Raw genomic sequence first — 110,532 nt, forward strand, 5'->3', positions numbered from 1 at the left:
TGAACCTGCTGCCGCAGGGCGTGGCGGGAGAGTTGTATGTGGCGGGCGAGGGCTTGGCACGCGGCTATCTCAACAGGCAAGGGCTGACGGCAGAGCGCTTCATCGCCAACCCCTTCGCGGAGTCCGGCGAGCGCCTGTACCGCACGGGCGATCTGGTGCGCTGGAGCGCCCAGGGCGAACTTGAATACCTGGGCCGTGCCGACCAGCAGGTCAAGATCCGGGGCTTCCGCATCGAGCTGGGCGAGGTGCAGTCGCAGCTGCTGGCCCAGCTCGAGGTGCGCGAGGCCGTGGTACTGGCCAAGGAGGGTGCAAGGCTGATCGCCTATGTCTCCCTGCGTGACGCGATGGAGGAAAGCCAGCTCAAGCAGCGCCTGTGCCATGCGCTGCCCGACTACATGGTGCCTTCGGCCATCGTCGTGCTCGAAGCCCTGCCTTTGACGGCCAACGGCAAGGTGGACCGCAAGGCGCTGCCCGAGCCGGAGATGGTCAGCGCCCAGCAATACGAGGCACCGCAGGGCGAGTTGGAGGAAACGCTGGCGCAGATCTGGGCCGAGGTGCTGGGCGTGGAGCGCGTGGGTCGGCAGGACGGCTTCTTCGAGCTGGGCGGACATTCGCTGCTCGCCCTGGGCCTGCTGGAGCGCGTGCGCGCCCAGGGCCTGCGCGTGCAGGTGCGCACGCTGTTCCAGCACCCGAGGCTGGCGGAGTTTGCGCAGGCGGTACTGGAGGAACAGCAGGAGCAGCAGGGTGAGCAAGGGGAGGAGGTGGCCGGCGAGATCGACGTGCCACCCAACGGCATCCCCGAAGGCTGCACGGCGATCACGCCGGACATGCTGACCCTGGTGGCGCTGGATGAAGATGAGATTGCTCGCATTGCCGCGGCGGTGCCGGGAGGCGCGGCCAACATCCAGGACATCTACCCGCTGGCGCCGCTGCAGGAGGGAATTCTGTTCCACCACCTGCTGCAGTCCGAGGGCGATGCCTATGTCACCTCGCACACGCTGAGCTTCGACTCGCGCGAGCGGCTGCAGCGGTTTGCCGAGAGCTTTGACCAGGTGGTCGCGCGGCATGACATCCTGCGCACGGCCGTGTTCTGGGAAGGCCTGGCGACGCCCGTGCAGGTCGTCTGCCGGCAGGCCCGCCTGCCGCTGTCCTGGCTGGAGGAGGGCGGCGCGGCGGCATCATCGCAGGACGCGCTGGCCCGGCTGGCCGCCTGCGCCCAGGGCTACCGCATCGACCTGCGCAAGGCGCCGCTGATCCACCTGGTGGCCGCGCACGACGCGCCGGGCCAGCGCTGGCTGCTGCAGATCCTGGCCCATCACATGGTGGACGACAACACCACGCTCAAGCAGGTGATCGGTGAGATCGCGCTGATCCAGCAGGGCCGCTCCAGCGCGCTGCCCCGGCCGCTGCCGTTCCGCCAGTTCGTGGCCCATGCGCGCTCGGGCGAGGGCACGGCCGGGCATGAGGCGTTTTTCCGCACCATGCTGGGCGATGTGCAGGAGCCCACGGCGCCCTTCGGGCTGCTGGATGTCCAGGGCGACGGAGCGCGCACGAACGAGGTGCGGCAGGTGCTTGACGGCGGCCTTGCCGCCCGGTTGCGGCAGCAGTCCCGGCGCCACGGCGTCAGCGCCGCCGCGCTGTTCCACCTGGCCTGGGCCCTGGTGCTGGCCAGGACCAGCGGCAGGGACGACGTGGTGTTCGGCACCGTGCTGTTTGGCCGCATGCAGGCGCAGCAGGGCGCGGCCCGCGCGCTGGGCATGTTCATCAATACGCTGCCGCTGCGCGTTCGCCTGGCCGGTCGTGGCGTGGCCCAGGCCCTGCGCCAGACCCAGTCCGCGCTGACGGACCTGCTGCACCACGAGCATGCCAGCCTGTCGATGGCCCAGTCCTGCAGCGGCCTGGCCGGCGGGGCGCCGCTGTTCACGGCCCTGCTCAACTACCGGCACACGGCGCTGCAGGACGCGGACGCTGGCGATGCCTGGAGCGGCGTGCAGATACTGCAAAGCCACGAGCGCACCAACTTCCCGTTCGGCCTGTCGGTCAACGACACGGGCGAGGGCTTCACGCTGATCGCGCATGTGATCGATGCGGTGAATGCCCACAGCATGTGCGGCTACATGCACGAGGCGCTGGACGGCCTGGCCGATGCCCTGGCGCGCGACCCCGGCCAGCCCGTGACCGCGATTGCGGTGCTGCCCGCGCATGAACGGGACAGGCTGCTGCAGTGGAGCCTCAATGGAAAGGCCCATCCCGAGGCCCTGCCCGTGCACCGGGAATTCGAGGCCCGCGTGCGGGAGCAGCCCGATGCCGTCTGCCTGGTCCATGGCGACGAGGCGCTGACCTCGGCCCGGCTCAACGCCCGTGCCAACCGGCTGGCCCACCGGCTGATGGCCCTGGGCGTGGGGCCGGACGTGCGCGTGGGCGTTGCGCTGGAGCGCTCGGTGGACATGGTGGCGGGACTGCTGGCGGTGCTCAAGGCCGGCGGCGCCTACGTGCCGCTGGACATGGAGTACCCGGTGGACCGCCTGGCCTACATTGCCCAGGACAGCGGCATCGCCCTGCTGCTGACCGAGCGCAAGGCACGCGAGCGCCTGCCGTTCGCGCAGGCGCTGAACGTGGTCGAGCTCGACGGCCTGGACCTGGACGCAGGGCCTGACCACAATCCCGGCGTGGCGGTCCATGGCGACCATCTGGCCTATGTGATCTACACCTCGGGCTCCACCGGCCGGCCCAAGGGGGCGGCCAACCGGCATGCCGCGCTGTCCAATTGCATGGCCTGGATGCAGGACCACTACCGGCTCACGCGGGCCGACGCGGTGCTGCACAAGGCGGCCTTCGGCTTCGATGTCTCGGCCTGGGAAATCTTCTGGCCGCTGACGGCGGGCGTGCGCCTGGTGGTGGCCCGGCCCGGCGACCACCGCGATCCCGAGCGCATCGTCGCGCTGATCCGCCGCCACCAGATCACCACGCTGAACTTCGTGCCGGCCATGCTGCAGGCGTTTCTGGCCCATGAAGGCATCGAGGAGGAGACCCGCCTGCGCTATGTGATCTGCGGCGGCGAGGCCATGCCGGCCGAGACACAGCGCGAGGCCCTGCGCCGCCTGCACGGCGTCAGCCTGCAAAACCTCTATGGCCCGACCGAGGCCGCCATCCACGTGACGCACTGGACCTGCCGCGACGATGGCCGCAGCCCGGTCCCCATCGGCCGCCCCGTCAGCGCGACCAAGGCCCTGGTGCTGGGCCAGGATCTGGGACTGGTTCCCGCAGGCGTGGCCGGCGAACTCTATCTGGGCGGGCAGGCGCTGGCGCAGGGCTACCTGGGCCGGCCCGGCCTGAGCGCCGAGCGCTTCGTCGCCGACCCGTTCGACCAGGGCGGCGGCCGCCTGTACCGCACGGGCGACCTGGTGCGCTGGAACGACGAAGGCCAACTGGAGTACCTGGGGCGCCTGGACCACCAGGTGAAGATCCGGGGCTTTCGCATCGAGCTGGGCGAGATCGAGGCCCGGCTGCTGGCCCAGCCCCAGGTGCGGGAGTCCGTGGTTGTGGCCCGCAAGGGTCCGGCGGGCATGCACCTGGCGGCCTATGTCTCGGCGCATGAAGGGCAGCAGGTCACGGCGACCGAACTGCGCGAGCGCCTGGCCCTTGAACTGCCGGACTACATGGTGCCGGCCGCCATCATGGTGCTGGACCGCCTTCCCCTGAATGCCAACGGCAAGGTGGACAGGGCCGCCTTGCCCGAGCCAGAACTGCTGGCCAGCCTGCACTACGAGGCGCCCGTGGGCGACGGCGAGCAGCGGCTGGCCGCACTCTGGAGCGAGGTGCTGGGCGTGGAGCGCGTGGGGCGCCACGACCATTTCTTTGAGCTGGGCGGGCACTCGCTGCTGGCCCTGAAGCTGCTGGAGCGCATGCGCGCCCAGGGCTGGGTGACGCAGGTGCGCACGCTGTTCCAGCACCCCCGGCTGGCGGATCTGGCGCTGGCGCTGCGCCGCGAACAGGGCCTGCCCCGGCATGAGGTGCAGGTGCCGCCCAACGGCATTCCCGAAGGCTGCACGGCCATCACGCCCGACATGCTGACGCTGGTGGCACTGGACGCGCAGCAGATCGCGCGGGTGCAGGCCGCCGTGCCCGGTGGCGCGGCCAACATCCAGGACATCTATCCGCTGGCGCCGCTGCAGGAAGGCATTCTGTTCCACCACACGCTGCACCCGCAGGGCGACGCCTATGCCACGCCCACGCTGCTGGGCTTTGACACGCAGGAGCGTTTGCTGGGCTTTGTGCAACGGCTCAACCAGGTCATCGCACGCCACGACATCCTGCGCACGGCCGTGCTGTGGGAAGGGCTGGCCGAGCCCGTGCAGGTAGTCTGGCGGCAGGCACAGGTGCTGCTCGACTGGCTGGAGGAGAGCGAAGGGGAAGGAACGGATGTGGCCAGCCGGCTGCAGGCCGTGCTGGACCCGCGCGTGCAGCGCATCGATGTGCGCCGTGCGCCCATGATCCGCGCCGTGGCGGCGCAGGATGCGCCCAACGGGCGCTGGCTGCTGCAGCTGCTGACGCATCACCTGGTGCTGGACCACACGACGCTGGAGCGCATCGTCGAGGAGATTGCGCTGATGGCCCAGGGCCGCGAGGCGGAGTTGCCCAGGCCCCTGCCGTTCAGGCGCTTCGTGGCCCAGGCCCGGCTGGGCGTGAGCACCAGTGAGCATGAGGACTTCTTCCGCGCCATGCTCGGCGATGTGGATGAGCCCACGGCGCCGTTTGGCCTGCTGGATGTGCAGGGCGACGGCAGCGCGGTGGAGGAGGCAAGGATGGCCTTGGACGAGCCCCTGGCGCGCAGCGTGCGCCGGCAGGCGCAGCGCCATGGGGTGAGTGCGGCCAGCCTGTTCCACCTGGCCTGGGCGCTGGTGCTGGGCAGGACCACGGGCAAGGATGACGTGGTGTTCGGCACCGTGCTCTTTGGCCGCATGCAGGGCGGGGAGGGCGCGCACAGTGCGCTGGGCATGTTCATCAACACGCTGCCGCTGCGCATACGGCTGGGCGGTCGGCTGGGCGGGCGCAGCGTGCAGGACTGCCTGCATGAGACGCATGCGGGGCTGACGGGGCTGATGCACCACGAGCACGCCACGCTGTCGCTGGCGCAGCGCTGCAGCGCTCTGGCGGGGGGGACGCCGCTGTTCTCGGCCCTGCTCAACTACCGCTACAGCGTGGCCCCGCAGGAGGGGGGCGCAGCGGGCGGAGCCTCGGGCGCATGGGAAGGCATGACGGCGCTGGGCGGGCAGGAGCGCACCAACTACCCCGTGACCGTGTCCATCGACGACCTGGGCGAAGGCTTTGGCATCGTGGCCCAGGCCGATGCTGCTCTGGGGGCTGAACGGCTGTGTGGATACATGGCGTCGGCCGTGGCCTCCCTGGTCCACGCGCTGGAAAGCGAGCCCGGCCTGGAGGCTGCGGCGCTGGACATGCTGGACGGCAAGGAATGGGCGCAGCTGCAGGCCTGGAGCCTGGGCGCCCGAACCGAACCCGGAATGCAGCCTGTGCACCGGTTGATCGAGCGCCAGGCCCAGGCACGGCCGGACGCCGTGGCGCTGGTCTTTGGCGATCAGGTGCTGAGCTACCACCAGCTCAACCGCCGCGCCAACCAGCTGGCACACCGGCTGATGGCCCTGGGCGTGAGGCCGGAGACCCGGGTGGGCATCGCCATGGAGCGGTCCATCGAGATGGTGGTGGGCCTGCTGGCCATCATGAAGGCCGGTGGCGCCTATGTGCCCCTGGACCCCGATCACCCGCCCGAACGGCTGGCGCAGATGATCGAAGACGGCGCCGTGCGGCGCCTGCTCACCCACAGCGCGCTGCGCGAGCGCCTGCCCGCAGGCGAGGATCTGCAGTGGCTGGACATCGACCGCATCGATGTGGCCGGTGAATCGCAGCGCAACCCGGTGGTTGCCGTGCATGGGGAGCATCTGGCCTATGTGATCTTCACCTCGGGCTCCACGGGCCGTCCCAAGGGCGCGGCCAACCGGCATGCGGCCCTGCACAACCGGCTGGCCTGGATGCAGCAGGCCCATGCGCTCGATGCCTCGGACGCCGTGCTGCAAAAGACACCGTTCAGCTTCGATGTGTCGGTCTGGGAGTTCTTCTGGCCCCTGATGGCCGGCGCCCGGCTGGTGATGGCCGCGCCTGGCGATCACCGTGACCCCGCAAGGCTGGTGGCGCTGATCACGGGCCATGGCGTCACCACCGTGCACTTCGTGCCTTCCATGCTGCAGGCCTTTGTGGCCCATGCGGGCGTTGCGGCATGCACGGGCCTCAGGCGCATCCTGTGCAGCGGCGAGGCCCTGCCGGCCGAGGCGCAGAACGCCGTCTTCAGGCTCCTGCCCGGAGCCGGTCTCTACAACCTCTATGGCCCGACCGAGGCGGCCATCGACGTCACCCACTGGCGCTGCCGCGACGACGGGCGGCGCCAGGTTCCCATCGGCCAGCCCATCAGCGGCATCCGCACCTATGTGCTGGACTGCGCCATGCGGCCGGCGCCACAGGGCGTGGCCGGCGAGCTGTACCTGGGCGGCACGGGCCTGGCGCGCGGCTATCTGAACCGCCCCGCACTGACGGCCGAGCGCTTTGTGGCCGACCCGCTGGACACGCAGGGCGGCCTGCTGTACCGCACGGGCGACCTGGTGCGCTGGAACGGCGAGGGCCAGATCGAGTACCTGGGGCGCCTGGACCACCAGGTGAAGATCCGCGGCCTGCGCATCGAGCTGGGCGAGATCGAGGCCCATCTGCTGGCTCAGCCCGGCGTGCGCGAGGCCGTGGTGGTCGCGGCACAAGCCACGTCGGGCGCGGCGGGCGCACGCCTTGTCGCCTATGTGGCCGGCCCGGACGCCGATGCGGGGCTGGCCGAAACCTTGCGCCAGGCGCTGGCCCGGCGGCTGCCGGACTACATGCAGCCTTCGGCCATCGTCGTGCTGCCTGCGCTTGCGCTCAATGCCAACGGCAAGGTGGACCGCAAGGCCCTGCCGCAGCCCGAATGGGCGCAGCGTGGATACGAACCGCCGCACAACGGGGTGGAGCAGCAGCTGTCGGCGATATGGGCCGAGCTTCTGGGGCAGGACCGCGTGGGGCGGCGCGACAACTTCTTCGAGCTGGGCGGACACTCGCTGCTGGCCATGGGCATGCTGGAACGCATGCGTGCGCATGGCCTGTCGGCCTCGGTGCGCAGCCTGTTCCAGCATCCGCAGCTGGCGGATTTTGCGGCGCAGCTGATGCAGGCGGACGACGCTGCCCAGGTGCAGGTGCCGCCCAATGGCATTCCCGAAGGCTGCACGGCCATCACGCCCGCCATGCTGGCGCTGGTGGCGCTGGACGTGCAGGAGATCGCACGGGTCGAGGCCGCCGTGCCCGGTGGCGCGGCCAACATCCAGGACATCTATCCGCTGGCGCCATTGCAGGAAGGCATTCTGTTCCACCACACGCTGCACCAGCAGGGCGACGCCTATGCCACGCCCACGCTGCTGGGCTTCGACACGCGCGAGCGGCTGCTGGGCTTTGTGCAACGGCTCAACCGGGTCATCGCACGCCACGACATCCTGCGCACGGCCGTGCTGTGGGAGGGGTTGGCCGAGCCCGTGCAGGTGGTCTGCCGGCAGGCGCAGGTGCTGCTCGACTGGCTGGAGCCTGGTGAAAGCGAGGGCGAAGGCGATGTGGCCGCCGTGCTGCAGAAGCGCCTGGACCCGCGCGTGCAGCGCATCGATGTGCGCCGCGCGCCCATGATCCGCGCCGTGGCGGCGCAGGATGCGCCCCACGGGCGCTGGCTGCTGCAGCTGCTGACCCACCACCTGGTGCTGGACCACACGACGCTGGAGCGCATCGTCGAGGAGATCGCGCTGATGGCCCAGGGCCGCGAGGCGGAGTTGCCCAGGCCCCTGCCGTTCAGGCGCTTCGTGGCCCAGGCCCGCCTGGGCGTGAGCACCAGCGAGCATGAGGACTTCTTCCGCGCCATGCTCGGCGATGTGGATGAGCCCACGGCGCCGTTTGGCCTGCTGGATGTGCAGGGCGACGGCAGCGCGGTGGAGGAGGCCAGGCTTGCGCTGGATGCACAACTGTCGCGCGAGCTGCGCCGGCAGGCGCAGCGCCATGGGGTCAGTGCGGCCAGCCTGTTCCACTTGGCCTGGGCGCTGGTGCTGGGCAGGACCACGGGCAAGGACGACGTGGTGTTCGGCACCGTGCTCTTTGGCCGCATGCAGGGCGGGGAGGGCGCGCACAGCGCGCTGGGCATGTTCATCAACACGCTGCCGCTGCGCATACAGCTGGGCGGCCGCAGCGTGCAGGAATGCCTGCGCCAGACGCATGAACTGCTGACGGGGCTGATGCACCACGAGCACGCCACGCTGTCGCTGGCGCAGCGCTGCAGCGCTCTGGCGGGGGGAACGCCGCTGTTCTCGGCCCTGCTCAACTACCGCTACACCGCAGCGCCGCAGGAGACGGAGGCAGCGGGCGCAGCCTCGGGCGCGTGGGAGGGCATGACGGCCCTGGGCGGACAGGAGCGCACCAACTACCCGGTGGACATGTCCATCGATGACCTGGGCCAGGGCTTTCGCCTGGTCGGGCAGGCCAGCAAGACCGTGGGCGCGCAGCGCCTGTGCGCCTACATGCTGGCCGCAGTGGAAGGCATTGTTGCGGCCCTGGCCGAAACGCCTGCGCTGCCGGCCTGCGATATCGAGCTGCTGGACCGGGACGAATGGGCGCTGCTGACGCAATGGGCGCAATCGGTGCAGTCTGGATGCAACCCGCCGCGCCGCGACGCCCAGCCCCTGGTGCACAGGCTGTTCGAGCAGCAGGTGGACGAGCGGCCCCAGGCCACGGCCCTGGTCTTTGGCGACGAATGCATCAGCTATGCGCAGCTCAACCGGCGTGCCAACCGCCTTGCGCACCGCCTGATCGCCGAGGGAGTGGGCGCGGAGGTGCGCGTGGGCATTGCGGTGGAACGCTCGGTGGAAATGGTGGTGGCCGTGCTGGCCGTGCTCAAGTCGGGCGCGGCCTATGTGCCCCTGGACCCCGGCTATCCGGCCGAGCGCCTGGCCCACATGGTCGAGGACAGCGGCATGGCCTGCCTGCTCACGCAGTCCCGCCTGGGGCTGGAGGTGGCCGGTCGCGTGAAGGCGCTGGACCTGGATGCCATCGGCGCGATGCCGGGGCCCGACCACAACCCCGGCGCCGCCGTGCATGGCGAATGCCTGGCCTATGTGATCTACACCTCGGGCTCCACCGGCCGCCCCAAGGGCGTTGGCATCTCCCACCGCTGCCTGGCCGAACAGGCGCAGCTGGCCGTCGGCTTTGCCGCGCTGTCGCCGCAGGACCGGGTGCTGCAGTTCGCCACGCTGAATTTCGATGGCTGCATCGAGCAGCTGTTCGCGCCGCTGGTGGCCGGCGCGGCCATGGTGCTGCGCGGGCCCGAACTCTGGGACAGCGCCACCTTCCACAGGGAACTCATGGCCAGGCAGATCAGCGTGGCCGATCTGACCACCGCCTACTGGCTGCTGCTGGTCCAGGATTTCGCGCGCCAGGGCCTGCGCGGGTACGGGCGGCTCAGGCAGGTGCATGTGGGCGGCGAGGCCATGCCGGGCGCCGGCCTGCAGGCCTGGCGCGATGCTGGGCTGGGCCATGTGAGGCTGCTCAATGCCTATGGCCCGACCGAGGCCACCGTCACGGCCTCCCTCTTCGACTGCACGGGCCTGGTGGAAGGCGCCGGCGCGGCGCCGCAGGTGCTGCCGCCACAGGACCTTCCCATAGGCCGGCCTCTGGCGGGCCGGCACATGTGGGTGGTGGACGACCGGATGCGCCCCGTGCCCCTGGGCGTGGCCGGCGAGCTGTGCATAGGCGGGCCCCTGCTGTCGCGCGGCTACCTGAACCGGGCAGGGCTCAGCGCGGAGCGCTTTGTCGCCGACCCCTTCGGCCGCGATGGCGCAAGACTCTATCGCACGGGCGACCTGGTGCGCTGGAATGCGCAGGGCCAGCTGGAGTACCTGGGGCGGGTGGACCACCAGGTCAAGATCCGCGGTCTGCGCATCGAGCTGGGCGAGGTGCAGGCGCAACTGCTGGCGCTGGACGATGTGCGCGAGGCCGTGGTCGTGGCCGGCGAGGGACCGGCGGGCACGCGGCTGCTGGCCTATGTGTCTGCCCGCAGCGGGCGGACCCTGGACGGGCAGGAGATGCGCGAGCGCCTGGCCACGGTACTGCCCGACTACATGGTGCCGGGCGCCATCATGGTGCTGGACCAGTTGCCGCAGAACGCCAACGGCAAGCTGGACCGGCAGGCCCTGCCCGCGTTCGGCATGCCAGCCGCCAGCCAGGCGCCAGAGGGCGAACTGGAGGCGCTGCTGGCCCGTATCTGGGCCGAGGTGCTGGGCCTGGAGCGGGTGGGGCGCAGCGACAACTTCTTCGCGCTGGGGGGTGATTCCATCCTGAGCCTGCAGATCGTCTCGCGCCTGCGCCGCTTCGGCTGGAAGCTGTCGCCACGGCAGCTGTTCGAGCGGCAAAGCATTGCCGAGCTGGCGCGTGTGGCCGAGCCCGTGCAGGACGAGGCCGTGGAGCAGGAGACCCCGGTCCAGGGGAGCGTTCCCCTGCTGCCCATTCAGGCGGAGTTCTTCGAAACGGACGTGCCGCAGCGATCCCACTGGAACCAGGCCCTGCTGCTGCGCAGCACGCAGCCGCTGCAGCCTGCGCCGCTGCGCCAGGCCCTGGCCGACCTGCTGGCCCGGCACGACAGCCTGCGCCTGCGCTTTCGCCCCACGGCGCAGGGCGCCTGGGAGCAGGCCTACGCAAGCCCGTCCGAGGCCGACCTGCAGGAACTGCTGTGGGTGCGCCAGGCACGGGATGCCGGCGCGATCGAGGCCTTGTGCGAACAGGCGCAGCGCAGCCTGGACATCGTCCACGGGCCGCTGCTGCGCGGGCTGTGCATCGAGGTGGGCGACGGCAGCTGGCGCCTGCTGCTGGTGGCCCACCATCTGGTCGTCGATGGGGTCTCCTGGCGCATCCTGCTCGAAGACCTGCGTTCGGCCTATGCCAGCCGGCTGCAGGGCCTGGAGCCCGCCAGGGTCCACAAGACCGCCAGCTACCAGCGCTGGTCGCAGGCGCTGCAGGCCCATGCCGCGCAATGCGGCGGCGAGCTGGCCTTCTGGCAGGCGCTGGCCCAGGTGCCTGCCGTCCTTCCCTGTGCCCGCCCCGGGGGGGCCAACACCCTGGCATGGCAGTCCAGCGTCGAGCTGCGGCTGGACCGCGAGCGCACCGAGGCCCTGATCAGCCGCGTGCCGGCGGCCTACAGGACGCAGATCAACGACATCCTGCTGGCCGCCCTGGGGCGCGCCCTGTGCGCGTGGAGCGGGCAGCAGCGCATCCTCGTGGACCTGGAGGGCCATGGCCGCGAGGAGCTGTCGGCCGGCGTGGACGTCTCGCGCACCGTGGGCTGGTTCACCAGCGTCTTCCCGGTGGCGCTCGATGCAGGCACAGGCCCGGGCGACGCGATCAAGCGCGTCAAGCAAAGCCTGCGCGAAGTGCCGCTGCACGGCCTGGGCCATGGCGTGCTCAAGTACCTGGGCACGGCGCAGCAAAGGCAGGCCATGCAGGCCTTGCCCCAGGCCAGCCTGGTCTTCAACTACCTGGGGCAGTTCGATGCAAGCTTTGACAGCGCGGCCCAATGGCTGCCGGCTGCCGAGGGCAGCGGCATGCCGGCCGACGCCTCGGCGCCGCTGTCGCACGAGTTCACCATCAATGGCCGCGTCTACGACGGCGAGCTGGTGATGACGGCCGCCTTCAGCACGGCCCGCCACGACACCGCCGATGTGCAGGCCTGGATGGGGCGCTACCGGCAGGAGCTGGAAGGGCTGATCGACCACTGCCTGAGCGGCGCGCAGGGGGTGACGCCCTCGGACTTCCCGCTGGCCCGGGTCACGCAGGCGCAGCTGGACGGCCTGGACCTGCCTGCTGGCAATCTGGCGGACCTCTATCCGCTGTCTCCCATGCAGTCGGGCATGCTGTTCCACAGCCTGTCCGATCCCTCGGGGCTGTCCTATGTCACCCAGCTGCGCATCGACGCGCATGGCCTGGATGCCGCGCGCTTCCGAAAGGCCTGGCAGGCGGTGCTGGACCGCCATGCCGTGCTGCGCAGCGGCTTCCTGGCCGATGCGTCCCTGCCGCTGCAATGGGTGGCCAGGCAGGTCCTGCTGGACATCACCGAGCATGACTGCCGGCACAGCGAGGATGTGGCGGGGGCCCTGGATGCCCTGGCCGCCGGGCAGTTCGCGGCCTTCGACCTCAGCAAGCCGCCGCTGATGCGGCTGGCCCTGGTCCGCGTGTCCGATGGCAGCCACCACTGCATCTGGACCGCCCACCACCTGCTCACGGACGGATGGAGTTCATCGAGCCTGCTGGGCGAGGTGCTGCGCGACTACAAGGGCATTGCCGTGGAGCCCGTGGACACCAGCTACCGCGACTACATCGCATGGCTGCAAGGCCTGGACCACGGGGCCAGCGAGGCCTACTGGAGGCGCCTGGTGCAGCCGCTGCACGAGCCCACCTTGCTGGTGGATGCGCTTGCCCGGCCTGCTGTCCGGCCTGGTGCCTTGCCTGCAGCCCGTCAGGGGCACCACGAGGCCGGCGCCGCGCTGGATGCCGGTGCCACGCAGCAGCTGGTGGAGTTTGCCCAGCGCGAGCGCGTGACGGCCAACACCCTGGTGCAGGCCGCATGGTCGCTGGTGCTGGCGCGGTACACGGGCCAGGCCACGGTGGCCTTCGGGGCCACGGTGGCAGGCCGCCCGCCCGAGCTGGCAGGTGTGGAAAGAATGCAGGGGCTGTTCATCAACACCTTGCCGGTGGTCGTGGCCTGCGACGGCGCGCTGGAGCTGGGCCCCTGGCTGCGCACGCTGCAGGCTCAGAACCTGGCCTCGCGCGAGCATGAGCAGACGTCGCTTTCGGACATCCAGCGCTGGGCGGGCAAGGGCCAGCGCGGCCTGTTCGACAGCATCCTGGTGTTCGAGAACTACCCCATGGATGCGGTGCTGTCCGCGCACGACGACCCGCATCTGCGGTTTGCGGTGACGCATGCCATCGACGTGACCTCCTATCCCATGGACCTGGAGGTGCGGCTGGGCGATGTGCTGTCGCTCAAGATGATCTACCAGCGGAGCAGCTTCGGCGATGACGCCGTGCAGGCCCTGCTGCGGCAACTGGTGCAGGTGCTGGCGTCCATGGCGGGCGAGGGCATGCACTGCCTGCGGGACATCGCCTTGCTGCCCGAGCCCGGCCGCGATGGGCCGGCGGGCACGGACACAGGCACGGGCACGGGCATGGGCACGGATGCCTGCCGCCCGCCGTTCCTGCCCGTGCATGCCTGCATGGCGCTGCAGGCGCGCCGGGACCCGGGCGCGGTGGCGCTGGTCATGGGCGAGCAAACCATCAGCCATGGCGAGCTGCAGGCGCGCAGCAACCATTTCGCCAGCCGCCTGGTGCAGGCCGGCGTGGGGCGCGGTGCCATCGTCGGCATCGCCATGGAGCGTTCACTGGAGATGGTGATCTGCCTGCTGTCCGTGCTCAAGGCGGGCGCGGCCTACCTGCCTCTGGATCCGGCGTCGCCCGCCGAACGCCAGAGGTTCATGCTGGCAGACAGCGGTGCCTCCCACCTGATCGCCCACAGGGCGGCGCTGCACAAGCTGGGCACGCCGGCCGTGGCCCATCTGGTGGTGGCCGAGGAGGTGGACTTCACCCAGGCCTGCAATGCGGCGCCGGCCCATGCCGTGCATGAGCGCGACCTGGCCTATGTGATCTACACCTCGGGCTCGACCGGGCAGCCCAAGGGCGTGGTGGTCGAGCACGGGCCGCTGGCCATGCACTGCGCGGCCACGGCCGGGATCTACGGCATGCGGGCGAACTCGCGCGAGCTGCATTTCATGTCCTTCTCCTTCGACGGCGCGCACGAGCGTTGGCTGACGGCCCTGAGCATCGGCGCCGGCCTGGTGCTGCGCGAGCCGCAGATGTGGACGGCGGAGCAGGCCTGCGAGGCCCTGCGCCACCACGGCATCTCCAATGCCGCGTTCCCGCCTGCCTATCTGGCGCAGATCGCGGACTGGGCCGCAGAACAGTCGCAGGAGCCGCCGCCGGTGGAGCTGTACGTCTTCGGTGGCGAGGCCATGCCCAAGGCCGCCTACGACAAGGTGCGCCAGAGCCTGCGCCCGCGCCTGCTCATCAACGGCTACGGCCCCACCGAGACGGTGGTGACGCCGCTGATCTGGAAGGCCGAGGCCAGCGAGACCTTCGACTGCGCCTACGCCCCCATCGGCCGGCCCGTGGGCGAGCGCACGGTGCACATCCTGGATGCCGACCTGCACCGGGTGCCGCACGGCGTCGTGGGCGAGCTGTACATCGGCGGCTACGGCCTGGCGCGCGGCTATCTGTCACGCCACGGCCTGACGGCCGAGCGCTTCGTCGCCGACCCCTTCGACGGCGGTGGCGGCCGCCTGTACCGCACGGGGGACCTGGTGCGCGAGATGCCGGACGGCAACATCGAGTACATCGGCCGGGCCGACCACCAGGTCAAGATCCGGGGTTTCCGCATCGAGTTGGGCGAGGTCGAGAAGGCCGTCCGGGCCGTGCCCGGCGTGGTCGATGCCGCCGTGCTGGTCCAGGATGCCGGTACAGGCAAGCAACTGGTGGCCTATGTGGTGGGGGAGGAGGGCACCGCCGCGCAGACCCTGGTCCAGCGCATCCGCCAGCAGACAGGCGAGCACCTGCCCGACTACATGCTGCCGGCCCATACGCTGGTCCTGCCCGCCTTGCCAAGACTGGTCAGCGGCAAGCTGGACCGTGGTGCGCTGCCGCTGCCGCAGGCAGATGCCGGGCGGGTTCACGTGCCACCGTCCACAGCGGCGGCCATGGCGCTGGCCCGCATCTGGCAGGAGGTGCTTGGCGTGGAACGCGTGGGCGAGACCGACAACTTCTTCGAGCTGGGCGGGGACTCCCTGCTCAGTCTCAGGATGCACGCCAAGGTGCGCAAGCTGGGCGATCCGCAGCTGGACTTCAAGCTGCGCGACCTGCTGCAGCGGCCCACCATTGCCGGCCTGCTGGAGCTTCGCTCAGCCGGCGCCGGTGGAGCTGGGGGCGTCGTGGCGCTCAACGCCGTGTGCGAGGCTGCGCCACCGCTGTTTTGCGTGCATGCCGGGTTCGGCACGGTATTTGACTACCAGCCGCTGGCGCGGGCATTGCAGGACCGGCGCACCGTCCACGCCATACCCTGCCGCAGCCTGGGCGATCCCGGCTACCGCGACCGCTCGCTGGAGCAGATGGCCGACGACTACTGCGCGATGGTGAGGCAGGTACAGCCCGCCGGTCCCTACCACCTGCTCGGTTGGTCCCTGGGCGGCAGCCTGGCGGCCCTGATCGCCGCCAGACTCGAAGGCCAAGGGCAGACGGTGGGTTTCCTGGGACTGGTGGACCCGTTCGTGCCTGCTGGCGATGCGGCCGGGTCCCCGTCGTGGTGGGATGACTTCCGGCTCTTCGTCTCGCAGATGCTGCCCTTGGCACGCATCGAGGACCTTGCGGACATCGATGCATCGGTGCCGCCCCGCGCCGATCTGCTGGCTGCCGCGCTGGGCCGCGAAGCTGCAAGGCAGGGACCGGGGGGGCCCAGCGGCCATGCCTGCATGGACGGCGCCGACCTGGCCCAGGCCTTTCTGACCACCCTGCACCTGAAGCACCTGGCGCTGCAGGCGCAGGCCCTGGCGCCCGTGCAAGCGGCGGCAAGCCTTTGGTGGAGCGATGAAACCGCGGCCGGGCACCGGCTGCGGCTCGCGCAGCAGCTGCGCCAGGAGGGGGCCGAGGGGGTCGAAAGGGCCGAAAGGGCAGAGGGCGCGGTGATCCGCGCCGACCACTACGCCATCATGAGGAACGAGGGGCTGACGGCCGAAATCCTCGACGCCTTGGCGCTGGAGTACGCGCTGGACTGAGGGGCAACGGCGGCCGGGGTGCCCCTGGCCCGCCCCGTCCCGGGTCTTTTTCGTGAAAACCGGGTTACACCTTGTCTCCATTTTTGCGCGCAGAACGTCTTTGGAATGCACAACAACCCGGGCGGAGGTCCGTGCCCGGTTGGTAACCAGTCTCATTCAATGCCTTTGGAAATTCTTCGACCATGCCTTCCTTGCCCCGTCAACATCTGCTGAGCCTGGCCCTTGCCACGGCCTTTGGTTCCGTCTCGTTCTGGAGCACCGAGGCGGTGGCCCAGGCCACAGGGCAGGAGGCTGCCCAAGTGTTCGATATCCATGTGCCGGCCCAGGCCTTGGCTTCGGCCATCAACGAGCTGTCCCGCCAGACGGGAACCCAGATGTTTGCCGCAGGCGACCTGGTTGCCGGGCTCAGTTCCCGCGCCGTCAACGGCCGCCTGACATCGGAGCAGGCCTTGCGGGAGCTGCTGGCCGGCACGTCCCTGGAAGCCATCAGGATGAACAACGGAGGCTTCGCCATCCGCCGTCCCGCGGTCTCCGGCGCGACCTTGCCGACCATCAACGTCACGGACAGCGAAACCGCAGCCGGCCCCGTGCAGGGCTATGTCGCCCGGCGCAGTTCAACGGGTACCAAGACCGATACGCCCATCCTGGAGACACCGCAGTCCATCACGGTCATTGGCGCCCAGGAGATCGAGACGCTGAAGTCGCAAAGCCTGCAGGATGCGCTGGGCTACGCGGCCGGCGTCACCCGCGCCGAGGGCCTGGACCGGACCTCGGACAGCCTGTACCTGCGCGGATTCCGCACCACGGGCATGTACCGGGACGGCAGCCTGTTCACGGCCAACATCTACGACGGACGGCAGGAGCCCTACGGCCTGGAGCGCATCGAGCTGCTCAAGGGTGCCTCTTCGGTGATCTTTGGCTCGGTCTCCCCGGGCGGCGTGGTCAACACCGTGAGCAAGCGGCCCACCGCGGAAAAAATCCGGGAATTGAACATCGATGCCGGAAGCTTCGGGCGCAAGCAGGTCTCGGGTGATTTTGCGGGTGCCCTGGACGACGAGGGCAAATGGTCCTACCGGCTGGTGGCGCTCAAGCGCGACAGCGACAGCTTCATCGACCGAGTCCCCGATGACAGAACCTATATCGCCCCATCGCTCAAGTGGCAGCCCGATGCGAACACCTCGCTGACACTGTTGGCCGAGGTCCAGAAGGACCGCACCACCTACGTCTACGGGCTGCCCGCCTACGGCACCCTGCTGCCCAACATCAATGGACAGATTCCCCGCAACCGCTTCATCGGAGAGGCGGGACGGGACAAATTCGATCTGGACCGCTACTCCATCGGCTATCTCTTCGAACATGCCTTTTCCGAGAAGCTCAAGCTCAGGAACAGCATGCGCTACTACAACGCAAAGAGCAGCTACTTCAGCACGGACGGCTGGGGCCTGTCCGCCGACCAGCGCTCGGTGGTGGAGCGCTACTACCAGCCGCGCTGGGACCGCTCGTCGGCCTTCGTGACCGATACCTCGCTGCAGTACCAGCTGGACCAGGGCCGCGTCAAGCACACCATGCTGGTGGGCTTCGACTACGCCCTGCCTAAGCACGAGACCGAGCGCTATGAACAGCAGGCCGCCGACCTCGATGTCTTCAACCCGGTCTACGGCAAGCCGGTGGGCCCTGTCTCCCCCTACTACCGCTCGTCCTGGAAGAACGACTACAAGCGCCTCGGCATCTATGCGCAGGACCAGATCAAGATCGATGACAAGTGGGTGGTTCTGCTGGGCGGCCGCTATGACAAGGTCCGCTTCAACGAGACGAACTTCTTCACCGGGGACGTGAGCGCGGCCAATGAGAAAAGCTCGGCCTTCACGGGCCGGCTGGGCGTGGTCTATCTCGCCGCCAATGGCCTTGCCCCCTTCTTCAGCTACAGCGAGTCCTTCGAGCCCACCCAGGGCCAGGACCGCCTTGGATCGCGGTTCAAGCCCACGACGGGGCAGCAGTACGAGGCCGGTGTCCGCTACCAGCCCAGCGGCTCCAGGGCCATGGTTTCGGCAGCGGTCTTCCAGCTCACCCGCCAGAACCTGCTCGTGCCCGATCCCCAGGACGCCAGCAGGGCGTTCAACATCCAGGCCGGTGAAGTCCGCTCCCGCGGCTTCGAGCTGGAGGCACGAAGCTCCATCGGCCGCAATGTGAACATCATTGCCGCCTATGCCTACACGGATGCGCGCACCACGCAGGCAAGCCCCCTGCAGCCGGACGAGCTGGGCAAGCGCTCCATCGGCGTGCCCTACAACCAGATATCGCTGTGGGGCGACTACAGCTTTGGCGACTTCGGGCTCGCCGGCCTCAAGGTGGGCCTGGGCGCCAGGTACCTGGGCCAGACACGCGGCCTGGCCTATGGCGTTCCCGTCTCGCTGCCGGCGTTCACCCTGGTGGATGCCATGGTCAGCTACACCACCGGACCCTGGCGCTTCGCCCTGAACCTCACCAACCTGACCGACAAGACCTATATCGCCAGCTGCTCCTACGGCTGCTTCTACGGCGAGCCCCGCAAGGTGATCGGCACGGCCACCTATCGCTGGTAGGCGGGCATGGGCCATGGGCCACGGCTGGAGCGATCCGGCCGTGGCCTTTTCTTTGTCGGGGAACCGAAGGCGCCGTTCAGAGCGCCTGCAGCTGCACGCTGCCATCGGCCTGCGCGCGCACCCTCAGCGGCAGGATGGAGGGCAGCACGGCCAGCAGGCCGGCCGAGTCATTGGCGCGAAAGCGCCCCGTCAGGCGCAGCGCGGCCACGCGCGCATCGGCGGCTTCGATGGGCTGGGTGCGGTAGGCGTTGACGGTGGCCAGGGCCTCGGCCAGCGGGGTGTTCTCGAAGACCAGCCAGCCTTCGCGCCAGGCGGACAGCGTGGCGGCATCTGCCTGGCGCACGGCCTCGGGCTGGCCATTGCGGATGTCCACCACCTGGCCTGGCAGCAGGTCCAGCGTGGCCGCCGCCTCGGTCGTCGGATCCTGCGCATCCCTGCCCAGCACGCGGACCCTGACATGGCCATGCTCCACGCCCACCGTGACCGTGCCGCCACGGTCGCGCACGGTGAACACCGTACCCACGACCTCGATGCGCGCCTCGCGCGTGATGACCTCGAAGGGGCGGTCGGGGTCCGATGCCACTTCGAATCGCGCTTCCCCGCGCGACATGGATACGCTGCGGCGCTGGCGGTAGAGCGTCACGGCAATGGCGCTCTGGGGCGCCAGCTCGATGCGGCTGGCCTGCAGCGGCGCCTTGCCGTCGGCCAGCGTGACCTTGAGCATCTGCGAGTTGCGCGTGGCATAGGCCGAGGTGTGCAAGGGCTGCTGCCAGTACCAGTAGGCGCCCCGGCCCGCCAGCGCGCCGGTGCCCACTAGCCCTGCAAACGACAGCAGCAGCTTGCGGCGCTGGACGCTCCTGGTGGAGCGCGAGGCGCTGTCCGCCAGCAGGTCGGTTTCCTGGAACTGCTCGCGCAGTCCGCCGGACAGGCCGCCGAGCATGTTCCAGCGCAGGTGCGCCTCGCGTGCGGCGGCATCGTGCCGGGCTGATTTCTCGCGCCATTCGCCCAGGGTCAGGCGTGCCTGGTGGGCCACCGGGTCGGGAGCGATTTCGCTTTGAACGATCAGCGTCAGCGCATGCTCGACCATGCGCTCGCTAGGTGCACTTGCCATGGAAAGGGGGGGTCAGGATGCGTCGTCGGTCAGTGTACTGTTGTCGAAATCCATGGCGCTGCCCAGCGCATGGTCCTCGATCAGCTCGGAGCGCAGCTGGGCCAGCACGCGCGAGCAGTCCAGCGTGGCGCGCACCATGTGCTTGGCGACGGCCATTTCGGTGATGTTGAGCTGATCGGCGATTTCCGCGCGCGTGTAGCCATGGGCGCGAAAGAGGATGAAGACTTCGCGCCGGCGCGGCGGCAGGCCTTCCAGCGCCTGGACGACGCGGTCCAGGATCTGGCGCTGGGCGGCCAGGGTTTCGCTGGAGGGCGCACTGTGCTGCACCGCCATTTGCTGGCGCGTCCAGTCCTGGGAGGTCTTGCGCTTGCGCGCATCGTCTATGCACAGGTTGCGTGCCACGCGAAACAGCAGGGCGCGCGGGGATTCGATGTCGGCATCGGGCAGCGCCTCGGCCTTCTTGCCGCTGCGCAGGCCCAGGGCGTGCACATAGACCCGCTCGAAGCTCGATTGCGCGATGTCGGCCGCATAGTGCGGATCCCGGAGATCGCGCGTGAGCTGGCGGCGCAGATCGCCATAGTGAGCCACGAGTTCCTGGATCAGGTCACGCATCCGGATACCTGCCTTTCCGCAAGGGCGATGGGTTGGAACCCCTGGGTCCGTACAGAGATGGGCCTACCGGATGCCGCAACCCCGGCCAGGGCCGGGGCGGTGCAGCAGCGGGTATGGGATTCAGCGGCGCAGGTGATTCGAATTCAAATGCAAATGGTTTGCATTCAAATTATGGCATGGGAGATTCGTGCGCCATCATGCCCGGTGCGATCTTTCAGTCCTGCAGCGCCAGCTGTTCTGTGCGCGCAACATCGGGTTTTTGGGCTTGCGCTGCCAGCAGGGCGTCGCCGATTTCGCCGGTGCGTACCGAGGTGACGGACAGCAGGGTATCGCTGAGGCCGTGGGAGCCCTCGCAGGCGCCCTGCAGGAAGATGGCGGGGCGAAAGTCCGGCGTGGTGTGCACCTGGTAGTCGCGGCTCACGGAGAAGTCACCCAGGTAGGGGGCCAGCGGGTCCAGCAGGGTCTTGTGGTGCTCGCGCGCATAGCCGGTGGCCAGCACCACCACGTCGTAGCGCGATGCATGGTCGATGCCGCTGTTGAGATCGCGCAGGCCCAGGTGGATGCCGTCGCTGGCGGCGCGCACGTCCTGCACCTCGTGGCGGCGCAGGAAGCGGTGGCGCGTGTCGCCGACGACCTTCTGTTCATAGAACACCTTGAAGATGCTCTCGATCAGCTCCAGGTCGGGACAGGCGTAGTTGGTGTGCCAGAACTCGCGCAGCAGAGCGCCGCGCTCGTCGTGCGGGCGGCTGTAGACATGGTCCACGAAGTCGGCGTTGAAGATTTCGTTGACGAAGGGGCTGTCGTCCGAGGGGCGGATGGAGCGGGCGCGCATGACCAGGTCGATCTCGGCCGTGGCGTAGCGGCCGTGCAGGTCCATGAAGATTTCCGCGGCGCTCTGGCCCGCACCGACCACGGCGATGCGCAGCGGCCTGGCATGCTCGGCAATGCTGCGCAGGTAGGCGCTGGAGTGGAAGACGCGGGCATCGCCGCGCAGGGGCTTGAACTGCTCGGGAATGCTGGGCGTGCCGCCGATGCTCATGACCAGGTTCTGGCCCAGGCGCTCATGCACGTTGCCGGCCGCATCGCGCGAGCGCACGCGCAGCAGCTCCACCTTGCCGTCGCGTTTTTCAGGCAGCACCTCGATGACTTCCTGGCCGTAGACGCAGCGGTCCTCGAACTTGGAGGCGGCCCAGGCCAGGTAGTCGTTGAATTCGTGGCGGCTGGGAAAGAAGGTCTTGAGGTTGATGAAGTCCTGCAGCCGGCCCTTCTCGTGCAGGTAGTTGATGAAGGTGAAGCGGCTGGTGGGGTTGCGCAGCGTGGCCAGGTCCTTGAGGAAGGACACCTGCATGTGGGCCTGCTCCAGCAGCATGTCCCGGTGCCAGGCGAAGCGCGGCTGCTTTTCGATGAAGACGGGGTGCATGGCCCGCGCGGTGGTTTCGCGCTCCTTGAGGGCGATGGCCAGGGCAATGTTGGAGGGGCCGAAGCCGATGCCGATCAGCGGGTGGGTTTGCATGGAAGGTCCTTTCATTGGGTCGATGCGTCCAGTGCGTCCGGCGCGGCTGCGTCGGTCTGCGGTATCCACAAGGCGTCTGCGAAAAAGCGTTCCCTGAGCAGCACTCCCAGCACGGCGCGCTTGTGCGGGAAGTCGAATTCCTTGACCAGCGCATAGCCGCAGCGCGGCAGGCTTTTGCGCATCTTGCGGTTGTCGGCGCGCGGCTCCACGACGATGCGCTGCGTGCGGCAGTCGTCCAGAAAGAGGTAGTGCGACAGCGAGGGCAGCCAGGCCGTCAGGTAGGGCTGGCCGCGGAACCGCGCCTCCCCCACCAGCGCATGCCAGCCCCGGTCATGGTCGCCCGCGTCATAGAAGGGGGCGATGCGGTCTTCCTTGGCCCAGTAGGCCTCGAAGTAGCCGAAGGGCTCGCCGTCGAAGCAGCCGATGAGGCCGAGCGCATGCGGGTCGCCGGCCATGCGCTGCAGATAGGCGCGGTGGTGGGCAAGGTCGCCGCTTTCCTCCCAGAAATGCGCGACGACCGGGTCGTTCATCCAGCGGTGGATGAGGGGCAGGTCGGCCTCGGGCTCCACGGTGCGAAAGCTCAGCGTGCGGCCCAGCCAGGGGATGAAGCGGCGGTAGACCTCGCCGCGCGGCTTGTGCAGGCGCACGGGGTGGCGCCGGCCTTCGCTGATCGTGTAGTGCAGCGCATAGGGTGGGCGCGGGCGGGGCAGCCACAGGGGCTGCTGCCAGAGCACGTCTCTTGCCACGCGCGCAGCCTGGCCCGGCTGCACCGTGGCGATGCTGTCGCGCAGGCCCGGTGGCAGGCGGGGCAGGGACAGCTCGATTTCCCGGGCATCCGGGCGCAGGCCGAAACCGGCCTGCAGCGCGGCCAGCAGTTCATCGGCTTCGGGCATGCCCGAGCAGGGCCCCATCCATTGCAGCCGCAGCAGGCCTGGCGCGGCCGCGGGTGACAGGTTCCAGAGACTGTGCTTGCCGGGCCTGCCGGCATCCACGGACCCCGAACGCTCCAGGCGCAGCCGCTGTCCATCGCCGAAGACGCTGATCGTCTCGGCGCCTGCATGGGCAAGGTAGCTGGCGCCGGAGGCGTCCGGTGACGGTGTAGCGGTGGCTTCGGCTGGACGCACGTGGACTCTTTCAGATGGAGTGCCCCGCGTGCGGGACACGGATGGGGGCAAGGGCACAAGGGACGCAGGGGACGCAGGGGACGCAGGGGACGCAAGGCAGCCTCATGACCGGGATGACGTGCAGGCGCGGCAAATGTTCATGCCAGGGCCGTTCATGCCAGGGCCGGGATCCGGGTCGCCTGGAAGGCATGGGCCAGTGCCTTGCAGAGCCGGTCGCGCAGCACCTCGGTCTCTTCGGTGAGGGCGCCCAGCCGCGCAAAGTCATGGACCATGCCGGCGTAGATCTGCAGGTCCACGACCACGCCGGCGGCCTGCAGCCGCTCGGCATAGCGCTTTCCTTCGTCGATCAGCGGGTCGTACTCGGCCAGCACCATCAGCGTGGGGGCCAGCCGGCCCAGGTCGGATGCCTGCAGCGGGGCAAAGCGCCAGTCCTGCCGGTCCGCATCGCTGCGCAGGTATTGGCCGAACATCCAGGCCAGGGTGTCACCTTCCAGCAGATGGCCGGTGGCCAGTCGCGCATGCGAGTCACTGTCCTGCTGCGCTGCCGTGCAGGGGTAGAGCAGCAACTGCAGCAAGGGCTGGGGCATGCCCGCGTCGCGTGCGGCGATGCACAGGGCCGTGGCCAGCGTGCCCCCGACGCTGTCGCCGCCAATGGCCAGGCGCTGCGCGTCCAGGCCATGGCGGCCGCCGTGCTCCAGCAGCCAGGCCAGGGCGTCCTGTGCGTCGAGGAAGGCGGTGGGAAAGCGGTGCTCTGGCGCCAGCCGGTAGTCGATGGCCAGCACATTGCAGGGCGTGCCCAGCGCCAGGCTGCGGCACAGGCTGTCATGCGATTCGAGCCCGCCCAGCACATAGCCGCCGCCGTGAAGGAACAGCAGGCAGGGCGCGGCTGTGTGTCCAGGGGCTGCGCGGTAGAGCCGGGCACGGATACGCGCGCCGTCGCGCGTGGGCAGCTCCAGGTCCTCGGTGGGCAGATCGTCGCCCGGCAGGTCCAGCGCCAGCGTGGCGTTGTCGTAGGCGGCGCGCGCCTGCGCTGCCGTCATCTGGCTCATGCGCGGGCGGCTGGATGCCTGGGCGTTGGCGAGTTCAAGAAATGCTTGCAGGTCGGGGTGGAGAGCCATGGCGTCCTTCGGGTGTGCGGCAGACAAGGCAGGGCGGGCCGATGCAGGGCATGGCGCCCGCGCTGCCCCTTCCCCGTGATGACGCTGGGCGGCGGAATTTGTTCATCGCCTGGGCGGTGAACATTTTTGGCGCACGCACGTCTTGCAGGGAGTAGGGAGCGCTCGCCGTGCGCCGCGCTCCAGGAAACGCCGGGCCGCGCCGGCATTGCAAGGCCATGCGCCCACGGGCGCCAGAGGAATCCCTTATGGAAAACGCCAGCCGACCGCCCTCCGAGGTACTGCGCCTGCTCAGGCCCTTCCTGCCGTGGATGGCGCTGTCCGTGGTCACGGGCATTTGCGCGGGTGGGGCCACGGTGGCGCTGCTGGCGACCATCAACCAGGTGCTCAACCGCCCAGGCGGATTGGCCGGCGGGCTGCTGCTGACCTTCATCGCCCTGTGCGCCACCGTGCTGGTGTGCCGGGCCGCGTCCGACATGTCGGGCAATTTCGTGGGGCAGCGCCTGGTGGCCCGGCTGCGCAAGGAGCTGGCCAGCAAGATCCTGGCCGCGCCCATCGACGCGCTGGAGCGCTACCGCACGCACCGCCTCATGCCCGTGCTCACGCAGGACGTGGACATGATCAGCGACGTGGCCTTCGTGCTGGCCTCCAACGTGATCGCCCTGGCCATTGCGCTGGGCTGCCTGGCCTATCTGGCCCTGCTGTCGCCGCCGCTGTTTGCCATGCTGGTGGTGGCGCTGGTGCTGGGCGTGAGCCTGCAGGCGCTGGCCCAGTCGCGCGGCGTGGCGGGGTTCTGGAAGGCGCGCGATCACGAGGAAGTGCTGCACAAGGCCTACCGCGCCATCAGCGAAGGCGCCAAGGAGTTGCGCATGCACCGCGCGCGCCGGGGCCGCATCTTCGACGGGCAGATCGGCTCCACCGTGGATGCCATCCGCCGCATCAACAGCCGCGCCATCAACACCTATGTATTGGCCACGGCCTTCGGTTCGGCGCTGTTCTTTCTGTTGATCGCCCTCATCCTGGGCTGGGCCGCGCTGCGCACCACCGAGCCCGTGGTGCTCAGCGGCTTCGTGCTGGTGCTGCTGTTCCTCAAGGGCCCCATGGACCAGATCGCGGGCGCGCTGCCCAACCTGGGCCGCGCCAAGGTGGCGCTGCAGCGCATTGCCGACCTGTCGGCGCGCTTTGCCAGCCCCGAGCCGCACCTGCACCTGGGCAGCCCGCCCGGCGAGGTCCGCCTGGACCACGGCCTGGAGCTGCGGGGCGTGCGCTATGCCTTCGATGCGCCCGAAGGCGGCAAGGCCTTCGAGATGGGCCCCATCGACCTGAAGCTGGGCAAGGGCGAACTGGTCTTTGTGGTGGGCGACAACGGCTCGGGCAAGACCACGCTGATCAAGCTGCTGCTGGGCCTGTATGCGCCCCAGCAGGGCGAGATCCTGCACGACGGCCAGCCCGTCACGGCGCAGACGCGCGACGACTACCGCCAGCTGTTCACCACGGTGTTCTCGGACTTCTACCTGTTCGAGGACCTGGTGGCCGGTGGCGAGGAAGGCCAGGCCGCCGCGCTGCCCGAGGCCGCGCTGCCCTACCTGCAGCGGCTGGAGATCGCCCACAAGGTCAGCGTGCGCAACGGCAGCTTCAGCACCATCGACCTGTCCACCGGCCAGCGCAAGCGCCTGGCCCTGGTCCACGCCTATCTGGAGGGCCGGCCCGTGCTGGTCTTCGACGAATGGGCGGCCGACCAGGACCCGAGCTTCCGCCACCTGTTCTACACCGAGCTGCTGCCCGAGCTGCGCGCCAGGGGCCACCTGCTGGTGGTCATCTCCCATGACGATCGCTACTTCCACCTGGCCGACCGCATCGTACGCATGGAGGCCGGCCGCATGGTCCTGCCGCAAGACGGGGCGCAGCCGGTGGCGGCCAGCCCGGCCGGACTGGCCAGTCAAGGCGTGCTGGCCGACATCTGAATTCCTGCTGAATCCACGAACATGGCAAAGACAAAACTCGTCTACATCTGGTCCCTGAGAAACGCCGCCGCCGACCAGGCCGGCCAGCACATCGCCTACAAGGGCGCAACGCGCTACATGAAGTCGCCGCTCGAATACCTGGGCGAGCTGCTGGACACCAGCCCGCTGGGCGATATCTACAGCCTGGAGGCCGTGATCCATGACGACGACGAGGCCTCGCCGCGCGACCGCGAAAAAATCGGCGACTACGGCTTCAGCTACCAGCCTGGCGGCCGCTGGTTCTATCCGCCGGATCTGCGCATCCAGGGGCGCAGGGTCAATGACCTGCTCATGGCCGTGCCGTCTTCCTACCGGCGCCTGCCGCTGAACGATCCGCAGCGCGCCGCGGGCAAGCAGATGTTCGAGGCGCAGTTGCAGGACAGGCTGGTGCAGCTGGGTGCCGAGCGGGTGGTGCTGGATGGCCTGCTCGTCATCCTGGACCGGCTCGTGCGGCCCGGGGCCCTGTTCCACCGCAGGATCGCCAACATCCACCCCGGCATCACGCGCCTGGAGTCGCCCTATGAACGCCGGGGCGCCTGCGCCACGCTGGACGCGCTGCATGGCGCACAAGGCTACAAGATCGTGGACTGGAAGACCATGGAACAGCGCCCGGTCCCGCCCCTGTTCAAGACCGGCGCATCCTTTCACTACGTGGACAACGGCATCGACTCCGGCGAAGTCATCGTCGACGTGCTGGGCACCGACATCGATCCCCAAGACACGATTCTTGAGCTGCGCTGGAACAACTTCCAGCACAGCCTGTTCCCTGCATTGCGCAAGGGGCTGGAGATGATGGCCAGAGCGCCTGCAGACACGCCTGCAGACACCACGGTGTGACAACGCGCATATCTCAAAAACCGGCACGGCCCAAAGCGAGGGACACCGAGCAAGGGCCTATGCCGGCCGCGCCGCCCCGCCGCGAGGGTGTCGTCCCCCTCCCGCGCGAAGCGAGAAAGAGAGGGGGAAGCGGCGCAGCCGCTCAGGGGGTGCTTCACCTCGGCGCCAGACGAATGGCCCCGTCCAGCCGGATCACCTCGCCATTGAGCATGTCGTTGTCCAGGATGTGGCGCACCAGCTTGGCATAGTCCTGGGGCGTGCCCAGGCGGCTGGGGAAGGGCACGCCGGCGGCCAGCGCATCCTGCACTTCCTGCGGCATGCCGAACAGCATGGGCGTGCCGAAGATGCCGGGGGCAATCGTCATGTTGCGGATGCCGTTGCGCGCCAGGTCGCGCGCAATGGGCAGCGTCATGCCGACCACGCCGCCCTTGGACGCCGCATAGGCCGCCTGGCCGATCTGGCCGTCGTAGGCGGCCACGCTGGCCGTGGAGATCAGCACGCCGCGCTCGCCCGTGCTCTCGGGCTCGTTGGCCGACATGGCGGCGGCGGCCAGGCGGATCATGTTGAAGCTGCCGATCAGGTTGACCGTGATGGTCTTGGAAAACAGCGCCAGGTTGTGCGCGCCGTTCTTGCCCACGGTCTTCTCGGCGGGCGCAATGCCTGCGCAGTTGACCAGGCCTGCCAGCTTGCCCAGGCTCACGGCCTTGTCCACCACAGCCTGGCCATCGGCCTCCTGGCTCACGTCACATTTGACGAAGACGCCGCCGATCTCGCGCGCCACGGCCTCGCCCTTGTCCGCCTGCATGTCGGCGATCACCACCTTGCCGCCCTCGGCCGCCAGCATGCGCGCCGTGCCTTCGCCCAGCCCGGAGGCGCCGCCCGTGACGATGAATACCCGGTCCTTGATCTGCATGGAATGTCTCCTTGGTTATCTGACGTTGACGTAAACGTAACTCTCAAATTATGCATGCAGCCCCGGCCGCAGCCATGTCGCGCCCAAGAAAAAGCCCGGCAGTGCCGGGCTGGTGATGGGCGCGATGGGGATTACTGGAACCCGGCACGGTCCAGCATTTGCTGGACCTTGGTCATGTTCTTGCCCACGGCCGTGATCGGGATGGTCTCGCTCTTGAAGGGCTTGCCGCCGGTCATTTCCTTGAGGGCAGGGTTGTCCAGTTCCACGCCCTTGGCTGCTGGCCACTCGTTGTTGCCGTTGGCAAAGTAGTTCTGGGCGGCGGGGCTGGCCAGGTACTCCAGGAACTTGACGGCGTTGTCCTTGTTCTTGGCATGGCGTGCCACGGCGCCGCCCGCGATGTTCAGGTGCGTGCCCCAGCTGGACTGGTTGGGGAAGACCACGCCGATCTTGCCGACCACGGCCTGGTCCTCGGGCTTGCCCGAACGCATCATGCGCGCCAGGTAGTAGCTGTTGGTCACGCCGATGGTGCATTCGCCCGAGGCCACGGCCTTGATCTGGTCGGTGTCGCCACCCTTGGGCGGGCGGGCCAGGTTGGCCTTCATGCCCTGGATCCAGCCCTCTGCCTTTTGCTCGCCCATGTGTTCGACCACGGTGCCGAACAGGCTCAGGTTGTAGGGATGCGAGCCCGAGCGGATGCACAGCTGGCCCTTGAACTTGGGGTCGGCCAGCGATTCGTAGTTCTGCACGTCGGCAGGCTGGACCTTGGCCTTGTTGTAGACGATGACGCGGGCACGTGTGGACAGGCCGAACCAGCTGATGCCATCGGCCGTGGGCTGGGCGCGCAGGTTGGAGGGAATGGCGTCTTCCAGCAGCTTGGAGTGGATGGGCTGGAACAGGCCATCCACCTCGCCGCGGTACAGGCGCGCGGCATCGACCAGCAGGATCACGTCGGCCGGCGAGGCCTGGCCCTCGGCCTTCAGACGCGCAATGATGCCGGCGTCGTCGCCGTCCACGCGGTTGATCTTGATGCCGGTGGCCTTGGTGAAGCCGTTGTACAGCTCCTCGTCCGTGGAGTAGTGGCGCGCGGAGTAGAGGTTGACGACCTGGGAGTCGGCAATGGCTGTGCCGGCAGCCACCAGGGCGCAAGCGGCAAACAGGGCTTTCAGGGATTTCGACATGAAGACAGGCCTCTCTTTGTTGGCAAAGCGCGATGATAGGTCAAACGCGAATTGTTCTTAATAAAGGGAAGAGGCTTCCAAAGGTTTTCTCGCCCCAGGGCCTTTGTGCGTTGCAGGGTGCAGTGCTCAGTGCGGCGAGGATGCCGGACGCATCAGCGCAATGATGTCGCGCAGGTCCGTCTGGTCCTGCAACTGGCGCAGCGCCTGCCGCAGTTTCTCGGCCCGTGCACTCGGTACCGGCGGCAGTGCATGCGCGCAGCAGGCGTGGAATTTCGCATCCTGCTCGGCTTCGTTGAGCGGCAATGCGGGGCTGCCAGGAAGATCGGGCATGTCCAGTGACAGCACGCGCCCATTGCAAAGCCGCAACTCCACGCGCTGGGGTGTCATTGCATTGGGGTCGGGGTTGCCGTCGTCGAGCACCTGCACGCGTGAGGCCAGCTCCAGCCTGCGCGGGTCGGACAGCATGGCGGCGTCGAAGTCGTCCAGGCCTACGTGGCCTTGCAGCGCGGCCGTGGCCACCGCGTAGCCCATGCACAGTCTTGCGCTGGCCGAGTCCATGCCGGCGTGCGCCGGCCGGCCTACCAGGCGCACGATGAGTGCAGAGGCATGTACGCATACGCTTGCGATGTCCTGCGCATGCAATCCGTGCTCGCGCATCAATTGCAGTACGGCGCCTATGCCGCTGTGCGTGGCGCGGCCTGTGGGGTAGGGCTTGTGGCTCATGCGCTCGATCTGGAACACATGACCCACGTCGGCAGCCACTTCGTGCCAGCGGGCCTGGCCGGCGTCGAACAGCGCGAAATAGCCAAACGGCCCTTCGAGAATGTCACGCGGCCCAGGAAAACCCGCTTGTGCGAGTTCGAAGGCTGTGATTGCGGAACGCGCGTTCAGTCCTACCTGCAGTCCTACGGCCGGCGATCCCTCGGCATGCGCCTGCATGGTGCCCGACAGATGGCTGTAGGCCAGGCCCAGCGCATCACGCGTGGTGGTCTCGTCCAGACTCGCCAGCTTGCACAGTGCGGCCGTGGCGCCCAGCCCGCCGCACATGGCGGGCCGGAAAAAGCGCATGGGCGCGCGCTGCGCCAGCGCCACATGGATGGCGAAGTCCAGGCCAGCGGCCACCGCCTCTATGAGTTGGCGGCCGTCGATTGCGCCCTCGCGCTCGGCGTAGCCCAGCGTCGCAGGCGCGATGCAGGCGAATGCATGGACCACGGCGCGGTCATGGATGGCATCGAATTCCTGATTGAAGACCTGGTAGGCGTTGAGCATCACCGCACTGGCCAGCGGCAGTCGCTCGCCGCTGGCCCACACCGTGGCCTCTTGTCCCTGGCCCAGGGCCGCTGCCGCCCGGTGCAGCGCGGCCATGCGCGGATGGCGTGAGCCTGACAGCCCCACGCCGACGGCATCGAGCAAAAATGCCTTGGCGGCGTTCACGGCAGGCGCGGGCAGGTCCTCATAGCGCAGGTGCTGTACGTGCGCGACCAGTGTGTCGATTGCATTCATGCAGCACCTCGGTCATGCGTGCAGGTGGGTGGCGGGCACTGCTGCGCATACCAGGCATGCAGGGTGGTGCCTGTCACGAAGCGGGTCATCGGATGCTGCTGTAGCCGATCCAGCATGGACTCGAAATCGGGCAAGCGATGGGGGACTCCCATCAGATGAGGGTGCAGGCCCAGCGTCAGCACGCGCGGTGAGCCATGCTCGCGCACCTCGTTCTCGAAAACCTGCAGCGTGCTTTCCAGGCGGCGCCCGAACTCGCCCGTGGCGTGCTTTTCCACGGCGTGAATGACCGAATCGTTGAGTTCCAGCGCGTATGGAAGCGCCAGCAACTGACCGCTGGAGGTCTGCATCCAGTTGGGCAGATCGTCCAGGCACCAGTCGAATACATGGTCTATGCCGGCCTGGGCCAGCAGGTCGGGCGTTTGCAGCGTTTCTCGCAGGCCCGGCGACAGCCATCCGCGGGGCCGGATTCCGCAAAAGCGTTCTATGCGGTCCAGTGCGCTGGAAATGGCCCCGGCTTGGTCTGAACCACCATCGTGCGACAGCGCGCGCTGGTGCATGCCATGTCCGATGATTTCCCAGCCTGCGTCCAGCAATGCCTGAGCGGCCTGGGGATAGGCGTCGATGACGGTGGCGTTGAGGCTGGCCGAGGCAACAAGGCCGCGGCTGCGAATGGCCGCCATCATGCGAGGCAGGCCGCAGCGCAGACCGTATTCGGCCCAACTGAAGTTGGGAACGTCGGGCAGATTCTCTCGGCCGTGGGGCGGCGTGAGTATGGTGCGCGGCATGGGCTGGTCAAAGGGCCAGTGCTCCACATTGATGATCAGGTGGACCAGGATATGTCGGCCGTCCAATCCGCGCAGCGCTGGCCTGCGGCTGGATAGCTGAAACGGGATGCGGGGATTGTTCATCATGGGTGCGGTCATCGGCCTGTGAATGAAGGGGCGCGCTTTTCCGCAAAGGCGCGGCGGCCTTCTGCATAGTCCGCGCTGTCGAAGCATTGGCGTATCAGTGCCTCTGTGGCCACGGCCTGTGCACTGCTGCCTGGCTGGCGCGAGGCCAGTATGGCTGCTTTCGCGGCGCGCAACGTCAGCGGCGCGTTTGCTGCGATGGTCTCGAGGCGCGCGCGTGACATGGCTGCAAAGTCTTCCAAAGCAAAGCACTCCTGCACCAGTCCCCTGGCCAGGGCCTGGAATGCGTCCAGCGTGCGTGCCGTGTAGAACAGTTCGAAGGCTGATGCCATGCCTGTCACCTCGACGAGACGGCGCATGTCGGCGAAGCCGTAACCCAGGCCGAGCCGTGCGGCCGGCATGCGCAAGCGCGCGCTTGCGCTGGCATAGCGCAGGTCGCAAGCCAGTGCCAGGCCAATACCCCCGCCCATGCAGGCGCCCTGGATCAGCGCCACGGTCGGGGCGGGAAACCCTGCCAGCGCCTGCTGTGCCTCAGAGACTGCCTGGTTGTAGCGCAGCACAGCCTCGGCGCCATCGCGAACCTGATCGAACTCTGCGATATCAGCGCCCGAGACAAAGGCCTGGCTGCCTGTGCCCTGCAGTGCCAGCACACGAAGGCCATCGGCCTCGCGCAATTGGTACAGCGCCTGCGCCAGCTGCTGCCACATGGCCAGCGTCATTGCATTGCGCCGTTCGGGGTGGCAGATCGTCAAGGTGGCGATGCCGTCGGTCAACGCCTGCTGGATATGGCCGCCGCTCATACCACCCCCTCGCTGCGCATGCGCTGCACATCGGCGGTGCCATAGCCGATCTCGGCCAGCACTTCCTGTGTGTGCTCGCCCCAGCCAGGCGCGGGACGCGCAATGCCGGCAGGCGTGCGCTCCAGGGTGACGGGCTGGGAGATGAGCCGGTAGCTGCTGCCATCGTCGCCGGGGACGGCCTGCGCCACACCCAGATGTCGCACCTGGGGGTCGTCGAACACCTCAGGCATGGAATAGACCGGACCTGCGGGAACACCTGCGTCATTGAGCAGCTTCACCCAGTGGGCTACGTCGCGTTCCCGAAAGCGCCTGGCCAGGGCCTCGTTCAGCGCAGTGCGGTGGCGCACGCGCAGTTTTTCCGACGCGTAGCGCGGGTCCTGCAGCCACGCGGCCTCGCCCAGACAGTCACACAGACGCTTCCAATTGCCCTCTCCCGAGGCTCCCAGGTTGAAGGCGCCATCGCGCGCATTGAACAGGCCCATGGGGCTGCTTGTGGGATGGTCATTGCCCACTTGCACCGGCAGGTCGCCTTCGTTGAGGTAGCGCGCGGCCTGGAAGTCCATCAGCGCTATCTGCGTGTGCAGCAGCGAGCTGTGAATCCACTGACCCAGGCCCGAATGCTCGCGCTCCAGCAAAGCCAGCAGGATACCGACGGCGGCATAGATTCCGGTGCCGCAATCGGCCACGGCCAGACCTGCACGCAGCGGTCCGCCACCAGAAAAGCCGGTGACCGACATGAGCCCACCCATGCCCTGAATGATCTGGTCGAAGCCGGGCCTGCCTGCATAGGGACCGTTCTGGCCGAAGCCCGAAATGCTGGCCAGGATGACGCGGGGGTTGATGGCGCTCAGCTTTTCGTAGGACAGACCCAGCCTGTCCTTGACATCGGGCCGCCAGTTCTCGACCACCACGTCGGCGTCGACCACGAGCTTGCGAAATACCTCCAAGCCCTCGGGCGTCTTGAGATTGAGTGTCAGCGACCGCTTGTTGCGGTTCAGGTTCTGGAAGTCTCCCCCCTGGCGGTCGGCGGCAAACATGGCCTCATTGGGATCGATGCCTGCCGGTGGCTCGATCCGTATCACATCGGCGCCGAAGTCGGCAAGGATGCGCACGCAGGTCGGGCCGGCCCGCACGCGTGACAGGTCAAGCACTCGCAGATGCGCAAGGGCGGGGGATGCGTTGATTTGAGGCATGTTGTCTCCCGGTATCAAGGGTGCACAAAGTGATGGAAGGGCAAGGCAAACTCGTGGGCAAAGGCCAGCAGCAGGCTTTCGCTGCCGGGTGCTCCCACGATCTGGACACTGACCGGACGGCCCCGGCCGTCCTTGCCCACGGGCATGACCAGCGCTGGCAGCCCCAGGTAGTTGATATAGGCGTGGTGGCGGTGCATTGCCGCCAGCGCGCGAGGGTCGAAGCCGGGGCAGGAGGTTGTGACGGTCTCGCGGTCGGGCACGCCTTTTGGCAGGCAGGGCGTCAGCAAAAGGTCGATGCCGTCCAGGCAGGTGGTCATGAAGGCATGGCTCTGTGCCGGTATCTGATGCAAGGCATGGCGATACCAGCCATTTGGCATGGCCCAGCCCGGCAGGGCGATGGCCCTTGTGGCCGGAGCCAGGGTGTCAAGCTCTGTGCGCACAGCGGCCTCCAGTGAAATGGCTGCCTCGGCATGCAGGACGATCTGGGCCAGCCGGTTCAGCCGGCCCAGGTCAGGCGCCGGGCGGTTTTGGATCTGCACGCTGGCGTGCAGGCTCTTTTCGAAGAGGGTCAGCGCAGCCGCCACGCCGGCATCCTCGTGGGTTGTGCGCATTGCGTTGCCGATGCGCCAGCGCGGTGGGGGCTCCGGCGTGTCAGGCCGCGTCGGCAGCATGGCTGTGAAGATGCGGGCCGCATCGGCTGCGCTGCGCGCGATCACCCCGACGGTATCCAGAGTGGGAGCCAATGGCGCCACGCCATCGGAGGGCAGCAGGCCGCGCGTAGGCTTCAGGCCGATCAGGGCGCAGGTTGCCGCCGGCATGCGCACTGAGCCCGCCGTGTCGGTGCCCAGCGAAGCCGCGCAAAGACCCGCAGCCACGGCCACGGCCGATCCGCTGGACGAGCCGCCGACGGCAGCCTGGGCGTCAAGAGGGTTGAGCAGCCGTGGTGAATGGAGGCTCTCTGCCGTGGCGCCGCATGCAAATTCCGCCATGGTGAGCGCGCCCAGGTGCAGTGCGCCCTGCGCCTTCAGCCGTTGCAAGACGGTGGCGGCCGGCCGGATCTGCCCCGTTGTGCGAGGCCGGCCCAGACCTGGCACGTGCAGGCCCGTGTCGAAGACGTCCTTGTGTGCCAGTGGCACGCCGGAGAGCAGGCCGCCGGGTTGGGGCGACGGTGCGGCAAAGATGTGCTCCGCGCAGTGCCACTGCGCGTTGCGGCGCCTGAATTCGGTGGCCAGTGCTGCCGCATGACTGTCATGTGCCGAGGGAGGCAGCAGGGCGAAGCGCCGGAGCATTTCGTCCACTGAAGGAAGCGTCTCGAACTCAGCCATGGCCGGGCTCCGTGCACTCCAGTTCGTTCGCCACGGCGCTCAATCGGGCCAGTGTTTGGGCAATGGCCTGAAGGTCCTGCGGTGGCAAAGCCAGGCCCCGCAGCCGGCAGGCCAGTGCAGCCCAGGCCAGCCAATCATGTGAGCAGTCTTCGTGCATGGTGCTTGTCTCCTGCTACGCTTGTGCATTGATCTAATTTTGAGTGTCATAAATATATTTATGAAAGTCAAGGAAATAAAATCAGGCGGCGATCCGTTCTGTTTTTGCGAAGGGGAGGCTTGCCATGAAGGCTGCTGAGCGCATCCGCCTTTCCATTGAGGAATCCATACGCGACGGCAGCCTGCTGCCCGGGGATGCGGTGGATGAACAGGCGCTGATGCAGACCTATGACGTGTCACGCACACCCGTACGCGAGGCTCTGCTGCAGTTGCAGGCCCAGGGCCTGGTGGTCAATCTGCCGCGCGCCGGCATGGTGGTGGCCAAGATGGATGTGGGCCAACTGCTGGCCATGTGGGAGTTGCTGGCGGAGCTGGAGGGCATAGGCGCAAGGCTGGCCTGCGAGCGCATGACACCAGCAGAGCGCGAGGAGCTGGCCGCCATCCATGAACGCGCGTCAGCCGTGGCGCGTCGAGAGGACGCACAAGCCTGGCAGGAGCACAACCGGCGCTTCCACGAGGCGCTGTACCAGGGGGCGCGCAATCCCTATCTTCGGCAGGAGATCCTGCGTATGCGTTCACGCACCGGTGCCTACAGACGCCATGCATTTTCGGCCTTTGGCCAGACGGCCCTGTCCTGGGCTCAGCATGGAGAAATGGTCGAAGCAGTCCAGGCGCAGGATGCTTCGCGGGCGGCCTCCCTGATGACCCGGCACATGAGTCCTGGCCAGGGCTCGGCCAGTTTCGCGTCGTTCATCGCGGCCCTGCCCAAGCACCTGCTGGCTTGAGCGCACGAGGGCGCAGGCAGGACATCTGCGGGAAGTCCCGGGGTATATAAGTTATTTGCGCGATCAAAAATATATTTATAGAAATCAAAAAAATTTGATCGTGCATCCTGACCTCGCTGTTTCGAGGGGGATGTCTTGTGCAGGCATACCTACCAAGGAACCACCCATCATGGACGCTCTTTCTCCGCAGTTGCCTTTGCCCCAGGCGCTGGTCCAAGCGCCGGCTTTCGATTCGGACGCCGTGCATCGCAAGGTTGCATGGCGGCTGATCCCCTTTCTTGTCTTCCTGTTTCTGTTGGCCTGGATAGACCGTGTCAATGTCGGCTTTGCCAAGCTGCAGATGCTGCAGGACCTGCGATTCAGTGAGGCTGTCTACGGACTGGGCGCAGGCATCTTCTTCATCGGCTACTTTCTCTTCGAGGTCCCCAGCAATCTGTTGCTGCAGCGCATAGGTGCGCGCAAGACGCTGGCGCGCATCACCATCCTGTGGGGGCTGGCGTCCATGGGCATGGCTTTTGTGACCACGCCCGAGGCCTTTTATGCGCTGCGCTTCCTGCTCGGTGTGTTCGAGGCGGGGTTTTTCCCGGGCGTCATGCTTTACCTGACCTACTGGATTCCGGCTGCCAGGCGAGGCCGCATCAACGGATGGTTCATGACTTCCTTCGGCATCGCGGGCGTGGTGGGCGGGCCCATCGCTGGGCTCATCATGAGTGGAATGGAGGCAGTGGCCCCTCTGCGAAACTGGCAGTGGCTGTTCGTCCTGGAAGGCATTCCCTCGGTGATCGCTGGCTTGGTGGTCCTGGCATGGCTGCCCGACAGGCCCTGCCAGGCTCACTGGCTGTCCGAGGCAGAGAAAAGCGCGTTGGAAATGCAACTCGACGCCGAGCGGCAGGGTGCGGGCAAGCATGCAAGCTTCATGCAGGCACTGCGTCTGCCCGCGCTGTGGCTGTGCACGGCGGCGTACTTCTGCATCGTGGGCGGCAATGCCACGCTGGCCTTCTGGATGCCTTCGCTGGTGCGTGAGCTGGGTGTGCACAGTGCGTTGCACATCGGCCTGCTGTCGGCGATTCCGTTCATGCTTGGCACGGTGGCCATGGTGATCAACGGGGCACATTCCGACGCCACCCGCGAGCGCCGTCTGCATTGTGCGGGTGCCACCTTGGTCGGTGCTGTCGGGCTTGCGCTGACTGGCGCCACCATGGGCAACCCGGTGCTGGCCATGGTGGCCTTGAGCATTGCTGCCATTGGTGTTCTGGGCGCCTTCCCGGTGTTCTGGGCCATGCCAGCTTCGTTTCTGACCGGCACAGCGGCTGCTGCGGGCATTGCCTTCATCAATTCGGTAGGCAATCTCGCAGGCTTTGCCACGCCGTTCATGATGGGCTGGGCCAAGCAGTGGACCGGTGGTGTCGGCGCGGGCCTTTATGGAGTGGCCGCAATGCAGCTGGCCGCATCGGCCATTGTGGCTTTGGCCATGCGCAGGCTCAAACCATGAACAGGCCATGGCAGGCGAAAAAAAACCCAGTCCAAGGACTGGGTTTTGAAAGGATCCAGAAACGGGGGTTTCGAGAGGATCCAAGGAGACAACTGGTCAGGTCTTGCGACCCGGGATGCATGCAATTATGAGGGTAATCACTAATTCTTGCACGCAGTCCTGTTGTAAGACGGCGTGATCAACGCTTGCGGGTCTGGGCCGACTGGACGGCTTCGCTGGCGGTGTTGGTCACGGCCGTGAAGTTGGCTTCCGCCAGGTCCGAAGCCTGCTTGACGGCCTTTTGCACCGACTCGAAGGCATTGTTGGCAGCCGACACGGCGCTCTTCATCACGGCCACGGCGGTTTCGGAACCTGCGGGTGCGTTCTTGGCGGTGGTGTCCACCAGGGCGCTGAAGTTCTTCTGCAGATCGGACGCCTGGCTTTCGAAGGCCTTGGCCAGCTCGGCACCGGTGCCGCTGGCGATGTCGTACAGGTGGCGGCTGTAGGCAGCGGTCTTTTCAGCCAGGGGCTGGAACAGGTTGGCTTGCAGCGACAGCAGTTCCTGCGCATCCTTCACGCTCAGGACGGCCTGGGTGTGCTGGGCGGCTTCGTTCAGTGCGGCGCGCGAGGCGGTCACATTCAGTTCCACCAGCTTTTCAACGCCTTCGAAGGCCTTGCTCGTCAGGCCGAACAGGGTTTCCAGGTTGGCCTTTTGTGCGCTCAGGATTTGGTCAGGGGTCAAGCTCATGTCAGTCTCCAGAAAAACGGACCACAGGGGTCTCGGGTTACGGGGAATTGCCTGCGCTGACCTGACTGAGTGTCATGTTGCAGTGCAGCATGGGTCTTATTGTAGGGATTGCAAAAAAGGAATCAAGTACCTGATGCTGCGGTGCAGCAAAAAAATCGGCAAAGCTGTGGGTTTTTTGTAAGTCTTTGATTTTGAATTGGTTTTATGTCGGTTTGACGACATTTTTCGGTTTGCATGCTTACTCGCTTGGCGAGTGATTGGCAGCAGTGCGCGTCGTGATGGCGACAGTGGCTGGGGACAGGGCGCATTCGGCCGGCGGCACAATGGCCGCCATGAATGAATCGCCCCCGAGCCGCCCCGCGCCGCAGCCCCGTTCGGCCTATGCGGCATTCCGACGCATCAGCACGCGCTGGTCGGACAACGATGTCTACGGGCACGTCAACAACGTCGTCTATTACAGCTGGTTCGATACGGCGGTGAATGCCCATCTGATCGAGCAGGGCGCGCTGGATATCCACGCGGGCGAGACGATAGGCCTGGTCATAGAGACGCAATGCAATTACTTTGCGCCGCTGGCCTTCCCGCAGGAGGTGGAGGCCGGTATCCGGGTGGCCCGCATCGGTGGCTCCAGCGTGCGCTACGAGGTGGGGCTGTTCGCGCAGGGCGAGCCATTGACGGCGGCGGCCGGGCATTTCGTGCATGTCTATGTGGACCGGCATACGCGCCGGCCTGCCCAGATTCCGCAGGCGCTGCGACAGGTGCTGGAGCCGCTGCTGCGCGGCTGATGGCGTCCGGGGCGCATGCAAGGCGTGCGCTCGCAGCGCGGCAGCGTGTGTATGGCCTACACTCGAAAGCTGTCTGCCATCTGACCGCTGGGGCGCTTACCGCCCGGCTCTGTCCATGATCATCACCAGCCTGCTCGATACCGACCTGTACAAATTCACGATGATGCAGGTGGTGCTGCACCAGTTTCCCGGAGCACAGGTCGAGTACCGCTTCAAGTGCCGCAACCCCGGCGTGCAGCTCGCACCCTATGTGAACGAGATCCGCTCCGAGATCCGCTCGCTGTGCAGTCTGCGTTTCCAGGACGCGGAGCTGGCCTATCTGAGCTCGCTGCGCTTCATCAAGAGCGACTTCGTCGATTTCCTGGGCCTGTTCCACCTCAACGAGAAATGCATCACGGTGCAGGCGCTGCCCAATGGCGAGATCGACATCACCATCCGCGGGCCCTGGCTGCACACCATCCTGTTCGAGATTCCCGTGCTGGCCATCGTCAATGAGGTGTACTTCCGCAACACCCAGCCGGTGCCCGATTTTCCGGAAGGCCGGCGCCGTCTCGATGCCAAGATTGCGCTGCTGCAGCAGCCCGGCCTGGAGCAGCTCAAGATTGCCGACTACGGCACGCGCCGCCGCTTTTCGCGGGCCTGGCATGAAGAGGTGCTGCGCGTGCTGTGCGCACGCCTGGGCCGGCCCGGCGCATCCGCGGAGACCGAAGGCCAGTTCGCCGGCACCAGCAATGTGCTGTACGCCATGAAGCTGGGCGTGCGGCCCCTGGGCACGCTGGCGCATGAATACCTGCAGGCCTGCCAGTCCCTGGGCCCGCGCCTGCGCGACAGCCAGATCTTCGGCTTCGAATCCTGGGCGCGCGAATACCGGGGCGACCTGGGCATTGCGCTGTCGGACGTCTACGGCATGTCGGCCTTCCTGCGCGATTTCGACCTGTACTTCTGCAAGCTCTTCGACGGTGCGCGCCACGACAGCGGTGACCCGTTCGAATGGGGCGAGCGGCTGCTGGCCCACTACCGTGCCAACCGCATCGATCCGCTGACCAAGACGCTGATCTTCAGCGACGGCCTGACGGTGCCGCGCACCATCGAGCTGTTCCAGCGCTTCCATGGCCGCTGCCAGCTGGCCTTCGGCATAGGCACCAACCTGACCAACGACCTGGGCGACGCGCCCGACCATGTGCCGCTGCAGATCGTCATCAAGATGACCCGCTGCAACGGCCAGCCCGTGGCCAAGCTCTCGGACACGCCGGGCAAAAGCATGTGCGATGACGAGAAGTACCTGGCCTACCTGCGCCAGGTGTTCGAGATTGCGCCGCCTGCGGCGCAGGCTTGATTGCGGCACCACCTGCCGCCAGGAGGGGACAGTGAATAGAGAACAAAGAGGAGACGGGACCATGAAGGCATTGCGCGGATTGCTGGCGCTGCTGGCCACCTGCGCGCCATCCTGGGCCCTGGCCGCCGATATCGATGGCGGCCAGCTTTCGGTACTTTGGGGCGTGCCGTTTGCGGGCATGCTGTTGTCCATCGCCCTGGTGCCGCTGGCGGCGCCCCATTTCTGGCACCGGCATTTCGGCAAGGTGACGGCCGCCTGGGCGCTGGTCTTTCTGCTGCCCTTCGCGGCGGTGTTCGGCGTGGGCGCGGCCATGGCCAACCTGGTGCATGCCCTGCTGGCCGAATACCTGCCGTTCGTGATCCTGCTGACGGCGCTGTACACGGTGTCGGGCGGCATCTATGTGCGCGGCAATCTCAAGGGATCGCCGGGGCTGAACACGGCCATTCTGGCGATCGGCGCCGTGCTGGCCAGCTTCATGGGGACCACGGGCGCCTCGATGCTGCTGATCCGGCCGCTGCTGCGCGCCAACGACAACCGCAGGCACCAGGTGCATGTGGTGGTGTTCTTCATCTTCATCGTCTCCAATGCCGGCGGCTCGCTGACGCCACTGGGCGATCCACCGCTGTTCCTGGGCTTTCTCAAGGGGGTGGATTTCTTCTGGACGGTACGCCACATCTTCACCGAGACGCTGTTCCTGGTGGGCGCGCTGCTGGCGCTGTTCTACGCGATCGATGCCTGGCTGCTGCGCAAGGCCGGCGAAGCGGATCTGCCCGATCCCACGCCCAGCGTCGATGCCTTGGGCCGCGCCAGCCGCCTGGGTTTTGATGGCGGCGTGAACTTCGTGCTGCTGCTGGCCGTGGTGGCACTGGTGCTGATGAGCGGCCTGTGGCGTACCGATGCCGGCCTGGTGCTGGCCGGCACGCATGTGGGCCTGCCGGGTCTGGTGCGCGATGCGGGCCTCGTCGCCGTGACTGTGCTGTCCCTCAGGCTCACGCCGCGCAGCGTGCACCAGGCCAATGAATTCGGCTGGGGGCCGATGCAGGAAGTGGCCAAGCTGTTCGCGGGCATCTTCCTGACCATCATTCCAGTGATCGCCATGCTCAAGGCGGGAACGGCCGGACCCTTCGGCGCCATCGTGGGGGCCGTGACGCGCGCCGACGGCACGCCCGATCCGCTGATGTATTTCTGGGCCACGGGCCTGCTGTCCTCGTTCCTGGACAACGCGCCGACCTACCTGGTGTTCTTCAATACGGCGGGCGGAGACGCCGCTCAGATGATGACGGCCATGGCCTCGACGCTGGCCGCCATCTCGGCGGGCGCGGTGTTCATGGGCGCCAACACCTATATCGGCAATGCGCCCAACCTGATGGTCAAGGCCATTGCCGAGGAGCGCGGCGTGAAGATGCCCAGCTTCTTCGGCTACATGGCCTGGTCGCTGTGCATTCTGGTGCCGCTGTTCGTATTGATGAGCTTCATCTGGTTCCGCTGAAGAACCGCCTAACGCCAAGACAAGGAAAGAGACAGACATGGCAAGCAAACCCCGCATCCTGATCGCCCGTGCCATCCCGCCCGAAGTGGTGCGCAAGCTGGAGCAGCACTTCGAGGTCGAGTCCAACCAGGATGACGTGGTCTGGAGCCCGCAGGAACTGGCCCGGCATCTGCAGGACAAGGATGGCGTGCTGACCACGGGCTCGCAGACCATCGATGTGGCGCTGCTGGCCGCCTGCCCGCGCCTGAAGGTGGTGGCCAACATGGCCGTGGGCTACAACAACTTCGACGTGCCTGCGATGACGGCTGCAGGTGTGCAGGGCACGAATGCCCCCGACGTGCTGACCGAGACCACGGCCGATTTCGGCTTTGCCCTGCTGATGGCCACGGCCCGCCGCGTGACCGAAAGCGAGCACTACCTGCGCGCAGGAAAGTGGAACTCCTGGCGCTACGACCTGTTTGCCGGCTCGGAAGTGCACGGCAGCACGCTGGGCATCATCGGCATGGGCCGCATCGGCCAGGGCATCGCCAAACGCGGGGCGCATGGCTTCGGCATGAAGGTGGTCTATCACAACCGCTCGCGCCTGTCGCCCGAGCTGGAAGCCGAATGCAAGGCCGGCTACGTGGGCAAGGATGAACTGCTGGCCATGGCCGACCATGTGGTGCTGGTGCTGCCCTACACCAAGGAAAACCACCACACCATAGGCGCGGCCGAGATCGCCCGGATGAAGCCCACGGCCACGCTGATCAACATCGCGCGCGGCGGCATCGTCGATGACGCGGCGCTGGCCAGGGCACTGCGCGACAGGACCATTGCTGCAGCAGGCCTGGACGTGTTCGAGGGCGAGCCCTCGGTCCATCCCGACCTGCTGACCGTGCCCAACGTGGTGCTGACCCCGCACATCGCCAGCGCCACCATGGGCACGCGCAGCGCCATGGCCGAGCTGGCGGCCGACAACCTGATCGACTTCCTGTCCGGCAAGGGCCCGCGCACGCCCGTGAACCAGCCCGAAGCGGCGGCCGCCGGCGCGCGCGCCAAGGCCTGAACACCGTGTTGTGACAATCGCGGGAAGGCTGGCCCTGGCCGCTTCCCGCTGCATGGAGCGCAAGCAAAATCTTGACCCAGATATCCGGAGTGTGGTGGGCGGCCTGGGCCGTGCTGCTGTTGGGGCAGGCGGCCGTGATGTGGCTGCTGTGGAGGCGCTCGGCGCAGCGCGAGGACGGGGTGGCACCCCAGCAGGTGCTGCAGGCGCTGCAGATGCTGGACGTGCGGCTGCAGCAGCTCGAGCGCGGTGCCCAGGCTACGCAGATGGCCGTGGCCAAGAGCGATGGCGGGCTGGACCGCGTCTCGCAGCAACTGCAGGCCCATCTGGCCCAGGCCCAGCTCGATGCCCAGGCGGCGCGGCGCGAGCAGGGCGAGGCGCTGGCAGCCTTTCGCATGGAACTGGGCCGGCTCACCGTGCGGCTGGCCGCCGACAGCGCCCAGGCCCGCGAGGCCCAGGGCGAAAGCACGCAGCGCTTCAACGCCCATGTGCAGGAGCGCTTCGAGGCGCTGGCGCAGACCACGCGCAGCACGCTGGACTCCCTCAAGAACGACATCCAGCAGCAGCTGGGCGGGCTGGCGCAATCCAGCCAGGTCCATGCCGAGCAGCTGCGCGGCACGCTCAACGAGCGGCTGGCCACCATCCAGTCGGACAACGCGGCGCGCCTGGAAGAGATGCGGCGCACGGTGGACGAGAAGCTGCATGCCACGCTGGAGCAGCGCCTGGGCGAATCGTTCAAGCTGGTCAGCGACCGGCTGGAGCAGGTGCACAAGGGCCTGGGCGAGATGCAGACGCTGGCCGGCAGCGTGGGCGATCTCAAGCGCGTGATGACCAATGTGAAGACGCGCGGCACCTGGGGCGAACTGCAGCTGGGCGCCATCATCGAGAACGTGCTCACGCCCGAGCAGTACGCGCGCAACGTCAAGACCGTGCCCGGCAGCGACGACATGGTGGAGTTCGCCATCCGCCTGCCCGGACGCAGCGACGAGACGCCGGTCTGGCTGCCCATCGATGCCAAGTACCCGGTGGAGCAGTACCAGCGCCTGCTCGACGCCCAGGATGCGGCGGACAAGGCGGCCATTGCCGCGGCAGGCAATGCCTTCGAGGCATCGATCAAGTTCGAGGCGCGCAAGATCCACGGCAAGTACGTGAGCCCGCCGCACACCACGGACTTTGCCGTGCTCTACCTGCCCACCGAAGGCCTGTTTGCCGAGGTCATGCGCCGCCCCGGCCTGGTCGAGGCCGTGCAGAACGGCTGCCGCGTGATGGTCACCGGCCCGGCCAACCTGGCCGCCATGCTCAGCAGCCTGCAGATGGGCTTCAAGACGCTGGCCATCGAAAAGCGCTCGTCCGAGGTCTGGGCGGTGCTCGGCCAGGTCAAGACCGAGTTCGCCAAGTTCGGCGAAGTGGTGGATGCCACGCGCAAGTCCATAGACGCGGCGGCCAAGCGCTTCGAGCAGGTGGGCGTGCGCACGCGCGCCATCCAGCGCCAGCTGCGCGACGTGCAGGAGCTGCCCGCGCCGACCTCTAGTGCAGCGCGGCCCGGCCTGCCGGATGACAAGGATGCTGCGGCCGGAATGGAGCCGGGATCGGAGCAGGATTGAGATGAACCTGGCCCTGTTCAAGGTCATCATGGCGCAGGTCAGCGTGCATGCCACCATGGCCGGCATGCGGCTGGCAGCGCCCTTGCTGGCGCTGCAGCAGGGCTATAGCGCGGCGGCCGTGGGCATCTTGCTGGCGCTGTTCGCGCTGACCCAGGTGTTCCTGGCGCTGCCGGCCGGGCGCTTCGCTGACAAGCATGGTTTTCGCAAGCCGTTTTTCCTGTCCATGCTGGCGGCCAGCGGGGGCTGCGCGCTGGCGCTGGCATTGCCGCTGTATCCGGTGCTATGCCTTGCGGCGTTGTTGACGGGCGGAGCCAGCGGCGCCGTGGTGATTGCCGTGCAGCGCCATGCGGGCCGTGTCACCCACGATGCGGTGGCGCTCAAGAAGGTGTTCAGCTGGTTGGCCATAGGCCCGGCCATCTCCAACTTCATCGGGCCCTTCAGCACCGGGCTGCTGATCGATCACGCGAATTTTGGCGGCGAGGGCAGCACCATGGGCTACCGCGTCGCCTTCGGCCTGCTGGCCCTGGTGCCCGTGCTGGCCTGGAGCTGGGTGCGCCACACGCAGGAGCTGCCGCCCGTGCGTGCGCCCATAGGCGGTCCGAAGCAGCATGCCTGGGACTTGCTGCGCGACCGCAATTTCCGCAACCTGCTGCTGGTCAACTGGCTGCAGTCCGCATGCTGGGACGTGCACACCTTCGTGCTGCCGCTGCTGGGCCATGAGAAGGGCCTGAGCGCCTCGGTCATCGGCACGCTGCTGGGCATTTTTGCCGTGGCGGCCGCCGCCATCCGCCTGGCCATGCCGCTGGTGGCCGAGCGCTTGCGCGAAGGCGCCGTGATCTCCGGTGCCATGGCCATCACCGCCTTCGTCTTTGCGCTGTACCCCTTCATGGACTCGGCGCTGACCATGGGCATGTGTTCGGTGATGCTGGGTTTTTCACTGGGATCTGTGCAGCCCATGGTCATGAGCATGCTGCACCAGATCACGCCCGAGCACCGCCATGGCGAGGCACTGGGCCTGCGGCTCATGGCCATCAATGCCTCCAGCGTGGCCATGCCCGTGCTGTTCGGCTCGGCGGGGGCATTGATCGGCGTCTCAGCCCTGTTCTGGGTGGTGGGCGCGGCCGTGGCCTCGGGCATCCGCACGGCCTGGTTCATGGGGCTGACGCCGCGCAAGCCGGAATGAAAAAAAGCGACCTGCGCCTTGGTGCGCAGATCGCCTTGCGATGCGGTGGCTGCCTGCCGGCCGCTGCGGCTTACCAGCCGCCAGCGTGGAACTGCTTGATCAGCGCCCAGGCCTCGACCGGATCATCGGTATAGCGGAACAGCTGCAGGTCCTTGGGCGAGATCGTGCCTTCCTCGATCATCAGGTCGATGTTGAGCAGCCGCTTCCAGAACTCGGTGCCGAACAGGATCACGGGCACGGAATGCGTCTTGCCGGTCTGCATCAGGGTCAGCACCTCGAACAGCTCGTCCAGCGTGCCGAAGCCGCCGGGGAAGGCCACCAGGGCCTTGGCGCGCATCATGAAATGCATCTTGCGCAGGGCGAAGTAGTGGAACTTGAAGCTCAGGTCCGGCGAGATGAAGCGGTTGCCGTTTTGCTCGTGCGGCAGCTCGATGTTCAGGCCGATGCTGGGCGCGCCCACGTCATGGGCGCCTCGGTTGGCCGCCTCCATGATGCCGGGGCCGCCGCCGGTGCAGATGTAGAGGCGCTCCTCGGGCGGCTGGTTCAGGCTGTCGGCGGCCACGATGCGCGTGAAGGCGCGGGCCTGTTCATAGCGGTGCGCATTGCGCACGGCGCGCTCGGCCAAGGCAACGCGCTGGGGATCGCCGCTGGCCTGTGCGTCGGCCAATTGCTGCTCGGCCTGCTCCAGGTCCACGAAGCGGGCGCTGCCATAGACCACGACGGTGTGCTCGATGCCGCGCTCGATCTGGGCCAGGTCCGGCTTGAGCAGCTCCAGCTGCATGCGGATGCCGCGGGTTTCGCGGCGGAACATGAATTCCGGGTCCGCGAAGGCGAGGCGATTGGAGTTCTGCTGCAATGCCATGCCGTTGTGTGCCTGGTTGTGAAGGGCCGACCAGCCGTTGGCGAGGTCGGTATCGGTCAGGGGGGAAGAGATTTGCATGAACCCTCGTACACAGGAAAAACCAGGGCGGCCACGCCTGTGGCCGTTCCATCAAATACGTTGCCGGCGCAGATGATGACTGCACTATACGCTCACAAACTCATAGCCGCGGGGCTCGCGCACCGGGTGCTTTGGCGCATTGACGCAGCCGTGGGCGAATTCGTATGCTGGACAGCTGGCAGTAGGGCTTTTGCCTGCCGCTGCCTGCCGCATCGGCGGGTATTTTCAGGCCCGATTGCGCTTCAGACGTCCGGGTGTTCGGCCGGCTCGTTGCGCACGACGCTGCTCAGCGGCGGCGGCACGTCCTGGCCCGCACGGCGTGCGCGGAACAGGGCTGCACGCATCAGGAAGATGGTCGTGATGGGAACGGTCACCGAGATGAACACCGCAATCAGCAGCGCATGCACGGCCAGGCTCTGTCCGCTGACGGAAAAGTAGATCCAGGTGGCATGCATGATCAGCCAGCAGCCCATGGTGGCGATGATGGAAGGCGCATGCACGCGCTCGAAATAGCTGTCCAGGCGCCACAGGCCCATGGAGCCCAGAAAGGCGATGATGGCGCCGCCCAACGCCAGCACAGCCACCAGGATCTGGCACCACAGCGGCAGCGTGGTGGTTTCCGGCATCATTCGATCACCTCGCCGCGCAGCAGGAACTTGGCCATGGCCGTGGAGCCCACGCAGCCGAACAGCGCAACCAGCAGGGCGGCCTCGAAATAGCTGGTGCTGTCATAGATGATGCCCATCAGCAGCATGGCCAGCATGCCGTTGAGGTACATGCAGTCCAGCGCCAGCACGCGATCCTGGGCGTGCGGGCCCTTGAGCAGGCGCAGCACGGCGCAGCCCATGGCGGCGACCAGCAGGCCCAGCGCGAACATCAAAGTCCAGTGGAACCAGGGCATTATTCGAAAATCTCCATCAGGGGGCGCTCGTAGGAGCGCTTGACGTGTTGGACGATCTCTTCGGGATCATCGACCTCCAGCACATGCAGCATGAGCTGGGAGCGGTCGCGCGAGATCTCGGCCCAGGCCGTGCCGGGCGTGATGCACACGATCATGGCGAGCACGGCCAGGCCGTTGGGGTCGCGCAGTTCCAGCGGGATGCGCACGAAGTTGGCCGGGTGCTTGCGCATGCCCGGAAACAGCATGAACCGCACGACGTTGAAGTTGGACACCGAGGTGTCCCAGACCACGCGCAGCCCCAGGCGCACGATGGTCAGCGGATGGCGCACGCGCACGGGCAAGGGGCGCAGGCCGCGCAGCAGCAGCGGCAGCAACAGGCCCAGCAAGGCGCCCAGCAGGATCTGGCCGCTGCTGAACGAGCGGTTGAGCAGCAGCCACAGCAGGAACAGCGCCACCGACAGCAGCGGCGCGGGCAGCAGGGTTTTCATCATCGGGAATCCTCCTTGCCGGCCGTTGGGCCTGCATCGCCTATGCCTGCGGGCATGGGGGCGCCGCTGGCCTGGGCAGCGGCGCGCGCGGCGCCTTCGGGGCCGGCTTCCAGCCGCGCCTTCTTTTCTGCCGGGCTCGGCTCCGGCTGCGTGCCCATGACGGAGCGCACATAGACATCGGGCGCCAGCAGCGCATCGGCCGCACGCTGCGTGTAGCCCATCAGCTGGCCACCCTGCACGGTGAGCGCCACGCAGCAGGCCAGCAGCACGGCGATGGGCAGGCCTTCGGCCACACGCAACGAGGGCGAGTTCTGCTCCTCGGTCGCCCAGAAATGGCGTATGCCGGCGCGCACCAGCGACAGCAGGGCGAGCAGTCCCGTGGCGATCATCAGCGCCACCAGCACCCAGCCGGCCCAGCCGGCCTGGAAGCCGCTGGAGTTGCCCAGGCCCAGCGGGTTGAGCAGGGCTGACAGCATGGCGAACTTGCCTACAAAGCCCGAAAGCGGGGGCAGGCCGGTGACCACCAGGGTGGCCAGCATGAAGCTCAGGCCGATGAAGGCGGCCGCTGCGGGAATGGCGCGGCCGATCAGCACCTCTTCGGATTCGTCGAGGTTGAAGCCCTCCGTGGGCAGCAGTTCGGCGTTGAGGAAGGGAGCCTCGTCATCCTCATAGGGCTCGCCCGCATCGTCATCCACGCGCCAGCGGTCCACCACGTCGGCGATCAGAAACAGGGCGCTCACGGCCAGGGTGGAGCTGGGCAGGTAGTACAGCAGCCCCGCCGTCAAGGCGTTCTGGCCAAAGCCCGTGGCGGCCAGCAAGGTGCCCGAAGAGAGAACGGCCGCAAAGCCCGCGATATGCGTCAGGCGCTGCGAGCCCAGCATGCCCAGGCCGCCGAAGGCCATGGTCAGCATGCCGCCGACGATCAGCCAGGTGCTGCCGAACAGGGCGGAGGCGCCGGCCTCGGAGCTGAACAGCAGCGTCCACAGCCGCAGCACCACGTAGACGCCCACCTTGGTCATGAGCGCGAACACGGCGCCCACGGGAGCGGTGGCTGCGCTGTAGGCCGGCACCAGCCAGAAGTTCAGCGGCCACATGGCTGCCTTGGTCAGGAAGGCAATGCCCAGGATGGCAGCGGCCGAATGCAGCAGCCCGCGGTCGTCGCTGCTGACCTGGGGGATGGCACGTGCCAGGTCGGCCATGTTCAGCGTGCCGGTCAGGCCGTAGAGCATGGACACGCCGATCAGGAACAGCGACGAGGCTGCAAGATTGATGGCGATGTAGTGCAGGCCCGCCTGGATGCGCGTCCGCCCGGAACCATGCAGGACCAGTCCATAGGAGGCCGCGAGCATGATCTCGAAGAACACGAACAGGTTGAACAGGTCCGCCGTGAGGAAGGCGCCGCTCAGGCCCATCAGCTGAAACTGGAACAGCGAGTGAAAGTGCATCCCCGCGCGGTGCCAGCGGGCGCTGGAGAAGACCAGCGAGGCCAGGGCCACCGTATAGGTCAGCACCAGCATCATGCCGGTCAGGCGGTCCAGTGCCAGCGAGATGCCGAAGGGCATGGGCCAGTTGCCCGGCATGTAGACGCCCAGGTTGACCGGCGCGCCGGCCTGGTCGGTCCACAGCATCAGCATCACGGCCACGCCCAGCCCCATCAGGGTGGATACCAGTCCAAGAGCGAATTTGAGGCGCTGGCGCTCTTCGCGCAGCAACAGCATCAGCGCTGCCGAAAGCATGGGCAGCACGATGGGCGCCAGCATCAGGTGCGGCATGAGACGGGCGGTCAGCTCGTTCATGGCATCTCCTGCTCGGTGCGGGAATGGGCTCCGTCCACATGGTCGGTGCCCGTGGTGCCGCGCGAGGCCAGCAGCACCACCAGGAACAGTGCCGTCATGGCAAAGCCGATCACGATGGCCGTGAGCACCAGCGCCTGCGGCATGGGATCCGCATAGTGCGCAAGATCCTGCGGCACGCCGGCGCGCAGCACGGGCTCCTTGTCGATGGCCAGGCCCTGGCGGCCCATGCTGAAGATGAACAGGTTGACTGCGTAAGACAGCAGGGCCAGGCCCATGATGACCTGGTAGGTGCGTGGGCGCAGCAGCAGCCACACGCCCGAGCCCGTCAGTACGCCGATGGCAATGGCAAGCACGACTTCCATCAGAAACCTCCTCGTGCAAGCGCTGCAGCGGTGGCCTGCTGCACGGCGGCTTCGGCCTCTTCGGCCTGTTGCTGCTGCTCCTCCAGCAGACGGGCGTGGTAGCGGTGGCTGCGCACCGATTGGTGGGCGATGGCCGTCAGAATGAGCATGGTCGCGCCGACCACCAGCGAGAACACACCGATGTCGAAGAACAGGGCGCTGGCGAGATGCACGTCGCCGACGACTGGCAGGGTCATATGGAAGGTGTGGCTGGTGAGAAAGGGATAGCCGGCCACGATGGAGCCCATGCCGGTACCCAGTGCGAACAGCAGGCCGACACCGATCCATCGGCGCGGGAAGATCGGCAGGTGGGCCTCGACCCACTGCGTGCCGGAGATGATGTACTGCATCAGCAAGGCGACCGAGAACACCAGGCCGGCCACGAAGCCGCCGCCGGGCTCGTTGTGGCCGCGCATGAAGATGTAGACGGAAACCAGGGCGGCAAACGGCAGCAGCAGCCGTACCAGCACGGCGGGCACCATCAGGTAGCCCACGGCCGTATCGCCTGCGTTGCGCGGATTGAACAGATCGGTCTGCAGGTCGCCAGGCATGTAGCGCTGCTGCTCGGGCAGGTCCAGCGTCTCGCGGGCCGGGCGAAAGCGCCTGAGCAGCGCATAGACGACCAGGGCCACGATGCCCAGCACCACGATCTCGCCGAAGGTGTCGAAGCCCCGGAAGTCCACCAGCATGACGTTGACCACATTGGTGCCGCCGCCATCGCTGAGCGCATGTTCCAGGAAGAAGGTGGAGGCCCCGTCATAGAAGGGGCGGCTCATCATGGCGAAGGCCAGCCAGGCCATGCCGCCACCTGCAACCAGCGACAGCAGCAGGTCACGCATGCGGCGCGAGCGGGCGCGCAGCTCGGCGGACAGCACGGGAATGTGCAGGCTTTTGTCGCGCTTGGGCATCCAGCGCAGGCCCAGCAGCATCAGCACCGTGGTGGCGACCTCGACGACCAGCTGCGTCAGCGCCAGGTCAGGCGCCGAGAACCACAGGAAGGTCAGGCAGGTGCACAGGCCGGCGCCGCCCAGCATGATCAGCGCCGTCAGCCGGTGGTACTTGGCCTTCCAGGCCGTACCCAGGGCGCAGAGAATGCCCACGGCCCACAGCATCACGAAGGCGGGCGACAGCGGCAGCATGCTCCGGTCGCCCAGCTTGATGCCTTGCAGCCACAGGGGCAGAACGCCAGCCAGCACGGCGGTGCAGACCAGCCACAGCATCTGCCACTGCAGGCGCATGGTGGACAGGCGCCGGCGCGACCAGCGGCCCAGCAGGGACAGGCGGGCCAGCAGATTCTCGAAAACACGCTGGCCGCTGAGCGTGCCCACCAGCGGCGCGGTATCCATATGGCCGGCCTGGCGCTGCCAGCGCAGCAGCATGTACAGCAGGATGCCGCCAATCAACGCCACAAGGCTCATGATCAAGGGCATGTTCCAGCCGTGCCAGATGGCCAGGCTGTACTCGGGCAGGTCGCCGCCGACCACAGGCGTGGCGGCCGCTGCGAGAAAGCTGCCCACCGCCCACGCCGGCAGCATGCCCACCACCAGGCAGGCCAGCACCAGCAGCTCGACGGGCACGCGCATCCAGTGCGGAGGCTCGTGCGGGTCGTGCGGCAGGTCGGTGGCCTTGGGGCCGAAGAAGACGTCGATGGTGAAGCGCAGCGAATAGGCCACGCTGAACATGCCCGCCACCGTGGCGGCCACCGGCAAGGCCGTGCGCACCCAGGGAGCGGCATCCAGGTAGACGGTCTCGGCGAAGAACATTTCCTTGGACAGGAAGCCGTTGAGCAGCGGTACGCCCGCCATGGCCGCACTGGCCACGCAGGCCAGCGTGGCCGTGATGGGCATCATGTGCCGCAGGCCGGAGAGGCGGCGGATGTCGCGCGTGCCGCTTTCATGGTCGACGATGCCCGCGGCCATGAACAGCGAGGCCTTGAAGGTCGCGTGGTTCATGATGTGGAACACCGCAGCCACGGCGGCCAGCTTGCTGTTCAGGCCCAGCAGCAGCGTGATCAGGCCCAGGTGGGAAATCGTCGAATAGGCCAGCAATCCCTTGAGATCGTGCTGGAACATGGCCAGATAGCCGCCGATGAGCAGGGTTGCCGCGCCGGCTCCGCCCACCAGCCAGAACCAGGCATCGGTGTCACCCAGCACGGGCCACATGCGCGCCAGCAGGAACACGCCGGCCTTGACCATGGTGGCGGAGTGCAGATAGGCCGACACCGGCGTGGGCGCGGCCATGGCGTGCGGCAGCCAGAAGTGGAAGGGGAACTGCGCACTCTTGGTCAGCGCGCCCAGCAGGATCAGCACCAGGGCGATCAGGTACAGCTGGTGGTCACGCACCTGCTGGCCGGCGATGAGCACGTTGTCCAGGTCATAGCTGCCCACGATGTGGCCCAGCACCAGCATGCCGGCCAGCATGGCCAGGCCGCCTGTGCCCGTCACCGTCAGCGCCATGCGCGCGCCGCGGCGTGCATCCTTGCGATGGTGCCAGTATCCGATCAGAAGAAAGGAGAAGAGGCTGGTCAGCTCCCAGAAGAAGGCAATCTGGATGATGTTGCCCGACAGCACCACGCCCGCCATCGCGCCCATGAAGGCCAGAAAGAAAGAGAAAAAGCGCGGCACTGGATCGGCCGGCGACATGTAGTAGCGCGCATACAGCACGACCAGCGAGCCTATGCCCAGCACCAGCATGCAGAACATCCAGGCAAAGCCGTCCATGCGGATCACCAGGTTCAGTCCCAGTGCCGGCAGCCACTCGATCTCCTGGCGCAGCACTTCCCCATCGGCGATCTGTGGAAACAGCAATGCGGTCTGTATGGCACAGCCCAATGCGATCACGCCGGCCAGAGTCGACTCCGTATTGCGCGCATTGGCGGGCAGCATTGCGGCAATCAGGCTGCCGATGAAGGGTAGGAGTATGAGGGTGATCAGGTGCATGGGCGGTCCATTTTACGGGCAAGGTTTTTTGCTTCGCTATGAAAACCTGAGCATGTTTCAGGCTATGGCCGCGCATACCCCGAGGGTCGTACGCATGAAAAACCCGCCGAAGCGGGTTGGATAGAGACAGTTCGCGTCTTCAGGAGGCCGAGCCGGCCTTGGCTGGAGTGGCCGGCTTTGCCGCCTGCTCCTTGGTCGGCTTGGTGCCCTGGGCGGCCGTGTCCTTGCCCCCCTTGGTCGCAGTGTCCTTGGCATCAGGCTTGGCGCTGTGGCCTTTGTAGCTGCTGCCGTTGACAGTCAGGCCTTCGCCCGAAAACTTGGTGGCTGTCGGTTCCGCCACACCCTTGACCCGTGCGATGAAGTCGGGCCAGTCCTTGAAGGGGGCGGATTTGCGTTCCTCGAGAATGCGTGCCGACATGGCCGGGCCTATGCCCTTGATGGATGTCAGTTCGGCTTCATTCGCCTTGTTGGCTTCCACAGCGGCCAAAGCCATCACGGACCACAGCAGCGCAATGAAGCCAGCCATCAATTTTCTGAACATACAAACCTCCTGATCCCTCAATGTTGAGGGCCGCAACATTGCGACCCAGAAGCATCTTATGCAGGCCTCTGGCGTGCCGCCAGGCAGTCGCGGGCTCCAGGAGGCCGGCGCAGGCACGGCCGCACGCGCCCAAAGCCAATGGCCACGCGCCCTCCAGGGCGGTTTCTAGGAATACTCTGAAAATACACTGGCCATGCCGTGTTTGCCAATGGGGGTGACGCGGTGTCGGGGATAAGGCCGCCTTTCGCCATCCCGGCCCATCACAGCTCCTCGACGCGCCGGGCCGGGTAGCTGTCCCAGCTCTGGCAGCCGGGGCAGTGCCAGAAATGCTGGCGCGCCTCGAAGCCGCAGGCCGCGCAGCGATAGCGGGTCAGCGGTTTGGCGGCGTGGTCCAGCGCGCGTTGCACGGCTGGGTGGTATTGCTCCTCGGACAGTTTCTCGCCAGCCAGCCACTGCGCAGCAGCCACCAGGGAAGGTTCCCGGTCCAGATGCTGGACCAGGCGGGCGCGTCCTGGTGCCTTGGTTTCACCATCGGTGCTCTGTTCTTCAATTTGAGCGTCCAGCGCAACCAGTGCCTGCAGCAGGTCCAGCGAAGGTGCCTGGGTGTATTGCTGGCTGAGCAGCTGGTGGACATGCTGGCGTTGGCCCGTGGCGGCTGCGATGTCCACAAGCAACTGGGCTGCCAGCGGCAGCGCGGCGGGGGACTGCTCGGCCAGGCTTTCCAGCGTTTGCAAGGCCTGGGCCGATTGCCCCATGCGATGCTGCAGCTGGGCATGCTCCAGGCGCGGTCGCGCAGCCTGGGGTGCTGTGGTGATGGCTTGCTGCAGCCGCTGCAGCGCCTCGGCCTGCTGGCCCTGCGTGAGCAAGGACTGGGCGTCTTCGCACAGGTAGTGCGCCAGCCGGCCACTGAAGTCCCCCTGGTTGGCATCCTGCATGCGGCGAGCAATGGCGGCGGCCTGTGTCCAGTCGCGCGAGCGCTCGTAGATGGCCAGCAGGGCCAGGCGGGCCTCGGCCTCGAAGGCCGTGCCTTCCAGGCGGCGCAGCGCGTCCTCGGCGCGATCGAGCAGGCCTGCCTTCAGAAAGTCCTGGGCCAGCGCGTGCTGGGCGCGGTCGCGGTCCACGCGGCTGAGGTCGCCGCGCGACAGCAGGTGCTCATGCACGCGCACGGCGCGGTTGTATTCACCGCGGCGGCGAAAGAGATTGCCCAGGGCGAAGTGCAACTCCGAGGTGTCGGGGTCGTTCTGCACGGCTTCGATGAAGGCGTCGATGGCCTTGTCCTGCTGCTCGTTGAGCAGGAAGTTCAATCCCTTGAAGTAGGCCTTGGGTGCCTGGCGGTTTTCGGCGCGGATCTGCCGCAGGTCCCAGCGCGAGGCCAGCCAGCCCAGCACGAAGGCCACGGGCAGGCCCAGCAGTATCCAGCTCAGATCAAATTCCATGCACGTCGCCCGGCAGGATGGGGGAGGGGGGCGCCTTGGGCGCCGTGGCTGGCGCCGCTCCTTCGGCTGCAGGCGCGGTGCCCTGGGTCGAGCGCGCGGCATTGCGGTGCTTGAGCCAGCGCGGCACCATGCCCAGAACGCCCACGATCAGGCCCAGTGCAAAGGCCGCCAGCACCACCAGTACCAGCGGCGCAGTCCAGGAGGTGCCGAAGAAGAAGTGCACCGTCGCGTCCTGCTGATTGTTCAGTGCGAAGGCGAACAGCGTAAAAAAAATGGCCGCCTTGAGCAGCCACAGGAAGTACTTCATGTGTTCCCTTGTGTGACGGGAACGATTCTAGAGCCTGGCGGTGACGACGGCAGCAGTGCGCGCAGCCGGCAAGCCGGCTTTCAGGCGGCAGGGCCGGTGCCTGCGGAGCTGGCGGCAACCGTGTCGGGCGCCGCGCCGGGGCGCAGGTCCACGGCTTCGCGCAGGGCCTTGCCGGGCTTGAAGTGCGGCACGCGCTTGGACGGAATGTGGACGGCCTCGCCGCTGCGGGGATTGCGGCCCATGCGGGGCGGGCGGTGGTTGACCGAGAAACTTCCAAAGCCGCGGATTTCGATGCGATGGCCGCGCACCAGGGCATCGCTGACGGCGTCAAGAATCGTCTTGACGGCCTGCTCGGCGTCGCGCTGGCTCAGTTGGCCAAAGCGTGCTGCGAGTTCTTCGACGAGATCGGATCGGGTCATCAAGGATAGGAATCAGGGGTTGAAATGGCGACGGGCGCCCGGAGGCACCCGTCGCATCCGACCTTCAGCGGTCAGCAGACTGGCTGCAGATTACTTGTCGGAGTTGTCCAGCTTGGCGCGCAGCAGGGCGCCCAGGCTGGTCGTGCCGGCGTTTTCCTTGGCCGACTGGGCGGACAGGGAAGCCATGGCTTCTTGCTGGTCAACCTGGTCCTTGGCCTTGATCGACAGCTGGATGTTGCGGGTCTTGCGATCCACATTGACCACCACGGCGGTGATCTCGTCGCCTTCCTTCAGCACCGAGCGGGCATCTTCCACGCGGTCAACGGCGATTTCCGAAGCGCGCAGGTAGCCGACGATGTCTTCGCCCAGATCGATTTCAGCACCGCGTGCGTCCACCGTCTTGACCTTGCCCGACACGATCTGGCCCTTGTCGTTCACGGTCACGAAGGTCGTGAAGGGATCGCTGTCCAGCTGCTTGATGCCCAGGGAGATGCGCTCGCGCTCGACGTCCACGGCCAGCACGATGGCTTCGACTTCCTGGCCCTTCTTGTAGTTGCGCACGGCAGCTTCGCCGGGCTCGTTCCAGGACAGGTCGGACAGGTGCACCAGGCCGTCGATACCGGCAGCCAGACCCACGAACACGCCGAAGTCGGTGATCGACTTGATCGGGCCCTTGACGCGGTCGCCGCGCTTGGTGTTCTGCGCGAACTCTTGCCAGGGGTTGGCCTTGCACTGCTTCATGCCCAGCGAGATGCGACGCTTGTCTTCGTCGATCTCCAGCACCATGACTTCGACTTCGTCACCCAGGGTCACGAGCTTGGTCGGAGCAATGTTCTTGTTGGTCCAGTCCATTTCGGAGACGTGCACCAGGCCTTCGATGCCGGGTTCCAGCTCGACGAACGCGCCGTAGTCGGCAATGTTCGTGACCTTGCCGAACAGGCGGGTGCTCGAGGGATAGCGGCGCGAAACGCCCATCCACGGGTCGTCGCCCATTTGCTTCAGACCCAGCGAGACACGGTTCTTCTCGGTGTCGAACTTGAGGATCTTGGCGGTGATTTCCTGGCCAGCCTGCACGACTTCCGAAGGATGACGCACGCGGCGCCATGCCATGTCGGTGATGTGCAGCAGGCCGTCGATGCCGCCCAGGTCCACGAACGCACCGTATTCGGTGATGTTCTTGACCACGCCTTGAACGATGGCGCCTTCCTTCAGCGTTTCCATCAGCTTGGCGCGCTCTTCGCCCATCGAGGCTTCGACCACGGCGCGGCGGCTCAGCACCACGTTGTTGCGCTTGCGGTCCAGCTTGATGACCTTGAACTCCATCGTCTTGTTTTCGTACGGAGTCAGGTCCTTGATCGGACGGGTGTCGATCAGCGAACCGGGCAGGAAGGCGCGGATGCCGTTGACCAGCACCGTCAGGCCGCCCTTGACCTTGCCGGAGGTCGTGCCGGTCACGAATTCGCCCGATTCCAGGGCCTTTTCCAGAGCCAGCCACGAGGCCAGGCGCTTGGCGGTGTCGCGCGACAGGATGGTGTCGCCGTAGCCGTTTTCGATCGAGCCGATGGCGACCGACACAAAGTCGCCCACCTGGACTTCGATTTCTCCCTGGTCGTTCTTGAATTCGTCGATCGGCACATAGGCTTCCGACTTCAGGCCAGCGTTCACGACGACGAAGTTGTGCTCGACGCGCACGACTTCAGCGGTGATGACCTCGCCAGGACGCATTTCCGTGCGTTGCAGCGATTCTTCAAACAGGGAGGCAAAAGATTCAGACATGTATTTCCTTGCCCGCAAACAGGTTTCCGTTGGCACCATTGCCAAGCGTTTCTAGGACTGTTTGCGGAGGTGTTGTGGGTTCAACCACGGGGTTGGAGTCTATGAACCTCGGGCCGTACACGGGGCGGTGCCGCCATGTCTGGGCCCTGAGGGCGGGTTGCCGACCGTGCGGCGCAACTGGCAATCAGTCGCGGCCGAACGGCTGGCGTTCCTGCCACCATGAAAGCACCTGCTCTGCCACCTCTTCGATGGAAAGCTCGGAGCTGTCAAGCAGCATGGAATCCTGGGCGGGCTTGAGCGGTGCAACGCTGCGGTTCATGTCCCGCGCATCGCGTGCTTCAAGGTCTGCCCGAAGGGCGCTTATGTTAGCGGCAATTCCTTTGGAAATCAACTGCTTATGCCGGCGCTCGGCGCGACAGGCGGCGGAGGCCGACAAATAGACCTTGAGGGGAGCATGGGGAAAGATCACCGTGCCCATGTCGCGGCCATCGGCGACCAGCCCCGGCAGCTGCTGGAAGGACAGTTGCAGGTCCACCAGTGCATCGCGCACGGCCGGCAGGGCCGAGACGCGCGAGGCGTTCATGCCCGACTCCTCGCTGCGCAGGATCAGGGTGACATCCTCGTCGCCCAGCCAGATGCGCTGCTCGGCATCAAAGCGCACGGGCAACGCGCGCGCCAGCGCGGCAATCTGCGGGGCGTGGGATTCGTCCAGCACCATGCCGGCCCGCGACGCGGCCAGTCCTGTGAGGCGGTACAGCGCGCCTGAGTCCAGCAGGTGGTAGCCCAGGGCCTCGGCCACCTCGGCGGCGATGGTTCCTTTGCCGGAGGCCGTGGGGCCGTCGATGCAGATCACGGGAATGCGCGCGCGGGCCGTCTCGCAGACCGAGAACAGGGCCTCGAAGTAGTCGGGGAAGGTCTTGGCGACGCACTTGGGGTCTTCGATGCGCACCGGCAGGGCGGCCGGGTTGAAGGCCGCCAGCGAGAAGCACATGGCCACGCGGTGATCGTCGTAGGTGTGGATGCTGGCCGCGCGCCATGCGGCGGTGGATGCGGGTGGTGTGACGCGGATGAAGTCCGCGCCTTCCTCGACTTCGGCGCCCAGCTTGCGCAGCTCCTTGGTCATGGCCGCGATGCGGTCGGTCTCCTTGACGCGCCAGCTTGCGATGTTGCGCAGCGTGGTCGTGCCATCGGCATACAGGGCCATGACGGCCAGCGTCATGGCGGCATCGGGGATGTGGTTGCAGTCCAGGTCGATGGCCTTGAGCGGCCAGGCGCCGCGGCGGATGCGCAGCCAGTTCGGGCCTCCCTCCACCTCGGCGCCCATGGCGCGCGCGGCTTCGACAAAGCGGATATCGCCCTGGATGGAATCCAGTCCCACGCCGAGGATGCGGATGCCTTCGGCGCTGTCCGAGGCGATGGCGCCCAGTGCGATGAAGTAGCTCGCCGACGAGGCGTCTGCCTCGACATGGATCTCGCCCGGCGAGCGGTAGCGACTGCCGGCCGGGATGGTGAAGCGCTGCCAGTTCTCGTTGTGCACGACGATGCCGAAGCGGGCCAGCAACTCCAGCGTGATATGGATGTAGGGCTTGGAGATCAGCTCGCCCACGACTTCGATGGTGATGTCGCGCGTGGTGGCCAGCAGCGGCAGCGCCATCAGCAGCGAGGTCAGGAACTGGCTGGAGACATCGCCACGCACCTGGATGGGGCTGTGCGGCAGCTGCGAGAAATCGGGCTGGCGGATGTGCAGCGGAGGAAAGCCCTCGTTGCCCAGATAGTCGATGCGGCAGCCGAGCTGGCGCAGCGCATCGACCAGATCGCCGATGGGGCGCTCATGCATGCGCGGCACGCCGCTGAGTTGGAAGTCGCCGCCCAGCACGGACAGGGCTGCCGTCAGCGGCCGCATGGCCGTGCCGGCGTTGCCCATGAACAGCTCGGCACTGGCGCCGGAGGGCAGGACGCCGCCCAGGCCGGTGATGCGCACAGGCTGGTCGGCGGTGATGGCGGTGGGCTCCACCGTGCAGCCCAGTTGCTGCAGGGCCTGGAGCATGACGCGCGTGTCGTCCGAGTCAAGCAGGTCGTGGACCACGGTCGTGCCCTGGCTCAGCGCTGCCAGCAGCAGCACGCGGTTCGAGATGCTCTTGGAGCCTGGCAGGCTCACCGTGCCCTGAGCGCGGGAAAGAGGGGGGATATCGAGGAAGGCGGTACTGAACATGGCAATTCGGAGGCAAACAGGCTGTCGGAAGGCATTGCGGCCGCGCTGGCCGCAATCCACAGATGCGCTCGGGGGCGCTTGGAGCGCGGCCGGCGTTGCGCGTCAGCGGCGCGGTACGCCCATGCGCCAGTGGGCACGCGCCGCGCTGGCCAGGGTCAGGTGGTCTTCCAGGCCTTGGCCGTCGCCGGCCTGGATCAGGCATTCGAGTTGCTGCAGCGCCTGCTGGAACTGGCGCGACTGCGCCAGCACCTGTTCGCTGTTGGCCAGCAGCACATCGCGCCACATCTTGGGGTCGCCTGCTGCAATGCGCGTGAAGTCACGGAAGCCGGGGCCGGCCAGGGACAGCACCTCATCGGAATCGGGCTGGGTGATCACGCTTTGCATCATGGCGAAGGCCAGCAGATGCGGCAGGTGGCTGACCGTGGCAAAGGCGCTGTCGTGGGCTTCTGGCGACATGGCGCGCACGCGGCAGCCCAGCAGCTCCCACAGGGACTGGGCCTTTTGCAGGTGCTCGGTCAGTGTGCGTTCCGTGGGCGTCAGGATGACCTGTGCGCCCTTGTACAGCTGGGGGTCGGAATGCTCGACGCCCGAGACTTCCTTGCCCGCAATGGGGTGGGCCGGCACGAAGGAGCCGAGCTGGTCGCGCAATGCCGAGCGTGCGGCATGCACCACGTCGACCTTGGTGGAGCCCACGTCCATGATCATCATCCCGGGCGTGACCAGGTGCTTGATGGACTTGAGCGTGGCCTCGGTAGCCGCCACGGGCACCGCCAGCAGCACCAGGTCTGCGCCGGCGGCGGCCAGCAGGGCCGAGGGTGCCTCCACATCGATGACGCCCATCTGGCGTGCGCGCTCGGTGGTGGACGGGGATTTGCTGTAGCCCACGACACGCTTGACTAGCCCGGCCTGCTTGAGCGCCAGCGCGAACGAGCCGCCCATGAGGCCGCAGCCGATCAACCCCAGTTGTTCGAACGGCTGCATCACTTGGAGACCGGATAGGTGCCCAGCACCTTGTAGAAGGCGCACAGCTCGCGCAGCTCCTGCAGCGCGCTGGCCACGTTGGGCTGGGCCGGGTGACCTTCGAGGTCGATGTAGAAGTAGTACTCCCACTGGCCGGTGCGTGCGGGGCGCGATTCGAAGCGCGTCATGGAGACGCCGTGCCGCTTGAGCGGTACCAGCAGGTCATGCACGGCGCCGGGACGGTTGGGCACGGAGATGATGATGCTGGTGCAATCCTGCCCGCTGGGTGCGGGCGTCGCCAGCGTGTGCGGCAGGCAGATGACGGCGAAGCGCGTGCGGTTGTAGGCATCGTCCTGAATGGCATGCGCCACCACGTGCAGGCCGAATTGCTGGGCCGCGCGTTCGCTGGCCAGGCCGGCGATGTCGGGGTGCAGCGCCGCCAGGCGGGCGCCTTCGGCGTTGCTGGACACCGGGCGGCGTTCGGCATGTGGCAGATGCTTGGACAGCCAGCCCTGACATTGGGCCAGGGCCTGGGGGTGAGCCGCAACCACCTTGATGCCTTCGGTCGTGTTGGTGCTGCGCAGCAGGTTGTGGCGCACCAGCAGGCTGACCTCTCCCACCACGTGGCAGGGCGTATGAAGGAACATGTCCAGCGAGCGCGTGACCACGCCTTCGTTGGAGTTCTCCACGCCCACCACTCCGTACTGCGCGCTGCCCGCAGCCGTGGCGTGGAACACCTCGTCGAAGCTGTTGCAGTACATCAGGTCGGCCGCGCCGCCGAAGTACTGGATGGCCGCTTCCTCGCAGAACGTGCCCGCTGGGCCCAGCACGGCTACGCGCTGGGGTGACTCCAGCGCCAGGCAGGCCGACATGATCTCGCGCCAGATGGCCGAGACATGGGCGTTCTTGAGCGGGCCGGGGTTGGCGGACTCGATCTTCTGGATGACCTGGGCCACGCGGTCAGGGCGGAAGAAGGGCGTGCCTTCCCGCTTCTTGACCTCGCCGACCTGCTCGGCCACGCGGGCGCGTCGGTTCAGCAGATCCAGCAGTTGCTGGTCGATATCGTCGATCTGCACGCGCAGATGCGCCAGATCGGGAGAGGCTTGGGGTGGGGTGCTCATGGAAGGGGTGTGGTCGGTCAGGCGTTGCGCTGTTCGAATTCGCGCATGTACTCCACCAGCGCCTGCACGCCAGCGATGGGCATGGCGTTGTAGATGCTGGCACGCATGCCGCCGACGGACTTGTGGCCCTTGAGCTGCAGCAGGCCGCGTTCCCGGGCTCCGGCCAGGAAGGCGTCATTGCGCGACTCGTCGCGCAGGAAGAAAGGGATGTTCATGCGCGAGCGGCAATTGGCAGCGACCTTGTTCACGTAGAACGAGGACTGGTCCACGTACTGGTAGAACAGGTCGGCCTTGGCGATATTGCGCGCCTGCAGGGCCGCCACGCCGGTCAGGCCGCCTTCGGTCTGGCGCTTGATCCACTGGAAGGTCAGGCCCGCGATGTAGATGCCCCAGGTGGGCGGCGTGTTGTACATCGACTGGTTGTCGGCCACGGTCTTGTAGTCGAAAGCCGAAGGGCAGGCGGGCAGGGCGTGGCCCAGCAGGTCCTCACGCACGATGACCAGGGTCAGGCCGGCCGGGCCCAGGTTCTTTTGCGCACCGCCGAACGCCAGGCCCACGCGGCTCCAATCGACGGGGCGCGAGGCCACGTGCGAGGAGAAATCCACCACCAGCGGAGCATCGCAGCCCAGCGCCTTCAGGTCGGGCAGTTCCTGGAACTCCACGCCATGGATGGTTTCGTTGCTGCAGATGTGCACGTAGCTGGCGCCACGGCTCAGTTGCCAGCTTTCAGGGGCGGGCAGGGTGGTGAATTGGCTGTCCTCGCCGCTGGCTGCGATGTGTGCATCGGCTACGTACTTGCGTGCTTCCTTGGCCGACTTCTGGCTCCAGCTGCCGCTGAGCACGAAGTCCACCGTGCCGGCGCGCGACAGGTTCAGCGGAACAATGGCGTTCTCGGCCAGGCCGCCACCCTGCATGAACAGAATCTTGAATTCGGGCGGCACGGCCAGCAGCTCGCGCAGATCGGCCTCGGCCTGTTCGTAGATGGAGATGAACTCCTTGCCGCGGTGGCTCATCTCCATCACGCTCATGCCGGACCCGTGCCAGTCGAGCATTTCGGCGGCTGCCTGCTGCAGCACTTCGGCGGGAATGGCGGCAGGGCCGGCGGAGAAGTTGTAAGGGCGGTTCATGGAGTTCACTGTCAAGTCACGCGCAGGTGCCAGGTCGGGCGGGGCCTGCAACTGTCAAAAATCTGGGCCGCCGCTACGGCTGCACTCCCGGTGTGGGAGGCAGCCCCAGCGGCGGCCGGGTCATCAGGCGGGCTCGCCCGTGCCTTCGGCAGCGGCTTCGTTGCCGCCCGGGGCTTCCTCGTCCGTGGCCTCGCCCTCGACTTCGTTGGCATCGTTTTCGACGATGCGCTGCAGGCCGCCCAGCTTGGCGCCTTCGTCCAGCGAGATCAGCGTCACGCCCTGGGTGGCTCGGCCCAGCTCGCGGATTTCCGACACCCGGGTGCGCACCAGCACGCCAGTGTCGGTGATCAGCATGATTTCGTCATCGGCGTGGACCAGGGTGGCGGCGACCACCTTGCCGTTGCGCTCGGACTGCTGGATGGCAATCATGCCCTTGGTGCCTCGGCCATGGCGCGTGTACTCGACGATGGACGTGCGCTTGCCGTAGCCGTTTTCCGTGGCCGTGAGCACGCTTTGCGATTCGTCCTCGGCCACCAGCATCGCGATCACGCTCTGGCCCTCTTCCAGGGTCATGCCCTTGACGCCACGCGCATTGCGGCCCATGGGGCGCACGTCGTTTTCGTCGAATCGAACGGCCTTGCCGCCGTCGCTGAACAGCATCACGTCATGCTTGCCGTCGGTGAGGGCTGCGCCGATCAGGAAATCGCCCTCGTCCAGGCCCACGGCGATGATGCCGGCCTTGCGCGGGTTGGAGAACTCGTCCAGCGCCGTCTTCTTCACGGTGCCCATGCTGGTGGACATGAACACATAGTGGTCGGCCGGGAAGCTGCGGTACTCGCCCGTCAGCGGCAGCACCACGTTGATCTTCTCGCCATCCTGCAGAGGGAACATGTTGACGATGGGGCGGCCACGCGAACCGCGCGAGCCCGCCGGCACTTCCCAGACCTTGAGCCAGTACAGGCGGCCGCGGTTGGAGAAGCACAGCAGGTAGTCGTGCGTGTTGGCGATGAACAGCTGGTCGATCCAGTCGTCTTCCTTGGTGGCCGTGGCCTGCTTGCCGCGCCCGCCGCGCTTTTGCGAGCGGTACTCGGACAGCGGCTGGCTCTTGATGTAGCCCGTGTGGCTGAGCGTGACCACCATGTCGGTGGGCGTGATCAGGTCTTCGGTGGACAGGTCCTGCGCGCTGTACTCGACCGTGCTGCGGCGGGCTCCGACCTTGCTCTGGCCGAACTCGGCCTTGATCTGCTTGAGTTCGTCGCCAATGATGGCCGACACGCGCTCGGGCTTGGACAGGATGTCCAGCAGGTCCTCGATGACGGACATCACGTCCTTGTACTCGGCGACGATCTTGTCCTGCTCCAGGCCGGTCAGGCGCTGCAGGCGCATCTGCAGGATTTCCTGGGCCTGGGTCTCGGACAGGCGGTACAGGCCATCGGCCTGCATGCCGAATTCGCGTTCCAGGCCATCGGGGCGGTAGTCGTCGGCATTGACCACGCCGCCATCGGTACGGGTGCGCGTCAGCATCTCGCGCACCAGCTTGCTGTCCCAGTTGCGCGTCATCAGCTCGGCCTTGGCCACAGGTGGCGTGGGCGCGTTGCGGATGATGGCGATGAAGTCGTCGATGTTGGCCAGCGCGACCGCCAGGCCTTCCAGCACATGGCCGCGCTCGCGCGCCTTGCGCAGTTCATAGACCGTGCGGCGCGTGACCACTTCGCGGCGGTGCTGCAGGAAGACCTCGACCAGATCCTTCAGATTGCACAGCTTGGGCTGGCCATCGACCAGCGCCACCATGTTCATGCCGAAGGTGTCTTGCAGCTGGGTCAGCTTGTACAGGTTGTTGAGCACGACCTCGGGCACTTCGCCGCGCTTGAGCTCGATCACCAGGCGCATGCCCGACTTGTCGGACTCGTCCTGGATGTGGCTGATGCCCTCGATCTTCTTCTCGTGCACCAGCTCGGCCATGCGCTCCTGCAGCGTCTTCTTGTTGACCTGGTAGGGCAGCTCATCGACGATGATGGCCTGGCGCTGGCCGCGGTCGATGTCCTCGAAGTGGCACTTGGCACGCATCACCACGCGTCCGCGACCCGTGCGATAGCCCTCCTTGACACCGTTGATGCCATAGATGATGCCGGCCGTCGGGAAGTCGGGCGCGGGGATGATCTCCATCAGCTCGTCGATGGTGGCCTGGGGCGTCTGCAGCAGGTGCAGGCAGGCGTCCACCACCTCGTTGAGGTTGTGCGGTGGAATATTGGTGGCCATGCCCACGGCAATGCCCGAGGAACCGTTGACCAGCAGATTGGGCAGCCGCGCAGGCAGCACCAGCGGCTCGCGCTCGCTGCCGTCGTAGTTCGGGCCGTAATCGACCGTTTCCTTGTCGATATCGCCCAGCATTTCATGGGCAATCTTGGACAGGCGGATTTCGGTGTAACGCATCGCCGCCGCGCTGTCCCCGTCCACCGAACCGAAGTTGCCCTGACCGTCCACCAGCATGTGGCGCAGCGAGAAATCCTGCGCCATGCGCACGATGGTGTCGTACACCGCACTGTCGCCGTGCGGGTGGTATTTACCGATCACATCACCGACGATACGCGCCGACTTCTTGTACGGCCGGTTCCAGTCGTTGTTGAGCTCGTGCATGGCAAAAAGCACGCGCCGATGCACAGGCTTGAGACCATCTCGCGCATCGGGCAGCGCCCGGCCCACGATCACGCTCATTGCGTAATCGAGATAGCTGCGACGCATCTCCTCTTCGAGGCTGATGGGCAGGGTTTCTTTAGCAAACTGGGTCATGTGTGGCGATACTCTGACGGCGGGAAAAGGCCCATTTTAGGTCTAATGACGTGTAGCAGCCGAGCAACATAACCCTGGAATTCCGCCGCTGTCCTACTTGTTGGCCCCCGCTTGGCGGTCCGTCTGCATGTGACGTATGGCACAATCAATTCAACGTTTTTGGTGATGGTCACTGATGACGTCCACAGATTCGCAGCCCTGCTGCGGCTTTTTCCCCAAGAGGAGAACCATGAAGAAACTGAACAAAGTGGCGATGTTGTTTGCCTCTGCCGCCCTCGCAACGGCCGCTGGCGCACAAGTGAAGGCTGCTGACGGTGGCAAGACCATCGACAACTGGCAAAACGGCACCAGCGAACTGGTGTGGAAGAACGGCACGAACGAACTGTGCTGGCGCGATGCCAACTGGACGCCCGCCACTGCAGCTGCTGACTGCGACGGCGCTCTTAAGCCTGTGGCCGCCGCTGTGGCTCCCGCCGCAACGCCCGCTCCGGCAACTCCCGCACCCGCACCGGCACCCGCTCCGGCCGTGGCTTCCAAGGTGACCTTCTCTGCCGACGCTTTCTTCGACTTCGACAAGTCGGTTCTGAAGCCCGAAGGCAAGGCCAAGCTGGACGACCTGGCCTCCAAGGTCAAGGGCATCAACCTGGAAGTGGTCATCGCCGTGGGTCACACCGACTCCGTTGGCTCTGACGCCTACAATCAGAAGCTGTCGGTCCGCCGCGCTGAAGCCGTGAAGGCTTACCTGGTGTCCAAGGGCATCGAAAAGAATCGCGTCTACACCGAAGGCAAGGGCGAAAAGCAGCCTATCGCCGACAACAAGACCAAGGAAGGCCGCGCGAAGAACCGTCGCGTGGAAATCGAAGTGGTCGGCACCCGCGCCGCCCAGTAATCTTTCGATTGCTTCTCGCAAAAGCCCCGGCAACGGGGCTTTTTTTATGGCTGAACGGTCACCGCAATCGCCGACAATCGACGCCATGAGCAACGCAATCAACCTCAACGCCGACCCGGCGGAGCTGGAGAAATTCTCCAGCCTGGCCCATCGCTGGTGGGACCCGGAAAGTGAGTTCAAACCCCTGCATCAGATCAATCCGCTGCGGCTGGACTGGATCGATGCGCAAGTTCCCTTGAATGGGCGCAGAATTCTGGATGTCGGGTGTGGCGGCGGCATCCTTGCCGACTCCATGGCGCGCAAGGGTGCGCGCGAAGTGGTTGGCATCGATCTGGCCACCAAGGCATTGCGCGTGGCCCAGCTGCATGCACTGGAGACGGGTACGCCCAACATTCACTACCACGAAGTGAGTGTGGAGCGTCTGGCCCAGGAGCAGCCTGGTTCCTTTGATGTGGTGACCTGCATGGAGATGCTGGAGCATGTGCCCGATCCCGCCTCCGTGGTGTCGGCCTGTGCTGAGCTGGTCAAGCCTGGCGGCTGGGTGTTCTTCTCTACGATCAACCGCAGTGCAAAGGCTTTCGGTCTGGCCATCGTCGCGGCAGAATACCTGCTCAAGATGATTCCCAAGGGAACGCATGAGTACGCGAAACTGATCCAGCCCAGCGAACTCGCCATGTTCGCCCGTCAGGCTGGCCTTGATCTGCAGGCCAGCAAGGGCCTGCAGCACAACCCCATCACCGGGCGCTACTGGCTCAGTGCAGACACATCTGTGAACTACATGCTGGCCACGCGCCGGGCCGAAGGGTAAGCCGCATGTGGAAAGAAGTCCGAGCCGTGCTGTTCGATCTGGACGGCACCTTGATCGACAGTGCACCAGACCTGGGTGCAGCCGCAGACAGGATGCGTACGGATCGGGGGATGCCTTCAATTCCCTATGAGCGATATCGACCCATGGCGGGCGCGGGGGCGCGGGGCATGCTGGGGGTGGGGTTCGGGCTCACGCCCGACTCGCCCGAGTTTGCGCAGATGCGCGAGGAGTTCTTCCGCAACTACGAGCAATGCATGACAGAGCGCACCTATGCGTTCGAGGGTGTCGAGGAACTGATTGCACGACTCCAGGCTGTGTCCATGCCCTGGGGCGTGGTCACGAACAAGTCCATGCGCTTTACCGATCCGCTGACGCAACAGATGCCGCTGTTCGCAACTGCGTCAGCCGTCGTCAGCGGCGACACCACGCCCCATGCAAAGCCCCATCCTGCACCCTTGCTGGAGGCTGCCGCGCGTATCGGCCTTCCTCCCGAGAGTTTTGTCTATGTCGGTGACGACGAGCGCGACATCGTTGCAGGCAAGGCCGCAGGCATGAAGACCGTGGCGGCTTGCTACGGCTACCTTGGCGCAGCCGGCGATACGCTGCACTGGCAGGCGGATGCGCAAATCAATTCTCCGCTGGAGCTCTTGAAACTGCTGGAAAGAGGCTAAGATAGGAGCCTTGGGGCTGTCCTGGTTTCGACGTGGGTTCGGGACCGGTGTGGTGCATGTCGAGCTTGATTGACGCTCGTAAATCTCCATTCAAAAAACTAACTGCAAACGACGAACGTTTCGCACTCGCCGCTTAAATCCGGTGAGCCTTGCAACAGCACGCTGATGGGCTGGGCAAGGGGGTAGCAATACCTCCCGGCTGCAAGGGAATTCACATCAGCTGGCTGCGTACTGGGCTTCTTAGTACGTGGCAAGATCCAAGGAAGCTGGCATCCCGGGTAGCGTGCGCCTGCGCGACTCGGGAGGCGAGACTCAAAACAGAACGCTAAACATGTAGATCTGCCCGGCGAAGGCTTGCGGACGCGGGTTCAATTCCCGCCAGCTCCACCATCCAAGACACCGCCACACACTGAAGACCTCAGTGTGTGGCGGTTTTTTCTTGCCTTGAAGTGTCCTGCGGTGTCGCCAGAATCGCACCGATTTCGCACGCGATTCGCACGGGCTACGATCCGCTGACGAGCCGCAGTTCCGCCCTGGGCTTCTGGTAGTCCTCGCCGATGAACTTGCCGTAGGTCCGGAAAACCATCTCCACATCCTCGTGCCCAAGCTGCTGGGCCACATACCAGGGGTTGGCGCCGGCGGTCAGCAGCGTGGACGCATAGGTGTGCCGGATCTGGTACGGGTTGCGGTACTCGATCCCGGCCCGCTCCATCACCGGCAGCCAGAGCGTCTTCCGGATTTGGGCGTCAGTGGTCCATGGCTTCAAGGTGCGCGGGTTCAGCCAGACCCTGGCGCCGCGGGCCTGGCTGACCGAGCGCTGTTGCTTCAGCGCCTCGACTGCCTCGGCATTGAGTTCCACGTCCCGCTTGCCGGCCTCGGTCTTCGGAGCCTTGACGACGCCAGCCACCTGGTTGAGCACGATGCGCGCGATCTTCTTGTCGAAGTCGATGTGATCCCACTGGAGCGCCTGCAATTCGCCCGGACGCAATCCAGAGTTGAACCAGAACTGGAGCATGGGGCGCTCGTCCTCCCGGCATGCCGCCAAAATGGCTTCGCGCTCCGAGCGGGTGAATGGCTGCACCACATAGTCGCTTGCCCGGCTTGTCTGGCGGATCAGCTTTGTCAATGCGATGCGCTCGAATGGGTCGAATTCGATCAGCCCATCATTGAGCGCATCTTCAAATACTGACCGCAGCGGGATCAGCATATTTCGGATCGCCTTTGATGTGCAGTCCATTTCCGTGATCCATTCGCGTAGCATGCTGGGTGTCACGTCCGAGGCCTGCACCTCGTGCCAGTGTTTCATCCGCTCCCCGTTGATCACCTTCGCATACCCGTTGTATGTTGATGGCGAGAGCTGGCCGTTCTGCACTTGGCGCTCGTAGGTCTCCAGTTGCTTCTGGAGCAGAGCACGCATGAGGCCAGCCTTTTTCCGGCTCACCCCGGCCCGTGGGCTGTCGGGGAAGTGCTCGGCATAGTCGAAGTCTCCAGCCTTGATCTTGGCGCGGATGTCTTCGCGCAGCACCGCCGCACGCTGGATGCTGGACTTGTTCACTGGGCCGGCCGGTAGCATCTCGCGGCACTCCCGGCCCTCGTATGTGAACGCTATTTGAATCCGGCTGCCGGTTGCGAATTCCCGGACGGTTACGCCAGGTGGTGTTTCGAGCTTTGGTCGCTTATCCATTTGTCAGCTGCTTTGATGTTTACATAGAGACGACGGGAAACGACGGTGACCTGCTGGCCGACTTTCCAAGTGCCGTTTTTCTTGCGCTGCTTGACGGTTTCGCGGGTGACGCCTGTCATTTCCTCATACTTGCTTGCCAATACCCATTCGGGGCTGATGGCGGCGGCATTTTCTTCGGCGGCTCCCGTGGCCGCAGTGTTGGAGACGGCTTTCATCTTTCGGGCCTTTCAAAAACAGAGGCCAGCGGGTGCTGGCCAGGTGATTGGTTCGTCGTCTCGGTGTGGCGCGCGCTTGTCGCGCCATTCCTTGTGCTTCTTGCTTGCCATCATCGTGGTGCTCCTCTCCAGATGAAATCGCCCTTGTCCTCGCGCATGGCCGGCTCGCTGTCCTGGCACGGGCATTCAAAGCCGCTGAGCCGGTCGGCCACCGGCCGCCAGAAGTTGCGCACGCGTCCGCTGGGGACGTGGTTGTCTTCCTTGGCGTCTGCCAGGTCGAACTGTCCCAGGGCCCACATGGCGTCGGCGCTGCTGCAGCGACTGCCCATGGCGCTGATGCTCAGGTGGTACTCGGGGCCCGCGTCGAACTCTCCCGGCTCGGGTTCAGGCTTCTCCACGGCAGAGATGACAAGGAGGCCGTTCTCCTGGTGGGCCCAGGCCTGCCAGGGGTAGCCCATGGCGTCCAGTTCGTGGGCCATGGCCAGGATGTGATCGGCCCGGGTCCAGCCGGAGCCGGCCGCGGGGGACTTCGGCTGGATTGCGCTGACGCCGGCCAGGGGTGTTGGTGCACTGGTCACGGGGTCTGTCCTTTCTGCTGCGCCTGGGCGCGCTCGAAATAGAAAACGATGGGCGCGGCCTTCAATTCGACCAGCCCGTAGCGGACGGCGCGCCGGAAGGTGCTGACATCGCGCATCAGCACCTCGTTGCTGCGCTGCATGAGCGCACGCCAGTTCTCCAGGGTGAGGCTGTGCTTGTCGAGGTTGCAGGGCACGCATGCGGGGTTGAGGTTCACCAGCGTGTCGCGCTCCGGGTAGTCGGGCGGCCGGTGGGTCTCCACTGGGAAGCCGGCCCGCTTGAACCAGTCGTTGCGCACGACCGGCTCGATGTGATCGGCATGCCAGCGGTCTCCAAGTTCCCCGCCGCAGTACGCGCATCGCCCCCCGAACTTCTCGCGCAGGGCCGCGCGCTGGCTCTTGCTGAGCTTCATGTGCTCTCCTTGTGCCCAGTGGGGCGCGGCTTCATGAACACCAGCCAGTGCGTGAGGCCTCCGCGCCCGCTGACCTGACCGAACAGTGGTTTCTCGGGCGTCAGGGCTAGCACCTCGCGGAGCTTCACCTGGGTCTCGTTCCACTTGAAGACCAGCACGCCCTCGGGCTCTAGCACGCGGAAGCACTCGGCGAAGCCGCGGCGCAGGTCGGCGCGCCAGTCGTCGCTGAGCTTCCCGTACTTGGCCGCGAGCCAGCTGCGCGGTCCGGCGCGCTCCAGATGTGGCGGGTCGAAAGCCACAAGCCGGAACGAGCCGTCCGGATAGGGCAGCGCGCGGAAGTCCATGAGCACATCCGGCTCGATGTGCAGCGTGCGCGTGCCGTCCTCGCGGTGCGAGCGGTCGGTGACGGTGAGGGTTTCGCTGCGACGGTCGCCGAAGATGGCACGCGGGTCGGCTTTGTCGAACCACATCATTCGGCTGCCGCAGCACACGTCGATTACGCGGGCTTCAGTCATCGCTCGCCCCCTTGGCTGCTGCCTGGGCTGCGGCGAGGATGTGCAATCCGGCTCCGTCAATCTGGTGGATCGGGCCGCCCTGCTTCATCTGGATGTGCACCTTGGTGCCCAGGCCCCAGGCCTGTGCAACAGGAGCCACCACGATTCCCTCGCGGTAAACCGGCTGGTTGTCTCGGTCGTAGGTGTGCGCCCAGCGGACGCGCATGCCCGGCTTGAATTCCTCCTGCACGGCCTTCGCGTATTCCGCCAGCAGGCGGCGGCTCTCGGCTTGGTAGTTGACCCATGCGTCCGATGATTTCGTCATGCTTCACCGCCTTCCTTGGCCTGGGCTGCGCGATAGAGCGGGTAGCAGCCGGGCGGCAGCGTGCACGGTGGCACGGTCTCGTAGTCCAGGCCTCCCCCGCTATCCACTTCGAGCGTGGCCACCCATTCGCCCAGGGCAGACGTGGTATTGGCCTCTTCCAGCAGGTTGAGTAGGTCCGCCACGATTTCGCTGGGGCAGTCCATCGGGCCGGGCCAGCCGACCGCCTTGAGCGCGTCGCTGTTGCGTTCGATGGCTTGCATGAACGCCTCGCCCACGTCGCGCAGGCCCAGTGGGTCAGCATCCACTGCAGGCGCAGCCCCAGCCAGGAGCGCGCGCAGGTCGCATGCGTAGATCAGCACGCCCATGCGATTGCCCATGGTCTCGAGTTTGTCCTGGCTATCGGCCTGCCAGCGCCACACCGTGCCAGCCTGATGCTCATCCATCAGCGTGAGCTGCTGGCGCAATTCCTTGCACTTGGCCAGGGCGTTCTTCAGGTCTTGCAGGTGGATTGTTTCGGCATCCACTGCAGGCGCAGCAGGTGCTGCCATGGCGCGAAGCACACGCGCCGCCCGGGACGGACCGCTCAGAATCACACCTTCCTCTGGCGGCGCGTCCGGCAGGCTGTCGAAGAATTCGAGGATCTCTTCCAGCTTGTCGGCCTCTTCCTTGTGGAACGTGACCTCGCTGGAGCCATCCTCGAACGACTCGCCCCAGTCCTCCACTGCCGTGTTCACGATGCGGGCCAGCTGCAGCATGTTCTCGATGACCTGCGTGGCAATGGCCGAGGGCGCAGCAGGTGCCTGGGGCGCTGCTGCCGCGAAGCTCTGGTTGTCGCACCAGTGCGTCGGGTTGTGCTCTGCCGGCGACAGGCCACAACGCTCGCAGACCGGGGCTGCAGGCGCTTCCTGTGCTGGGGCCTGGGGCGCTGCTGCCAGCGCGGCATGCCAAGCCTGTTTCGCCATCAGCTTGGACCGGCCATCTCCAGCGCGCTCCCACCACGCATCGAATCCAGGCGGGGCTGCAGGCGCTTCCAGGGCGGGCGCTGGAGCTGGCTCGTCGTCAGGGTCGAAGTCGCACGGCGGCAGTCCGTAGCCCACGAATGCCAGAAGGTGCTGCGCCATGCCGATGACTGCCTGCTCTTCGGATTCGGTTAGCTCGCCCTTGCCGGACAGGGCGCTACTGCTGATGCACACGACGTCTTGACCTTCTATCGAAGCCACCACAGCCCAGGTTTCCGGCATGGGCGGGTGCTCTGGCGCCACAGCGGCAGGAGCTGCCCCGGCGAGGCCCTGCAGCATGCTGATGTTGCGGAAGAAGATATTGCCGTCGCTGTGCACGATTCCGCCAGCGGCGCGGATGGCTTCAAGGGTGATTGCCATGGTTTCTCCTGTCAGGATTCGATGCGCCAGAGCGCTTTGGTGGTGTTGATGACGTGGCCTGCGCGCTGCAGCAGCGGGCACTGGGGTGGTTTGGAATTCACGGAATGCAGAAACAGGAAAGCCCTCGCGGCATGCACCTGGAGGGCTTCGGGGTAGGGTAGGTATCAGGACAGCGCCCATGCGCTGTGCTCATGCCTCGGGGGTTAGGCGGGGATCGTGACGATGACGGTGTGCACGCCAGTGCCGCTGGCCTTAAATGAGTTCTCGGGCAACTCCTCGACATGGCCGCCGCGCTCCTGCACGAAGGCGTTGAATGCCGTGGTGCGCGCATCGGTGCGGAACGTGACGCCGGCAGCCATGACCGAGACCAGCAGGCCGCCGGGCTTCAGGAACTGGTGGGCGTGCATGACGTGCTTGATGTCGGCCTGCTTCAGGAACGGCGGGTTCATCACCACGCGGTCATAGGCTCGCTCGGGCGCCACGGTCAGAAAGTCGGCTACCCGTGTGCGACCAAGATCGTGCGGCGCGTCCATGGCGAGATGGAATGCGTTGCCCTGCTGGATCTCGTAGCAGTCCACCTCGGCGCCGGCCTCTGCGCATGCGTAGGCAATGGCGCCCAGGCCGGCACTTGGCTCCAGCACCCGCATGCCTGCTTTGATCCCGGCCAGGCGCATCAGCCGCTCCACCACTGCAGGGGGCGAGGGGAAGAAGTTGAATTCGTCCTTAGGCACTTCGACGCTGCCCGACAGAATGATCTGGTCCAGGCGGTCAGCAGCCGGAGCGCTGAAGACATGGGCCTTAGCCTTGCGGTCCCATTTGCCGCCGGCCGCTTCCAGCACCTTGTTGACCTTGGCGTACAGGGCGCGGTCGAGCTGGCCCACCAGCTGCACCTGGTTTTCATACGCCTGTGCGGCACTCAGTACGGCCAGGACATCGTTCGAAACTTGCATGGGGACTCCAAAAATGACGAAGCCCGCGATGCGGGCCTCTGGGTTTGGTGTTTGGCGGCTTACTCGGTCGCCTGGGCGATCAGGAACGGCGTGCGGTCCGCGGCGTCCTTGATCCACAGAGGCGGCTTGCCCCGGCCTGTCCAGGTCACGCCGGTGGCGGGGTCGCGGTACTTCGGGGCGCCCACGCTGCCCTTGGGCTTCTTGCCCTGGGCCGGGAACACATCGGCAGCGGTCAGGCCGTGCTCCTGGATCAGGGCGCGGGCTTCGGTCACGGCCTTTGCCTTGGCTTCGGCCTGGGCCTGGGCGATCTGGGCGTCGAGGGTGGCCTTTTGGGCCAGCAGGTTCTGATATTCGGTCATGGGTTTCCTTTCGTGGCGCCGCGCAGGCGCCGTGGGTGGTTCGGTGGATGGTTCAGGCCGGTTCGCCGGTCACGGCCGCCGCGAAGGCGTCTTCGGGCGTCTGGTTCACAGGGTGGTTCGGGTCGGTGGGCGGCTCGTCATCGCCTTCCTCGCGCAGCTCCTGCTGGTCCTCGTTGTCCGGCTGGCTGGCGGGCGTGTCGGGCTTGCCGGCGCGGTATCCCTTCTTTGCCTGCAGTAACTCGGCCGGGGCCAGCAGCTTGATGTAGATCTCGCCCTCGGCTGCCAGGCCGGACAGCTCGCCGAAGACATCGTTGTCCTGCAGCTCGTCGCCGTTGTATTGGATGGTGCCCTTGATGGTGACGCTGCCGCCTTCGCTCAGCTCGTAGTGCAGGCCGGTCAGCACGGCGTCCATGAAGTCCACGTGCGCGTCTTCGATGCCCCAGTCCCAGATGAAGCGGTAGCCGCGCCACTTCTGGCCCTTGCCGTAGTGGTAGAGCAGGGGCAGCTGCGGGTGCCTCAGGTTCGGCAGCGGGATAAGCACACCGGGCAGCGCCTCCTGGCCGGCGGTGGCCGCCTTGTTGCAGTAGTGGTGCTCGCGCAGGCCGGGCTCCAGCAGGTCCAGCAGGGTGTTCTCGCCCGTGAGCGTGAAGGAGATGTCGATGGCGCGCACCTTCTCTTCGCCGTGCAGCTCGCGCCGCGGGTTGGCGTTGGTGATGGTGACGGCCGTGGATTCGGCAAGTTCAAAGGCCATGGTGGTCCTCGGTGGTGGTGGTGGAAACAGGGTTCAGGCTGCCTTGGCCGTCTTCAGGTCCTGGACGGCGAAATAGACAGCGATGCAGGCGGCGACGTCAGCACCAGCGGTGTGCGCGCCATCGAAGTCGCGGCCGAAGAAGTGGTGGTAGGCCTCGGTCAGCTTGGGCGTCTTGAACTTGCCCATGCCGGCGGCGCGCATCTTCTCGGTGGGCGGCAGCTTGCAGAGCGGCGTGGTCAGCAGCGCCGTGCATGCGCTGGGGCCGGCCTTCCAGATGTCGGATTGGGGTAGGGCAGCGGCCGGCTCGCGCGCATCGATGTGACGCTTGATGGCGATGCGCAGGATGCGGGCGTCGAAGCTCTCGTTGTGCCCCACGCGCATGCGACCGCCCCACATTGACAGCAGCATCTCGACGGCCACGTCCTCGGGCACGCCCAGGTCGAGCGCCTTCTCGGTGGTGATGCCGTGAATCTTGGCCACGTCGTCGGGGATGGTCCAGCCGTCCGGCTTGACGATGACATCGATGCTGGAAAGCACCGTGCGGGTGTCGAGGTCCACCAGGCTGGCGGCCAGCTGCACCAGGTGGGGCTGGTCGGGGTGTTCGCTGGGCTCCTTGAAGAGCGGCAGACCGGTGGTTTCCGTGTCGAAGAAGAGGGCGGGGTTCATGTGCAGGCTTTCCCGGCCAGGCGGCCGATGTGGAAAAGACAATGCCCGCGTGAAGGCGGGCATCGTGGCGGCGGGCATAGCCCGGGATCAGGCGGGCGCGGTGAGCGAGTGGGCGAACTTCTCGAAGCCCAGGGCCAGCTTCAGGGCCATGCGCTTGGCGTCGGAGACCAGCACCAGGACGGCACCACGCTCCTTTCGGTACGGAAGGCCCAGGTCGTCCAGCGTCTCGGCGGACACCTTGACCGACAGGTTTTCGGCCTTCAGCTGCGCATTGAGCTGGCCCAGGGTGATCGTGGCGCCGGCCTCTTCGGCTGCGGGCGCTGCAGCAGCGCTGCTGGCCTGGGCCGTGCTGATGGCCTGCTGCGTGTCCAGCGCTGCCACGCCGCTGTCGTGCACGTGGGTTGCCGTGGCACTCAGGTCATCCAGCAGCGGCGCGGACAGCGCGCCAGCCTCGCGGCCTTCGGCGATGCCGGCCTGCGCCTGGGCGTTGGCCTGGGCCAGCTTCTCGCGGGCCTCGGCGTCTGCACGCTGCTGCTCTTCCTGGCGGATACGGGCCCGGTCGGCTTCGAGCTGGCGCGCCCGCTCTGCTGCCACGCGCGCCGCTTCTGCCGCAGCCGCGCGCTGGGCCCGGGCTTCTTCCTCCTGCCGGATGCGCTCGCGCTCGGCCTCCAGGCGCTTGGCTTCGGCTTGGCGGTGCTGCCCGATGCGCAGTGCGGCCAGGGCCTGGAAGTCCTCGGGCGCCTTGCCGCCCACGGCCGCGAAGTCGGCGAACAGTGCGATCCAGTCGCCGTCGTCCTGGCGCAGGTGCTCGCGGTTCGCTTCCAGCCGGCCGGCCAGCGCGTTGGCGTCGGCCTTGGCGTTGGTCAGCACCACGGCGATGGCGTCGCGCATGTTGTCCAGCGACTTCTTGCCCCGGATGGCTTCGGCAAAGCCGCCAGCCACGCGCGGAATCCAGTTGGCGCCCAGGCGCTGCTGGTTCAGGGCCGCGATGTGCTGGTCCAGGTTCGCCTGGGCACTGGCCACGATCTCGGCCTTGCGCGAGTCCTTCTCGGCTGCCACCAGCTTCTCGCGTGCCAGACGCGTGCTGCGCGCGAGGTTGCGCAGGTCGGCCACAGTGCGGCGAAAGAGCTCCACGTCCTCGATCTGTGCCAGGGCGCTGGCCTCGCCGGCGTCCAGCGCTTTCTCGGCGTCCTTGAGCATGCGGCACTCAGCCTCTGCGTCGGCGAACTCCTGGTCCGTGGCGGGCTTGGGCACCATCTTGTCGATGAAGCTGCGCAGCGCATCGCTGAAGGCGGGAAGGTTGTTCACCACCTGCAGGCTGCCATGCATCTGGACGGCCAAGGTCGGCAGGCTATCCACGGGCTCGGCCACCACGGGCGCCGCGCTGGCGTCGGACGGCACATAGGCGGCCACCTCCAGAGCCAGCTGCTCCCAGCCAGCAAGGATCTGGGCGCGCAGCTCAGGGTTCGGCGTGTACCAGCAGTGCAGCTGCTCCAGCAGCGTCCCGTCTGGCGCCCACTTCGTCGCCATGAACAGGATGCGCTCGCAGCCGGCCACGGCGGCCTGTTGTTCCATTTGCACCTGGTACTGCAGCGGCAGGTCGGCGCCCGTGCAGTCTTTGTACATGACCGCGCGAAGGCGGTCGTTCAGGCTCTTGTGCTCGAACGCGGTGTCGCTCATGAACGTGAGGCCGTCGAAGCTGGCAGAGAGCTTGCCCTCGGTGCCCACGCACGGCGAAAGCTCCTCGCCGATGATCTCTTCGGCCAGCGGCCGGGCCAGGGCCTCGAAGCGGTGGCCGTCGGCGAAGCGGCGCTCGGTGGCGGCGTCTGCCTCGGGCGCGATGCCCGTGGCCAGCTCGCGCACCAGCTCGCTGCGCGTCTTGTAGCTGCTGCAGCCCATCATGGCCGGCGCGTCGCTGGCGTTCCAGTGCTGGGCGCGGTGCTGGTGCCAGGCGGGTGTGCCCTGCGTGAGGTTCACGATCTGCATGTCATCCCTCCAGTTCAGCCACGCGGGCATCGAAGATCTCGGTGAGGCGCTGGCGTTCGGCCAGGTCTTCCACGGCGTCCAGCAAGGAGCCGTGCTTGTAGAGCGTGTCCAGGTCGGCCGCATCCTTCAGGTCCTGCTCCAGCTTGGTGGCGTCCACCACCAGCACGCCGTCGGCATCGGTGGTCGGGGCGAGTGCATCAGCCGCAGCACCTGCAGGCGCCGCGCTGGCGGCTTGGCGCTTCTGGACCTCGTCGCGCAGCTGCTTCTCCTGCTCCGGTGTGACCCTTCCCTTGCTGCCCAGCCAGGCCAATGCGTCTTCGAGGGTCTTGCCCTGGGCGATCCCTTCAAGGATCGATGGCAGGCGCGCAGCCCAGCGGTCGGCAGGCCATTCGGGTAGCACGACCTCGGCGGCGCCCATGTGCTTGACCTGCCCGCCCGCAGGCTGTGCTTCGACGATGCGCTCGGCCTCGTCCTGGTCGTAGATCCCGCCGTACCCGAATGCGAGCCGCGCGCACTGGATCATTGCCTTGTGGCGAAGCATTCGCTTCGGATGCGACTGCCAGGGGCCCGTGCCGCGCTTGCATTCCGCCATCCATTCGGTGACCTTGATGGGACGGTTACGGTCCTTGCGGAAGATGATGCAGGTGCAGCTTTCGCTGTCCTGCTCGAACTCGATCCCGTCGAACTGCGGGTGTGAGTTGATGATCCGGCTCCAGCCATCCACCCCGACCACCGGCACGATGCCGTTGTTCTTGTCGGGGAAGGCGTAGATTTCCTTGGTCCAGGGATTCAGTGCGTACTGGTTGGCCACCACCATCAGGGCGGTCATCTGGGCATCGGAGACCTGGCCCTTGAAGGCGGTTGCCTTGAGGGTCTCAATCAGGCCGGTGCCGTCACCCATATCCAGGGTGGTGGCCAGCTTCTGGGTGAGCGTGACGAGAGCGGAGTTCATGGGGGTGAATACCTCGGTGGTGGAAATGAAAACGGCGCTCAGAAGGCGCCGGGAGTGAGGGCGGCCAGGCCGAACGAGACGGCGCTCAGGCCGAGCCAGAGGAAGAGGTGGAAGAGGGCGTTCATGGCGTGGCCTGCTCCTCTGCCTCCGCTTCCGCCTTCTTGGCCGCAGCGACACGCTGCGCGGCCTCCTTGGCGACCACGTCCTGCACGAACTCCAGCACGGCCAGGGGGCGATATTCCTGGGTGAGGTGGCCTTCACCGTGCACGCGCTTGATGGGCAGAGGGAACCCCTTGGGCTGCTGGCCGTTGCGCAAGGTGATGGACATGTAGGCGTTGCGCAGGAGGTGGTTCACTGCCCCATTGGCCAGCAGCTGAATGTCGTCGTCGGCGTAGTACTTGCTCATGCTTTTTCTCCCATGAATTTCTTGAGGGCCTTCTCGGCCACATCGACCTCCCAGAAAAAGTCCCATGACATGGGCTCTGGGTTGCCTCGGTAGCCGACGATTCCTGTGCTGCTCTGGGCGACCTCCAGCAGACGCTGGAGCGCGAGCGCGAGGCCGCCGTTGATCTCCGCGATGCGCAGCAGCTCGTCGGTGTTGGGGTGTTCGCGCTTCATGAGCTCGGCTCCTTCTCGCGGGCACGCAGCATGGCGTCGGCCACGTCGTAGGCTTCGCTGGCCATCGCGTCGTAGGGCCAGGGGCTTTCGTGCCCGTGGTGAGCGATGTGCCCACTGAGGTACGCCTGCATCGCCAGCCCGGCGAAGTGGTCGCGCAGCAGCATGCCGCCGCTGGGCGCGATCTCGTAGCGTTCCTCGCCGTCGCTGCTGATGCCGGTGAACTGGGCGTTGAGGCCCGGGAATGCGTATTCGGGCATGGCCTATCTCTCCTTGAAACACGAAACGGTTCCGGCCTCGTAGACCGGGGTGAGGCCCTCGCAGGCCCGTGCCGCGGCGCGCGCAGTGCGCTGCTCCTGCGCCGTAGGCTGGGGCTCCTGTGCGCCGGCATCAGCGCAGCCGGTGAGGGCCAGCAGGCCAAGCACGACCAGGGCGGCGAGGCCCAGAAGCAGCGAAGCCCGCTTGAGGGCGGGCTTCTTGCGGCGGGGCAATTGCTGCAGCTGGATGGGAGGGCGGGTATCAGGCAGCATTGATGCCCTCCGGGTAGCGGTTGGCGATGTGGGCCATGACGGCGGTGCGCAGCTGCAGGGCCGGCTGGCTGACCATCAGCGCGCCGAGTGCCGTGATGCTGTCGTGATCACCGTCGGCGATGGCCTCGGCCAGCATTTCGTCGAACGACATGGGCAGTCCGAACGGTCCGGGCATGCGCTCGTGGAACCAGTCCACTGGCGTCATGAACGCCGCGGCGCGCTGCAGCTTCTGGAAGGCGCGGGCCCTGTCTTCGTCAGCCGCAGCGGCGCGGTGGTCCATCTCGTTCTCCCAGCGCTCTGCATCCGCGCAGGGGTTGGCGGTCATCAGCATGACGGTTCTCCAAAAGAAAACAGCCCTCTACGGGCTGCGGAACAATGGTTTACAGAGGCCTGTCGTTGCTCGGCATAGACTGCCGGCCACAACTCTATGAAAGGCTCCCACATGAAAATCGCTTTCGCCATGGCCGTTGCGGCCTTCGTTCTCGGCGGCTGTGCTGTGTATGACGATGGCTACCGCGGCGGGTACAAGAGCCATCCCCACGGATGCCCGCCTGGCCAAGCCAAGAAGGGCAACTGCTGAAACCAAGAACCCGCCTCGGCGGGTTTTTGTTTTTGCGGTGCGGGTGGCATCCCGGGCCGCAAAAGAAAAGGCCCGCGAGCGTTGACGCTGCGGGCCTTGGTGCAAAGTGCCGATGCCTTTAAGGCGTGCCTGGGAATTAGAGAGGGAGGGAGGAGGAACCCAGGCTCGGCGTGAAACTGTTGAACTCAGTATGGCCCGGACATGATCAGGAAAACATGTACGGGAGGTAAAAGATCGTTGGCATCAGTTGCAGAGTTGACGCTCGCAAGGGATGCCATCGTTGTCCCCGTCCATCTTCGTGTTGGGGCAGTTGCGCAAGAAGAATTTGGCCTCCTCGCAGGAGGTCATCTGCGAGCAGTGCGTGCGCCCGTCGCAGGTGTATTTGGGCGCGCTGGAGGTGCTGCTGCCCACGTCGATGCTGCGAGGCCGTGGCTCCGTCAGCAGCAGGGTGGGCGATAGGCCGCCAGTCTTGGCCTGATATGACGTGTATGCCTTCCAGGCCGCCACCGCGATCAGCACGTAAACAATGAGCCTCAGCATTGAATGCCCCTCTCTTGTTGTGATTGATATGGCGGGTATCGTAGCGCAGTCGGAAATGAAGATGGCCGGCCGTATTCGCCCCGGCTTTCCCTCAACAACGGTTTGGCGGACTCTCACCGCTTGCGGGTGGGCAACTACCCGTCACGATTGGCCATCAAGGGTGCTGGCTGGCCCCTGCAGATACCACCTGCAGCGCACTTTCGGGGCGGGCCACTCCAAGGCGCGCGCCCACCAGTCAGCACTCTTGATGGCCCCGGCGCCGTGCCGGGGAAGTTTCAATCGAGCGCTGTCAATCCTCTCTGTCGGGATTGCTCAGCCTGCGCCCGCGCCATGTCGCGCAGCTCTCGCAGGTAGCCGGCCATCTCGGCCAGCACTGGCTGCACCTCGGGTTGCTCTGCCGCGAAGTCCTCGCCCAGGGTCTGGGCCAGGCGGTGGACGATCTCGGCGTTGAGGCTGCGGTTGGCCGCGCCAGCCAGTTTGTTGAGGCGCGCATGCATATCGACGGGGAGGCGCAGCTTGCACTGCATGGTCAAGGTTGCATCCTCTGTTCTATTCACGGTGGTCTCTCCTGTGGTGGTGGCGGAAACAGAAAAGGCCTCCCGAATCGAGAAGCCTCTTTTGTTTGCCCCGATGACGCTCGGGGCGGGCGGTGTTCATTCGGATGTGAGCCGGCCGCTCTGGGTTGGCTTGTGCGTCACTGGGAGCGATTCGCCGCTCTCCGACCGGCCCGCCCACTTCCTGCTGCAGTCGTTTCGGAAGCCCCGGACGCCGGGCCAGCGTTGCTCGAATTCCTTGATCGGCATTGGGAACAGCTGGTCCAGCTCTTCGAGCGCCCCGTTGAAGTCGCTGAAATAGTGTTCGGTATCGGCCGTCATGGCTCGGGGCAGGGCTGCGGTGTCGTGGGGAAGCGTTTGATGAATTGATCCGTCACGAGGTCCGCGACAGCCATTGCCAGCTGCGTCGCCTCCGGGCGGCCGACGAGGCCCGGCTGCATCGTCAGCGGCAGCATTTCGCGCACCGTGGAGAACCATACCCTTTTAACTTCGTAGTCGGCATTGACCCACTGCGGGCCGTCGTACTTCTCTTCTGCCATGAGATCTCCTTCGTTGTGAAACCGCAGGACCCTGAATCAAGGCCCTGAGGTTTTCGGTCTGGCTGTTCCCGGAATCCCGGCTCCAAACCTCACTACGCCCCATCCTTCTCGGTGCAGGGGCAGCACCTTCATGGCTCCATGGGCAGGTCGGCTGTGCCTTCCTTTGAACCCTTCCCATCGTTTCCGACGCCGGTTGACCATCTGGCCGGTGACTGCCCTGGCGCTGATGCGCTGTGTGGGCTGCTGGGATGCACTGTAAGTTCACTAACATCATCTGTCAAGTGTACTTACTTGGAAATGTTAGGGTACTTTTGGAGTGGGCGAAAAAAAGCCACCTTTGCGGTGGCCTTTGGAGGGTCTGAAATCCTGTCTAACCGTAGTGCTTGAGTAGCTGGACGCCCACGAAAACTATGGTCGCGACGAAAGCGTAGAACAGCCATTTTGGCAACATGCTCTCACGCGCCGGGTGTCGCGAGAGTTCTTGCACTCGCTGTTCGATGGCCAGCTTTTCCCTCGCCTTGGCATCTTCCTCAGCTTTGCGCGAGGCCTGAAGGTCGCGGGCAACCTTTAATTCCATTTCGTCCACGATGGACTGAGCCCGATACTGGATGTACAGCGATTTGGCCAGTTCCGGCTGGCCGGCAGAGTGCGCAAGCGCCATTGCCCACAGCCCATCTGACTTGATTCCTTGCGAAATCTCAGCTGCGACTTTGGCGTAAACACCCTCTTCGATTTTTCGTGAAGCTGCTTCCATCTGCCTCTCCAGGAGAAATTACCCGTCTTCCCACTTGCCGAGGACTGTGCCGACGATCTTGAACCGATCGCGGATGGGTTCATGAGACGGATTAAGTGGCTGCAGCCACTGTCTCCCATCTTCATTCTTGTAGACCTTAAAAGTTACCTCATTCGAATCGTCGAGGCATGCGACAACCCGATCTCCGTTCAGTGGCGATCTCTTCTCTGGATCCACAAAAATGATGCACCCTTCCGGATAGGTGCGTGAGTTACCGCTGGGCGCAGTCATCGAGTCTCCTCTTACCCTTAAGGCAAATGAGTTCGACCCATAAGGCACTGGACAGTCGAGCCATCGTTCGGCGTCTCCTGGAACGAAAGGATCAGCGGCGTCGCACCATTTCCCAGCAGCTACCCAAGATATGAGCGGAATCTTGCCGCGGGATCCTTCTGCCGCCTCCACGTTTCCAACTGTAGGAGGCCCGAACTTTCGGCCTTGACCAGTGCTGATCCACATTGCGCTGTACCCGGAAGCACTCGCCAGCCTGGTGGCCGGCTCCAGTTTGATTGTCTTTGTGCGCCCGTCCTTCCACTGAGAAACAGCAGAGGATGAGACGCCCGCAGTGCTTGCGATATCTCCCACGGTCCAACCCTTGTCGGCCATGAGTTCGTTGATGCGTTCTTGAAGTGTCGTCACGTAAGTTAGCTTACTTGGCTTGCAGGTTAGTGTGCTTTTCTTTTGTTTGTAAGGCTGCTAACATGCGTGGCATGAACAAGACCGAAGCCATCCAACTTCTTGGGGGCTCTGTGGCGAAAGCCGCGGAGGCCATAGGCATCAACTCTCAGGCCATCTCGCAGTGGCCAGAAATTCTTCCGCCCCGCATCTCGGATCGGGTGGAGGCTGCGTTGTGGCGGATGAGCCAGGCCTCGGCTGCCCCAGAAGCACCAGCCCCCGCGCCCCAGGAGGCCTCATGAAGGTCGCCGATCCTCGTGCCACTGGACGGCACATCTTTATCTGCGACTTCTGCGGGCTGTCGTCTCTCGGCTTTCATTCGTCTGCCTTCCCTGGGCTGGTTCTCGCCGAGAACGGTGAATCCTGCATCTGCAGAAATTGCGCGGTCATGGCAGTCGAGATTTCCGACAAACCGGCCCCCGCCCAGGAGCCCAGCCATGCCTGAGCCCCACATGCCTCGCCGTTTCGGGCGTCTGCCGTGGCAGGCCAAGCTGAGGATGAAGCGGATGGACCGCATCTGGAAGGCGCGTATGGCCGAGTGGCGCGCAGCCGAGGTTCGCTGGGCGGCAGAGAAGGCAGCAGCCTCTGCCTCCGTCGCTGCACACGAAGAGGTCTATGCGGCACTGCAGAGCACGAACTGCACAGCCCCTGCATCTCTGCCGCAGCGCGCCATCTCCATCACAGACCTCGACGACCGCGTCGTCATCAAGGTGGGTTTCTCCGAACTGCGCCTGACCCCTGAAGAGGCCGCGCGCCTGTTCGCCATGGGGCGCGACTTCGGCGCCCCCCAGCCAGGCACTCAGGAGGCGGGCCATGCATGAAGACCTCAAGCGTAGAGCCATGGAAGAGGCCATTCGGTCGGCAGGAGACGTAGCAGCCAAGACTGCTTCGTCCCCTGCCAATGCAGCCGTGCAGGTGATCTGCGCAGCGCTGATCGCGCATCGACAACTGGAGATGGCTGGCAAGGCTTCCGGCGCTTCCGCTGCATCAGGAGCTGTCGCCGACGCACTGATGAGTTCTGCCGGCCTCAGCCTGCCTGCTCCGGAGGAATTGAGCGTGATGCAGTCACTCGGGCTTTCGCCACTCGTTCAGTTTCGTCACGCCAAAAACCAATCCGCTCCTCCAGCGCGTGGTTGGTTCCGTCTCTGGTTCTGGAGAACAGCAACTTGACCGAAACATCTTCCGACAGCTCGTCGAATGCTCGGCTGGCCGCAGCAAGTTGCGCGTTGGTGGCTGTCGCCAGCAGGCACCTGAGCACACACGCGTCTGCGATGACTATTGCCCGCAATTGCTCCAGGCGCTCGGCGAGCTCCTCTGTTGTTGGTGTCGTCATGTCCGCCCCTCTCGGGAATGGTTGTGTAGGAACTTCCATTCTGCCCCGGGAGGTGGCGGGCACCCCTTCGCTGCCGGCCCGCCGCCGTGCCAGCCCATACAGCAACGCATCCAGCTCCCTGCGGCTGACGTCCCATTCGTCGTCCAGGGCCTCGTCCTCCACGACCACCACAGCCACCAGGACAAAGACATGAACTACGACCACCTGCCACCTCAACACGCCCGGGGCCGCAACCCAGACCTGGAATTCACGAACCTGCGCATGAACCTGCCGGTGTTCACCTACCAGATGCTTGACTCGGCGATGCGAATCCGCGTGCGCTCGGGCGAGCCCCGCTGCAGCGTGAACCAGGTCATCAACGAGATCCTGGACCCGTGGGCCGACCTGCGTTGGCGCCAGTCCGACATGGACCTGCGCCTGACGCCGGAGAACCCTTTCGAGATCGTTTCCTACCGCCCGCGCGCCGGCCAGCCCGAGGTCGAGCTCATGGAAGTTCGCGCCTCGGTGCGCAAGTTCACCCTGGACGTGATCCAGGCGCACATCGAAGTCCTGTACAGCGGCGATAGCGATGCAAGCCGGGGCGATGTGATCCGCCAGATCCTGACCAGCTGGGCTTTGAAGCGTTGGCATGAGTCCAGTATGACCATGGCGAACGTGCCCGTGAATCCTTTCGCTGTGGCATCGGCTCTCCGGGGCGAGGATGGCGGCAATGTCTGAAGTCGTCAGCCTCGACCGCATCAAGACCCTGGCGGCTGCCGCGCGCGCCGCTGGCCAGCCCCTGGAGCAGGCATGCCCCTGGCCCGTGGAATCTACCGCTGGCCAGGCCTTCGCTGCCGCCTATGAAGGGCGCGCGCAGTGACTGAAACTACCGAGAAAACCAAGCGTCCTGCGTTCCAGTTCTACCCCGCGGACTGGCGCAAGGATGTCGAGCTGCAGTCGTGCTCCATGGCCGCCCAAGGCCTGTGGATCAACGCCATGTGCATCGCACACGAATGCGAGCCCTACGGCCACCTGATGGTCAACGGCCGCCCCATGAACACCGCGCAGCTGGGCCGCCAGGTCGGTCTTTCCGTGAAGGAATGCGAGGGCCTGGTCTCCGAACTGCTGGATGCTGGAGTGGCCCGCCGCACCGAAGAAGGGGCGTTGTTCTCCAAGCGCATGGTGCAGGACGAGACCACCCGAAACGCCCGTGCTGCAGGTGGAAAGACTGGCGCAGAACACGGAGCGAAGGGGGCTTCCCATGGAAAGAAAGGGGGGCGTCCTTCTCAACCGAAGGGGGGTTCTGAAACCCCCCTTACTGGAAACGGAAATACCCCCCTTCCTGGTTTCGAAGAACCCCCCCCTTCTTCTTCATCTTCTTCTTCAACTTCTCTTAATTCCGTTCCTGACGGAACGGGCGGACAAGCCGCCACCTCGCCAGGCGACATGGCCCGAGATGAGCTGTGGAAGGCCGGCAAGTCGCTGCTGGCACAGGCCGGAATGCCTGCTGCGCAGTGCGGGTCCTTCGTTGGAAAGCTGGTCAAGGACTACGGCGACGCCGTGGTCGTGGAGGCAGTCCGCGCTGCCGTGGTGACCCGTCCGGCCGACCCCGTTTCGTACCTCAAAGCCGCGTGCCAGGGCACTGCCGGCGAACGTCGCCAGCCCAACCGCCAGGAGGCGCTGGAGACCCGCAACCGCAACGTGGCCGACGCCTGGGCGGCCGGAGGAGATGACCATGCAGGCAGCTGACCGACCGACCTTCGGGCAACTCGTGACCGACGTGCTGGCGTACTACCGCCAGGACGCCAGCCGCTTCGTGCTGGACCTGTGGTGGAACGCCTGCCAGGGCTTCGATCTGGAGCAGATCCGCACTGCCATGCAGCGGCACTGCACCGACCCCGAGCGCGGCCAGTTCGCCCCGAAGGTGGCCGACCTGGCGCGCATCCTGCAGGGCACTGCCACTGACCGCGCTGCGCTGGCGTGGGGCAAGGTGCACGAGGCCATGAGCTCTGTTGGCGCGTACACCGACGTCGTGTTCGATGACCCGGCCATCCATGCCGTCATCGAGGACCTGGGCGGCTGGCCCAAGGTCTGCCGAATGGACCTCAAGGAGCTGTCCTACCTGCAGCACCGCTTCACTGAGTCGCACCGGGCCTACACCGGCCGGGGCCAGTTCGAGTTCCCGCGTCGGCTCATGGGCGACCGCAGCCCCGACAGCGAGTACGAGAAGCACGGCCTGCGCCTGCCGGCACCTGCGCTGGTGGGCGATGCCGCCCGCGCCAAGCGCGTGTACCTGCAGGGCAACGCGGCAGGCAAGACGGCGATCAGCTACCAGCCGCTGGAGGCCATCGAGGCCGCTCCCGCCGGCCTGCTGCCCGCAGGAAGGCCACAGGCAGTTGCATGAGCAACACCCCGAACCCCAGCGGCCGCCACGTCGCCATGTTGCAGAACCTGCGCGATGCGCTTTCCGCCGGCGCGGCGCGCGACCCGAAGCAGTGGGCGCGCGACATCTTGGCTGAAGCACAGCGCGGCCGGAAGGTCTCCGCAATCCGCCTGCGCTTCGCCCGCGAGGCGCTGGGCCGGGAAGCAAACGAGCAATTTTGAGAGGACCATCCGAGATGATCATCCCCATCCACAGTACCGAGCTGCGCGCCCTGGGCGCCGTGCTCCTGGCCAAGGCCACGCCCGGCCCCGTGATGGAGGCGCTGCACTGCGCCCACATGGAGACCGAGCTGGGCCACTGCATCCGCTTCGCCATCCGTGTGTTGGACGGCAAGGATCTGCCAGTGGACGTGCTCACCGTCTACGAGTTCATCCAGCAGCGCACGTGCTCCATCCGCTTTCCCGTGGGCAGCAAGCAGGCCACCCTGCAGCGGCTGGCCGAGCTGGTGCAGTACTCGGCCACGCCCGACGCCGCGCTGGCGTACTTCCTGAGCCGCGCCAATGCCGGCGAGGACGAGCTGGACGCCGGAGAGCAGCCATGGGCCTGATCCAGATGCTCAAGAACGGCGCCGTGCTGCGCTACCGCGAGGGCTTCGGCTTCTACGCCGTGAAGGCTGGCCTGCAGAGCCCGGTCAATCAGGGCCAGGCCGAAGCAGCTGTGCGCGCCGGCAAGGTCCGCCCCGAAGGCCGTGGCCCGGACAAGTTCGGCGTCTTCCACTTCGCCCTGTCGCGGGGTGCCGCATGAGGGCGCCATCCGAACGCAGCCTGCAGGTGCTGGCCTTCATGCGCGAGTTCTTCGCCGCCAACGACCAGCTGCCGCCGGCTGAATTCATCGCCAAGCACTTCGGCTGGGCCTCGGCCAACGCCGCGTGCACGCACCTCAACGCTCTTCGTCGGCATGGCCTGGTCGAGACCAACGCCTGCGGAAAGCTCCGCTTCGTTCGCGCCACCCCCAACGCCACCGAGTGAAAGAGACCTCCATGACCATCATCATCGGAATTGACCCAGGCCTCACCGGCGCCTGCGCAGTGATCGACCACCAGGGCGTGCGCGCCGTGTTCGACCTGCCCACCATGCCCGTGCCGGGCGCCGGCCCCAAGGCGCTCGTGAAGCGCAAGATCGACAGCCGCGCGCTGTGCAGCCTGCTGCTCAAGCACTGCCCGGCCGACGCGGCCAAGCCTCAGGTGATCCTGGAGCAGGTCAACACCATGGGCGGGGCCAACAACGCCGTGCAGACGCAGGGCAGCCTGATGCGCAGCCTGGGCGCCATCGAGACGGTGCTGGAGTGCCTGCGCTTCCCCGTGGAGTACGTGGCGCCCCAGCGGTGGAAGCGCCGCTACGGCCTGGGCAGCGACAAGAAGGAAGCGCTGGAGACGGCGCGCGGCCTGTACGGCGAGCTGCCCGAGCTGAAGCGCCAGAAGGACCACAACCGCGCCGAGGCCGTGCTGCTGGCCCACTGGGGGAAGATCGACCTGCTGGGAGCGCTGGCATGAGCAGGTACGGCAAACCCACCGCGCTCATCTCCGCCCAGGCGCTGGAGATGGCCGCCGCCGATCCGATGTGGGCCAACCACTGCGAGATCCACAAGGACACGGCGAAGAAGGCCGCGGCCGCGTTGCGCGCGATGCTCCGTTGGGATCGGGAGCAGATGGGCCTGCTGAGCGAGGCTCGCAAGAGGATCGCTGCGCTGGAGCAGCGCATCGAGCAGCTTGAAGCCGCTGGCGCGAAGGAGTCCTCATGCCCGCGCTGACCAGTCGCCCCTTCGGCCGCCGGCCCGCCGCCGCGCCAGCGCAGGACCGCGACGAGCGCCTGGCGCAGCGGGCGGCCCGCGCCATGACCAGCGCCCGCGCCACGGCCGGCATGGCTTGCGCCAGCGTCGTGGCCATGGGCCCGGCCACCACCGGCCAGGCCGTGCCCAAGGCCGAGATCCTGACCTGCGAGGCCTACCGCCGCGCCGTGGCCAGCCTGCCATGCATCTCCTGCGGCATCGAAGGCCAGAGCCAGCATGCCCACCTCAACCTGGGCAAGGGCTTCGCGCTCAAGACCGACGACCGCACCGGCTTCCCGCTGTGCTGCACCCGGCCGGGCATCGAGGGCTGCCATTCCGCTTATGACCAGTACAGGCTGGTCGAAGGCGGCAGGGAAGTGCACCGCGCCTACGGCCAGGAATGGGGCCGCATCACCCGTCACACGATCCAACAGCGTGGCCTCTGGCCCGCGCGCCTGCCACTCTGGAGCGAAGAAGCATGACCCATCCCACCGACAACCTGGTGCGCGCCACCTTCGGCGGCCGGCCCTATCCCCAGATCGAGGAGCTGGTCCAGGACCTGAACGACTGCCTGCGCGAGTACGCCGGCCAGATCCCGCTCGCCGCCGCCATCGGCGCGCTGCGCATCGTTGAGCACGGGCTGCTGGAGCAGCATGGGGAGGCTTCATGACCAAACTCGTCCTCACCAAAGACCAGCAGGGCAAGCTCTGCGGCAAGGATCCGGCCGCCCAGCGTGCCTACGCCAAGTTCCGCCGCGCCATCACGGAGCTGGCTCCGGGCGAGACCCTGGGTTTCTCCTTCTGGCTGCCCAGGTGCCCGGAGCACCACCGTTTTTTCTTCCTGAAGCTCAACCGCCTGCTGGACCAGACCGAGGCCTTCGACGACACCACGAAGCTGCGCCACTGGCTGCTGATGGGCGCCGGCCACTGTGATTTCGTGCCCGGGCTGGACGGCAAGCCCAACGCGATCCCCAAGAGCATGGACTTCGAAGCCATGGACGAGGCCGGCTTCTGCGAGCTGCAGCGCGAGATCGATGCATTCCTCTGGACAGGCCACGCCCAGGCAGTCCTCTGGCCCGCCCTGGACGTGCACCAGCGCTGGGCCTGCATGGAGTCGTTCATGGGAGGGTTCGAGCGATGAGCCAGGCCGAGTACTACCTGCTGCTGATGTTGGTGCTGGCCAGCCCTCGGATGAACGAATGGGTGCGCGGCGGCATGTTCGGTTTCTGCCTGGGCGCCTGCCTGTGGAAGACCTACGGAGGACTGCTGGGATGAAGCGCCACCACCAACACCGCGCGCCGGCCCCACTGCCGAAGTTCTGGCGGCCCAAGTTGGCCGAGTCCACGAAGGTTGAAGCCAAGCTCGTGCACCACGACCTTCTGCAGACCATCGCCCAGGGCGGCGCCACCTATGCGCACCTCCTTGACTGGATCGAGACCGGCACGACCTACAGCCGAATGATGTGGCTGCTCCAGCAGGATGGAGAGCCGCTGACCGAGGAGGCCGCCCAAGCCGTCAACGCGCAGATGGAGCTGTACGAACCAGTGTGCGCCCGCTGGGCACGCTGGGGGAAGGTGCAGCTGACGCAGTCAGAGCTGGAAATCGCGCTGCAAGCTGCCCAGGTGTTCGACCAGCTGCTGGAGATCGACCGCAACGGCATCGCAGTGGAGGCCGCGCACTGGTCGATGAAGGAGATGCTGAAGTTCCGGCAGATCCGGCCCGGATAAAGGAAAGCCCGCGCGAGGCGGGCGATCCCGGTCCTGTGACCTGAGCAATCGCAGTTTAGCCGGAGAACGCCATGACCACCACCACGCCACAGCACGACGAACGCACCACACGCGAAATCATCTGGGATCACATCCTGGAGATGGCGCATCTCGGCCAGAACATCACCCGCCAGCGGCTCATGGACCTGACCGGCAAGAGCTATCACATCATCGACGACCACGTCTCTCGGATGATCGACGTCGAGGGCATCCTGCGGCGGACCACCGATGGCGTGTACGAGCTGGTCAAGGGCCCCGGGGCGCCACGCCCGGTGTCCATCACCGATCTGGAAGACGGCATGACCCTGATCGAGGTCGGCGACCAGGAACTGCGGGTCTGGCCCCGCGAACTGCGCAACATCGCAATTCGCCTTCAGGGCAACGCCATGCAGCACAGCAACCTGCAGCTGCAGCACGACGTCGGCATGCTGGCCCAGGAAATCCAACTGCAGCAGGCCGCCCAGCGCCGCGAGATGTCCGCCCGCATCAAGGAGCTGGAGGGCAAGCTCAAGGCGCTGGAGGGGCGCAGGGTGGAGCCCAGCCCGCAGATGGACCTGCTGGCGGGTTCCATGATCCAGTAGCATCCTCGCCATTCAAGGAGGATTCAATGCAGAACGTTGTTGCGGAGTGGTTCGTTACTGGTCTTGGAATGGCTGTATGGGGCGTGCCATTCCTTGGATTTCTTTTTTGGTTGAGCAAGAACTACCTGACAAGCTATACGAGCAAGAAGGGTGAGAATCTAGCAACGAAGGAAGACATTCGAGACATTACGAAAGAGGTGGAGGCCGCAAAAGAGGATTTCAGTCACAGGTTGGAGAATCTCAAGACGCACAATTCTTTGGCGATGGTCGCTGCTGAAAAGCGCTTGAGCGTTCATCAGGAACTGTTTAACCACTGGAGAAGTATTTCTCTCTCCGTGACATGTGGAATTACTGAGGATATGGAGAGATTCACAATCGATGGAGAACAATGGCTATACGAGAACTTCGTTTACGTTGACGGCGAAGCCAGAGAAGCATTTCTGAGTGCGACGGATTACATTTATAAGTGGAGCGCGAGCATTGGCTCATCTTCGAAAGGAGATAATAAACTTGAAGCTGAGAAAATGCTTCTGTCAGCACAGGCCAGCATTCTCAGGGCAGTTTCACTTCCAAAAATGAGTGCGGAGAGCTTTAAAAATATGGCGAAGGTTAAGGTGTCACCCGCCTAGGGTTCGCCTAAAAGACACGCGCCCGGGAGACTCCGGGCATGCCATCTTCACCGCATCCCGATCAAGCCCCCGGCCCCCGCTCCCCTGACTGGGAGCGCATAGAGCTGGACTACCGGGCTGGCATCAAGAGCCTGCGCGAAATCGCCGAGGGCTCGGGCACCAGCCACGTCAACATCTCCAAGCGCGCCAAGAAGCTGGGATGGACGCGAGACCTCACCGCAAAGATCCAATCCAAGGCCGATGCTCTGGTTAACGCGGCCCTGGTTAACACCCCGGTTAACAATGCGTCTCCAGCGGCAGAGCGGGAGACGGTGGACGCCGCTGCAACGACTCAGGCGGCTGTGCGGCTGGCCGAGCGTGGCGACATCGTGCGGTGCCGGCGCATCTGTATGGGCCTCATGGATGAGCTGGAGCAGCAGAGCGCGAGCCCGAAGCTGCTGAGCGATGTGGCCGCCATCCTGCGCAGCGCCCCGGCCGAGGAACTGACCAAGGAGCAGCGCGGCAAGCTGGCCGAGGCGGCGGGCAAGGCCTCCAGCCTGGCGAACCGCAGTAGCACCATGCGCTCCCTGTCCGAATCCCTGCGCGTGCTCATCGGGCTGGAGCGCCAGGCCTATGGCATCCGCGACGAGATGCCCGAGCCACCCGCCAAGGGCATGGAGAGCGTGACCACGGCCGAGCTGCTGGCCATGCGCGATGCCGTGAGGGCGCGCGCATGAACCTCTCTCCCGAGAAGCAGGCCGCCATGCTGGCCATGATCGAGCGGGAACTGGCGGCGCGGCAGCTGGACCAGTACGGCCCCTACGGCAAGCAGCGAGAGTTTCACCGTGCTGGCGCGTCGTTCAGCGAGCGCCTGTTCATGGCCGGAAACCAGCTCGGCAAGACCAAGGCCGGTGGCGCCGAGTGGGCCATGCACCTGACGGGCCGGTATCCGGACTGGTGGGACGGTGCCACCTTTGAAAAGCCCGTCACCTTCTGGGCTGGCTCCGTCACCAGCGAAGCCACGCGCGACAACCCTCAGCGCATGTTGCTGGGGCCGCCGGCCACGGTGGATGCCTGGGGCACGGGCATGGTGCCGCGCGATGCCATCAAGGCCACCACACGCGCCATTGGCGTTGCCAACCTGCTGGACAGTGCTGTCATCCGCTGGGGCGGTGGCGGCGACGTGCAGGCCGGCGAATCCATCATCGCCTTCAAGTCCTACGAAAAGGGCCGCGAGAAGTGGCAGGGCCCCACCGTGGATGGCGTCTGGTTCGACGAGGAGCCGCCGCAGGACATCTACGCCGAGGGCCTGACCCGGACCAACAATGGCCAGCGCGGCCAGTTCGCGCAGACCACCTTCACCCCGCTGCTGGGCATGTCGGACGTGGTGATGCGCTTCCTGATGCCCGAGGCAGACGACCCGGGCGCCAAGGCCCGGCACGTCACCAGCATGACCATCTGGGACGTGGACCACTACTCGCCGGAACAGAAGCAGTCCATCGTCGCCAGCTACCCGGCGCACGAGCGGGAGGCGCGCTCCAAGGGCATCCCGACGCTGGGCAGCGGCCGGATCTTCCCCGTGGAAGAGGACAGCATCAAGGTGCAGCCTTTCCCGATCCCTGCCCACTGGGTACGCATCAACGGCCTGGACTTCGGCTGGGACCACCCCACGGCCGCCGTGCAGCTGGCCTGGGACCGAGACAGCGACTGCCTCTATGTGATCCAGGGGCATCGCCAGAAGGAGGCCACGCCCATCCTGCATGCCGCAACCATCAAGGCCTGGGGCGACTGGGTGCCCACGGCCTGGCCCCACGACGGCCTGCAACACGACAAGGGCAGCGGCGAGCAGCTGGCCGTCCAGTACGCGAAGGCCGGGCTGAGGATGCTCAAGGATCGCGCCACCTTCGAGGATGGCAGCAACGGTGTAGAGGCCGGGCTGATGGAGATGCTGCAGCGCATGCAGACCGGCCGGCTCAAGGTGTTCGCACACCTGGAGGACTGGTTCAGCGAGTTCCGCGTGTACCACCGCGAGGACGGCAAGGTCGTCAAGAAGCAGGACGACCTGATGAGCGCCACCCGCTACGCCGTGATGATGAAGCGCAAGGCCATCGTGCGGCCGGCCCCGGCCCGCGCTGCAGCCTCGGCCTGGCAGCCACTGGACAACGAGATAGGGTACTGACATGCAAGCCACCACCAACCATGGGGGCCTGCTGGCCCAGCAGCACGACGACAGCGGCGAGCCCCAGCGCGACCTGCGCGCCGAGTTCGTCCTGACGCTCCTGTCCAAGCGCCGCGAGGCCATTGCCGGCCGCGCCGGCTCCGGCATCGAGGAAGAATGGACCGAGGACGAGGAGCACTACCAGGGCATAGACGACGCCAACCGCAACTTCCAGAACGCCAACCAGCTGTACCGCAGCCGCAAGGCGGCCATCATCGGCGGCCAGCCCAAGCAGCAGGGCCCGGCCCGGTCGGTGGTGTTTGTGAATATCACAAGCTCGTATGTCGATGCGGCCAGCGCCCGCGTGGCGGACATGCTGCTGCCCACCGATGACCGGGCCTGGGAGATCAAGCCGACGCCGCTCCCCCAGCTCAGCACCGCGCAGCTCACCCAGCTGGCCCAAGCCATGGGACTGAATGACCCTGCTGCTGCGCAGGCGCAAATGCAGGCGCAGCAGGCCAAAGCCAAGGAGGCCGCCGAGCGCATGCAACAGGCTATCGAGGACCCGCTGGTGGAAAGCAACTGGCACGGTGAGGTGCGCCGGGTCATTGAGGACGCAGCGCGCATCGGCTCTGGCGTGCTAAAGGGCCCGTTCCCTGTACCCCGCACTGTGCGCATGACGCACAAGAATCCCGCCACCGGCTTGACCGAATTCGTCAAGGTGGACGAGGTGAAGCCTGGCTCCAAGCGCATTGATTTTTGGAATTTCTTTCCCGATCCTTCGTGCGGGGAGAACATCCACAACGGCAGCTATACCTGGGAGCGCGAGCACATCGGCCCGCGCCAGATCAAGGAGATGCTGGCCGACCCCACCTACGAGACCGCCGAACTGCTGGCTGTGCTGCGCGAAGGCCCTGCCCGCACACGCGAGGGCACGGAAGCCGTCTACCGGCCGGGCGAGAACGAGTTCGAGATGTGGATCTTCTACGGCCACTGCGCCCGCGAGCACCTGGCGCGCATGGGTATCGAGCTGGAGGAGGGCGACGAGGACCGCGTGCCCACGATGGCGGTGATGATCAACGACCGCCTGGTCAAGGTCGTGCTCAGCCCCCAGGAGGACGGCGAGTTCCCGTATGACGTGTTGGCCTGGCAGCGCCGCCCCGGCTTGCCCTGGGGAATGGGCGTCAGCCGGCAAGTCCGGACAGCTCAACGAGTGCTCAATGCTGGTTGGCGTGGCATGTTGGACAACGCCGGCCTGTCATCTGCCCCCCAGGTGGTAATCGGCAATGGCATCACTCCAGAGGATGGGGTCTGGTCGTTGCGTCCCGGCAAGATTTGGCGTGTTGAGGCCAGCGCGGATGTGTCCGACGTGCGCGGCGCCTTCAATGCCTTCGTGGTGCCGTCTGTTCAAGGACCGCTGCTGAACATCATCACTACAGCCCTGAAGATGGCCGAGGACACCACGGGCATGCCGGCCATGCTGCAGGGCATCCGCGGCGATGCGCCCAACACCCTGGGCGGCATGCAGATGCAGAACAACAACGCCACCAGCGTGCTGCGGCGCCTGGCCAAGCGGTTCGACGACTACATGACCCGGCCCCACATCCAGCGGTATTTCGACTGGATGATGACCTACTCGGACGACGAGAGCATCAAGGGCGATTTCCAGATCGACGTGCGCGCCAGCTCGGCCCTGGTGGAGCGCGACGCCCAGCAGCAGTTCCTGATGACGCTGCTGCAGGTGTCGGCCAACCCCATCTACGAGCTGGACCCAGCCAAGCTGGCGGCCGAGCTGTGCAAGGGCCAGCGCCTGGACCCCACCAACTTCCAGTACACGGACGAGCAGAAGGCCCAGCGCGCCCAGCAGGGCCAGGACCCGACTGTGCAGGCCAAGGCGCAGCTGCTGGCAGCACAGGCCCGCAAGGCCGATGCCGACGCCACCAACACCGGCATGGAGACGCTGTACAGCGGCGTGCAGACCGGCCAGCTCATTTCGATGAACCCGACCGTGGCCACGCTCGCCGATGGCTTGGCCAGGTCGGTGGGCTTCCAGGACCAGGACGCCGCCCCCATCGTGCCGCAGGGTGGATGGATCACGCCCCAGCAGCAGCCAGACCCTGGCGCCGTGCCCAACAACACCGACCCGCTGACGCCGCTGCGCCCCGACAGCCCGCTGCTGGGCGTGCGCCAGGGCATCGAGACGCCGGCCGCTGACGGCGCGCGGGGCTGACCCCCGGCCAGGGTTCGCTCCAGAGGGCGTTCCTCTGGACACTGCAAGCCATGACGAACCAGGGCATCGACTTCACCTCACCGACGTGGCGCGCCATCGAGCGCCATGCCAACGCGCAGATCGACACCCTGCGCAAGAAGAACGACAGCCCAACCATGGACGCGCTGCGCACCGCTGAACTGCGTGGGCGAATCGCGGCCTTGAAAGAACTGCTTGCGCTGGCCCCGTCAGCCCAGGCACAACCCGCCGACGCTGGTGGCGAGAGCTACTGACCTTGGCATGAAACACAGGAGTGCATGACGCATGGATCCGCAACAACAGCAGGAACAGGCGCAGGAGCGGGCAGCTTTCGAGCAGGCCTTTGCCAGCGTGACCGGAACGGAGCCGCCGCCGGCCCCCGCCGCAGCATCTTCGGATGCAACGGCCGAGGCTGGTGCAGCGCCCGCGCCGGCACCTGCAGAAGCCCCCGCATCTGCGCCCTCAGCCGCAGCGCCTCAGGCCAGCGATGCACCACAGGACGGCGCTGACGCTCCGCCCGCTCCCGAGGCGCAGCAAGCCCAGCCGGGGCAGGCGACTGCGGAGGACGACCCGGTGGTGTTCGAGGGTTACAAGCGCAGCGAGCTGCAGCGCCTGCTGGGCAGCGCCGCCAAGGTGGACTCTCTCGAGCAGCAACTGCGCAAGGCCAACGGCAAGATCGGCGAACTCAACAGCCGCCTGCAAGCCCCGCCTCCCGCAGCAGCCCCGACGCCAGCACCGGCGCCCGAGCTGCCCCCGGAGTTGCAGCAGTTCGAGAAGGACTATCCCGACGTTGCCAACTACGTCCGTGCCCTGGGCATCACGCCCCAGCAACCACGCCAGGAAGCCCCGCCGGCTCCCGTGCAGCAGCCCGTGGCCACGGGTGGTGAGCACGCAGCCCCGGCCGAGCATGACCCTGCAGCGCTGGAGCTGGCCGTGATGGACCGCATGCACACAGGCTGGCGCGACAAGGTGGACTCGCAGGACTTCAACCTGTGGCTCGCCTCTCAAGGGGAGCAGGCTCAGCAGGAGTTCGCGCAAGCGGGCACGGCTGACAGCCTGGGCGCCGTCATCGGCAAGTACGACCAGTGGACCGCTGCACGCACCGCCGCCGCCGACAAGGCCGCGAAGGGTCAGCAGCGGCTCAAGGCTGCCGTGACGCCCAGCGGCAATGCGCCGCGCCCTCAGACCGCGCCTACCGAACAGGAAGCATTCATTGCCGGCTTCAAGTCGGTGGTTGGCCGATAAGGCCTAAAGGAGAACATCGTGACCTTCACGACCGGAAATCCCGCCGAGCGAATCGGCAAACTGAAGGGTGAGATCCTGGGCCATGCCGTCGGCGTGGAAGTCCTGGGTATCACTGGCAAGCAGAGCGCCATGCCGCGCAATGTGGGCCAGACCATCGTCTATCGCCGTTACCTTCCGTACGGCGCGACGGCGGCGGACTTCAACACCATTAACCGTCCTCTGGTGAGCGTCAACGCGCACGAGCTTCAAGAAGGCGTGACGCCCTCGGCCGACTCCCTGGTGCCGCAGGATATCGAGGTGAAGCTGCGCGAGTTTGGCTGCCTGTACCAGCTGACCAACCGTGTGGCCGACACCTACGAGGACGACGTGCCCGCCGAGATGAAGAAGCAGTGCGGCGAGCGTGTGGGCCTGCTGCGCGAGATGATCCGCTACGGCGTGATCAAGAGCTGCGCCAACGCCTTCTATTCGGGCGGCTCCTCGCGCAATGCGGTCAGCGGGAAGATCACGCTGAACTTGCTGCGCAAGATCAGCCGCAACCTGCAGGCAAATCACTCGAAGCGCGTGACCGGAATCCTGGCGCCTTCGCCCAACATCAGCACGTCGCCCGTCGAGGCCTCGTACCTGGTGTTCGTGCATACGGATGCTGATTCCGATGTGCGCGATCTGGTGGGTTTCACGCCCGTGGCCGAGTACGGCAGCCGCAAGGTGGTGTCCCCTTACGAGCTGGGCAGCGTGGAGAACTTCCGCTTCATCACTTCTCCCGAGCTGGCTCCCTACGCCAACGCTGGCGCGGCCATCGGAAGCACCGGCCTCATGGGCGGCACCAATGTGGACGTCTACCCGTTCATCGTGGTGGGCGAAGACGCATGGGGCCAAGTGGCTCTGCGCGGGGACAACGCGCTGGACCCCACCTACATCCCGGCCGGCCAGAAGGACAAGAGCGACCCGCTGGGCCAGCGCGGCTACGTGGGCACGCGTTTCTACATGAATTGCACGCTGCTCAACGAGGGCTGGATGGCGGTGGCCGAGGCCGGCGTCTCTGCGCTGACCTGAAGCCACGGGGGCGCGAAAGCGCTCCCGCTTCCAACCCATTGAATCGACAAGGAGCACATCATGGCTGACAACGTTGCGGGCCAGACCCGCACCCGCTCGGACGACCAAGGCACGCCTGGCTTTGCCCAGGGCAAGGTCGTCTTGGACGCCACCACCATCGTGGCCGGTGACGATCTCTTCTTCCCTGTGGGCTTCAAGCCGCGCTACGTGCGTCTGCAAAGCTCCAGCGGCGTCTGCATCGAATGGTATGCAGGAATGGCCGAGAACTCGGCCTTCAAGGCCGCCGCTGACGGCGCACGCACGCTGTCCGCATCGGCTGGCGTGAAGACCGACCCGCGCGGCTTCCGCGTTTCCCAGAACGCCACCTTGGCGGCCGTGGTGGCGTCCCAGACGCTGTACTACGTCGCCCAGGTCTGAACCAAAGCCCGGCCCAGTGCCGGGCGCAACCCCCTCATTTCAGGAGAAACGCATGGCACGCAATACCACCGCAGTGGATGCAACCAACCAATACCTCGGCAAGGAGTCCACGGTCCAGATCGGCGAGATCGGCCAAGGCGACGTCGAGGTCGTCGACAAGCCGCTGCCCTCTGGTGCGCTGGAGCTCGAAGCCTTCATGAACGAGCCCGTCACGGTCATGGTCTATGAGTCCACCGACGAGAACGACATGGACATGGTGCTGGTGGGCGTGAATGGCGTTTCTCAATACTTTCGCCGCGGCGTGGCCCAGACCGTGAAGCGCAAGTTCGTGGAACGCCTGGCACGCGCCAAGCGCACGGACTTCGATCAGAAGCTGGATGACCGTCTGGGCGAGGCCATGAACAACCTGCGTCAGCGCCACGGCCTGCGCTACCCCTTCACCGTCGTCGAAGACCGCAACCCCCGTGGCGGTGCATGGCTGAAGGGTGTGCTGGCCGAAAGCCAGTAATCGCAGCGCGAGACACACCATGACCCTCGACGACCTGATCAAGCAGTACCGGGCCGACGCGCTCGACCAGGGCCGGGCCGTCGGCGGTGGCGACAGCGATGTCTTCTGCACCGATGAGCTGCTGACCATCTACGCCAACGAGGCCCAGGTCGAAGCCTGCCGCCGTGGCCAGCTGCTGCGCGATTCGGTCTCGCCGATGTGCCGCATCGCCTTCTTGGCCGGCGCCGAGACGGTGGACCTGGACAGCAGGGTGGTGCGCATCCTGCGCGCCTTCATCAACGGCCAGGAGGTCGGCGAGATCTCCGTGGACGAGATGGACTGCTACCACCCGGGCTGGCAGTTCCAGGAGCGCCAAGACGTGCCGCAGCGCCTGGTGGCCGGCATGACCACGGGCAAGCTGCACCTGTGGCCCAGGCCTGCAGCAGACGGTGAGCTGCGGCTGACCGTGCAGCGCCTACCGCTCAAGCCCATGCGCGCCTGCACGGACAAGCCCGAGATCCGGCCGGAGCTGCACTTCGCCCTGGTGCACTGGATGCTGTACCGAGCCTACGGGCGAGAGGACACCGACATGCACAACGACGCCAAGGCCGCCGTGGCCCTGGCCAAGTTCGAAGCAGAGTTCGGGCGCAAGGCCAGCGGGCGCAATGAGGAGTGGGTGCGCTCGCGCGAGGTGGGTGTGCCGGGGCCGCTGGCTTAACGTCTCTGGTTGCCTATTGCTTCCCGGGTTGGCGAGGCAGCGCTGACAAAATATTGCTGTATGTGGGTGCAAGGTAGGCGGTGGCCGAGCACAGTCGATTTCTAAAATCCCCATCTGATGGCGGCAAATCAGGCTTGAATTTTTGGTGCCAGGATGAGTTGTGTTCCACGATGACACCTGCCGGCGCATCTGCGAATTGGTCGGCAGTGATGTCAACAACCAGGCCTTCGCGGATCAGCCACCCATGGTGATCTTCTGCAGAGCTTTTCGGTTTCTTTCTCTTTCCAGTTGCGTACTTGAATCCAAGAATTCCTTGGTCGGACAAATACGCTCCCAAAAGCAGACTAGCGTCTCCACATGCCCCTAATGGGAAGTCTTTCATCTCACAAGGAATCTGGTTTTTAAGCAGGGACTCTATGGCGTTGCGAAACTCCGTAGCAAGTTCCTTAATTTCTATTGCTTCCACCTCGTGCTCCTTCATGATGGTTCTCTTGTGAATGCCCCCACTGGGGTTCGACGCGCCGACAGCATATCCGCACACTGTCATGAGCAACTCCGCAAGGAACACTCATGGCAACGAATCCTCTTCTCGAAGCAGCCCAGCGGCGTGACGCGCTGATCAACCAGATTCCGGTGGGCGGCAATCCGCAGGCGCCCACTCCCGACGGCTCCCAGAACAATCCCCTGAACAACGACTTCGGCCGCAACCTGGCCGCGCTGCCCAGTGCCGGCGGCATCCCTGGCGCAGCGCTGCGCGGTACTGGCCTGGTTGCCCGAGCCTTCGGCGCATCGCAGCCGGCCATGTCGGGGCTGGGCCAGGCCGCCCAGGCTGCTGCACCCTATGCGCCCGTGGTGGGCGGCGGTGCTGCGCTGGCGACTGCTGCCGGCGCGCAGAGTCCAGCGCCTGCCAGCTCGATCACGCGCCAATCCAATCCGCTGGTGGCCGCCGCGATGGAGCAGCAGGCGAGCGCGCCTGGCGCTCCGGGCTCCCCTGGTTCCGCAGCTGCGCCCATGCCAGCACCTGCCGCCCCTCCTGGCCCGGCCAACATCACGCGCGACGGCAACAGCTACAGCGGCCCCGCAGGTATCAGCGGCGACATCACCATCAACGGAAAGCCCCCGGGCGGCACCATGAACTCGCTGCCCAGCGGTGCAACGCCAGGATCGCAGATGCAGGGCATCGCCCCCGGCCTGTCCTCATCCCTGGGCAATCCTCTGGTCCAAGCCGCAGGCATCCGCCACAGCGGCAACGACTGGCAATCCCGCAACGAGCTGCGCAATGCTGAGGTCTCGGCCAGCTCCATCACCAACACGCGGCGCTTCGGCGGCCGTGGCGCGGAGAACAGCCCGGACATGCAGCGGTACCGTGCCGCGCTGGGCACTGACGCCGCACTGCGCCAGGCTGATCCCGCCATGCAGATCGAAGGTGTGCGCCAGGGCAATGCTCTGGTGCGCGCCGCCATGGAGCAGCAGGGCCAGAACCAGCGTGCCGGCATGCAGGCCGGCCTGACCCAGCAGCGCCTGGACATGGACCGCGAGACACAGGGCTACACCAACCGCACGAACCGGCTGGTGGAGGCAGCACGCAACCAGGTGGCCCAGCAGCAGGACCCAACCAAGCGCCGCAGCCTGGTGCAGTACATGCGGGATATCGAGGGCGCGCAGACCCCCAGTGATTGGGATGTGAAGGTGACGCCGACCACCAAGAACCTGGACGGCTCCACTTCCATGGGCAGCGTCATCCGCCACAACAGGGCTACGGGGCAGGTGGAGCAGGTGCCGATGGGACAGGGCGGCCCTATCTCCGTAACGAGTCAGGCACAGTTCAGTGCATTGCCGTCTGGGACGCTATACACGGCACCGGACGGGCAGCAGTACCGGAAGAACTAGTTGACGGGGATGGAGTTCTTTTTCCACCAGCCGTCTTCGTCATACAGCCTCCGACAAGCCATCCCAATCAGCTCCGCCGCCCTGTTGCTGCGCGTGTCCCCCGCCTTCTTCGCTGTGCACTCTGGCCCGGACTTGAACCCCAGCATGCCCCGGCCATCTCCCTGGGGCACGGCCTGAATCCCGCCCGGGTGCTCAGCGCTGCAGACCTGGAGCACCGCCTGGGCTGCGACATCGTTCTGCGTGCCCGGGAGCTTGTCCAGCAGGCACGTGGCCATGTTGGCGGCCAGGGCGGGGGTGCAGAGCAGGAAAGCGGGGAGGATGAGGAGGGTGCGCATAGGGGGCGTTCAAAACCTGTTTCAGTCTTTTGCGCCGCGATCAAATGTCTGGCGACAATCCTCGCACTCAAAGCGGTCGAATACAGAGCCCTCGATCGCTTTCCCGGCGCTCACACCTACCGCTCCCCCTATGGTGGCCCCAGTAAGTGCACCAATGATGCCGCCCGCTGCTGCACCAGCGGCGCCTGCTGCGAATGCTCCCACGGGGCCAAAAAACGCTCCAACGGTAGCTCCCGCCTTAAGTCCTGCCGCTGCTCCTCCAAAGGCGCCGGAATACCCTCCTGCCGCGCCAGCGGCAGCGCCGACCCCGCCGCCTACCTTCGCTCCCATGTGGCGCTCAAAAACGTTTTGCCCTTTGCAATGAGGGCAACGCAGGTTTGCTGTCATCAGATGATCCTCCTGGTCGCAAATGTAACCGCCCGGGCTTGAACCCGTGCGGCCGGCCACCACATGAAAGCTGGTAGAAAGACCAGCTTTTTGCTGCCCGGCCGATACCATAAGTGGCCGGGCACTGCTACAATTTTCCGTACAGCACTGGATGTTCATACAGCTATCGAAGGAAGGAGGTTGACTATGGCTTACTCTGCTTACGCTATCGCCAACGCATTCGTTCAGAGGTCGCTGGAGGGCAAGCTGAACGGGCTGTCGCCCATGAAGCTGCAGAAGCTTATGTACTACGCGCAGGCGTGGCACCTCAAAGTCAAAGGTGCGCCCTTGCTCGATGACAACTTCGCACGCTGGAAGTTTGGACCTGTAATTCCGTCGATTTATCACGAGTTCAAAGACTTTGGATATCGTGACATTTCGACTATGGCAACCACTCTGGCTGAAGACGGGGCGGGGTTCAAGATGCACGTGCCGAAAGTACCGGAAGACGATTTGTCGACCTGGGCTCTGGTGGACGCAATTATTAGTAGGTACGGCTCGCTTGGTGCTCAAGCACTATCTGCTCGCACGCATCAACCAGGTTCTGCCTGGGCAATGGGCCTAGAAGACGGCGTTGCAGACGGAAGCCCGATCACGCACGCGCAAATGGCAGAAGACGCCACCATTTGATCACTCATGGTTGGAAACTTCGATGGAATTGACAGCCGCGTTTTCGCTGAAGACGATTGGTTAAATGCTTTTCCTGAGAAGGATCCCGTTGGGGCAGATGAGCCGACTGATGGGGCGCTAAAAGACGAGCCGCCTGACGGCAAAGCTGGTGGACCGAAGATGGCTGACGCTATGGACGAGCAGGCCATAGAGGACAGAAAGCAGAATCGCAGCCTCAGAGAAAAGTACGCGGACAAAGCGTATAACCTAGCCCAGGTCTGTTTGTTTGCTTGGGCATGTATGCTTTCCGCAAGCGGTCTGGTCAATGGTTTGCGTGGTGATCCGCTGTGGAGCGATAAGGTGATCATCGCCGTCACGACAGGAGTAACTGTCAGCGTGCTTGCTGCCTTCCTGGGAGTCATACGAGGGCTTTTCCCGAACGGTAATGGCGAGAAGAAGTAGCTGCTGACTAAAGCCCGCCCCGCGCGGGCTTCGTCGTTTCTGGGCAACGGTGGTCTCAACTTCCCCCGGCTAGGGTGTTCGCGGCCGCCCGCGGGCCCCGTACCGTAGGGGCATGAGCAACACCAACGCATACCCATCCCCATGCCCGCTGTGCGGCCAGACCACCGAGGCGTTCTCGGAGCAGTACGACAGCTGGACCCACTACATCTGCCCCTCGTGCCGCGAGATCAAGGTCAGCAAGCTGGTGATCAACCGGCTGCGCACCGAACCCCAGGAACTGCGCGAGCAGCTTTCGCATCGGGCCGCGGCGCTCCGTGATGGCGAATACCTCCACTTCGGCCAGGCGAAGGGGCAGAGCATCCAGCTCGAAGGCCAGACGCCCTGGCAGGCGGAGGTGCGGACGCGGCCCGTCTGAACTGCGTCCACGACTGTGCGAAGCCGGTACATTGGGACTCTTGACCGATGGGCGTCGGACTTCCGTATCCCCCTACACGCGTGCCCGGGCACGGTGGTCACGACAGTTAATTACTGCTACTATTGATGCACCAAAGGCCGGTACCTACAAGCGAGAACATGGTGCCGGTGCCGCCCGCAACCTCCCCCTGGCGCGGGTCCCACCTGGAGTGGGATTAAAGAGAGCCTCGCATGCGACAGCCTCCTTCGGGAGGCTGTTGTCTTTTCAAGGCCTGATCTTTCGCCCCTCGTAGGTCGCCAGCAGCAGCACGTCGAGGTTGACCTTCCGGGCCTTTTGCTGCCTTCGCGTCGGCTTGTCGAGGACATAGGCCGATTGCACGCGAAGCAACAACCGCTTTCTCCGGCTTTTGTCTCTGATCACTTCAAAGAAGATGCTGTAGTTGACCGTCTGTCCCTCGGAATCGGTGACGGTGAAGATCGCGTAGTTGTCTTGGACGCCTCCGAGCACGCGGATGTGCTGACAACGCAGGTGCCCTTCAAGCCCGGGAAGCAGCTCTCGCGAGAGGCGCCAGCGTTCGGGGTTGAGGACACGGCGGACGTTTCCCTCCATGAAAATCTCTTCCCGAGGAACCGAGGGTCGCTCGTCGTCCTGTTCGTCATGTGTGAAGCAATGGCACGAGAAGAGCACCAGGACGTCGACGGTCAGATCAGGTTTCAGCGCGGCCCGAAAAGCATAGGGGTCCAGATGCGACAAGTCCCACGTCTCACCCCGATAGACGACGTTTGGGAACCGATGTCCGCGCGCGACATCGTCATGCTGGGCAATGTGGGCTGTCTCTTGGTTCATATGCATGTCTTTCGATTGCCATGAAGGATAACGGCGAGACCGCGCCTGTGTAGGGGGTGCAGCCGCGTAAATGGCGTCTGGAATGTGTGCCTACAGGTTTGACAACGTCTTTTTCAGACGCGGCTGCGTGGTCAGCATGGGCATGAAGTCGTCGTTGACGCCTATGAGGAAGCCGCAGAAGAAACTGAACTTGCCCAGAAAGACCTGTGGCACGTGGTCCGTCTTGCTGCAGAGCAGGCGCATCTGCTCATTGCAGCCACGTTGGTGAACTTCAGAATGTCGTCATCCATGTCGGCGGGCTTTTTCACGCCCCCGCCCAGGGTTCGCGCCCCAGCCCCTGCGTGGGAACACTGGGGGCATGGCACAAAGCAATGAATGGTGGAAGCAAGGCTCCACGCCCGTTGATTCCGCTGCATCCGGTGGCGACTGGTGGAAGCAGGGTTCGACGCCTGTAGGTGATGGCGCGCCCAAACCCAAGTCCCGCAACCCCCTTTCCGTCCTGAACGACACGGCTATCGAGGCAGCGAACGCGGCGGCGGGCGGCGTCTCTGCTGCGGCCAACTTCGTCAAGCCCGGCAACGACGTCTCGGGCTGGATCGACAAGAACATCATCCAGGCCGGCGAGGCGGCGCAGAGCGACGTGGTCAAGGCCTCGAAGCAGCAGTTTCGCCAGGAGGTGCAGGACGCTGATGGTGTCGGCGGCGAGCTGGCGGCCGTGGGCAAGTACGTGGCGCAGAACCCGCTGCTGGCTGCGGCTCAGGCCGCGGGCTCGTTCGTGGCGCCGGGCCTGGCGGTGAAGGGTGCCGGACTGGCGGCCCGTGCCGGCGGACTGGCCGGCAAGGCAGTGGAGACGGCGGGCCGCGCGGGCGGCGTTGCTGCCGGTGCTGCGATGGCTGGTGGTGATGCTGCTGGCACGGCCTACGACTTGGCCAAGCAGGGCGGCGCCACGGAGGATCAGGCTATTTCTGCTGCGCGCGGTGCCAGCGTGCTGCCGGCCGTGATCGGCGGTGCTGGCGGTGCCTTCGGCGCCGAGCGGCTGCTTGCCGGCGGCAAAGGCTTTGCCGGTGGTGCTGCAGCGCGCGCCCTGAAGACCGGGGCCAGCGAGGCAGCGCAGGAAGGCTTGGAAGAGGGCGTCACCCAGTACGAGGGCCAGCGGGCGGCCATGCCGTTCGACCCGAGCATCGATCCCTCGAAGGGCGTGGCGGCGGCTGCCGGCATGGGCGCGGCCCTGGGCGGCGTCACGGGCGCCGGCACATCGCTGCTGACGGGTGGGCACTCGCGGGCCCAGCAGCCGCAGCAGGGCGAGCAGCAGCCCCCCGCCGAGGAAGCCGCCACGCAGGCCCCGCTGCTGCTGGGCAACCAGCCGCCCGAGCGCCTGATTTCCTTCCCTGACGGCAGCGTCGGCCGTGTGGGCGAGGTGGAAAGCTACTTGGCCAACCTACCCGAGGACCAGCGAGAGGAAGCCCGGGCCAGGATCATGGGTCAGTCCATCCGCGAGGTGAACGACCCAGCCGCACAGCAGGCCCGCCGCTGGTGGGAGAACTACGACGACGGCCAGCAGCCTGCGCCAGGCCCCGACTACCTGGGCGAAGTCCAGGCCGCCGTGCGCAGCGGCACGCAGTTCTCCACCCAGCAGACGGTGGACACGGTGCGCGATGCCATGGAAGACGCCTGGCTGGCCCAGAACGTGGGTGCTGATCCTGCTGGTGCGCCAGCCCCTGACGCCGGGCTGCAGGCGGCCGATGCCATGGGCGTGCAGCTGCAGGGCCAGTTCCAGCAGTCCAGCGAGGATGCCGGCATTGCTGCCGTGGACGCCCGCGTGCGCACAGGCCGCATCCTCTCCGGCTTGCAGAACCTCCTGGACGCTGGCGCCGACAACACGGCCCAGGTGCTGGGCGGCCTGAACGAGGGCCTGGCCCGCATCAACGAGCAGCCGCTGGACACCGCCGAGACGCAGCGCGTGCGCCGTATGGTGGACGCCTATATGGGCTTCCGGGGTGTGGGCGAGCCTGCGCCGCTGCCGGCCGACCGCGCGCCAGCGGTGGACCCCTTCGCCGACAACGCCGCCATGGAGGCGCTGATTCCCCAGCGCCCGCTGCAGCGCCCATCCGAGCGCATGGGCATCAACCCAGCAGACGGCCCGCTCTCGCGCGGCGCGGCCATGGCCGTGGATGCCGGCTTCGACGCCACCCAGCAGGCCGCGCTGCAAGCCCAGGAGATTGCAAATGCCCAAGGTGCCCAGGCGCGAGCTGCCGCCATGGCCGCCCCAGCAGCCATTCCCTCGACCGGACCCGGCGCCCTGGAAGCCGCTGGGCCTGGCCCCCTGACTCAAACCATAGGAGCCACCCTTGCCCCGCAAGCCGATCAAGCCCAGCAAGCTGGCGCGCAATCTCCGCAAGCAACTGGAGCGCCAGGCGCGCCGGCTGCTGGTGCTGCTGCAGCGCAGGAAGGTCTGACGAATGCCAGCACCACGACTCTCAACAATGGCGCGCAAGGCGGCCCGGCGCCAGGCGCGCAAGGACAAGCGCAGGCAACAGAAGCCCGCCCGGCCAACTGGCGATCCAGCGCGCTACCTGCCGGCCGCGTGGCCCGGGGTCTGGGAATAGATCCCAAGGGCAAGAGGCTGGCGCAGATCCTGGCCGAGGTGGATGCCGCTGATGCGGCGCGTGCCGGCCAGCAGCAGCCCAGCCTGCAGTTCAGCCGCGGCCCTGGGCCTGACAGCGAAGGAACGGCGCCCGCTGCTGCGCAGCCGCCGGCCATGCGCCGCGCCACCACGTTCGCCGAGGCGCGCCTGGCGGCCAGGGCCTTCCAGGGCCAGCCGCTGACGAATGGGCAGACGGGCCTGCAGGCGGTGGTGTCCCGCAACAGCATTGACAAGATGCTGAGCGGCAAGGCCGTGGGGAAGTCGGAATCTGCCAGCATTCATTCCATGGCAGTCGCAAACGCCGACCGGCTTTTTGCTGGCGCCACGTATGGCTGGAGCAAGCCGGATCGAAGTGACGACCCCAATATTCGAGGGGTGCACCGCTTCTTCGCGCCTATGGAAGTCGATGGCCGCTCGAAGCTCGTGAAGCTCACGGTCAAGGAGAGCGCCCGCGAGGACCGCAACAGTCCGCTCTACACCGTGGAGGCGGTTGAGCTGAACGAGAACATGCCTGGGAGGGAGTGGTTGGAGGCTGCTGCCCGCGAAGATGGGGTGAGCCTGGACGCAAAAAATCCCCTGCAGCGGGAGTGGGTCGGCGAGATAGCCAGCGATGCTGACCCTAGAGCAACCCTCGCGCAGCCCCGCGGTGTAACCCCGGGCCGCTCTACAGAGGACGCGCTCAGTTTAGCGCAGTCGGTCGAGGCCCGCAATTCTGGCGCCGGCGGCGCCCCGGAGTTCAGCCGCAACATGCCCGAGGAGCTGGCCCAGGCCATCCGCAAACTGCGTCCGCCGGTCTCCGCCGCCACGAACGCCTCTGTGCGCCAGGCCGTGAACCAGTTGGTCGGCGGCATGGGCATGCTGCCCAACAGCCTGGGCCGCATCGTGGTCACGACCTCGGACGACATCCGCGCCAACTGGGAGCCGCTGATCGGCCCCGTGGCCATGGGTGCCGAGGGTGGCGGTAAGGCCCAGGGCTTCTACGATCCCAACACCAAGACCGTGTTCATCATCTCCGACCACATCGTGGCCGGCGACGAGCTGGGCGTGGTGGCACACGAGCTGATGCACAAGCACGGGCCTGCGGTGCTGGGCGAGGAGGGCTGGAACCAGCTGCATGGCGCCATCGGCGGCTGGGCCAGTGCGCCGGAGGGAAGCCTGGAGCGGCAGGTCTACAACGAGGCGGCCGCCCGCGTGCAGGCCTCCGGCCCGGAGCTGTCCACGCAGGAGCTGTTCCCCTATGCAGTGCAGGTGGCACTGGAGATGGGCGTGCGCCCCAATGCCCTGGCCAAGCCTGGCACGGTGGCGCGCTGGCTGGACCAGGTGCGCAAGGTGCTGCGCCAGGTCTGGGCCAAGATCGCGGGCAGCCGCAGCGACTTCGCCAGCCAGGACCTGGTGAACCTGGCCTTCGGCATCGCGCAGCGGGAGAACCCGGCCTTCGCTGGCGAGCTGGACGGCGCTGCCACTGCCCAGGAGAAGCCCAGCCCAGCCGCAGCCCCGGCTGCACCGGCACCCGCGCCAGCTCCTGCCCGTCAGGACGTGCAGTTCAGCCGCGCCGCGCCGGCCGCGCCCACGGCCAGCGACTACACCGCCGAGCAGGCCCGCGCCGCAGAGCATGCCTTCGGCGTTCAGGTGAAGCAGACCTGGGCCGAGCGCGCGCAGGCCATGCGCCAGAACTTCGGCACGCGGCTGCGCCAGGGTCTGGTCGACCAGTTCGCCCCCATCAAGGAGATCAGCGAGAAGGCCTACATCCTGGCGCGCCTGTCCAAGGGCAGCGACGGTGCTGTGGAGGCGGCGCTGCTGTACGGCAAGCCCTACCTGCGCGACGGCGTGGCCGACGTGGACATCAAGGACGGAGGCTTCGCCAACGTGCTGGCCAGCCTCAAGGGCGAGCACGACCGATTCTTCCAGTGGGTGGCTGCCCAGCGTGCCCAGCGCCTGAAGGCCGAGGGCAAGGAAAACCTGCTGACCGACCGCGACATCACGGCCCTGCGCTCGCTGGATGCCGGCCGCATGGCCGATGGCACGGCGCGCATGCCGCTATATGCCGCCGCGCTGCGGGAGCTGAATGCCTTCAACGAGGCCAGCCTAAAGGTGGCTCGGGACTCTGGCCTGATCGACCAGGCCGCGTACGACCTCATGAAGGACCAGCCCTATGTGCCGTTCTACCGCCTCATGGAAGAGGACGGCGGCATGCGCGGCCCGCGCTTCAGCTCCGGGCTGGTGAACCAGCAGGCCTGGAAGAAGCTCAAGGGCGGCACGCAGCAGCTCAACGCCGACCTGCTGCAGAACACGCTCATGAACTGGAGCCACCTCTATGCCGCCGCCGCGCGTAACCGGGCCTCGCTGGAGACCATGGACGCGGCCGAGAAGATGGGCGTGGCCTACCAGGTGCCCGCCGACACCAAGGGCGCCGTGAAGGTGATGCGTGAGGGCGTGGCCGAGCATTGGGCCGTCGAGGACCCGTATCTGGTCGATGCGATCTCGGCCATGAGCTACACGCCGCCGGGCATCGTCAAGGCCATGGCGCCATTCAAGCGCCTGCTCACCTTCGGCGTGACGGTGAACCCCACCTTCAAGATCCGCAACCTGATCCGCGACAGCCTCTCGGCCATCGCGCAGAGCGACCTGAGCTACAACCCGCTGGAGAACGTCGCCAAGGGCTGGAAGGCCACGGCCAAGGACAGCCAGACCTATGCCTCCATGCTGG

The 110,532-nt window shown here is 66.1% G+C and carries 107 protein-coding genes, 1 other RNA gene and 1 pseudogene (1 of these 109 only partly in view); 50 read left to right on the top strand and 59 right to left on the bottom strand.

The window, feature by feature from the left end:
- Positions 1–15,986, top strand: a 15,986-nt coding sequence (locus ACF8ML_RS19895; RefSeq protein ID WP_392407741.1) for an amino acid adenylation domain-containing protein, incomplete at its 5' end; no start/stop codon positions are given.
- Positions 15,987–16,168: 182 nt separating this feature from the next.
- Positions 16,169–18,568: a TonB-dependent siderophore receptor gene (locus tag ACF8ML_RS19900; protein WP_392407742.1), complete on the top strand. Its 2,400-nt coding sequence runs from the start codon at positions 16,169–16,171 to the stop codon at positions 18,566–18,568.
- Positions 18,569–18,644: 76 nt separating this feature from the next.
- Here ACF8ML_RS19900 and ACF8ML_RS19905 read toward each other — a convergent pair whose 3' ends face one another.
- From ACF8ML_RS19905 to ACF8ML_RS19925, 5 genes are all read right to left on the bottom strand, one after another.
- Entirely contained in the window at positions 18,645–19,679 is a 1,035-nt protein-coding gene (locus tag ACF8ML_RS19905; protein ID WP_392407744.1) for a FecR family protein, read from the bottom strand.
- Between the two features lie 12 nt (positions 19,680–19,691).
- Positions 19,692–20,291, bottom strand: a complete 600-nt coding sequence (locus ACF8ML_RS19910) for an RNA polymerase sigma factor (RefSeq protein ID WP_016450480.1) — start codon at positions 20,289–20,291, stop codon at positions 19,692–19,694.
- Positions 20,292–20,505: 214 nt separating this feature from the next.
- A complete protein-coding gene (locus ACF8ML_RS19915) occupies positions 20,506–21,804 on the bottom strand; it encodes a lysine N(6)-hydroxylase/L-ornithine N(5)-oxygenase family protein (RefSeq protein ID WP_374007437.1) in 1,299 nt (432 codons plus the stop codon).
- Between the two features lie 11 nt (positions 21,805–21,815).
- A complete protein-coding gene (locus tag ACF8ML_RS19920; protein ID WP_392407746.1) occupies positions 21,816–22,928 on the bottom strand; it encodes a GNAT family N-acetyltransferase in 1,113 nt (370 codons plus the stop codon).
- 152 nt (positions 22,929–23,080) lie between these two features.
- Positions 23,081–24,046, bottom strand: coding sequence for an alpha/beta hydrolase (locus ACF8ML_RS19925; protein WP_392407747.1), 966 nt, complete (start codon positions 24,044–24,046; stop codon positions 23,081–23,083).
- A gap of 245 nt (positions 24,047–24,291) precedes the next feature.
- Between ACF8ML_RS19925 and ACF8ML_RS19930 the strand changes: the two genes are divergently transcribed.
- Both ACF8ML_RS19930 and ACF8ML_RS19935 read left to right on the top strand, forming a co-directional pair.
- Positions 24,292–26,007, top strand: a complete 1,716-nt coding sequence (locus ACF8ML_RS19930; protein ID WP_392407748.1) for a cyclic peptide export ABC transporter — start codon at positions 24,292–24,294, stop codon at positions 26,005–26,007.
- A gap of 21 nt (positions 26,008–26,028) precedes the next feature.
- Entirely contained in the window at positions 26,029–26,883 is an 855-nt protein-coding gene (locus ACF8ML_RS19935; protein WP_392407749.1) for a N(5)-hydroxyornithine transformylase PvdF, read from the top strand.
- 154 nt (positions 26,884–27,037) lie between these two features.
- Here ACF8ML_RS19935 and ACF8ML_RS19940 read toward each other — a convergent pair whose 3' ends face one another.
- From ACF8ML_RS19940 to ACF8ML_RS19975, 8 genes are all read right to left on the bottom strand, one after another.
- Positions 27,038–27,796, bottom strand: a complete 759-nt coding sequence (locus ACF8ML_RS19940) for a 3-hydroxyacyl-CoA dehydrogenase (protein WP_017404736.1) — start codon at positions 27,794–27,796, stop codon at positions 27,038–27,040.
- Between the two features lie 131 nt (positions 27,797–27,927).
- A complete protein-coding gene (locus ACF8ML_RS19945; RefSeq protein ID WP_016450487.1) occupies positions 27,928–28,974 on the bottom strand; it encodes an extracellular solute-binding protein in 1,047 nt (348 codons plus the stop codon).
- Between the two features lie 126 nt (positions 28,975–29,100).
- A complete protein-coding gene (locus ACF8ML_RS19950; protein WP_392407750.1) occupies positions 29,101–30,477 on the bottom strand; it encodes an MmgE/PrpD family protein in 1,377 nt (458 codons plus the stop codon).
- Complete coding sequence (locus tag ACF8ML_RS19955) at positions 30,474–31,385, bottom strand: polysaccharide deacetylase family protein (RefSeq protein WP_392407884.1); 912 nt, start codon at positions 31,383–31,385, stop codon at positions 30,474–30,476. The genes ACF8ML_RS19950 and ACF8ML_RS19955 overlap by 4 nt, the downstream gene beginning before the upstream one ends.
- Before the next feature lie 11 nt (positions 31,386–31,396).
- Positions 31,397–32,185 (bottom strand): enoyl-CoA hydratase, encoded by a 789-nt coding sequence (locus ACF8ML_RS19960; RefSeq protein WP_047326829.1) that lies wholly within the window; start codon positions 32,183–32,185, stop codon positions 31,397–31,399.
- On the bottom strand, positions 32,182–33,378 hold the full coding sequence (locus tag ACF8ML_RS19965; RefSeq protein WP_047218005.1) for a CaiB/BaiF CoA-transferase family protein: 1,197 nt from the start codon (positions 33,376–33,378) through the stop codon (positions 32,182–32,184). Before ACF8ML_RS19965 ends, ACF8ML_RS19960 begins: the two co-directional genes overlap by 4 nt.
- 14 nt (positions 33,379–33,392) lie before the next feature.
- On the bottom strand, positions 33,393–34,703 hold the full coding sequence (locus ACF8ML_RS19970; RefSeq protein ID WP_047470508.1) for an amidase: 1,311 nt from the start codon (positions 34,701–34,703) through the stop codon (positions 33,393–33,395).
- The gene (locus ACF8ML_RS19975) at positions 34,696–34,860 is read right to left on the bottom strand and encodes a hypothetical protein (protein ID WP_016454374.1); all 165 of its coding nucleotides are present in this window, start codon (positions 34,858–34,860) and stop codon (positions 34,696–34,698) included. Before ACF8ML_RS19975 ends, ACF8ML_RS19970 begins: the two co-directional genes overlap by 8 nt.
- A gap of 124 nt (positions 34,861–34,984) precedes the next feature.
- On the opposite strand from ACF8ML_RS19975, the gene ACF8ML_RS19980 reads away from it, so the two are divergent.
- Positions 34,985–35,644: a GntR family transcriptional regulator gene (locus ACF8ML_RS19980; protein ID WP_016454373.1), complete on the top strand. Its 660-nt coding sequence runs from the start codon at positions 34,985–34,987 to the stop codon at positions 35,642–35,644.
- Between the two features lie 169 nt (positions 35,645–35,813).
- On the top strand, positions 35,814–37,136 hold the full coding sequence (locus tag ACF8ML_RS19985; protein ID WP_047326830.1) for an MFS transporter: 1,323 nt from the start codon (positions 35,814–35,816) through the stop codon (positions 37,134–37,136).
- 178 nt (positions 37,137–37,314) lie between these two features.
- Here ACF8ML_RS19985 and ACF8ML_RS19990 read toward each other — a convergent pair whose 3' ends face one another.
- Positions 37,315–37,863 (bottom strand): phasin family protein, encoded by a 549-nt coding sequence (locus ACF8ML_RS19990; RefSeq protein WP_016450488.1) that lies wholly within the window; start codon positions 37,861–37,863, stop codon positions 37,315–37,317.
- 323 nt (positions 37,864–38,186) lie between these two features.
- Between ACF8ML_RS19990 and ACF8ML_RS19995 the strand changes: the two genes are divergently transcribed.
- From ACF8ML_RS19995 to ACF8ML_RS20020, 6 genes are all read left to right on the top strand, one after another.
- A complete protein-coding gene (locus ACF8ML_RS19995) occupies positions 38,187–38,648 on the top strand; it encodes a thioesterase family protein (protein WP_017404735.1) in 462 nt (153 codons plus the stop codon).
- A 115-nt stretch (positions 38,649–38,763) separates the two neighbouring features.
- Complete coding sequence (pncB, locus tag ACF8ML_RS20000) at positions 38,764–39,984, top strand: nicotinate phosphoribosyltransferase (protein WP_016450490.1); 1,221 nt, start codon at positions 38,764–38,766, stop codon at positions 39,982–39,984.
- Positions 39,985–40,045: 61 nt separating this feature from the next.
- The gene (locus ACF8ML_RS20005) at positions 40,046–41,473 is read left to right on the top strand and encodes a sodium:proton antiporter (protein WP_026062206.1); all 1,428 of its coding nucleotides are present in this window, start codon (positions 40,046–40,048) and stop codon (positions 41,471–41,473) included.
- 37 nt (positions 41,474–41,510) lie between these two features.
- A complete protein-coding gene (locus tag ACF8ML_RS20010; RefSeq protein ID WP_047326831.1) occupies positions 41,511–42,518 on the top strand; it encodes a D-glycerate dehydrogenase in 1,008 nt (335 codons plus the stop codon).
- A gap of 110 nt (positions 42,519–42,628) precedes the next feature.
- Positions 42,629–44,119: a DNA recombination protein RmuC gene (gene rmuC, locus ACF8ML_RS20015; protein ID WP_047326919.1), complete on the top strand. Its 1,491-nt coding sequence runs from the start codon at positions 42,629–42,631 to the stop codon at positions 44,117–44,119.
- 1 nt (position 44,120) lies between these two features.
- A complete protein-coding gene (locus ACF8ML_RS20020) occupies positions 44,121–45,302 on the top strand; it encodes an MFS transporter (protein WP_016450494.1) in 1,182 nt (393 codons plus the stop codon).
- A 70-nt stretch (positions 45,303–45,372) separates the two neighbouring features.
- On the opposite strand, the gene ACF8ML_RS20025 is transcribed toward ACF8ML_RS20020, so the two are convergent.
- The 17 genes from ACF8ML_RS20025 to gyrA all read right to left on the bottom strand — a co-directional run bounded on the left by ACF8ML_RS20025 (position 45,373) and on the right by gyrA (position 65,456).
- On the bottom strand, positions 45,373–46,242 hold the full coding sequence (locus ACF8ML_RS20025; protein ID WP_016450495.1) for an LOG family protein: 870 nt from the start codon (positions 46,240–46,242) through the stop codon (positions 45,373–45,375).
- A gap of 242 nt (positions 46,243–46,484) precedes the next feature.
- Entirely contained in the window at positions 46,485–46,871 is a 387-nt protein-coding gene (locus tag ACF8ML_RS20030) for a monovalent cation/H(+) antiporter subunit G (protein ID WP_016450496.1), read from the bottom strand.
- On the bottom strand, positions 46,868–47,143 hold the full coding sequence (locus ACF8ML_RS20035; RefSeq protein WP_392407751.1) for a K+/H+ antiporter subunit F: 276 nt from the start codon (positions 47,141–47,143) through the stop codon (positions 46,868–46,870). Before ACF8ML_RS20035 ends, ACF8ML_RS20030 begins: the two co-directional genes overlap by 4 nt.
- Positions 47,143–47,634, bottom strand: coding sequence for a Na+/H+ antiporter subunit E (locus ACF8ML_RS20040; RefSeq protein WP_016450497.1), 492 nt, complete (start codon positions 47,632–47,634; stop codon positions 47,143–47,145). Before ACF8ML_RS20040 ends, ACF8ML_RS20035 begins: the two co-directional genes overlap by 1 nt.
- Positions 47,631–49,427, bottom strand: coding sequence for a monovalent cation/H+ antiporter subunit D (locus ACF8ML_RS20045; protein WP_017404727.1), 1,797 nt, complete (start codon positions 49,425–49,427; stop codon positions 47,631–47,633). The genes ACF8ML_RS20040 and ACF8ML_RS20045 overlap by 4 nt, the downstream gene beginning before the upstream one ends.
- Positions 49,424–49,789, bottom strand: coding sequence for a Na+/H+ antiporter subunit C (locus ACF8ML_RS20050; protein ID WP_016450499.1), 366 nt, complete (start codon positions 49,787–49,789; stop codon positions 49,424–49,426). The genes ACF8ML_RS20045 and ACF8ML_RS20050 overlap by 4 nt, the downstream gene beginning before the upstream one ends.
- Positions 49,789–52,767 carry a monovalent cation/H+ antiporter subunit A gene (locus ACF8ML_RS20055; protein WP_047326832.1) on the bottom strand — a complete coding sequence of 993 codons (2,979 nt, stop codon included), beginning with the start codon at positions 52,765–52,767 and terminating at the stop codon, positions 49,789–49,791. Before ACF8ML_RS20055 ends, ACF8ML_RS20050 begins: the two co-directional genes overlap by 1 nt.
- Positions 52,768–52,906: 139 nt before the next feature.
- Positions 52,907–53,308, bottom strand: a complete 402-nt coding sequence (locus tag ACF8ML_RS20060; protein ID WP_047326833.1) for a helix-hairpin-helix domain-containing protein — start codon at positions 53,306–53,308, stop codon at positions 52,907–52,909.
- Between the two features lie 260 nt (positions 53,309–53,568).
- Positions 53,569–54,744, bottom strand: coding sequence for a lipopolysaccharide assembly protein LapB (lapB, locus tag ACF8ML_RS20065; protein ID WP_016454366.1), 1,176 nt, complete (start codon positions 54,742–54,744; stop codon positions 53,569–53,571).
- Positions 54,734–55,051, bottom strand: a complete 318-nt coding sequence (locus tag ACF8ML_RS20070) for a lipopolysaccharide assembly LapA domain-containing protein (protein WP_047218011.1) — start codon at positions 55,049–55,051, stop codon at positions 54,734–54,736. Before ACF8ML_RS20070 ends, lapB begins: the two co-directional genes overlap by 11 nt.
- A gap of 80 nt (positions 55,052–55,131) precedes the next feature.
- Complete coding sequence (locus ACF8ML_RS20075) at positions 55,132–55,470, bottom strand: integration host factor subunit beta (protein ID WP_017404723.1); 339 nt, start codon at positions 55,468–55,470, stop codon at positions 55,132–55,134.
- A gap of 90 nt (positions 55,471–55,560) precedes the next feature.
- The gene (gene rpsA, locus ACF8ML_RS20080; RefSeq protein ID WP_255247313.1) at positions 55,561–57,285 is read right to left on the bottom strand and encodes a 30S ribosomal protein S1; all 1,725 of its coding nucleotides are present in this window, start codon (positions 57,283–57,285) and stop codon (positions 55,561–55,563) included.
- A gap of 145 nt (positions 57,286–57,430) precedes the next feature.
- Positions 57,431–59,458, bottom strand: coding sequence for a bifunctional 3-phosphoshikimate 1-carboxyvinyltransferase/cytidylate kinase (locus ACF8ML_RS20085; RefSeq protein WP_392407752.1), 2,028 nt, complete (start codon positions 59,456–59,458; stop codon positions 57,431–57,433).
- A gap of 102 nt (positions 59,459–59,560) precedes the next feature.
- Positions 59,561–60,439 carry a prephenate dehydrogenase/arogenate dehydrogenase family protein gene (locus ACF8ML_RS20090; protein ID WP_016449514.1) on the bottom strand — a complete coding sequence of 293 codons (879 nt, stop codon included), beginning with the start codon at positions 60,437–60,439 and terminating at the stop codon, positions 59,561–59,563.
- Positions 60,439–61,539: a prephenate dehydratase gene (gene pheA / locus ACF8ML_RS20095; protein WP_016454364.1), complete on the bottom strand. Its 1,101-nt coding sequence runs from the start codon at positions 61,537–61,539 to the stop codon at positions 60,439–60,441. The genes ACF8ML_RS20090 and pheA overlap by 1 nt, the downstream gene beginning before the upstream one ends.
- A 17-nt stretch (positions 61,540–61,556) precedes the next feature.
- Complete coding sequence (serC, locus tag ACF8ML_RS20100; protein WP_016454363.1) at positions 61,557–62,666, bottom strand: 3-phosphoserine/phosphohydroxythreonine transaminase; 1,110 nt, start codon at positions 62,664–62,666, stop codon at positions 61,557–61,559.
- A 123-nt stretch (positions 62,667–62,789) separates the two neighbouring features.
- Entirely contained in the window at positions 62,790–65,456 is a 2,667-nt protein-coding gene (gene gyrA / locus ACF8ML_RS20105; RefSeq protein ID WP_250439195.1) for a DNA gyrase subunit A, read from the bottom strand.
- Between the two features lie 229 nt (positions 65,457–65,685).
- Between gyrA and ompA the strand changes: the two genes are divergently transcribed.
- The 4 genes from ompA to ssrA all read left to right on the top strand — a co-directional run bounded on the left by ompA (position 65,686) and on the right by ssrA (position 68,214).
- The gene (gene ompA, locus ACF8ML_RS20110) at positions 65,686–66,345 is read left to right on the top strand and encodes an outer membrane protein OmpA (RefSeq protein ID WP_016449510.1); all 660 of its coding nucleotides are present in this window, start codon (positions 65,686–65,688) and stop codon (positions 66,343–66,345) included.
- 85 nt (positions 66,346–66,430) lie between these two features.
- On the top strand, positions 66,431–67,153 hold the full coding sequence (gene ubiG / locus ACF8ML_RS20115) for a bifunctional 2-polyprenyl-6-hydroxyphenol methylase/3-demethylubiquinol 3-O-methyltransferase UbiG (RefSeq protein WP_047326835.1): 723 nt from the start codon (positions 66,431–66,433) through the stop codon (positions 67,151–67,153).
- Between the two features lie 5 nt (positions 67,154–67,158).
- Positions 67,159–67,824: an HAD-IA family hydrolase gene (locus tag ACF8ML_RS20120; protein ID WP_016449508.1), complete on the top strand. Its 666-nt coding sequence runs from the start codon at positions 67,159–67,161 to the stop codon at positions 67,822–67,824.
- Positions 67,825–67,836: 12 nt separating this feature from the next.
- Positions 67,837–68,214, top strand: a transfer-messenger RNA (tmRNA) gene (ssrA, locus tag ACF8ML_RS20125).
- Positions 68,215–68,326: 112 nt separating this feature from the next.
- Here the strand turns inward: ssrA and ACF8ML_RS20130 are convergent.
- The 24 genes and pseudogenes from ACF8ML_RS20130 to ACF8ML_RS20245 form a co-directional block, all read right to left on the bottom strand.
- On the bottom strand, positions 68,327–69,508 hold the full coding sequence (locus ACF8ML_RS20130; RefSeq protein ID WP_392407755.1) for a tyrosine-type recombinase/integrase: 1,182 nt from the start codon (positions 69,506–69,508) through the stop codon (positions 68,327–68,329).
- The gene (locus ACF8ML_RS20135) at positions 69,469–69,723 is read right to left on the bottom strand and encodes an excisionase (protein ID WP_392407756.1); all 255 of its coding nucleotides are present in this window, start codon (positions 69,721–69,723) and stop codon (positions 69,469–69,471) included. The genes ACF8ML_RS20130 and ACF8ML_RS20135 overlap by 40 nt, the downstream gene beginning before the upstream one ends.
- 110 nt (positions 69,724–69,833) lie before the next feature.
- Entirely contained in the window at positions 69,834–70,301 is a 468-nt protein-coding gene (locus ACF8ML_RS20140; protein WP_392407757.1) for a hypothetical protein, read from the bottom strand.
- Positions 70,298–70,711: an HNH endonuclease gene (locus ACF8ML_RS20145; protein WP_392407758.1), complete on the bottom strand. Its 414-nt coding sequence runs from the start codon at positions 70,709–70,711 to the stop codon at positions 70,298–70,300. Before ACF8ML_RS20145 ends, ACF8ML_RS20140 begins: the two co-directional genes overlap by 4 nt.
- Positions 70,708–71,226, bottom strand: coding sequence for a class I SAM-dependent methyltransferase (locus tag ACF8ML_RS20150; RefSeq protein WP_392407759.1), 519 nt, complete (start codon positions 71,224–71,226; stop codon positions 70,708–70,710). Before ACF8ML_RS20150 ends, ACF8ML_RS20145 begins: the two co-directional genes overlap by 4 nt.
- Positions 71,219–71,530, bottom strand: a complete 312-nt coding sequence (locus tag ACF8ML_RS20155; RefSeq protein WP_392407761.1) for a hypothetical protein — start codon at positions 71,528–71,530, stop codon at positions 71,219–71,221. Before ACF8ML_RS20155 ends, ACF8ML_RS20150 begins: the two co-directional genes overlap by 8 nt.
- On the bottom strand, positions 71,527–72,909 hold the full coding sequence (locus ACF8ML_RS20160; protein WP_392407762.1) for a hypothetical protein: 1,383 nt from the start codon (positions 72,907–72,909) through the stop codon (positions 71,527–71,529). The genes ACF8ML_RS20155 and ACF8ML_RS20160 overlap by 4 nt, the downstream gene beginning before the upstream one ends.
- A gap of 203 nt (positions 72,910–73,112) precedes the next feature.
- Positions 73,113–73,859 carry a methyltransferase gene (locus tag ACF8ML_RS20165; protein WP_392407763.1) on the bottom strand — a complete coding sequence of 249 codons (747 nt, stop codon included), beginning with the start codon at positions 73,857–73,859 and terminating at the stop codon, positions 73,113–73,115.
- Between the two features lie 59 nt (positions 73,860–73,918).
- Entirely contained in the window at positions 73,919–74,218 is a 300-nt protein-coding gene (locus ACF8ML_RS20170; protein ID WP_392407764.1) for an H-NS histone family protein, read from the bottom strand.
- Between the two features lie 52 nt (positions 74,219–74,270).
- Positions 74,271–74,969 (bottom strand): hypothetical protein, encoded by a 699-nt coding sequence (locus ACF8ML_RS20175; protein WP_392407765.1) that lies wholly within the window; start codon positions 74,967–74,969, stop codon positions 74,271–74,273.
- A 33-nt stretch (positions 74,970–75,002) separates the two neighbouring features.
- The gene (locus tag ACF8ML_RS20180; RefSeq protein ID WP_392407766.1) at positions 75,003–75,635 is read right to left on the bottom strand and encodes a 3'-5' exonuclease; all 633 of its coding nucleotides are present in this window, start codon (positions 75,633–75,635) and stop codon (positions 75,003–75,005) included.
- 87 nt (positions 75,636–75,722) lie between these two features.
- Complete coding sequence (locus ACF8ML_RS20185) at positions 75,723–77,621, bottom strand: YqaJ viral recombinase family protein (protein ID WP_392407767.1); 1,899 nt, start codon at positions 77,619–77,621, stop codon at positions 75,723–75,725.
- Positions 77,622–78,069: 448 nt separating this feature from the next.
- Positions 78,070–78,573: pseudogene (gene bet / locus ACF8ML_RS20190) on the bottom strand (phage recombination protein Bet); the annotation flags it as partial.
- A 121-nt stretch (positions 78,574–78,694) separates the two neighbouring features.
- Positions 78,695–78,979, bottom strand: a complete 285-nt coding sequence (locus tag ACF8ML_RS20195) for a hypothetical protein (RefSeq protein ID WP_047471948.1) — start codon at positions 78,977–78,979, stop codon at positions 78,695–78,697.
- The gene (locus tag ACF8ML_RS20200; protein WP_392407768.1) at positions 78,976–79,191 is read right to left on the bottom strand and encodes a hypothetical protein; all 216 of its coding nucleotides are present in this window, start codon (positions 79,189–79,191) and stop codon (positions 78,976–78,978) included. Before ACF8ML_RS20200 ends, ACF8ML_RS20195 begins: the two co-directional genes overlap by 4 nt.
- Positions 79,188–79,448, bottom strand: a complete 261-nt coding sequence (locus ACF8ML_RS20205; RefSeq protein ID WP_392407769.1) for a hypothetical protein — start codon at positions 79,446–79,448, stop codon at positions 79,188–79,190. Before ACF8ML_RS20205 ends, ACF8ML_RS20200 begins: the two co-directional genes overlap by 4 nt.
- A gap of 3 nt (positions 79,449–79,451) precedes the next feature.
- Positions 79,452–79,718 (bottom strand): hypothetical protein, encoded by a 267-nt coding sequence (locus ACF8ML_RS20210; RefSeq protein WP_392407770.1) that lies wholly within the window; start codon positions 79,716–79,718, stop codon positions 79,452–79,454.
- On the bottom strand, positions 79,708–80,049 hold the full coding sequence (locus ACF8ML_RS20215) for a hypothetical protein (RefSeq protein ID WP_392407771.1): 342 nt from the start codon (positions 80,047–80,049) through the stop codon (positions 79,708–79,710). Before ACF8ML_RS20215 ends, ACF8ML_RS20210 begins: the two co-directional genes overlap by 11 nt.
- A 492-nt stretch (positions 80,050–80,541) precedes the next feature.
- Positions 80,542–80,838: an excalibur calcium-binding domain-containing protein gene (locus ACF8ML_RS20220; RefSeq protein WP_392407772.1), complete on the bottom strand. Its 297-nt coding sequence runs from the start codon at positions 80,836–80,838 to the stop codon at positions 80,542–80,544.
- A gap of 275 nt (positions 80,839–81,113) precedes the next feature.
- On the bottom strand, positions 81,114–81,395 hold the full coding sequence (locus tag ACF8ML_RS20225; protein ID WP_392407774.1) for an Arc family DNA-binding protein: 282 nt from the start codon (positions 81,393–81,395) through the stop codon (positions 81,114–81,116).
- A 96-nt stretch (positions 81,396–81,491) separates the two neighbouring features.
- Complete coding sequence (locus ACF8ML_RS20230; RefSeq protein ID WP_392407776.1) at positions 81,492–81,713, bottom strand: hypothetical protein; 222 nt, start codon at positions 81,711–81,713, stop codon at positions 81,492–81,494.
- Entirely contained in the window at positions 81,710–81,931 is a 222-nt protein-coding gene (locus ACF8ML_RS20235) for a hypothetical protein (RefSeq protein WP_392407778.1), read from the bottom strand. Before ACF8ML_RS20235 ends, ACF8ML_RS20230 begins: the two co-directional genes overlap by 4 nt.
- Positions 81,932–82,301: 370 nt before the next feature.
- Positions 82,302–82,685, bottom strand: a complete 384-nt coding sequence (locus ACF8ML_RS20240) for a hypothetical protein (protein ID WP_392407779.1) — start codon at positions 82,683–82,685, stop codon at positions 82,302–82,304.
- An 18-nt stretch (positions 82,686–82,703) separates the two neighbouring features.
- Positions 82,704–83,327 (bottom strand): LexA family protein, encoded by a 624-nt coding sequence (locus ACF8ML_RS20245; RefSeq protein WP_392407886.1) that lies wholly within the window; start codon positions 83,325–83,327, stop codon positions 82,704–82,706.
- Between the two features lie 307 nt (positions 83,328–83,634).
- Between ACF8ML_RS20245 and ACF8ML_RS20250 the strand changes: the two genes are divergently transcribed.
- The 29 genes from ACF8ML_RS20250 (at position 83,635) to ACF8ML_RS20390 (ending at position 100,198) form a co-directional block, all read left to right on the top strand.
- Positions 83,635–83,841: a hypothetical protein gene (locus ACF8ML_RS20250; protein WP_392407780.1), complete on the top strand. Its 207-nt coding sequence runs from the start codon at positions 83,635–83,637 to the stop codon at positions 83,839–83,841.
- 61 nt (positions 83,842–83,902) lie between these two features.
- Positions 83,903–84,217 carry a hypothetical protein gene (locus tag ACF8ML_RS20255; protein ID WP_392407781.1) on the top strand — a complete coding sequence of 105 codons (315 nt, stop codon included), beginning with the start codon at positions 83,903–83,905 and terminating at the stop codon, positions 84,215–84,217.
- Positions 84,210–84,566 (top strand): hypothetical protein, encoded by a 357-nt coding sequence (locus ACF8ML_RS20260; protein ID WP_392407783.1) that lies wholly within the window; start codon positions 84,210–84,212, stop codon positions 84,564–84,566. Before ACF8ML_RS20255 ends, ACF8ML_RS20260 begins: the two co-directional genes overlap by 8 nt.
- 352 nt (positions 84,567–84,918) lie before the next feature.
- Positions 84,919–85,446 carry a hypothetical protein gene (locus ACF8ML_RS20265; RefSeq protein ID WP_392407785.1) on the top strand — a complete coding sequence of 176 codons (528 nt, stop codon included), beginning with the start codon at positions 84,919–84,921 and terminating at the stop codon, positions 85,444–85,446.
- Positions 85,439–85,588, top strand: coding sequence for a hypothetical protein (locus ACF8ML_RS20270; protein WP_392407786.1), 150 nt, complete (start codon positions 85,439–85,441; stop codon positions 85,586–85,588). Before ACF8ML_RS20265 ends, ACF8ML_RS20270 begins: the two co-directional genes overlap by 8 nt.
- Positions 85,585–86,457 (top strand): hypothetical protein, encoded by an 873-nt coding sequence (locus ACF8ML_RS20275; protein WP_392407788.1) that lies wholly within the window; start codon positions 85,585–85,587, stop codon positions 86,455–86,457. The genes ACF8ML_RS20270 and ACF8ML_RS20275 overlap by 4 nt, the downstream gene beginning before the upstream one ends.
- Positions 86,444–87,112: a DUF6475 domain-containing protein gene (locus tag ACF8ML_RS20280; protein ID WP_392407789.1), complete on the top strand. Its 669-nt coding sequence runs from the start codon at positions 86,444–86,446 to the stop codon at positions 87,110–87,112. The genes ACF8ML_RS20275 and ACF8ML_RS20280 overlap by 14 nt, the downstream gene beginning before the upstream one ends.
- The gene (locus ACF8ML_RS20285; RefSeq protein WP_088164599.1) at positions 87,109–87,312 is read left to right on the top strand and encodes a hypothetical protein; all 204 of its coding nucleotides are present in this window, start codon (positions 87,109–87,111) and stop codon (positions 87,310–87,312) included. The genes ACF8ML_RS20280 and ACF8ML_RS20285 overlap by 4 nt, the downstream gene beginning before the upstream one ends.
- 14 nt (positions 87,313–87,326) lie before the next feature.
- A complete protein-coding gene (locus ACF8ML_RS20290) occupies positions 87,327–87,698 on the top strand; it encodes a hypothetical protein (RefSeq protein WP_392407790.1) in 372 nt (123 codons plus the stop codon).
- On the top strand, positions 87,689–87,895 hold the full coding sequence (locus ACF8ML_RS20295) for a hypothetical protein (protein WP_392407791.1): 207 nt from the start codon (positions 87,689–87,691) through the stop codon (positions 87,893–87,895). The genes ACF8ML_RS20290 and ACF8ML_RS20295 overlap by 10 nt, the downstream gene beginning before the upstream one ends.
- Positions 87,892–88,119 carry a hypothetical protein gene (locus ACF8ML_RS20300; protein ID WP_392407792.1) on the top strand — a complete coding sequence of 76 codons (228 nt, stop codon included), beginning with the start codon at positions 87,892–87,894 and terminating at the stop codon, positions 88,117–88,119. The genes ACF8ML_RS20295 and ACF8ML_RS20300 overlap by 4 nt, the downstream gene beginning before the upstream one ends.
- Before the next feature lie 11 nt (positions 88,120–88,130).
- The gene (locus tag ACF8ML_RS20305) at positions 88,131–88,643 is read left to right on the top strand and encodes a hypothetical protein (protein WP_392407793.1); all 513 of its coding nucleotides are present in this window, start codon (positions 88,131–88,133) and stop codon (positions 88,641–88,643) included.
- Entirely contained in the window at positions 88,640–88,900 is a 261-nt protein-coding gene (locus ACF8ML_RS20310; RefSeq protein WP_392407794.1) for a hypothetical protein, read from the top strand. The genes ACF8ML_RS20305 and ACF8ML_RS20310 overlap by 4 nt, the downstream gene beginning before the upstream one ends.
- A complete protein-coding gene (locus ACF8ML_RS20315) occupies positions 88,888–89,400 on the top strand; it encodes a hypothetical protein (protein WP_392407795.1) in 513 nt (170 codons plus the stop codon). The genes ACF8ML_RS20310 and ACF8ML_RS20315 overlap by 13 nt, the downstream gene beginning before the upstream one ends.
- The gene (locus ACF8ML_RS20320; RefSeq protein ID WP_310636038.1) at positions 89,397–89,588 is read left to right on the top strand and encodes a hypothetical protein; all 192 of its coding nucleotides are present in this window, start codon (positions 89,397–89,399) and stop codon (positions 89,586–89,588) included. Before ACF8ML_RS20315 ends, ACF8ML_RS20320 begins: the two co-directional genes overlap by 4 nt.
- The gene (locus ACF8ML_RS20325) at positions 89,585–90,058 is read left to right on the top strand and encodes a hypothetical protein (RefSeq protein WP_392407796.1); all 474 of its coding nucleotides are present in this window, start codon (positions 89,585–89,587) and stop codon (positions 90,056–90,058) included. Before ACF8ML_RS20320 ends, ACF8ML_RS20325 begins: the two co-directional genes overlap by 4 nt.
- Complete coding sequence (locus tag ACF8ML_RS20330) at positions 90,055–90,192, top strand: hypothetical protein (protein ID WP_392407797.1); 138 nt, start codon at positions 90,055–90,057, stop codon at positions 90,190–90,192. The genes ACF8ML_RS20325 and ACF8ML_RS20330 overlap by 4 nt, the downstream gene beginning before the upstream one ends.
- On the top strand, positions 90,189–90,644 hold the full coding sequence (locus ACF8ML_RS20335; protein WP_392407799.1) for a hypothetical protein: 456 nt from the start codon (positions 90,189–90,191) through the stop codon (positions 90,642–90,644). The genes ACF8ML_RS20330 and ACF8ML_RS20335 overlap by 4 nt, the downstream gene beginning before the upstream one ends.
- A 71-nt stretch (positions 90,645–90,715) precedes the next feature.
- On the top strand, positions 90,716–91,264 hold the full coding sequence (locus ACF8ML_RS20340; protein ID WP_392407800.1) for a hypothetical protein: 549 nt from the start codon (positions 90,716–90,718) through the stop codon (positions 91,262–91,264).
- 26 nt (positions 91,265–91,290) lie between these two features.
- Positions 91,291–91,893: a hypothetical protein gene (locus ACF8ML_RS20345; protein ID WP_392407801.1), complete on the top strand. Its 603-nt coding sequence runs from the start codon at positions 91,291–91,293 to the stop codon at positions 91,891–91,893.
- Positions 91,894–91,931: 38 nt separating this feature from the next.
- Entirely contained in the window at positions 91,932–92,609 is a 678-nt protein-coding gene (locus ACF8ML_RS20350; RefSeq protein WP_392407802.1) for a hypothetical protein, read from the top strand.
- Positions 92,606–94,051, top strand: a complete 1,446-nt coding sequence (locus ACF8ML_RS20355; protein WP_392407803.1) for a terminase large subunit domain-containing protein — start codon at positions 92,606–92,608, stop codon at positions 94,049–94,051. Before ACF8ML_RS20350 ends, ACF8ML_RS20355 begins: the two co-directional genes overlap by 4 nt.
- 1 nt (position 94,052) lies before the next feature.
- Complete coding sequence (locus tag ACF8ML_RS20360) at positions 94,053–96,260, top strand: hypothetical protein (protein WP_392407804.1); 2,208 nt, start codon at positions 94,053–94,055, stop codon at positions 96,258–96,260.
- A 50-nt stretch (positions 96,261–96,310) separates the two neighbouring features.
- Complete coding sequence (locus ACF8ML_RS20365; RefSeq protein WP_392407805.1) at positions 96,311–96,532, top strand: hypothetical protein; 222 nt, start codon at positions 96,311–96,313, stop codon at positions 96,530–96,532.
- Between the two features lie 31 nt (positions 96,533–96,563).
- The gene (locus tag ACF8ML_RS20370; protein ID WP_392407806.1) at positions 96,564–97,523 is read left to right on the top strand and encodes a hypothetical protein; all 960 of its coding nucleotides are present in this window, start codon (positions 96,564–96,566) and stop codon (positions 97,521–97,523) included.
- Positions 97,524–97,541: 18 nt separating this feature from the next.
- The gene (locus tag ACF8ML_RS20375) at positions 97,542–98,576 is read left to right on the top strand and encodes a N4-gp56 family major capsid protein (RefSeq protein ID WP_392407807.1); all 1,035 of its coding nucleotides are present in this window, start codon (positions 97,542–97,544) and stop codon (positions 98,574–98,576) included.
- Between the two features lie 60 nt (positions 98,577–98,636).
- Positions 98,637–98,993, top strand: a complete 357-nt coding sequence (locus tag ACF8ML_RS20380; RefSeq protein ID WP_016449980.1) for a hypothetical protein — start codon at positions 98,637–98,639, stop codon at positions 98,991–98,993.
- Between the two features lie 52 nt (positions 98,994–99,045).
- The gene (locus ACF8ML_RS20385) at positions 99,046–99,501 is read left to right on the top strand and encodes a hypothetical protein (protein ID WP_279994688.1); all 456 of its coding nucleotides are present in this window, start codon (positions 99,046–99,048) and stop codon (positions 99,499–99,501) included.
- A gap of 19 nt (positions 99,502–99,520) precedes the next feature.
- Positions 99,521–100,198, top strand: coding sequence for a DUF6682 family protein (locus ACF8ML_RS20390; protein WP_392407808.1), 678 nt, complete (start codon positions 99,521–99,523; stop codon positions 100,196–100,198).
- Between the two features lie 13 nt (positions 100,199–100,211).
- Here ACF8ML_RS20390 and ACF8ML_RS20395 read toward each other — a convergent pair whose 3' ends face one another.
- A complete protein-coding gene (locus ACF8ML_RS20395; RefSeq protein WP_392407809.1) occupies positions 100,212–100,679 on the bottom strand; it encodes a hypothetical protein in 468 nt (155 codons plus the stop codon).
- A gap of 89 nt (positions 100,680–100,768) precedes the next feature.
- On the opposite strand from ACF8ML_RS20395, the gene ACF8ML_RS20400 reads away from it, so the two are divergent.
- Positions 100,769–102,088, top strand: coding sequence for a hypothetical protein (locus ACF8ML_RS20400; RefSeq protein ID WP_392407810.1), 1,320 nt, complete (start codon positions 100,769–100,771; stop codon positions 102,086–102,088).
- Here the strand turns inward: ACF8ML_RS20400 and ACF8ML_RS20405 are convergent.
- Positions 102,085–102,423, bottom strand: coding sequence for a hypothetical protein (locus ACF8ML_RS20405; protein WP_392407811.1), 339 nt, complete (start codon positions 102,421–102,423; stop codon positions 102,085–102,087). The genes ACF8ML_RS20400 and ACF8ML_RS20405 overlap by 4 nt on opposite strands.
- Positions 102,424–102,996: 573 nt before the next feature.
- Here ACF8ML_RS20405 and ACF8ML_RS20410 point away from each other — a divergent pair.
- The 3 genes from ACF8ML_RS20410 to ACF8ML_RS20420 all read left to right on the top strand — a co-directional run bounded on the left by ACF8ML_RS20410 (position 102,997) and on the right by ACF8ML_RS20420 (position 104,335).
- Positions 102,997–103,479, top strand: a complete 483-nt coding sequence (locus ACF8ML_RS20410) for a Panacea domain-containing protein (RefSeq protein ID WP_392407812.1) — start codon at positions 102,997–102,999, stop codon at positions 103,477–103,479.
- A gap of 6 nt (positions 103,480–103,485) precedes the next feature.
- Positions 103,486–103,920 carry a hypothetical protein gene (locus ACF8ML_RS20415; RefSeq protein WP_392407813.1) on the top strand — a complete coding sequence of 145 codons (435 nt, stop codon included), beginning with the start codon at positions 103,486–103,488 and terminating at the stop codon, positions 103,918–103,920.
- A gap of 112 nt (positions 103,921–104,032) precedes the next feature.
- Positions 104,033–104,335 (top strand): hypothetical protein, encoded by a 303-nt coding sequence (locus ACF8ML_RS20420; protein WP_392407814.1) that lies wholly within the window; start codon positions 104,033–104,035, stop codon positions 104,333–104,335.
- Positions 104,336–104,599: 264 nt separating this feature from the next.
- Here the strand turns inward: ACF8ML_RS20420 and ACF8ML_RS20425 are convergent, their stop codons facing one another.
- Both ACF8ML_RS20425 and ACF8ML_RS20430 read right to left on the bottom strand, forming a co-directional pair.
- Positions 104,600–105,181: a hypothetical protein gene (locus tag ACF8ML_RS20425; protein WP_392407815.1), complete on the bottom strand. Its 582-nt coding sequence runs from the start codon at positions 105,179–105,181 to the stop codon at positions 104,600–104,602.
- 90 nt (positions 105,182–105,271) lie between these two features.
- Positions 105,272–105,424, bottom strand: coding sequence for a hypothetical protein (locus tag ACF8ML_RS20430; RefSeq protein WP_392407816.1), 153 nt, complete (start codon positions 105,422–105,424; stop codon positions 105,272–105,274).
- 115 nt (positions 105,425–105,539) lie between these two features.
- Between ACF8ML_RS20430 and ACF8ML_RS20435 the strand changes: the two genes are divergently transcribed.
- Positions 105,540–110,532: the 5' portion of an LPD38 domain-containing protein gene (locus ACF8ML_RS20435; RefSeq protein ID WP_392407817.1), read on the top strand. The gene runs 1,343 nt beyond the window's last position; the window shows 4,993 of its 6,336 coding nt (coding positions 1–4,993); its start codon is at positions 105,540–105,542; its stop codon lies beyond the right edge, outside the window.

Origin of the sequence: Delftia sp. WSY_10 (genome assembly GCF_043104705.1) — a bacterium.
Lineage (GTDB): Bacteria > Pseudomonadota > Gammaproteobacteria > Burkholderiales > Burkholderiaceae_C > Comamonas > Comamonas tsuruhatensis.

What these genes read in the sequence shown, in the direction of transcription:
- ACF8ML_RS20210 (WP_392407770.1), bottom strand. Translation starts at nt 79,718, where the DNA reads ATGCTGCCTGATACCCGCCCTCCCATCCAGCTGCAGCAATTGCCCCGC.
- ACF8ML_RS20160 (WP_392407762.1), bottom strand. Translation starts at nt 72,909, where the DNA reads ATGGCAATCACCCTTGAAGCCATCCGCGCCGCTGGCGGAATCGTGCAC.
- ACF8ML_RS20325 (WP_392407796.1), top strand. Translation starts at nt 89,585, where the DNA reads ATGACCAAACTCGTCCTCACCAAAGACCAGCAGGGCAAGCTCTGCGGC.
- ompA (WP_016449510.1), top strand. Translation starts at nt 65,686, where the DNA reads ATGAAGAAACTGAACAAAGTGGCGATGTTGTTTGCCTCTGCCGCCCTC.
- ACF8ML_RS19935 (WP_392407749.1), top strand. Translation starts at nt 26,029, where the DNA reads ATGGCAAAGACAAAACTCGTCTACATCTGGTCCCTGAGAAACGCCGCC.
- ACF8ML_RS20420 (WP_392407814.1), top strand. Translation starts at nt 104,033, where the DNA reads ATGAGCAACACCAACGCATACCCATCCCCATGCCCGCTGTGCGGCCAG.
- ACF8ML_RS20085 (WP_392407752.1), bottom strand. Translation starts at nt 59,458, where the DNA reads ATGTTCAGTACCGCCTTCCTCGATATCCCCCCTCTTTCCCGCGCTCAG.
- ACF8ML_RS20255 (WP_392407781.1), top strand. Translation starts at nt 83,903, where the DNA reads ATGGACCGCATCTGGAAGGCGCGTATGGCCGAGTGGCGCGCAGCCGAG.
- ACF8ML_RS20200 (WP_392407768.1), bottom strand. Translation starts at nt 79,191, where the DNA reads ATGAAGCGCGAACACCCCAACACCGACGAGCTGCTGCGCATCGCGGAG.
- ACF8ML_RS19940 (WP_017404736.1), bottom strand. Translation starts at nt 27,796, where the DNA reads ATGCAGATCAAGGACCGGGTATTCATCGTCACGGGCGGCGCCTCCGGG.
- ACF8ML_RS19995 (WP_017404735.1), top strand. Translation starts at nt 38,187, where the DNA reads ATGGCCGCCATGAATGAATCGCCCCCGAGCCGCCCCGCGCCGCAGCCC.
- ACF8ML_RS19970 (WP_047470508.1), bottom strand. Translation starts at nt 34,703, where the DNA reads ATGGCTGAGTTCGAGACGCTTCCTTCAGTGGACGAAATGCTCCGGCGC.
- ACF8ML_RS20260 (WP_392407783.1), top strand. Translation starts at nt 84,210, where the DNA reads ATGCATGAAGACCTCAAGCGTAGAGCCATGGAAGAGGCCATTCGGTCG.
- ACF8ML_RS20310 (WP_392407794.1), top strand. Translation starts at nt 88,640, where the DNA reads ATGAGCAGGTACGGCAAACCCACCGCGCTCATCTCCGCCCAGGCGCTG.
- ACF8ML_RS20270 (WP_392407786.1), top strand. Translation starts at nt 85,439, where the DNA reads ATGTCTGAAGTCGTCAGCCTCGACCGCATCAAGACCCTGGCGGCTGCC.
- ACF8ML_RS19945 (WP_016450487.1), bottom strand. Translation starts at nt 28,974, where the DNA reads ATGTCGAAATCCCTGAAAGCCCTGTTTGCCGCTTGCGCCCTGGTGGCT.
- ACF8ML_RS20185 (WP_392407767.1), bottom strand. Translation starts at nt 77,621, where the DNA reads ATGCAGATCGTGAACCTCACGCAGGGCACACCCGCCTGGCACCAGCAC.
- ACF8ML_RS20355 (WP_392407803.1), top strand. Translation starts at nt 92,606, where the DNA reads ATGAACCTCTCTCCCGAGAAGCAGGCCGCCATGCTGGCCATGATCGAG.
- ubiG (WP_047326835.1), top strand. Translation starts at nt 66,431, where the DNA reads ATGAGCAACGCAATCAACCTCAACGCCGACCCGGCGGAGCTGGAGAAA.
- ACF8ML_RS20155 (WP_392407761.1), bottom strand. Translation starts at nt 71,530, where the DNA reads ATGACGAAATCATCGGACGCATGGGTCAACTACCAAGCCGAGAGCCGC.
- ACF8ML_RS20235 (WP_392407778.1), bottom strand. Translation starts at nt 81,931, where the DNA reads ATGGCAGAAGAGAAGTACGACGGCCCGCAGTGGGTCAATGCCGACTAC.
- ACF8ML_RS20230 (WP_392407776.1), bottom strand. Translation starts at nt 81,713, where the DNA reads ATGACGGCCGATACCGAACACTATTTCAGCGACTTCAACGGGGCGCTC.
- ACF8ML_RS20170 (WP_392407764.1), bottom strand. Translation starts at nt 74,218, where the DNA reads ATGACCGAATATCAGAACCTGCTGGCCCAAAAGGCCACCCTCGACGCC.
- ACF8ML_RS20265 (WP_392407785.1), top strand. Translation starts at nt 84,919, where the DNA reads ATGAACTACGACCACCTGCCACCTCAACACGCCCGGGGCCGCAACCCA.
- serC (WP_016454363.1), bottom strand. Translation starts at nt 62,666, where the DNA reads ATGAACCGCCCTTACAACTTCTCCGCCGGCCCTGCCGCCATTCCCGCC.
- ACF8ML_RS19960 (WP_047326829.1), bottom strand. Translation starts at nt 32,185, where the DNA reads ATGAGCGGCGGCCATATCCAGCAGGCGTTGACCGACGGCATCGCCACC.
- ACF8ML_RS20330 (WP_392407797.1), top strand. Translation starts at nt 90,055, where the DNA reads ATGAGCCAGGCCGAGTACTACCTGCTGCTGATGTTGGTGCTGGCCAGC.
- ACF8ML_RS20335 (WP_392407799.1), top strand. Translation starts at nt 90,189, where the DNA reads ATGAAGCGCCACCACCAACACCGCGCGCCGGCCCCACTGCCGAAGTTC.
- lapB (WP_016454366.1), bottom strand. Translation starts at nt 54,744, where the DNA reads ATGGAATTTGATCTGAGCTGGATACTGCTGGGCCTGCCCGTGGCCTTC.
- ACF8ML_RS20245 (WP_392407886.1), bottom strand. Translation starts at nt 83,327, where the DNA reads ATGGCCGACAAGGGTTGGACCGTGGGAGATATCGCAAGCACTGCGGGC.
- ACF8ML_RS20145 (WP_392407758.1), bottom strand. Translation starts at nt 70,711, where the DNA reads ATGAAGCTCAGCAAGAGCCAGCGCGCGGCCCTGCGCGAGAAGTTCGGG.
- ACF8ML_RS20180 (WP_392407766.1), bottom strand. Translation starts at nt 75,635, where the DNA reads ATGAACCCCGCCCTCTTCTTCGACACGGAAACCACCGGTCTGCCGCTC.
- ACF8ML_RS19915 (WP_374007437.1), bottom strand. Translation starts at nt 21,804, where the DNA reads ATGCAAACCCACCCGCTGATCGGCATCGGCTTCGGCCCCTCCAACATT.
- ACF8ML_RS20285 (WP_088164599.1), top strand. Translation starts at nt 87,109, where the DNA reads ATGAGCAACACCCCGAACCCCAGCGGCCGCCACGTCGCCATGTTGCAG.
- rpsA (WP_255247313.1), bottom strand. Translation starts at nt 57,285, where the DNA reads ATGGTGCCAACGGAAACCTGTTTGCGGGCAAGGAAATACATGTCTGAA.
- ACF8ML_RS19925 (WP_392407747.1), bottom strand. Translation starts at nt 24,046, where the DNA reads ATGGCTCTCCACCCCGACCTGCAAGCATTTCTTGAACTCGCCAACGCC.
- ACF8ML_RS20050 (WP_016450499.1), bottom strand. Translation starts at nt 49,789, where the DNA reads ATGGAAGTCGTGCTTGCCATTGCCATCGGCGTACTGACGGGCTCGGGC.
- ACF8ML_RS20135 (WP_392407756.1), bottom strand. Translation starts at nt 69,723, where the DNA reads ATGAAAGCCGTCTCCAACACTGCGGCCACGGGAGCCGCCGAAGAAAAT.
- ACF8ML_RS20350 (WP_392407802.1), top strand. Translation starts at nt 91,932, where the DNA reads ATGCCATCTTCACCGCATCCCGATCAAGCCCCCGGCCCCCGCTCCCCT.
- ACF8ML_RS20315 (WP_392407795.1), top strand. Translation starts at nt 88,888, where the DNA reads ATGCCCGCGCTGACCAGTCGCCCCTTCGGCCGCCGGCCCGCCGCCGCG.
- ACF8ML_RS20360 (WP_392407804.1), top strand. Translation starts at nt 94,053, where the DNA reads ATGCAAGCCACCACCAACCATGGGGGCCTGCTGGCCCAGCAGCACGAC.
- ACF8ML_RS20090 (WP_016449514.1), bottom strand. Translation starts at nt 60,439, where the DNA reads ATGCAGCCGTTCGAACAACTGGGGTTGATCGGCTGCGGCCTCATGGGC.
- ACF8ML_RS20345 (WP_392407801.1), top strand. Translation starts at nt 91,291, where the DNA reads ATGCAGAACGTTGTTGCGGAGTGGTTCGTTACTGGTCTTGGAATGGCT.
- ACF8ML_RS20070 (WP_047218011.1), bottom strand. Translation starts at nt 55,051, where the DNA reads ATGAAGTACTTCCTGTGGCTGCTCAAGGCGGCCATTTTTTTTACGCTG.
- ACF8ML_RS20030 (WP_016450496.1), bottom strand. Translation starts at nt 46,871, where the DNA reads ATGATGCCGGAAACCACCACGCTGCCGCTGTGGTGCCAGATCCTGGTG.
- ACF8ML_RS19975 (WP_016454374.1), bottom strand. Translation starts at nt 34,860, where the DNA reads ATGCACGAAGACTGCTCACATGATTGGCTGGCCTGGGCTGCACTGGCC.
- ACF8ML_RS20045 (WP_017404727.1), bottom strand. Translation starts at nt 49,427, where the DNA reads ATGAACGAGCTGACCGCCCGTCTCATGCCGCACCTGATGCTGGCGCCC.
- ACF8ML_RS19965 (WP_047218005.1), bottom strand. Translation starts at nt 33,378, where the DNA reads ATGCCTCAAATCAACGCATCCCCCGCCCTTGCGCATCTGCGAGTGCTT.
- ACF8ML_RS20040 (WP_016450497.1), bottom strand. Translation starts at nt 47,634, where the DNA reads ATGATGAAAACCCTGCTGCCCGCGCCGCTGCTGTCGGTGGCGCTGTTC.
- ACF8ML_RS20280 (WP_392407789.1), top strand. Translation starts at nt 86,444, where the DNA reads ATGCAGGCAGCTGACCGACCGACCTTCGGGCAACTCGTGACCGACGTG.
- ACF8ML_RS20430 (WP_392407816.1), bottom strand. Translation starts at nt 105,424, where the DNA reads ATGCGCCTGCTCTGCAGCAAGACGGACCACGTGCCACAGGTCTTTCTG.
- ACF8ML_RS20295 (WP_392407791.1), top strand. Translation starts at nt 87,689, where the DNA reads ATGGGCCTGATCCAGATGCTCAAGAACGGCGCCGTGCTGCGCTACCGC.
- ACF8ML_RS20370 (WP_392407806.1), top strand. Translation starts at nt 96,564, where the DNA reads ATGGATCCGCAACAACAGCAGGAACAGGCGCAGGAGCGGGCAGCTTTC.
- ACF8ML_RS20290 (WP_392407790.1), top strand. Translation starts at nt 87,327, where the DNA reads ATGATCATCCCCATCCACAGTACCGAGCTGCGCGCCCTGGGCGCCGTG.
- ACF8ML_RS20400 (WP_392407810.1), top strand. Translation starts at nt 100,769, where the DNA reads ATGGCAACGAATCCTCTTCTCGAAGCAGCCCAGCGGCGTGACGCGCTG.
- ACF8ML_RS20165 (WP_392407763.1), bottom strand. Translation starts at nt 73,859, where the DNA reads ATGCAAGTTTCGAACGATGTCCTGGCCGTACTGAGTGCCGCACAGGCG.
- ACF8ML_RS19990 (WP_016450488.1), bottom strand. Translation starts at nt 37,863, where the DNA reads ATGAGCTTGACCCCTGACCAAATCCTGAGCGCACAAAAGGCCAACCTG.
- ACF8ML_RS20205 (WP_392407769.1), bottom strand. Translation starts at nt 79,448, where the DNA reads ATGCCCGAATACGCATTCCCGGGCCTCAACGCCCAGTTCACCGGCATC.
- pheA (WP_016454364.1), bottom strand. Translation starts at nt 61,539, where the DNA reads ATGAGCACCCCACCCCAAGCCTCTCCCGATCTGGCGCATCTGCGCGTG.
- ACF8ML_RS20240 (WP_392407779.1), bottom strand. Translation starts at nt 82,685, where the DNA reads ATGGAAGCAGCTTCACGAAAAATCGAAGAGGGTGTTTACGCCAAAGTC.
- ACF8ML_RS19985 (WP_047326830.1), top strand. Translation starts at nt 35,814, where the DNA reads ATGGACGCTCTTTCTCCGCAGTTGCCTTTGCCCCAGGCGCTGGTCCAA.
- ACF8ML_RS20220 (WP_392407772.1), bottom strand. Translation starts at nt 80,838, where the DNA reads ATGCTGAGGCTCATTGTTTACGTGCTGATCGCGGTGGCGGCCTGGAAG.
- ACF8ML_RS20365 (WP_392407805.1), top strand. Translation starts at nt 96,311, where the DNA reads ATGACGAACCAGGGCATCGACTTCACCTCACCGACGTGGCGCGCCATC.
- ACF8ML_RS19950 (WP_392407750.1), bottom strand. Translation starts at nt 30,477, where the DNA reads ATGAATGCAATCGACACACTGGTCGCGCACGTACAGCACCTGCGCTAT.
- ACF8ML_RS20380 (WP_016449980.1), top strand. Translation starts at nt 98,637, where the DNA reads ATGGCTGACAACGTTGCGGGCCAGACCCGCACCCGCTCGGACGACCAA.
- ACF8ML_RS19905 (WP_392407744.1), bottom strand. Translation starts at nt 19,679, where the DNA reads ATGGCAAGTGCACCTAGCGAGCGCATGGTCGAGCATGCGCTGACGCTG.
- ACF8ML_RS19980 (WP_016454373.1), top strand. Translation starts at nt 34,985, where the DNA reads ATGAAGGCTGCTGAGCGCATCCGCCTTTCCATTGAGGAATCCATACGC.
- gyrA (WP_250439195.1), bottom strand. Translation starts at nt 65,456, where the DNA reads ATGACCCAGTTTGCTAAAGAAACCCTGCCCATCAGCCTCGAAGAGGAG.
- ACF8ML_RS20250 (WP_392407780.1), top strand. Translation starts at nt 83,635, where the DNA reads ATGAAGGTCGCCGATCCTCGTGCCACTGGACGGCACATCTTTATCTGC.
- ACF8ML_RS20300 (WP_392407792.1), top strand. Translation starts at nt 87,892, where the DNA reads ATGAGGGCGCCATCCGAACGCAGCCTGCAGGTGCTGGCCTTCATGCGC.
- ACF8ML_RS19930 (WP_392407748.1), top strand. Translation starts at nt 24,292, where the DNA reads ATGGAAAACGCCAGCCGACCGCCCTCCGAGGTACTGCGCCTGCTCAGG.
- ACF8ML_RS20035 (WP_392407751.1), bottom strand. Translation starts at nt 47,143, where the DNA reads ATGCCCTGGTTCCACTGGACTTTGATGTTCGCGCTGGGCCTGCTGGTC.
- ACF8ML_RS20405 (WP_392407811.1), bottom strand. Translation starts at nt 102,423, where the DNA reads ATGCGCACCCTCCTCATCCTCCCCGCTTTCCTGCTCTGCACCCCCGCC.
- ACF8ML_RS20175 (WP_392407765.1), bottom strand. Translation starts at nt 74,969, where the DNA reads ATGGCCTTTGAACTTGCCGAATCCACGGCCGTCACCATCACCAACGCC.
- ACF8ML_RS20020 (WP_016450494.1), top strand. Translation starts at nt 44,121, where the DNA reads ATGAACCTGGCCCTGTTCAAGGTCATCATGGCGCAGGTCAGCGTGCAT.
- ACF8ML_RS19955 (WP_392407884.1), bottom strand. Translation starts at nt 31,385, where the DNA reads ATGAACAATCCCCGCATCCCGTTTCAGCTATCCAGCCGCAGGCCAGCG.
- ACF8ML_RS20215 (WP_392407771.1), bottom strand. Translation starts at nt 80,049, where the DNA reads ATGCTGATGACCGCCAACCCCTGCGCGGATGCAGAGCGCTGGGAGAAC.
- ACF8ML_RS20385 (WP_279994688.1), top strand. Translation starts at nt 99,046, where the DNA reads ATGGCACGCAATACCACCGCAGTGGATGCAACCAACCAATACCTCGGC.
- ACF8ML_RS19900 (WP_392407742.1), top strand. Translation starts at nt 16,169, where the DNA reads ATGCCTTCCTTGCCCCGTCAACATCTGCTGAGCCTGGCCCTTGCCACG.
- ACF8ML_RS20150 (WP_392407759.1), bottom strand. Translation starts at nt 71,226, where the DNA reads ATGACTGAAGCCCGCGTAATCGACGTGTGCTGCGGCAGCCGAATGATG.
- ACF8ML_RS20195 (WP_047471948.1), bottom strand. Translation starts at nt 78,979, where the DNA reads ATGAGCAAGTACTACGCCGACGACGACATTCAGCTGCTGGCCAATGGG.
- ACF8ML_RS20025 (WP_016450495.1), bottom strand. Translation starts at nt 46,242, where the DNA reads ATGCAAATCTCTTCCCCCCTGACCGATACCGACCTCGCCAACGGCTGG.
- ACF8ML_RS20075 (WP_017404723.1), bottom strand. Translation starts at nt 55,470, where the DNA reads ATGACCCGATCCGATCTCGTCGAAGAACTCGCAGCACGCTTTGGCCAA.
- ACF8ML_RS20410 (WP_392407812.1), top strand. Translation starts at nt 102,997, where the DNA reads ATGGCTTACTCTGCTTACGCTATCGCCAACGCATTCGTTCAGAGGTCG.
- ACF8ML_RS20390 (WP_392407808.1), top strand. Translation starts at nt 99,521, where the DNA reads ATGACCCTCGACGACCTGATCAAGCAGTACCGGGCCGACGCGCTCGAC.
- ACF8ML_RS19910 (WP_016450480.1), bottom strand. Translation starts at nt 20,291, where the DNA reads ATGCGTGACCTGATCCAGGAACTCGTGGCTCACTATGGCGATCTGCGC.
- ACF8ML_RS20010 (WP_047326831.1), top strand. Translation starts at nt 41,511, where the DNA reads ATGGCAAGCAAACCCCGCATCCTGATCGCCCGTGCCATCCCGCCCGAA.
- ACF8ML_RS20415 (WP_392407813.1), top strand. Translation starts at nt 103,486, where the DNA reads ATGGTTGGAAACTTCGATGGAATTGACAGCCGCGTTTTCGCTGAAGAC.
- pncB (WP_016450490.1), top strand. Translation starts at nt 38,764, where the DNA reads ATGATCATCACCAGCCTGCTCGATACCGACCTGTACAAATTCACGATG.
- ACF8ML_RS20005 (WP_026062206.1), top strand. Translation starts at nt 40,046, where the DNA reads ATGAAGGCATTGCGCGGATTGCTGGCGCTGCTGGCCACCTGCGCGCCA.
- ACF8ML_RS20055 (WP_047326832.1), bottom strand. Translation starts at nt 52,767, where the DNA reads ATGCACCTGATCACCCTCATACTCCTACCCTTCATCGGCAGCCTGATT.
- ACF8ML_RS20425 (WP_392407815.1), bottom strand. Translation starts at nt 105,181, where the DNA reads ATGAACCAAGAGACAGCCCACATTGCCCAGCATGACGATGTCGCGCGC.
- ACF8ML_RS20130 (WP_392407755.1), bottom strand. Translation starts at nt 69,508, where the DNA reads ATGGATAAGCGACCAAAGCTCGAAACACCACCTGGCGTAACCGTCCGG.
- ACF8ML_RS20340 (WP_392407800.1), top strand. Translation starts at nt 90,716, where the DNA reads ATGACCACCACCACGCCACAGCACGACGAACGCACCACACGCGAAATC.
- ACF8ML_RS20320 (WP_310636038.1), top strand. Translation starts at nt 89,397, where the DNA reads ATGACCCATCCCACCGACAACCTGGTGCGCGCCACCTTCGGCGGCCGG.
- ACF8ML_RS20395 (WP_392407809.1), bottom strand. Translation starts at nt 100,679, where the DNA reads ATGAAGGAGCACGAGGTGGAAGCAATAGAAATTAAGGAACTTGCTACG.
- ACF8ML_RS20305 (WP_392407793.1), top strand. Translation starts at nt 88,131, where the DNA reads ATGACCATCATCATCGGAATTGACCCAGGCCTCACCGGCGCCTGCGCA.
- ACF8ML_RS20060 (WP_047326833.1), bottom strand. Translation starts at nt 53,308, where the DNA reads ATGTTCAGAAAATTGATGGCTGGCTTCATTGCGCTGCTGTGGTCCGTG.
- ACF8ML_RS20120 (WP_016449508.1), top strand. Translation starts at nt 67,159, where the DNA reads ATGTGGAAAGAAGTCCGAGCCGTGCTGTTCGATCTGGACGGCACCTTG.